The sequence below is a fragment of the uncultured Brachybacterium sp. genome, assembly GCF_947500705.1.
In the GTDB taxonomy this organism is placed as follows: domain Bacteria; phylum Actinomycetota; class Actinomycetes; order Actinomycetales; family Dermabacteraceae; genus Brachybacterium.
The window spans coordinates 229,218-342,492 of the sequence record NZ_CANMSY010000002.1; the positions used below are offsets into that span (position 1 = coordinate 229,218).

The window sequence follows — 113,275 nt, forward strand, 5'->3', positions numbered from 1 at the left end:
CCCCGTGCGGGCACGGTCCTGGGTCGCATGCACGATGCCGATCACCACGCGCTCGCTCAGCGTCTGCGCCGCCCCGGCGATGTCAGGATGCGCCAGCAGGTGGTCGGTGCGCGGGATCCGACGGCGCGGGTCCGAGCTCTCCTCACCGGGCTGCGGGGGCATCGGCACGGGATCTCCTGGGGCTGGCTCGGTGATGTCGTCCACAGGACGACGGAGGAGTGGCGGAGGCGGACGGGAATCGAACCCGCCAGACCGAGATGCTCGGTCTCACCGGTTTTGAAGACCGGGGCGCCCACCAGGACACGTACGCCTCCACGGTCCAAACTATCACCGCCGGACCAGGGGAGACTCGCCCAGCACGGACCACTGCGAAGCCTTAGGCTCCACGCATGAGCGAGAGCCCGATCCGTCCCGTGTCCCAGCCCACGATCCGACTGACCACCATGGCGCACGGTGGCGGCTGCGCCTCGAAGATCCCGCCGGGTGAGCTCGAGGAGGTCGTCTCCGCCCTCTCCGGTCAGCAGTACGAGCAGGTGATCGTGGGGCTGGAGGACGGGGACGACGCTGCAGCGGTGCGGATCGGCGGAGCCGACGGGATCACCGCGGTGCTCTCGACCGCGGACTTCTTCACCCCGGTGGTCGATGACGCCTTCGACTGGGGCCGCATCGCCGCCGCGAACGCGCTCTCGGACATCTATGCGATGGGCGGGGACCCGGTGGTGGCGATCAACCTGGTGGGATGGCCCCGCGGGGTGCTCCCCTACGAGCTGCTCCAGCAGGTCCTCGCAGGCGGGCTGGCCATCGCGCAGGAGGCCGGGGTGCCGGTGATCGGCGGGCATTCGGTCGATGATCCGGAACCCAAGTACGGCATGGCGGTCACCGGCACCGCGCATCCGGACCGTCTGCTGCGCAATGACGCCGCCGAGGCCGGGCTGCCGATCACGCTGACCAAACCCCTCGGCGTGGGGCTGCTGAACAACCGGATGAAGGTGACCGGGGAGGCCTCCGCTGCGGCGATCGAGAGCATGGTCGCTCTGAACCGCGATGCCTCGAAGGCGGCGCTCGCAGCCGGAGCGAGAGCCGCCACCGACGTGACCGGCTTCGGGCTGCTGGGCCACCTGTTCAAGATGGGCCGCGCCTCCGGCGTGGGCATGGTCATCGACCGCGCCGCCGTGCCGCTGATCGACGGGGCCGCCGAGGCGCTGCGCGACGGCTACGTCTCCGGCGGCACGCGACGGAATCTGGAGTGGGTTCAGGCCAGCGGAGGTCTGCGCGCCGGCTCCGGCATCACCGAGGAGGATCTGCTGCTGCTCGCGGATGCGCAGACCTCGGGCGGGCTGTTGGTGATCGGCGAGGTCCCCGGCTCTCCGATCATCGGCGAGACCGTGGCGGGCTCTGGCATCGACGTGCGCTGAGCCTGCTCTCGGGCCGGGCCGACGGCACGGCCATCGACATGCGCTGAGCACTCCCTCGCCGGTGCACTCCCCCGCCGGTGTTCATCCAGCGGTGTTCAGCCAGCGGTGTTCAGCCGGCGGTGGTGATCGAGTCGTCGGTGATGCCCGCGGCGCGGCGTGCAGCGAGCCGTGCCTGCTGCGGCTCGATGACGCGGCGCGGGTCCTTCACGGACTCCAGGCCCGCGTACAGCACCCCGAAGCGGGTCAGCGCGGAGGCGGCCAGCAGCGCGGCCCCGCTCGCCGCGGCGATATACCGATTGCGGCCGCCGAGCAGGGTGCCGATGCCACCGGCGATCGCGAGGCGCTCAGACCACTTCAGCAGCATCCCGGCCTGCCCGGTCTGGAGCGGCTCGGCCTCCAACGGATGCATCGACTCCTTCATGAGGTGCATGGAGACGACGTCTCCCACCACCCCGGCGGTCGCGAGCAGCCGGGCTGGTCCGGCCTCCGCGACCGGGCTGGTGAGCATCGCAGCGCCACCGGCGGCGAGGCTGGCGGAGGAGGTGAAGAGGTAGGACAGGTGCCCGCGCCCCGCCTCCCAGGTCGGCACGACGGTGTTGCCCAGGAGCGCGCCGGTGTAGGACGCCAGCAGCGGCGCAAGCACCGCTTGTCCCACCGAGGAGGGGAGCTCGAGCCCGCCGAGCAGGCGGCGCAGCGCTCCCAGCGGGAGCCTCTCCCCCGTCATCCGGTCCACCTCGATCGCACCGAGCACCCCGGAGAAGGTCGCGAACCCGCTGAGGATCCAGGTCCCCACGCTCATCGGGGAAGTCACCTTGACGGTGCGCATCATGTTGAGGAATCGCTCGGGACGGCCGAGGTCCTCGATCAGAGCGACGGTTCCCGCCCCGACCGCGCCGAGGGCGAGGAGGCGTGAATTGCGGCGCAGCAGCGGGCGACCGGTGCACTGCGCGCCCACGGCGAGCAGCCCGGAGCCACCGGCGACCCCGCCGAGGAACAGGTAGATCGCGATCGGCTCCTTCCACGGCGGAGCTTTGACGACCGGACGGCCGTAGTACGAATCGAACTCACCTGCGCGCTCGAACTCGACGTCCTCGACGACGGCGCCCTCGCGGGACCCGTCCCCCATCCCCACCTCGGTGAGGTCACGGCGGCGCCGTCTCCTGCCCCGGCGGCGCGTGCGCGGCAGCTCGGGTGGACGGTCGGCGTCGAACTCGGTGATGCTCATCGACGTCCTCCCAGGAAGGAGAGCGCGGCCACGGCGATCATCCCCGCGGCGGCGACACCGACCCGGGCATAGGTGGCAGGCAGGGACTTCGTGGGGACCTGCGGGTCCGGCGGCAGCCCGTAGACCTCCGGCTCGTCCAGCAGCAGGAACACCGAGCCGGTGCCGCCCACGCCGTCCTTGGGGTTCGCGCCGTACAGCCGGGCCTCGGTCATGCCCCGCTCATGGAGGTCGGTGACACGCTGCCGTGCCTCCGCGGTCAGGTCAGGATGGTCGCCGAACTTGATCGACTGGGTGGGGCAGGTCGCGGAGCAGGCGGGCTGCTCCCCGTCGACCATCTTGTCGTAGCACAGGGTGCACTTGCTGGCGGTGCCCATGCGGTCCACCGTGTCCCCGCGGTGCGCGAAGGGGGAGATGGTGCCGTCGTCGCGGCGTTCGATGACGCCGAAGGGGCAGGCGCTCACACAGGTGCCGCAGCCGTTGCAGACGTCCTCCTGGACGACCACCGACCCGAATTCGGAGCGGAAGATCGCGCCGGTCGGGCAGACGTCCAGGCAGCCGGCGTTGGTGCAGTGCTTGCACACGTCGGAGGACATCAGCCAGCGGAACTCGGGGGTGTCCGGCGGGGTGCGGTCAGTGCTCGACAGGTCCCCGGCCGGGGTCGCGCCGCGGCGACCCGAGGACTTCGGACCGATCCCGGGCATGCCGAGGCTGACGAGCTTGCGGCCCGACTCCTTCGCCTCCTCGATCCGCTCCTGGCCCTGCTCGATGAAGGCGACATGACGCCAGGTGTTGGCGCCGAGCTCACCGGTGTTGTCGTAGCTCGAGCCGAGGATCTCCAGGTTGCCGTCGATCGGGTTGCGATTCCACTCCTTGCACGCCACCTCGCAGGCCTTGCAGCCGATGCAGATCGAGGTGTCGGTGAAGAAGCCCTTGCGCTCGTGGTCATGACCCCAGCCCGTGCTGGCGGCAGGTCCCTCTGGTCCGGCGAGCAGGCTCATCGGTTCTTCATCTCCTTCATCGAGCGTTCTCCGCTGGGGACCGCACTGGCCTCCTCCGGTCCGCGCACCGCGTGAGGGACGGAGGTATCGGCCGGTCCGGCCCCCGGGGCGCCCTCGGCCCCGTCGACCTCCGGATGCTCCGACGGGATCAATCCGGCCCGTCGGCGATAGGCCTCGACCAGTTCACCACGCTCCGGGCCCCGCGGGCGGCGCCCCGGGATCAGGGTGCACGAGTTGTTCTTGCTGTTCTGGATCTGGGTGTTGGCGTCGAGGTTCATCCCGATGAGGTCATTCGCACCGTCGCCGGAGATGATCGCCTCGGTGCCCTGGCCCCAGTGGAACGGGAGCCCGATCTGGTGGACCGTCCGGTCCCCCACCTGCAGGGGCGTCATCCGTTCGGTGATCAGCACCTTCGCCTCGATCGCGCTGCGCGCCGAGATGATGGTCGCCCAGCCGTAGGGCTCCAGCCCGACCTCCGCGGCGAGCTCCGGGGAGACCTCGCAGTACATCTCCGGCTGCAGCTCCGAGAGATAGGGCAGGAAGCGGCTCATGCCACCGGCGGTGTGGTGCTCGGTGATCCGGTAGGTGGTGAACACATAGGGGTACACCTCGCCGCCCGGGCCCATCGCCCCGGGAGAGCTGAGATTGTCCTCGTCCCGGAAAGTGACCCGGGTGGGATTGGACTGCTGCAGGTACAGCGGGTTGCGGATGTTCGACTCCGGGGACTCGTAGTGCGTCGGCATCGGGCCGTCGACCATCCCTGTGGGGGCGAACAGCCAGCCGCGCCCGTCGCCCTGCATGATGAATGCATCGGTGCCGGAGAGCGCCGCGGCGCCGCCCTGGCGGGGATCGCCGGGATCGTCCGGACGCTTGGTCAAAGGGAAGTCGGGGACATCGTTGCCGGTCCACCGGCCAGCCTCCTCATCCCACCACACGAGCTTCTTCTTCTCGCTCCAGGGCCGTCCCTGGGGGTCGGCCGAGGCACGGTTGTAGAGGATCCGGCGGTTCGCCGGCCAGGCCCAGCCCCAGTCGGCGGCGGTCTCGTCCTGGTCCTGCCCGGGCGTGCGGCGGCGGGCCTGGTTGATGCCGTCGGCGTAGACGCCGGCGTAGATCCAGCACCCGCCGATCGTGGAGCCGTCGTCCTTCATCTCACCGAAGGCCTTGAGCGGCTGCCCGGCCTTCTCACCTTCGAGGTGGCGGCCGTTGATCTCGGCCAGCACCGACTCAGCGTCGGGCTCACCGTGCTCGTTGACCGGGTAATCCCAGGTCAGGTCCAGAATCGCGCGGTCTCGCGGATCGGTGGAGTCCTTGAGCTTCTCGCGGATCCGCACCCCGAGGTCGTACATGAACTCGAGGTCGCTCTTCGCGTCCCCTGGCGGCTCGACGGCCTGGTCGCGCCACTGCACCATCCGCTGAGTCTGCGTGAAGGAGCCGGCCTTCTCGGTGTGGTTCGCCGCCGGGAGGAAGAACATCTCGGTGGCGATCTGCTCCGGGGTGAGCTCCCCCGACTCGATCTCCGGGCCGTCACGCCACCAGGTGGCGGATTCGATCATGTAGAAGTCCCGCACCACCATCCACTGCAGGTGCGACATGCCCAGGCGCTGGAGCCGCCCGTTCGCGGAGCCGACGGCGGGGTTCTGACCGAACAGGAAATAGCCGTCGACACCGTCCTCGAGCATCCGCATCGTGGTCTGGTAGGTGCCGTGCGCGCCGGTCAGCTTGGGCAGGTGGTGGTAGCCCCAGTCGTTCTCGGCGGTCGCGTTCTCGCCCCACCATGCCTTGAGCAGGTTGATGGTGTAGATGTCGGCGTTCGCCCAGAATCCCTTCTGCTCCTTCTTGCCGATCGCGCGGGTGAACTCGGCGAAGTCGTCCTGGCCCACCTTCGGCATCGGCAGGTAGCCGGGGAGGATGTGATAGAGCGTCGGGATGTCCGTGGAGCCCTGGATCGTGGCGTGACCGCGCAGCGCCATGATCCCGCCGCCCGGGCGTCCCATGTTACCCATGAGCAGCTGCAGGATGCCGGAGGTGCGGATCATCTGCGCACCGCCCTGGTGCTGGGTCCAACCCAGCGCATAGGCGAACATCGTCGTCTTCTCACGTCCCGAGGCCTCGGCGATCGACGTCGCCAGGTACTCGAAGTCCTCCGGGTCGATGCCGCAGGTGTCCTGGACCATCTGCGGGGTGTAACGGGCGTAATGACGCTTCAGGATCTGGAGCACGCTGCGCGGATGCTGCAGGGTCTCGTCGCGCTCGGGCAGGCCCCGGGCGAGGCTCTCCTCATCGCCGGCGTACGCCCATGTGCTGTTGTCATAGGTGGAGGTCTCCGGGTCATAGCCGGAGAACAGTCCGTCGAGATCCTCGGGGTCGCCGTATTCCTCGGAGATGAGCGTCGAGGCGTTGGTGTAGGCCTGGACGTACTCCTTGAAGTACAGCTCGTTCTCGAGCACGTGCCGGATCACGCCGCCGAGCAGCACGATGTCGGTTCCGGAGCGGATCGGGATGTGTCGATCAGCGTTCGCGGAGGTGCGGGTGAAGCGAGGATCCACATGGATCACCCGCGCACCGCGCTTCTTCGCCTCGATCACCCACTGGAACGCGACCGGATGGGCCTCGGCCATGTTCGAGCCCTCGATGACGATGAGGTCCGCATTGGCGAAGTCCTGGACTGACTGCGTGGCACCGCCACGCCCGAACGAGGCTCCCAGACTGGGAACCGTGGCGGAGTGTCATATACGGGCCTGGTTCTCCATCTGGATGGCGCCCGCCGCGGTGAAGAACTTCTTGATCAGATAGTTCTCTTCGTTGTCGATGGTCGCGCCGCCGAGACTGGCGATGCCCATCGTGCGCTTCAGAGGACGACCGTGCTCGTCCTCATCCTCCCAGTGCTTGCGGCGGGAGGCGATGAAGCGATCGGCGATCATGTCCATCGCCGTCTCGAGCTCGAGATCCTCCCACTCGGTCGCGTACGGCCGGCGGTAGCGGACCTTCGTCTGGCGGAGATACGAGTTCGCGAGCTGCTCGCTGGCCGCGCCCTTGGGGCACAGGCGGCCGCGGGAGACCGGAGAGTCCGGATTGCCCTCGATCTGGATGACCTTGCCATCCTTGTGGAAGACGCGCTGGCCGCAGCCGACAGCGCAATACGGGCAGATGCTGTCCGTCACCCCGTCGGCGTCAGCGGTGCGAGGGGTGGTGCTGCGGGTCTTCGCCGAGGTGACCGCCGTGCCGCGACCTGTCGGATCAGCCCCGCGAAGCTGCCGGATCACCGGCCAGTCGAGGAACGTTGTGCGAGCCATGCCGACATCCTACCCACTTAGTTCGTTCCGCAGGAGCAGTCCTCCGACGGGACAAATGCCGAGTCCTCACCTTTTCACCTGGGAAGATGCACCGGAGCTCACGATGGGGTGGGGCTCACCGCTCTGGCTTCTCTGCAGGGGCCGCGGTCGAGGTCGCGTCCCGGATCCGCTCGTGGTGACGGATCACCTCGGTGACGATGAAGCGCAGAAAGGCCTCGGCGAAGGTGGGATCGAGCCCCGCCTCGTCAGCCAGTGCGCGCAGCCTCTCCACCTGTTTCCGCTCGCGGGAGGGATCGGCGGGCGGCAGCCCGTACTCCGCCTTGAGCACCCCCACGCGCTGCGTATGGGCGAAGCGCTCGGCGAGCAGATGGACGAGCGCCGCATCGATGTTGTCGATGCTCCGCCGTTCCTCGAGGAGCAGCTCGCGGGCACGGCTCTCGGCGTGGTCGTCGTCGGTGGGAATCGTCTTCGCACCGGTCATGCCGTGCGCTCCCGACGAGCCCGGGGGCTCTCCCGGTCTGCGTCCTTGCCGGTGAGCATCAGCGGGGCGCGACCTTCGGTGATGACACCTTCGGTGATCACGACCTTCACCACGTCATCGCGCGACGGGACCTCGAACATCACCGGTTGCAGGGACTCCTCGAGGATCGCGCGGAGTCCGCGTGCGCCGGTCTCCCGCTGGATCGCCCTGTCGGCGATGGCCTCCAGGGCGCTGCGCTCGAAGTCGAGCTCCACTCCGTCCAGGGCGAACATCTTCTGGAACTGCTTGACCAGTGCGTTGCGCGGCCCCGTCAAGATGGTGATGAGGGAATCGCGATCAAGGTTCGAGACGCTCGTGATCACCGGCAGACGGCCGATGAACTCGGGGATCAGACCGAACTTCAGCAGGTCCTCCGGCAGCAGCTTGGCGTAGATCTGCTCCTGCTCGAGGGGGGTGTGCAGCTCAGCACCGAAGCCGATTCCCCGCTTGCCGAGGCGCGAGCCGATGATGTCCTCGATGCCGGAGAAGGCACCCGCCACGATGAACAGCACGTTGGTGGTGTCGATCTGGATGAATTCCTGGTGCGGGTGCTTGCGCCCGCCCTGCGGCGGCACGGCGGCGACGGTGCCCTCGAGGATCTTCAGCAGAGCCTGCTGCACCCCCTCCCCGGACACGTCGCGAGTGATCGACGGGTTCTCCGACTTGCGGCCGATCTTGTCGACCTCGTCGATGTAGATGATGCCCCGTTCGGCCTTCTTGACGTCGTAATCGGCGGACTGCAGGAGCTTGAGCAGGATGTTCTCGACGTCCTCCCCGACATAACCTGCCTCCGTGAGCGCGGTCGCGTCCGCCATCGCGAAGGGGACGTCGAGCATGCGGGCGAGGGTCTGCGCGAGATACGTCTTGCCACAGCCGGTGGGCCCCACCAGCATCACGTTGGACTTCGCGACCTCGATGTCGTCCCGGTCGGCGTCTGCGTCCTCCGCGAGACTCACCGCAGCGCTCTTCGCGGGCGAGGCCGATTCTGCGGAGTCCTGCGCGCGCACGCGCTTGTAGTGGTTGTAGACGGCGACCGCGAGCACCCGCTTGGCGGGCTCCTGGCCGACGACGTACTCCTCGAGGAAGTCGAAGATCTCTCGGGGAGCAGGGAGGGGGGCCTCGTCCTGAGCGACCGGCTGGGCAGCCTGGATCTCCTCAGCGATGATCTCGTTGCACAGCTCGATGCACTCTTCGCAGATGTACACCCCGGGGCCGGAGATCAGGCGTTCGACCTGCTTCTGCGACTTTCCGCAGAAGGAGCATTTGAACACGTCGGACCCATCGCTCGTACGCGCCATGTCCGTGTCCTTTCATCGGGCCGTCAGCAGTGCTCTTGCAGAATCCTCGGGTCACGGCTCGGGCCCCGCGGACCCTCACCACGGTACCGCGCACGCACCCCTGGGTGCGGTAGGCGACGCGCCCCGGGATGCCGCGCGCCGAGCAACATCAGCAGTCCCGCCGGAGCACGGCGACCGCTCCGCGGGGAAGACATCAGCCCCTGCCGATGCTCGCGAGCAGACAGGGGCTGATGATCGTGCCGCCGGTTCCCGGGACCTGGTCTCAGCCGAGGCGCCGGAACCGGCTGGAGATCACTTCGGGAGCTGTGCGCGAGGCACCTTGCGGGACTCCAGCACCTGGTCGACCAGGCCGTAGTCGAGGGCTCCCGCGGCAGTGAGGATCTTGTCGCGCTCGATGTCGACGCTGATCTGCTCCTTGGTGCGGCCGGAGTGGAAGGCCAGGGTCTCCTCGAGCCATTCACGCATGCGCATGATCTCGTTCGCCTGGATCTCGAGGTCGGACGCCTGACCGCCGCCGCCCTCTCCACCCATCGCGGGCTGGTGGATCATGATGCGCGCGTTCGGGAGCGCCAGGCGCTTCCCCGGAGCGCCCGCAGCCAGCAGCACCGCGGCGGCAGAGGCCGCCTGGCCCAGGCACACCGTGGTGACCTCGGGCTTGATGTACTGCATCGTGTCGTAGATCGCGGTGAGCGCGGTGAACGCGCCGCCGGGGCTGTTGATGTACAGCGTGATGTCGCGATCCGGGTCCTGGGACTCCAGGACCAGCAGCTGAGCCATCACGTCATCCGCGGAGGCATCGTCGACCTGGACACCCAAGAAGATGATGCGGTCCTCGAAGAGCTTGGTGTACGGATCCTGGCGCTTCATGCCGTAGGCGGTGCGCTCCTCGTACTGCGGAAGCACGTAGCGGGAGGTCGGGAGCGGGGCCGCGGGGGCCATCCGGCCGGCCTGGGCGATCGGCAATGCGCCGATGGTGCGGGGATCGAAGGTCACGGGGTCTCCTTGTGTCAAGGGTGTCGGTGGGTGCCGGGGAGCGGTCAGTCGGCGGTGCCGCCGCCACCGGTGACGTCACGCGAACCCGTGACGATCTTGTCGATGAAGCCGTAGTCCAGTGCCTCGTGCGCGGTGAACCAGTGGTCGTGCTCGGAGTCCTCGGTGATCTGCTCGAGGCTCTTGCCGGTCTGCTCGGCGATCAGCCCTGCCAGCTCACGCTTCATGGACAGGATGAGATCAGCCTGGATCTTGATGGCGGTCGCGGTGCCGCCGAGCCCGCCCAGCGGCTGGTGCATGAGCACCCGGGTGTGCGGGGTCGCGAAACGCTTGCCCTTGGCGCCCGAGGAGAGCAGGAACTGCCCCATCGAGGCGGCCATGCCCATGCCCACCGTCACCACATCGGGCTGGATGTACTGCATGGTGTCGTAGATGGCCATGCCCGCGGTGATCGAGCCGCCGGGGCTGTTGATGTAGAGGTAGATGTCCTTGTCCGGGTCCTCGGCGGCGAGGAGGAGCATCTTGGCGCAGATCGCGTTGGCGTTCTCGTCACGCACCTCGGAGCCGAGCCAGACGATGCGCTCGCGCAGAAGGCGCTGGTAGACGTTGTCGTCCAGTCCCATGGGGGTGTCGCCGGCCGCATTGCGGGGCGGGGAGGTCTGAGTGCTCTGCGAGGTCACGCGGGTCACGGTGTCTCCTTGATAGCGGAAATCGTCGATGACACGACTCTAGGCGCTGAGCACCGCCATCGCGGGCCCTGTTCGCCGCAGGCGCACTGCGGGACCGGACGGCAGACCTTGTCGGCAGCGAGATCGCCGCGCCCGGCTTGGCGGAGCGTGCTCCGCTGTGTCCCACCCCTCGCGAGTTCGTCAAGTCGTGGCGAGATCGGCCCGTGGCCTCGGCGGAGCCGCAGTCCTCGGCACCGTCGTCCTCGGCAGCGCCTTCGTCGGCGGCGCCGCCCAGGCCGCCCCGGCGGCCCCCGCCGCCCCGGTCGCCAGCGCTCCTGCTGCTCCCGCGGTCAACGCCGCCCCCGCGGCCCCCACGGTCGCCGCTCCCACCGCTGTCCTGAACAGCACGCAGAAGCTCCGCTGGGGCTCGCGCAGCGGCGCCGTGCAGGACCTGCAGTCCGCGCTCAACGACCATGGTGCGAACCTGGCCGTCGACGGCGTGTTCGGCAAGCGCACGCACTCCGCAGTGAAGGACTACCAGTCCTCGCAGGGCCTCCAGGTCGATGGCGTCGTCGGCCAGCAGACCCGCAGCGCGCTCAACGGCGGCGGCGTCTCAACCGGTGGCGCCTCGGCTCCGGCCGCCTCGTCCTCGAGCTCCTCCTCCAGCTCCAGCTCGATCGTCAACGCCGCCCGTTCGGCCCTCGGCACCCCCTACAGCTGGGGCGGCGCCTCGCTCGGCGGCATGGACTGCTCCGGCCTGGTGAACTACGCCTACCAGGCCGCTGGCATCGACCTCCCGCGCACCTCGAGCCAGATCGCCAACGGCGGTCGCTGGATCTCGCAGTCGCAGGCCCAGCCCGGTGACATCGTCGCCTGGTCCGGTCATGTCGCGATCTACGCCGGCAACGGCCAGATTATCGACGCCTCCGGCTCCAAGCAGCGCGTCGTCGAGCGTTCCATCTGGGGCAACCCGATCGGCTTCGTGACCTACCGCTGATCCGCATCCACGGACGCTCGAGCGGCCCGGTTCCCTCTGGGGAGCCGGGCCGCTCGCATGCCCGCTCGGTCATCTCTGCTCGACTCAGCGCGGCCGGTAGATCCTGCCGAACGCCTCCTCCGCGCCGGGGATCGGTCCGACCAGCTCCCACTTCACCAGGCGCCCACCGGGCACCTCGAAGGCGCGGGTGCCGTCACCGAGCATGACCGGGGCCGAGAACACCTGCAGCTCGTCGACCAGGCCGTGCTCCAGTGCCTGACGGGCGATGTCCGCACTGATGATCTGCACGTCCCTGCCCGCTGCGAGCTGCTTCGCCCGGTGCACCGCCTCCACGATGTCCACGTCCCATGCAGTGACCGCTGGATCGTCGGCGAGCTCCTCGGGGCGGTGAGTCAGGATGATCTCGATGCCCTTCCATGCCCCGCCATAGGCCTCGGCGGTGAGCTCATCGCGCTGATCAGCCTGTTCACGTGCCGCGTCATAGCCACGGCGGCCGGAGAGGATGACACCGACGTCCGCCGCGAGCCGTGCGACCACCGACTCGTCCATCCTCGGGCAGGCCTCGAGCCACGCCATGTCATGCCCGGGTCCGGCGATGAACCCGTCCAAGGACGCGGTGAAGCCCCAGGTGACCCTGCTCATGCGGGGCGCGGTCGACGATCTCATCAGGAGCCTCCGGGGACGGCGACCATGGGCCGGTGCGGCCCGGGTCGTCGAGTCTTCCACCGACGACGCCGGGCCGCCACCCCCGAGGGGTGACGGCCCGGCGTCGTCTCACGCCCCGTGAGGGGGGCGGTGGATCACTCGGAGTCGGTCGCCTCGACGGCCTCATCCTTCTTCGCAGCAGCCTTCTTGGCCGGAGCCTTCTTCGCAGGCGCCTTCTTGGCCGGGGCCTTCTCGGCCGGCTCCGCCTCAGCGGCGTCGCCGTCGGCCGCCGCAGCGGCCTTCTTGGCCGGAGCCTTCTTGGCCGGAGCCTTCTTGGCGGGGACCTTCTCGGCCGGCTTCGCCTCGTCAGCGTCGGCGTCGGCGTCGTCTGCGGCAGCGGCGTTCTTCGCCGGAGCCTTCTTGGCCGGAGCCTTCTTCGCCGGAGCCTTCTTGGCGGGAGCCTTCTTGGCGGGCTCCTCCTCGGACTCCGCCACCTCGGCGTCGTCGCCCTCGGACTTCAGGCCCAGGTCTAGGACGTCGCCCGCGGTGTTCTTCACGGTGACGTCTGCGAGCACGACCTCGAGCGCCTTGGAGCGCTGGACCTCGGAGAAGATCTGCTCGAGCTGACCCGACTGGGCGAGCATCTGCAGCAGCTGGTTCGGCTCGACGCCGTACTGCCCCGACAGCTGGGTCATGTAGTTCATGAGGTCGCTCTGATCGACGTTCACCTCGCGGGTGCCGTTGATCTCGTCGAGCAGGAACTGGGCGCGGACTGCCTTCTCGGTGTCCTCGCGGATCTCCTCGCCGTGCGGGTCACCGGCTTCCTTGCCCTCGTTCTCCAGGTGGGAGAGGATCTCGTCCTCCACCAGCTGCTCGGGGACCGGGATCTCGAGCTCCTCGAGGAGCTTCTCGAGCAGTGCGTTGCGGGCCAGGCCCACACGGTTGCCCTCGGCGTCGGCGGCGGCCTGCGTGCGCAGGTCCTCCTTGAGCTCGTCGATGGTGTCGAACTCGGACGCCATCTCGGCGAACTCGTCGTCGGCCTCAGGCAGCTCGCGCACCTTGACGGACTGCGCGGTGACCTTCACCAGGGCCTCCTCGCCGGCGCGGTCGCCACCGGCCAGCTTGGAGGTGAAGGTGGTGGTCTCCTCGGCGGAGAGGCCGATGAGCGCCTCGTCGAGGCCCTCGAGCATGTTGCCCTCACCGATCTGGTACGACACGCCCTCGACGGACTCGATCTCCTCGTCCTCGATGGTCGCGACCATGTCGAGGGAGACGAAGTCGCCGTCCTCGGCGGGACGGTCCACGCCCACGAGGGTGCCGAAGCGCTCGCGCAGCTCGTTCAGGCGCACCTCGACGGCGTCCTCGTCGACGGTCGGCTCCTCGATCTCGACCTCGTAGGTCGAGAAGTCGGGCAGCTCGATCTCGGGACGCACGTCCTGCTCGACGGTGAAGAGCAGGTTGCCGTCCTCGGAGCCGTCCAGGCCGGGCACCTCGGTGATCTCCACCTCGGGGCGACCGACGGGCTTGATCTCCGCCTCAGCAGCAGCCTGCTGGTAGAAGTCGGGCAGGGCGTCGTTGACAGCTTCCTGCATGATCGCGGGGCGACCGAAGCGCTGCTCGACGAGCTTGGAGGGGACCTTGCCCTTGCGGAAGCCGGGGATCTGCACCTGATCGGCGATCTTCTTGGTGGCGGTCTCGACGGCGGGCTTGAGCTCGTCGAAGGGCACCTCGACGGTGAGCTTCACCCGGGTGGGGCTGAGCTTCTCGGACTCGGTCTTCACTGGTCAGGTCTCCCTGTAGATGGACAGTAGGTGGACGTTTCAGATCGCGCCCCTGGGCCCGCACGCGGGCATCCCGGCGCGGAGTCGGGGTGACAGGATTTGAACCTGCGACTTCCCGCTCCCAAAGCGGGTGCTCTACCAAGCTGAGCTACACCCCGGGGGGCAACCTTGGAGATATTACCCGTTCCCGCTGCCTGGTGCCCCGATCGGGACAGGGGGCTGTGAGCAGATGCATGTCGCCTCCGCCACTGCGGATGTGCCCTCGCGCCGCTGATCTGGTTCAATGGAGCCGCAGCGCGGGCGTAGCTCAATGGTAGAGCCTCAGTCTTCCAAACTGATTACGCGGGTTCGATTCCCGTCGCCCGCTCCATGTCGACGCCGCGACCTCCCCGGAGGTCGCGGCGTCGTCGTCGTTCTCGAGCCCCGTACGCCCGCCGACCCCGCACGCTCTCTGGGCCGGTGCCGCGCCCCGAATCCCTTCACGCAGGGTCCGCAGCAGCAGCGGGAGCAGCGGGAGTCCGATCAGGTTCCGCCGCACTGTCCGGATCCCGCTGGCGCCGCAGGCCGTCGAGGGGTTCACTGGAGGCATGCAGAACCTCACCGACGATCAGCGCTACGCGGCGATCACTACGCGCGACGCGCGATTCGACGGCGTGTTCTTCACCTGTGTGCGCTCCACCGGGATCTTCTGCCGCCCCTCGTGCCCCTCGCGCACACCCCGCAGGGACCGCGTGGAGTTCACCCCCAGCGCCGCCGCAGCGGTGGAGCGGGGCTACCGGGCGTGCAAGCGCTGCGGGCCGCTCGCCCCTCCAGGTCCGGACTCTGGCGATCCTGCGGGTGAGCTCGCGCATCGGGCGCTCTCCCTGATCCACGCCGGCGCCCTGGACGCCGGACCGGACGGGAGCACGACCGTGGGCGAGCTCGCCGACCGGCTGCACGTCACCGAGCGCACCCTGCATCGTGCGCTGGTGGCCCGCACCGGCTCCGGGGCGGTCGCGCACGCCCGCATGGCCCGGGCCCGCCGAGCCCATGAGCTGCTGCGCTCGACCTCCTGGCCGATGGGCGATATCGCGGCAGCGGCCGGTTTCGGCAGCGAACGCCAGCTGCATGAGACGGTCCGTCGGATCTTCGGCCGGGCCCCGTCGGTGATCCGCGAGCTCGCCGCGCCTCGGCGCGGGGCCGGCGGGGTGAACAGCGCCGGTGGCGCCGGCGGGGTGGACGAGGCTGCCGGCGGAGCCAGCGCCGCCGTCGTTCGCGCCGACCTCGCCGTGCGCCGGCCTTTCCACGGAGCCGGACTCGCGAGCTGGTTCGCGGCCCGCGCGATCCGCGGAGTCGAGCACGTCGAGGATCTCCTCTGGACCCGGGCCGTGGCCCTCCCCCACGGTCCCGCGGTGCTGCAGGTCGACCTCGGGGTGGCGGACGGGCCGCTGCCGCTGACCGCACGTCTCACCGACCTGCGCGACTTCGCCGCCGCCGTCGCCCTGGCCCGTCGGATGCTGGACCTGGATGCGGACCCCCTCGGCATCGACGCCGGCCTGCGGGCGGCGATGCCGGCGCTGGCCCCTCTCCTCGATGCGCGACCCGGGGTGCGGATCCCGGGCACCCCGAGCCTCGCCGAGGCGCTGCTGTGGGCGATCGTCGGGCAGCAGATCACCACCGCCCGCGCTCGCGCACTGATCGAGTCCGCCACCGATCTCGCCGGTTCCGAGCTGCCCGCACCGCTGCGCACCGCGCACGTCCACCGGCTCTCCGTGTCACCGGCCGAGGCGGGCGCCCGCGCCGAGGAGTGGTTCCGGGGACCCGGCGCCCGCCGCCGCACCCTGGCGGCCGCGCTCGCTGACCCGCCGAACCCTCATCTCCCCCTGCCCGAGCTGCGTGAGCACCTGTTGGCCGTGCCCGGGATCGGTCCCTGGACCGCCGACTACGCCCTGCTGCGCGGAGCCCGCGCGATCGATATGGCGCCCCCGCGGGATGTGGCGCTGCTGGCCGTGGCCCGCGCGCTCGAGCTCGCCGACGACTTCCCCGGACTGGACCGGGCACTCGACGCCGCCTCCCCCTGGCGCAGCTATGCGGTGATGCACCTGTGGCATCACCGCGAGGATCTCCCCGCAGACCTCCGAACCCTTCGGAAGGACCGCTCATGACCACCGCTCTCCATCATCCCGACCGAGCCCATCGCCTCCTCGGGACCCGACTCGGCACCTACCTGCTGGCGGCAGACGCCGCCGGACTCGTCGGCGTCTGGCGCCAGGACCAGAAGCACTTCCCCGCGACGAACCGGCTCGGCGGCACTGCCGAGGGTCCTCATGCCGTGCTCGACGAGGCAGGGGTCCAGCTGCTGGCCTACCTCGCCGGGGACCGGGACGGCTTCGAGCTGCCGCTGGCTCCCGAGGGCACCCCCTTCCAGCGCGCTGTCTGGCACCATCTGGCCTCGATCCCGCGCGGCACCACCACCACCTATGGACAGATCGCCCGCGCCCTGGACCGGCCCCGCGCAGCGCAGGCCGTCGGCGCCGCCGTCGGCTCCAATCCGCTGTCGATCGTGGTGCCCTGCCATCGGGTGGTGGGCCGCACCGGGGCACTGACGGGATATGCCGGCGGGATCGAGACGAAGCAGGCACTGCTCCTGCTCGAGGGCGCACTGCTCGCGTGACACCATGGGACGATGACGCCGTCCGTTCCGCAGGTCCCCATGCTGCAGCCCTTCCGGTTCCCCGTCGCCGCGCGTTACGCGGGCATGGAGTCCTCGCCGTTGAAGGACATCTTCGCCCTCGCCGCTCGCCAGGACATCGTCTCCTTCGCCGGAGGGATCCCGGACCCGGCGCTCTTCGCGCTCGAGGATGTCACCGCCTGCTACGACTGGGTGCTCTCCCACCAGGGGCACCGGGCGCTGCAGTACGGGGTGAGCGAGGGAGAGGTCGAGCTGCGCGAGCAGGCTGCCCGGCGTCTCTCCCGGGATCTGCCGACCGCTGCCTCCCAGATCCGGGTCACCTCCGGCTCCCAGGAAGGGCTGTTCGTCATCGCCCAGGCCCTGCTCGAGCCCGGTGACGTGGTGCTGGTCGAGTCCCCCACCTATCTCGCGGCGGTGCAGGCGTTCGCCGTCCATGGCGCGCGCATGATCGGGGTCGACACCGATGAGGACGGCGTGATCCCGGAGGCGCTCGAGGAGGCGATCACCACCCATCATCCGCGGATGGTCTATCTGATCCCATCCTTCCAGAATCCCACCGGGCGCACCATGCCGGTGGCACGCCGGCAGGCGGTGGCCGACGTGCTGCAGCGCTCGGACGTGCCGCTGATCGAGGATGATCCCTACGGAGCGCTGAGCTTCACCGGCAGCACCTGGGCCCCGATCGCCTCCCTGCCCGGGATGAGCGCGCGCACGATCCTGCTGAACTCCATGAGCAAGCTGATGAGTCCCGGAGTGCGGATCGGCTGGATGCGCGCGGAGGGCCCGATCCTGGACACCCTCGCGGTCGCGAAGGCGGCGATCTCCATGCAGTCCTCGGTGGTGGACCAGCTGATGGTGGCGCGATACCTCGACACCGCCGATCTCGATGCCCATGTCGCGACGGTCAGCGGCGTCTACCGGGAACGCCGGGACGCGATGACCGCAGCGATCACCCCGGTGCTCCCCGACGGTGCGCACCTGACCCGGCCCGAGGGCGGGATGTTCCTGTGGGCCGCGCTCGGTGAGGGGTACGACGCGCAGCGCATGCTCGCGGAGGCGGTCGCGGCGGGTGTCGCCTATCTGCCGGGCTGGTCCTTCTTCGCCGACCATGCCGACCGCTCCACGATGCGGCTGAGCTTCGTCACCCACTCCCCCGCGGTGATCCAGGAGGCCATCGGCCACCTCGGCGAGGTCATCGCGAATCACCGCCGCGACTGACCGGGGTCGATCCCCTCGACCCGGCCGCCCGGGCCGAGCGCGGCTGCCGGCCCGCCCAGCGGATCAGCGCGTTCTGGGCAGTACGGAAGCTCCAGGGAGCGATCACCAGTTCCTCCTCGCCGCGATCGCTCAGCGTCTCAGCGCGCGCAGCCGGAACCGGGCCATCAGCGCCATCGAGGCGGTGAGGACCGCCGCTCCGCCCAGCAGCCAGGGCAGTCCGAGCCTCCCGAGGCCGGCGAGCACCGCTCCGGAGACCATGGCAAGCAGGATCGCATCAGCCTGCCAGGCCAGCATCGGGATGACCGCCATGTCGCCCTGCGGGGTGGGCATCGGGGTGCTCAGGCTCAGCGGCATCGGCCCCTTGGCGGCGTCCCGTCCCCGACCGGCGATCATGACCGGTGCCAGCGCAGCGGGCAGCAGCACAGCCTCCAGCATCCCGGGCCCGCCACCGATCGTCAGGTGCACGGCGCCGCCCCCGAGCACCGCGAGCGCGCTCAGCAGCAGGGCCGGCGCGACGGAATGCAGGAGCACCTGGAGGGCGGCCGACTGCCCGAAGAGCGTGGGTGCCCCGAGCGTATGGACTCCGTGCCGGATCCCGTCGGCCAGGGTGCCGGCAGCGCCCCAGAGCGCCGTGGCCCCCAGCAGCACCGCGCCCCAGGCGAGCGGGCCGGTGAGCAGGGTGGAGCCGGCGAGCGCCGCGGCCGCAAGCAATGCCACGACTGCTCCGACGGCGAGGCGCTCGGGGCTGCGCAGCCAGGCCACCGCATCGCGCTGGGCGTACAGCAGCAGCAGGGGGCGGGATCCGATCGCGGGCAGGCGCCGTCCGGCCGACGGCGGGGTGCGGAACGACCCTGCGGCACCCGCGAGGTCCCCGGTGGTGGCGATCGTGGTCGCCGACGCCCAGCGCTCCGAGTGCTCTCGCAGCACGCTCCCCCGCAGCCTGTCCAGCTGGGTGAAGCCTGCCGCGGTCGTGACGATGCCGATGCCCAGGAGGAGCAGCGCCCAGAGCATCGGCCGGGCCGCCCCGACCGGATAGACCCCACCGAGTCCCGGCGCGGACGGCAGCACCGTGCAGAGGGCGGCCGCGGCCAGCAGACCTCCCGCCAGCAGTCGACGGCCCCCCGCCCCGAACAGCTCACCGGCCAGCCAGGCGGCTCCCAGCAGCAGGCCGGTGCCGGCTCCGGCGACCACGAACCAGGCGGCGTCCTCGCCCGTGGCGGCACCGTCGCTCACCAGTGTGACCGCGATCAGGACGGTCACCGTGACCGCGCTGAGACCGGGGACCAGCAGCGCCCGAGCCAGTGGCCTCCAGAGGACGTCCCGTCGGCGAATCCCGCTCGCGGCGAGGGTGGCGGTGAAGAACGGTGCCAGCAGCGCAGGGCCGCGCAGGGCACCGAGCATCACCATCGCGCCTGCCGCCGCGAGCGAGACGGAGGTGGCGACCTGCGGGGCGAGGGGGTGCAGCAGCGCCGGGAGCACGTCGGGCCGGGCCAGGAACGTGCCCGACATCCGCAGGGCGGGTGCGGCGAACACCAGCACGCTCAGCACCACCACGTAGAGCAGGTACAGCAGATCGGCGCGGGTGCGGGCCTGACCGCGCAGCGCCCAGACCTCTCGGACGGCGCGGAGGTCCCCGGTCACGGGGCATCCTCCAGAGGGAGGCGGTGATCGGCGAGCGCCTCGAGCAGCCGGGGGTGATGCGTGGCCAGCACCACGGCGGCTCCCGCGTCGGCGCGGGCGCGGATCGCGCTGATCACGAGCTCCAGTCGGTGCGCGTCCAGGCGCTGCTCGGGCTCATCCAGCAGCAGCACCCGGGCCGGCCGGGCGAAGGTCAGAGCCAGGGACACCAGCTGCACCTGCCCGCTGGAGAGCTCATGGGGGTATCGGCGGCCGAGCGGCGTGATCTCGAGCTCCTCGAGCAGCGCCTGGGCCTGCTCGGCGCCGGCTGCCGCTGGCGTCCCCCAGGTGGCGGCGATGAACTGGAGATGCTCGGCGACGGTGAGGTCGCGGGCCGTCTGCGGTGGGCCGATCAGTGCGCCCAGAGCGGTGCGAAAACGACGGTCCCGGTCGTCCGGGGAGCGCCCGGCGATCCGCACGGTGCCTGCGGTGGGCTCGAGCAGTCCGGCGAGCACGCGCAGCAGCGTGGTCTTGCCGGAGCCATTGGCGCCGGTGAGCGCGAGGATCTCCCCGGGCTGCACGCTCCCGGTGGCCGCGAGCAGGAGCACGTTGCCGTCGAGCACCACCCCGACGTCCTCGAAGTGGACGAGCTCGCGCTCGACGGCAGATGCTGCGGAGCCGGTGACCATGCCCCCATCGAACCGCATCGCAGCCCGCTCGAACCTCCGACTTCCGTCTCGAGCGTGGCGTCGCCATGCCCCGACGGCGATGTGATGTAGGTGGAGACGTCACGCTCTGGATATTCTGTCAGATCCGTGAGAGAATGAACTGCTCCGTCGTAGGTGCCGTCACCCTGTTCTTGCAGGTCGAGCGGCACTCGAGCCGCTTCGTCGCTCTCGCGTTCCCGGCCCCGTCCGGGACCGTGTGCTGCCGGAGCTGGCCGCCTCGACCCCACCAGGGCCGCGGTACCGCCGGTGCGCAGGTCCACAGAGGAGGAACCCCTTGTCCGTTGCCGAAGCGTCTGACGTCACCGCCGCACCGAATTCCGGAGAAGTGCTCACACACCCCGTCCATGGACCGGTGCGCGTCGTCTCCATCTCCACCCGCACTGTCCGCGGCACCGACCGGGAGTATGTCGACCTGGTGGTCATCGGTGACGAGATGCGCATCTCCGTACCGTCCGGCGGCAAGGACGTCATCGGACTGCGCCCGCTCCTGGTGGAGAAGGAGATCGTCACGATGATCAAGCAGCTCGGCGAGCCCATCGAGCCGCCGGAGAAGAAGGCCTCCTGGGCGCATCGCATCAAGTCCCTCCAGATGCAGCTCCAGACCGGCCGTCTCACCGACCGCATCGAGGTCATCCGCAACATCGTCCGCGACTCGGGCGGAGTCCCCTCGAGCCTCGCGGAGCGCAATCTGCTCAAGCAGGCCATCGATCCGCTGGCCTCCGAGATCGCGATCGCCCGCTCGATCCCTCGCGAGGATGCCCAGGTGCTGCTGCACAGCACAGCCGAGAACGCCCTGGTGCCCGCCGCCGCCTGAGCACGGCGCTCAGGCCCCGGCGCCATCGGCGCCGCCGCTGCCCCGCCTCACCTCTTCCGGGTTCCCCCGGAGGGTGTGACGCGGGGCAGTATTCGTGTCAGCCAGAATCCCCCCGCGACGCAGAGAGCCCCGGTCGCCGCGCCGGCGATCGCCACCGGGGCGACCAGCGTGACACCGGTGACGATCAGCGGCGCGGCCAGCCGCCCAGCCCCCAGCATCGTGTTCCACCAGGCGAGGTAGGTCGCGCGGTCGTACACCGGCGAGACATCGATGCCGAGAGTCATCACGAGCCCCGAGCCCAGGCCGTTGCCCAGTCCGATCAGCAGGCTGGGTACCAGGAGCGCCACCAGGGCGGGCCCCGGCCCCTGCCCCTGCAGGGCGATGCCGAGCACCGCCAGCAGCAGAAAGCCGGCACCCATCAGCAACGCGCAGGGGACGGCGACCGCCGCCCGCCCGAAACGATCCATGAGGCTGCCGGCGGGAAGCACCAGCAGGATCTCGAGCGCCGCGCTGACTCCGAAGACGATCGAGATCCACACCGGGTCCAGCCCGAGCGAGTCGCCGAGCAGCGGCACGATCACCGGCCGGTTCACGCGCGCCATCATGATCGGGGAGATGCCGAGGCCGACGGCGATCATGCGGCGCAGCACAGCACGGTCCAGCCGGTTGCGCGCCTGGCTGCGCGGCCGGCGGTCGCTGCGGCGGTCGGGCGAGGGAGCCGGGCCCGCCTCCCCCGGCGGGAGGAAGAGGGCGATCATCACGGTGCCGGCCGCGGCCGTGACCGCGAAAAGCAGGAACACCCAGGCCATCGACCCCACCGCCATCACCACCGCACCGAGCAGCGGGCCGATCACCTCCCCCAGGCGGATCACCCCGCCGAACAGGGTCATGCCGCGGGCACGCATCGAAGGCGGCAACGCGCTGCCGAGATAGAACTGGCGCCCGAACTGCCAGACCTGGGTGCTCACCGCCATCACCAGCAGGACCCCGATCAGGAGCAGCCGATGCGTGAGGTCGCCTCCCCCGCCCAGTGCGGGGCTCAGCATCAGATACGCGGCCAGGTTCGCGACCACCAGCACGACCCCGGTGAGCACCAGGGCGCGCCGGGCTCCGATCCGCGAGATCAGCCGACCCGCGGGGATGGGGCCGAGGAAGGAGGCGAGCCCGAAGATCATCGACAGGGCTGCGGCCTGGGGGATGCTGAACCCGAGATCACGGGCGAGCAGCGGCACCACCGGCATCAGCGCCGCCAGGCCCATGAACTCCAGCAGGCTCGGCGCGTAGACCGACGGGGTGAGCGAGCGGATCACCTGCGCCGGGGTGCGCGGGTCCCGAGGGCGGGAGCTCGGCGCGGGTGTGGTCACCGGCAGAGTCTGTCACCCGATAGTGAGCCTGGGCAAAGAGATCCGAGGCGCGGACGGCTCTAGGAATCCATGGAGGAGCCTGCGGTCGCTGCCTCGCCGCGACGTGCGATGCCCTCGTCGACCCCGGCCGCGATGGCCTCTGCCGCCCAGCGCACCGACCAGGCCCGGAGATATGCAGCGGCCTGGGGACCTCGCTGCCAGTCCCGGGTGGGTGCGGGCACTGCGCCCAGACAGCTGGAGCGCCAGCCGTCGGTCTCGGCGGCGAGGGCGAGCAGTGCGAGCTCCCAGCCGATCGCGATGGCGCCGGGGCCCGTGCGCTCGAACTCGTCGACGTCGACCAGTGCGGTGTGGCGCACCCGCAGCAGCGTGGTGCCGTCGTCCTCCGGATCGAGCCTGATCAGCAATGGGTCCTCACCGCCGGCCAGCGCCCAGGACAGGGTGAGCCGGTGAGGTTCCTCGACCTCGATGATCCGCCCATGCACTCCGCCCGGCGCCTCGAACCGCCCGCCCTCGTGCAGCTCGCCGGTGACCGGGCCGAACCACCGTGCGAGCTCACCGGGCCGGGTGAGCAGCGGCCAGAGCTGAGCGGGGGCGAGGTCGAGATTCGTGGTCAGGGTGAGCACGGCACGAACCAGAGGGTGACCCTCATGGCTGGTCCGCTCGTCGACCACGAGCTCGCGGCGCACTGCGCCGACCACGGACAGCGACTCCGTGACAGTCATCTTCTCCTCGACAGGGTTTCAGCCGCTCCGCACCGGCGCCGGGGCGCGGGGGCGGACCCTCGCAGAGTAGCCCACGCCCCGGCTCCGATGCCACGGTGGCGCCGATCATGGCAGCCACGCCTGTCCGGCGGGGAGCGCGCCTCACATCACGGCTGGTCCGCACCCGGCCCTCCCCCGGCGCCGCAGACTCCGCCGTAGCATGGCCGATGTGACTGCAGCGCATACCTTCCGACCGGCCGATTACACGGCGCACCTCTTCGACCTCGACGGGGTCATCACTCCGACGGCCGAGGTGCACATGCGCGCCTGGGCAGACATGTTCAGCCGCTTCCTCACCTCCCGAGGGATCGAGGAGGCGTACACAGACGCCGACTACTTCGCGCATGTCGACGGTCGCCCCCGCTATGACGGTGTGCGCACCTTCCTCCGCTCGCGCGGGATCGATCTCGACGAGGGAACCGACGAGGATCCCGGCATCCAGGATCCCGGTGCTGAGACCGTGCGCGGCCTCGGCAACCGCAAGAACGACCTGGTGCTCTCGCTGCTGCGGGCCGACGGTGTGGCGCCCTATCCCGGGACCGTCACCTATCTCGACTCGCTGCCGGCCACCGCACGGCTGGCGATCGTCTCCTCCTCCCGCAACGCGGAGGAGGTGCTGCGCGGGGCGGGCCTGCTGGACCGCTTCGAGCACATCGTCGACGGCAACGTCGCCACCCGCGAAGGACTGCCTGGGAAGCCGGCTCCCGACACCTTCCTCCACGCCACCCAGCTGCTCGGGATCGACCCCCGGGACTCGGTCGTCTACGAGGACGCCGTCTCCGGCGTGCAGGCAGGCTCCTCGGGCGACTTCGGCGCGGTGATCGGCGTCGATCGCGGCGCCGGTTCCGCCGAGCTCGCCGCGGCCGGTGCCACCTTCGTCGTCGCCGACCTGGAGGAGCTCGCATGACCCGCCTTCGCTCGGTGCCCGCCGACCCCGTCGACCGCACCCATCTGCCACTCGACGAATGGCGCCTGGTCGAGTCCAGGCCCCCTCAGGACCTGGGCCTGGCCGAGACCCTCTTCGCGACCGCGAACGGATACCTGGGCATGCGCGGCACCCCGGAGGAGGGACGGGACGCGCAGAGCCACGGCACCTTCCTCAACGGCTTCCACGAGACCTGGCAGATCAACCATGCCGAGTCCGCCTTCGGTTTCGCCCGCACCGGTCAGACCATGATCTCGGTCCCCGACTCCTCGGTGCTCAAGCTCTACGTCGACGATGAACCGCTGCTGCTGTCGATCGCCGACCTCGAGGAGTACGAGCGCTCGCTCGATTTCCGCGACGGGGTGCTGCGCCGCGAGCTGATCTGGCGCACCCCGGCCGGGAAGCGGGTGCGGATCAGCAGCACCAGGATGGTCTCCTTCGCGCAGCGGCATCTGGCGCTGATGACGCTGACCGTGGAGATGCTCGAGGGCTCAGCCCCGATCGCGATCTCCTCGCAGATCATCAACCGCGAGGACTTCCGCGACGACTTCGGCAAGGGCCTCGCAGGCGACCCCATCACCGACAAGGCCGATCCGCGGCGCACCACCGACTTCACCCACCGGGTGCTCGAGCCGCTCCAGGACTGGCACAGCGAGCGCCGGATGCTGATGGGATACCGGGTGGCCAACTCGGGGATGACGATGGCCGTCGGCGCGGACCACCAGGTGGAGTCCGAGGCGGAGGTGACGGAGATCGTGGACACCGCCGCGGACCTCGGTCGCCAGGTCGTGCGCGCTCATCTGGAGGAGGGGCAGTCGCTGACCGTCCGCAAGGCGGTCGCCTACCACTCCTCGCGCTCCGTGCCCCACCGTGAGCTGTTCGACCGCTGCCGGCGCACCCTGGACCGGGTCCGGGCGAATGGCTTCGACGCGCAGTACATCGAGCAGCGGGAGTACCTCGACGACTTCTGGACCAGCTCCGATGTGCAGCTGCCCGGACAACCCGCCGAGCAGCAGGCCACCCGCTGGTGCCTGTACCAGCTCGCCCAGGCCGCTGCCCGCTCCGACCAGTGGGGCATCCCCGCCAAGGGCGTCACCGGCTCGGGATATGAGGGGCACTACTTCTGGGACAGCGAGATCTATGTGGTCCCGTTCCTGACCTTCACCCAGCCTCGGTGGGCGCGCAACGCCCTGCGCTTCCGCACCAACCTGCTGCCCAAGGCCCGCGAACGGGCCCGGGAGCTGAACCAGCGCGGTGCGCTGTACCCCTGGCGCACCATCAACGGCGACGAGGCGTCGGCCTACTACGCCGCCGGCACCGCGCAGTACCACATCAATGCCGACGTCGCGTATGCCTTCGCCCAGTACGTCGACGTGACCGGTGACCTCGACTTCCAGCATCGCGACGGGGTCCAGGTGCTGGTGGAGACCGCGCGGATGTGGGCCGATCTCGGATTCTGGCGGATGACCGCCGACGGCTCTGCGAGCTTCCACATCAATGGCGTGACCGGACCCGACGAGTACACCACCGTGGTGAACAACAACATGTTCACCAACGTGATGGCCCGCTTCAACCTGCGGCGGGCGGCACGGGCGGTGCGAGAGCTGCGCGCCGCGGATGCCGGCGCCTACGAGTCCATGCGCGTCGAGCTCGATCTGGACGAGCTGGAGCTCGAGCAGTGGGAGGCCTGCGCCGAGGGCATGTATGTGGTCAAGGACGAGGCGCTCGGGATCCATCTGCAGGAGGACCGCTTCCTCGAACGGGAGATCTGGGATCTCTCGAGCACTCCGGACGAGGTCTTCCCCCTGCTGCTGAACTACCACCCTCTGGTGATCTACCGCTTCCAGGTGCTCAAGCAGGCGGACGTGGTGCTCGCCCTGTTCCTGCGCGGCAGCGAGTTCACCGCCGAGGAGAAGCGCGCGGACTTCGAGTACTACGACCCGATCACCACCGGCGACTCCTCGCTGTCAGCCGTGGTGCAGTCGATCATGGCCGCAGAGGTGGGCCATCAGAAGGCGGCGCTGGACTACTTCCGCGCAGGCCTCTTCGTGGACCTCGCGAACCTTCACCACAACACTGCCGATGGGGTGCACATCGCCTCCGCGGGCGGAGTCTGGAACGCGCTCGTGCACGGATTCGGCGGAATGCGGCACGACGACGGCCAGGTGTCCTTCGATCCGCGGCTGCCCACCGACTGGCCGGAGCTGTCCTACCCGCTCACCGTGCGGGGCTCCCGTTTCCGGGTCCGTCTGGTGCGCGAGGAGATCTCCTTCACCCTCGAGAGCGGCGCTGAGGTCGAGGTCACGGTGCGCGGCGAGCAGGTCACGATCGTTGCGGGAGGCGTCACGGTGCCGCTCGCAGATCAGGGGCCGCTGCTCGACGATTCCGTTCTGGTCAGGCCTGTCGGCCTGGGTGATGAGCGCGCGGACGGCTCGATCATGACCTCTCACGTTCCGGGCGACCCCGAGGACCCCTGGGAGTATCCGGTCGTCAGTGACCCTGACGACATCATCGACGAGAGCTGATCGCGAGGTGGCCTCCCCGGCCGCGGCACACCTGGTGGAATAGGCTCGACCAGCGCCCCTGACGGGCGCACCGCCCCCGAGCCCGGAGCCGCACGGTGACCTCTTCGAGACCGCGACGCACGAAGCCGGTGGTCGAGCTATCCCGACCCCGGCTGAGTGTTCTGCACGTCCTGAACCGGGTGCGGATGCGGATGCTCGACATCCAGGTCTGGGATGTCGCGGGCACGATGACGTTCTATCTGGTGCTCGCGCTCTTCCCGGGGGCAGTCGCGGTGGTCTCGATGATGTCGCTGATCGGGATCCAGGCCGAGACGCTCACCACGCTCTCCGGGATGATCACCGAGATCTTCCCGACCCTGGATCCCCGGCCCTTCCTGAGCGCCATCCAGGCGGTCTCCTCCACCAGCGGTGGCCTGCTGGGTCTACTGCTGGGTACGGCAGGCTCGCTGCTGTCCGCCTCGAACGGGGTCGCCGCCTTCCATCGCGCGCTGCACCGGGTGTACGACACCCGTGAGGGTCGGCCCTTCCTCCGGTTCCGCACCATCGTGTTCGGCGAGACCGTGCTGATCGTGTCGGTGGTGCTGCTGGCCATCGGCATGATCATCGTGGGCGGCGAGGCCTCGCAGCGCATCGGCGAGTTCGTCGGCATCCCCCGCATCGCCTTCGCGGCCTGGAACTTCGTGAAATGGCCGATCCTCCTGGTCATCCTGATCATCGGGGTGTCCATGGCCTACTACCTGTTCCCCAACGTGCGCCTGCCCCGCTACCGGCTCATGACGCTCGGTTCGACCGTGAGCGTGCTGGTGCTGTTCGGGACCGCGCTGGTCGCGGGTCAGCTCATGGTCTACGCGACCCGCTTCGCGGAGATCCTCACCGCCCTGAACGGTCTGATCGCGATCCTGCTGCTGATGTGGATCGCGAACATCGTGGTGATCTCCGGAGCGGCGCTCGATGCCGAGTTCCTGCGCGCCCGGCAGATCGCCAGTGGCCTGGATGCTTGGCATCACATCGTGCTGGACCCCCATGCCACGCACACCCTCGACTTCCTCGCCGCCGATGCGGTGCAGGCGGAGGAGCTCGGCCGCATGGTCGCCGAGGCGGCCCGCGGCGGGGAACCGCTGCGCCGCGAGCGGGGGCCGTGGATCGTCGACGCCCGCAATCCGCTCGCGGTCAACCCTCCCGCTCGCCACCGCATCACCAGCACCCCTACGCCGCCCGAACAGGGCGCTGTCCCGCCCGAGCAGGGCGGACCCACCGATCCCCCGCACACAGGAGCACCCTCCGCATGACCGTCCGCCCGATCACCATCGTCGGCCACCGCGCCCTCTCACAGCGCACCCGTCGGGTCCGCGAGGTCACCACCGAGCTCCGTACCCTGGTCGCGGACATGTTCGAGACCAACGATGCGGCCGACGGCGCCGGGCTCGCCGCGCCGCAGGTCGGCTCTCGCTGGCGGCTGTTCGTGTACTCCTGCCCGGATGCGGGCGGGACCCTGCAGCGCGGAGTGATCATCAATCCCGTGCTGGAGCGCTTCGGCGGGATCGAGCTCGACGAGGAGACCCTTGAGGGCTGCCTCTCCGTCCCCGGAGAGGGGTTCCCCACCGCCCGCCACCGCGGGGCTCGCGTGACCGGCACCGATCTGGAGGGCACCGAGGTCGTGGTGGAGGACGAAGGCGGAGTCCTCGCCCGTGCACTCCAGCACGAGGTCGACCATCTCGAGGGATCGCTGTACCTGGACCGTCTCTCCGCCCTCCGCAGACGTGAGGCCCTGGACGCGGTGCGGGACCGGGGCTGGCGCGCCCACGGGATCCTCACCTGGGACCCCCTCCAGCTCGAGGCCGCCGACGTCTGAGCGACGTGCTGTGAGGAACGAACGGCAGGAGCCCAGACGACAGAGCACAGTCTGAGCGACGTGCTGTGAGGAACGAACGGCAGGAGCCCAGACGACAGAGCACAGTCTGAGCGTCTGTGAGGAACGAACGGCAGGGCCGTCACGGCGGTCACACCGGCCCTCCGCGCGGTGTCGCCACCCAGCTCTGCTCGCTATCCTGACGTCATGGAACGCCCGTGCCTCTCCCGTCGTCACGCCCTGCTGCTCCCAGCCACCGCAGCCGGTCTCGGAGGGCTCGCTGCCTGCGGCCCCGCGGACGAGGGGTTCGGCACTGCCGCGCCGGTGCGTGCGGAGGACGGCGCGATCCCGCTCGACGAGGTGCCCGAGAACGCCAGCACCCTGGTGAACTTCGGCGGCAAGGAGCCGTTCGTGCTGCTGGTCCGGGGCGCGGGCGAGGACCTCGCTGGCTACTCCGGCTACTGCACCCACAACGGCTGTGCCCTGCGCCAGGAGGAGACCGAGCTCGACTGCCCCTGCCACGGCTCCCGTTTCGATGCCACGAACGGCGAGGTGCTGGTGGGTCCCGCCACCCGTCACCTCCCCGAGGTCTCCGTGGTGATCGAGAACGGTCAGATCCGGCGTGAGCAGTGATCCGTCGATGACCCCGGACCCATACCGGACGGGCACTCTCCCCGCGTCGCCGGACCTCGACCAGGAAACGGTCCCCGAGCCGGAGGACAGCGTCGAGCGGGAGGAGAAGTCGCATCGTGACGTCGTCTCCTTCGTCCGGCGCGGGGAGCGGCTGTCCCAGGGTCGGCAGAACGCCTGGGATCGCCTCTCCCCCTTCTATGTGATCGACCCGCCGCGCGGGCATCGCGACACCCTGCCCGCCGAGGGCATCCGTCTGGATCCCGCCGAGGTCTTCGGGCGGAAGGCGGAGCTCGTGGTGGAGGTGGGCAGCGGGACCGGCGACAACATCGTCGCCGCCGCGCTCGCGCATCCCGAACGTGATCACCTCGGCGCCGAGGTGTACCTCCCAGGCCTCGCCCAGACCCTGAGCCGGGTGGAACGCTCGGGGAGCCCCCGGAACCTGAGGATGCTGCCCCTGGATGCGCAGCGGGCGCTGCCCGCGATGCTGGCCGAGGGATCGATCGACGAGCTGTGGGTGTATTTCGCGGACCCCTGGCCCAAGCAGCGTCACCACAAGCGTCGGCTGATCAACCCTCCGTTCCTGGACGCGGTGCTGCCGCTGCTGGCCGATGGTGCGACGTTCCGTCTGGCCACCGACTGGGCGCAGTACGCCCACCACATGCGTATGCAGCTGGACCCGCGTCCCGAGCTCGCCCTGCTGCACCCCGAGGGCACCCGTCCCGAGGGACGGGCCTCGGACCCGATCCCGACGAGCATCCCGGCCACGGGATGGGCACCTCGTTTCGAGGGTCGTGTGAAGACCGGCTTCGAGAGCAAGGGCAGGGCCGCGGGACGCCTAATATGGGATCTCGCGTATACCCGGGTGCCTCGGCACCCGGGTTAGGACGGCGCCTCGGACATCGGGGCGTCGTCGGCAGCGTGTCCGCCTCGGCGGCACCGTCTGAGAGGGACACCGAATGAACGACCCCGCCGACGTCGATCTTCCCGCTGACTGGGATGATGACGAGAACCCGCGCACCGATCGGCGCCGGAGCCGTCGTGCCGCGCTGATCGCTCTCGGGCTGGTCGCCGTGCTCGTGCTCGGCGTGGGTCTGGTGATCGGGAACTACCTCGACGGGCTCAAGGACTCCTACGAGAAGCGCACCGTGGTGCAGATCACCCGCGGAGCCTCGGACGGTGACCGTCCAGAAGCGGTCGAGGGCACCGGTCGCAACTTCCTGCTGCTGGGCTCGGACAAGCGATCCCCCGACGATGCCGCTTCCGAAGGCGTGAGCGGGCAGCGTTCGGACGTGATGATGCTGGTGCACATCACCGACGACAACGAGAGCGTGTACGTCACCTCCTTCCCTCGCGACCTCTATGTGGACATCCCCGGCTACGGCAAGGACCGCATCAACGCGGCGCTCGCCTTCGGTGGCGTGGGCCTGGCGGTGACCACGGTCGAGAACTACACCGGGGTCCCGATCGACCATGTCGCGCTCATCGACTTCGACGGCATCGAGGGCCTCGTCGACACCCTCGGCGGGGTCGACGTGAAGATCCCCCAGACCTTCGAGGCGCAGGGCCATCAGTTCACCGAGGGCACCCAGACCCTCAACGGCGAGGAGGCCCTGGCGTTCGTCCGTGAGCGCAAGCAGTTCGCCGAGGGCGACTTCCAGCGGAACCGAAATCAGCAGGCCGTCCTCAAGGGCATCGCCGACAAGCTCATCAGCGCGGACACGCTCAGCGATCCCGGCAAGCTCGCCGACACCATCGAGAGCATCTCCCCGTATCTCACGACCGATGACGGCCTGAGCGCCGGCGCGATGGTCGAGCTGGGCCTGTCCCTGCGGTCGGTCCGCAGCGGAGACCTGTACTTCCTCTCCGTCCCCCACGCGGGGCCGATCACCACCAGCGGCGGCGCGAGCGTCGTCGGCACGGATGACGAGGCGATGGAGGTGCTGCGCGAGGCTCTGCGCACGGACGACATGGGAACCTACTACGCTCAGCACGCAGGGACCTACTGATCCACCGGGAGCAGCACGTCCCGCACCGCAGACCACTCGACGCCTGGAGGAAACCGTGGCCAATCCGATCGTGAGCATCGCCGTCCCTGTGGCAGGCATCGTTGCGGCTGTCGTCGGCAACAAGGCCGCCGCCGCCGGCTGGGGCGCCGTCTTCGGCGAGGAAGCCCCCACCACCAAGACGCAGAAGGCCGCGAAGAAGGACGTCGCGAGGCGTCGCAAGCAGGCGAAGAAGGATGGTCTCTCGAAGGCTGAGATCGCGGCGATCAAGGATCCCGAGGACGACCAGCCGCTCTGGAAGATCCTGCTCTGGGCGACCGTCTCCGGGGTCATCCTGCAGGGGCTGCGCGTGGCTGCCAAGCGCGGTGCCAAGAGCGGCGCGGAACGCCTGACCTCGCGTCGCCCCCGTCCCAACCGCGGCTGAACCCGGCCGCGAGCTCGGCACGACCTGCCGGCACGCCCCCTGTCCGTCAGGCCCGCCGCGCCGAGATGGCGAAGGGCGCCCCGCAGAACTCTGCGGGGCGCCCTTCGCCATCGTGCGTGCGGCTCAGAACTCCGGGACGTCGACACCTGCGCTGAGGTTGTCGAGCGCGTCGCCGGTCACCAGGAAGCCGATGCGGCGCACCAGGGAGACCGCGTGGTCGCCGATCCGCTCGTAGAAGCGGATCAGCAGCGTGAGGTCGATGACCTCGGCGTTGGTGTAGGTCTCCTCCCCGCTGCTGGCGATCTGGCGGGAGATCTCGAGCATCAGGGCATCGAGCTGGTCGTCCTGCTTCTCGACCTGCGCCCCCAGTGCCAGATCGCGGCTCTGGATGACCTCGCTCGCCCCCCGGAGAGCTGTCAGCCCGAGCTCGGACATCTTCGCGATCTGCTCGCGATGCTGCGCGGGAACCGCCGGCTCAGGGTGCGTGCGGCGCGCGACCAGTGCGACGTGCGCGGCCAGATCACCCATCCGCTCGAGCGAGGAGCTCATGCGCAGGGACGCGACCAGCAGTCGCAGATCGGTGGCCACCGGAGACTGCCGGGCGAGCAGCTCGACCGCCTTCGCATCCAGCTCCAGCTGGCGGGCATCGATATGGGGGTCGGCGGTCACGACCCGCTCCGCAAGGGCGAGATCACCCTCGAGCAGGGCGGTGGTCGCGTCCTCGAGGGCCGTCCCGACCAGCTCGGCCATGTCGACCAGGTCATCGACGATATGCCGCAGGTCGCTCTGGTACGCCTCGCGCATGGTTACTACTCCTCTGTCTGAAGGGACCTTCGCCACCGAGTATCGCAACCTCGGGTGAACGGACTGCGGCGGCCGATGAACGCGAAGCGTAGTCCCCGTGAACTCCTGGCCTCATTGTCCATCATGCTGGCTGGGCAGTCCGGGAGAGACCAGCCGGGGGCCTAGGCTGTACGGGTGCCCCTGTCTGCGCTCCTCGTGCTCGCCGGCGCGATCGGTCTGGTGATCGGCGTCGCCGCGATGCTCGCGCTCGCCTCGCCGCAGCGGCGCCGCACCGAGCCGACGGCCGCCACGGGCCAGAACGTCCCCGAGGCCACGGAGGAGGTCCTCGCGATCCTCTCCTCCGCCTATGTCGTCCTCGACTCCAGCGGCGACGTGCTGCGCGCGTCTCCGCTGGCCTACTCCTATGGCATCGTGCGCGCCTCCGAAGGGGACTACCCCCGGCTGGCGAGCGCCGAGCTGATGGCGCTCGCGGCCGACGTGGGCCGCAACGGCGGGTTCCGCGATGAGCGACTCAGCCTGCGCCGCACGGCGCAGGGTGATTCCGATGCCGTGATCGACGTGCGCATCGGGGCCCTCGGGGAGCATGGGGCGCTGCTGCTGGCCGACGACCTCACCCGCGCGGTGCGGGTCGAGGAGACCCGTCGCGACTTCGTGGCCAATGTGTCCCACGAGCTGAAGACCCCCGTCGGCGCCATCACCCTGCTGGCGGAGACGATGGAGGACGCCGCCGAGGATCCGGACGCCGTGCGCCGCTTCGCCGAACGGATGCAGACGGAGTCTCGACGGCTGTCGCACCTGGTCAAAGAGATCATCGAGCTCTCGCGGGTGCAGGGCGGCTCCGCTCTGCCCGATGCCGAACCGGTCGAGATCGACGAGGTGATCGACGAGGCGGTGGCGCTGAACCGGAACTTCGGCCTGGGCTCGAAGATCCAGGTCAGCGTCGGCGGAACACCCGGGCTGACCGTCTTCGGATCCCCCGCCATGCTCACCACGGCGCTGTCCAATCTGATCTCCAACGCGATCACCTACTCCGATCCGCACACCCGGGTCGGGGTGTCCGTGCGCCGCGATCATGGCATGGTCGAGATCTCCGTCAAGGACCAGGGCATCGGCATCTCCAAGGAGAACCTCGAGCGGGTCTTCGAACGGTTCTTCCGCGTCGACCGGGCCCGATCCCGGTCCACCGGAGGCTCCGGTCTGGGCCTCGCGATCGTCAAGCACATCGCGAGCGACCACGGCGGCGAGGTCACCGCCTGGTCGCTGCCGGGGCAGGGATCGACGTTCACGCTCCGACTGCCGGAGATGGGCCGGACCGAGACCATCACGGTCGACGCCCGCACGGCAGATGACCCCCATAGCACCGCACACGCCTCGATGACTCACCATGGGTCGGGAAAGGGAGAATGACATGACGCGAATCCTGATCGTGGAGGACGAGGAGTCCTTCTCGGACCCCCTCTCGTACTCGCTGCGGAAGGAGGGCTACGAGGTCGCCGTCGCCGACACCGGCACCGACGGACTTCGTATCTTCACCGCGCACGGTGCCGACCTCGTGCTGCTGGACCTGATGCTGCCCGGCATGAGCGGCACCGAGGTGTGCCGGGAGATCCGCCGCACCTCGACGGTGCCGGTCATCATGCTCACCGCCAAGGACGACGAGTTCGACAAGGTCCTCGGCCTCGAGCTGGGCGCCGACGACTACGTGACCAAGCCCTACTCCTCCCGTGAGCTGCTGGCCCGGATCAAGGCGGTGCTCCGCCGAGGCCAGGACTCCGCCGAGTCGGAGGAGGACACCACCCTCAGCGCCGGCGTCATCATGATGGACGTCGAGCGTCATGTGGTCGAGGTGCGCGGCACCGAGGTCGCGCTGCCGCTCAAGGAGTTCGAGCTGTTGGAGATGCTGCTGCGCAACGTCGACCGCGTGCTCACCCGCGGGCAGCTCATCGACCGGGTGTGGGGTGCCAACTATGTCGGCGACACCAAGACCCTCGATGTGCACGTCAAGCGGCTGCGTGCCAAGATCGAGGACGACCCCAGGAACCCCGTGCACCTGGTGACCGTGCGAGGGCTGGGATACAAGTTCGAATCGGGGAGCTGAGCCACCCCGGACGGCAGGACGCGAGACGCCCCGCAGCCACGGCTGCGGGGCGTTTCGCCTCCCAGAGGGTGGGAGCGATCGGGCCGGGGCTCAGCCCTCGGCCGCCGGCTGCTCGAAGTCGTAGTAGCCCAGGCTGTCGTCGAGCGTGGGCAGGGAGATCGTGGTCGTCTGGTCGCCAGCAGTCACATCGAGGCTGAGGATCGTGCCGGTCACGACGTTCACCGCACCGACCGGGACGAGCTGCTGGCCCTCGCTGGGACCGAGCTCGACGACACCGTGCGCGGGGACCTGCACCTGGGCGGAGAAGATGGCACTGCCCTCGGCGCTGCCCTCGACCTCGACCGTGATCTCCTCATCGGAGTAGTTCACGACCGTCGAGGAGAACACCGGGGTGCCGTCCTCTCCGATGACCAGCACGGCGTTGCGCACGCCGGCGAAGAGGGCGCCGTCCTGCTCGAGGTTGGCGTTGGTGCCGTCAGCGGCCTGATAGAAGTCGTGGGTCTGCACCGGGCTGAAGTACGTGCAGCCGGTGGCCGCGAGCGCCAGGCCCATGGCGGCGGCGGAGAGCACGAGACGGCGGGGACGGCGCACGGAGGACTCCTCTTCGGTGCCGGAGCGCGGCACAGACGTTCTGGGGACAGCTCTGACAGGTTACCTCACCGCAGGCCCCGCGCGGTCCGCTGCGACGCGGTGCGACCGCGTCGATGCGAGACATTCCGGGGGAGCGCTCCGGCAGGTCAGCGGGCAGGTCGGTGGGCATTTTAGCATGACCCCCCGGTGCTAGACTGATCGGCGGAAAGGGGACCCACCACATGAATTTTGCAGTCGGCGAGACCGTCGTCTACCCGCACCACGGTGCCGCGCTCATCGAAGAGGTCAAGACCCGCACCATCAAGGGGGAGGATCGCACCTACCTCAAGCTGAAGGTCGCCCAGGGAGATCTGACCATCGAGGTCCCCGCCGATAACGTCGATCTCGTGGGGGTGCGCGACGTGGTGGACAAGGAGGGACTCGAGGAGGTCTTCGAGGTGCTGCGTCAGCCCTACACGGAGGAGCCCACCAACTGGTCGCGTCGCTACAAGGCGAACGTCGAGAAGCTGGCCTCCGGGGACGTCAAGAAGGTGTCCGAGGTCGTCCGCGATCTGTGGCGCCGCGATCAGGACCGCGGGCTCTCCGCCGGCGAGAAGCGGATGCTGTCCAAGGCCCGTCAGATCCTGGTCTCCGAGCTCGCGCTCGCAGAGAAGACCGACGAGGCCAGCGCCGAGTCGATCCTCGACGAGGTCCTCGCCTCCTGAGCCCCCTGCCCCACGTGCCGCCCCTCCCGAGCGCCGCCGCAGTGCGGCCCGTCGTCCTCGCCCTGGCTCCCCCCGCACCAGGTCTCACCCGCGGTGCGGCGACCCCATGCCTCGAGCTGCTCGGTGGTTCACGGCTGATCAACCGGCTGCTCGGCACCCTCCACGGACTCGGGCTCCCGATGCCCTTGGTGGTCTCCACCGACGATTCCGCGCCGCAGCTGCGTGCCGCGCTCGATCCTCGCATTCCCGTGGTCTCGGTCACCGGCGGTCGCCGCAGCGCACTGCGCACGGTGCTCGAGCGCACCGACGAGGACCTGCTGCTGCTCCATGACGCGGAGCGCGCGCTCACTCCGCCCGCCGTGGTCACCGAGGTGCTCTCCGCTCTCGAGGACGGCATCGACGCCGTGGTGCCCGTGATCGCGCTGACCGATTCGGTCAAGGAGGTCCGGCCCGAGGGCCTGCGGAACATCGATCGCACCACCCTGGCCGGGCTGCAGAGCCCCCGGCTGCTGCGGCGCGAGCTGCTGGAGCAGGTGCTGGAACCGGCAGCCTCGGCAGGAACCCTCGAGGCGGGGCCCGAGCACGATCGCTTCGACGAGATCCTCGAGGCGATCGAGAGCGGGGCCCAGGTGCGCACCGTGCAGGGCTCCCACTCCGGTTTCGCGGTCCGGGACCGACTGACCCTGTGGCAGGCGCAGATCTCCCTGGGCCTGGCCCGGGACACCTCTCACCGGCACGGCATCTCTCGACGCGGCTGAGAGGCGGCGCGGCAGCTCAGCGGCCGCGGCGGCTGCGCCAGACGGTCCGGAACTCCGCGGCCATCCGACCCGGCTTGGACAGCGTGCGCACCGGCAGGCTCGTGGCGAGCTCCCCCGGGTCCCGGCGCAGGCGTCGCATGAGTCGCCGCGGCTTGCTGGAGATGCGCTGGCGGAGATCCGGCAGATAGTCGTCCGACACATCCAGCCTGGTCACGGCTCCGCAGCCGGTGCACTGGATCTGGGACACGAACCTGCCGGCGTAGACGACCACGTGCTCCGCCTCCTGATCGCAGGCAGTGCAGCGGAGGTAGCTCTCCTCGACGTTCATCGACTCCTCCTCACCCTGTCCTCAAACCTAGCGCGCTGACGACGTCCTGGGCCAGCAGCAGGTCCTGGGCGTAGGTGATCTTGAAGTTCGTCTCCTCGCCGCGCACCCAGGTCACCGGGATGTCGGTGTACTCCTCGGCGCAGGAGGCGGTGTCGGTGCCGACGAAGCCGTCCCGGGCGGCGGCCTCGTAGGCGTTCAGGATCGTGGCGGCGTGGAATCCCTGCGGGGTCTGCACCCTCACCAGGGATTCCTTTCGCAGATCGGTGCCGGCCGCCAAGGTCTGTCCCGGTCCCGCGGAGGCGATGTCCAGGGCGGGGATGCCGGGGACCGCCCCGCCGCTCTCCCGTGCCGCGTGGAGCACCGCCGAGACCAGGCCGTGGGAGACCAGCGGGCGAGCGGCATCGTGGATCAGCACCGTGTCCACCGCCCCGGAGTCGATGCGATCCGCGAGATGACGCAGTGCGAGCAGCTCGGATTCCTGGCGGGTCTCCCCGCCGGTGATGATCTCCAGCGGATGCTCCGTCTCGCGGGAATCCACGAAACGGGCGTGCTCGAGATCATCCGGCCGCACCACGAACACCAGGATCCCGATTCCTTCGACGGCCGCGAGCGTGTTCAGTCCCCAACCTGCGATGCTGCGCCCCGCCAAAGGCAGGAACGCCTTGTTGATACCGGCACCCACGCGAGTGCCCGACCCTCCGGCGAGCACCACTCCGGCCGCCCGCCCGAGCGGACGGGGAGTGCGCAGGCGTCGGGGATGGGTCACGCTGGCATCGTAGACGGCCGCGGACCTCCCGTGGATCACCCAGCGAGGACGTGACAGAATCGACCCTCGCCGGTGCCCGCCGGTCCCCCACCCGACAGCCCTTTCATGTCGTCGGGCCACTGGTCATCACGACCCACAGCTCAGGAGTTCGAATGCTCACCATCGCCATCGTGTGCGGCGCCGGAATCGCCACCTCCGCACTGATCGCGGAGCAGGTGCGTGAGCATCTCACCGCCGGCGGCCGACAGATCCAGGTCGTCCAGGCCACCGTCATGGACCTGCTCTCCCCCGACTTCCGCGCAGACCTCGTGGTCAGCACGGTCGACCTGCCGGATGCCCTCGGCATCCCCCGGGTCTCCGGGATGCCCTTGCTGCTGGGGACCAACCCCCGGGTGACCTACGACGACATCGACCGCCTGCTCGAGCGGATCGCTCCCCGCAGCCCCGGCGAGGAGGACGGCACCCGATGACTCCGCGGACCGCTCCCCTGCCACGAGTCGGGACCGGGGTGGATGTCCATGCCTTCGCACCGGCAGGGTCCGGGCGTGAGCTGTGGGTCGCGGGCCTGCGCTGGGACGGGGAGAGAGGCCTGGCCGGTCACTCCGATGCGGACGTCGCCTGCCATGCGGCCTGCGATGCCTTGTTCTCGGCCGCCGGGATCGGTGACCTGGGAACGCACTTCGGGGTGGACCGGCCTGATTGGGAAGGCGCCTCCGGTGTCCGTCTGCTGGGAGAGGCGGCGCGCCTGGTGCGCGCGGCCGGCTTCACGATCGGCAACATCTCCGTGCAGGTCATCGGCAACAGCCCGCGCCTCTCGGGGCGCCGCGACGAGGCCTGCAGGGTGATGAGCGAGGCGGCCGGGGCGCCGGTGTCCGTCTCCGGCAGCACCTCGGACGGTCTCGGGCTCACCGGACGTGGAGAGGGCGTGGCAGCGATGGCGACGGCGCTCGTCGTCTCCGTGGAGAATGGGCGATCATGAGCGAGAAGACTGCACTGCCCGTGAGCGCGGAGGACGTGGAGGCCGCCGCTGAGCGGCTTGCCCCGGTGCTGCGCCGCACCCCGCTCGAGCACAGCTGGCGTCTGAGCGAGCTGGCCGGGGCCACGGTCTGGCTCAAACGCGAGGACCTGCAGTCCGTGCGCTCCTACAAGCTGCGCGGCGCGCATCTCTTCCTCGACTCCCTGGACCAGGCGTCACGGGAGGCCGGGGTGGTCGCAGCGAGCGCGGGCAACCATGCCCAGGGCGTGGCGCAGGCCTGCCGCGCCCTCGGCATCCTCGGCCGCATCTATGTACCGGGCTCCACACCGCGACAGAAGCGCGAGCGGATCATCGCGCTCGGCGGTGACATGGTCGAGCTGGTTCTGATCGGGGACACCTTCGACGATGCCGCAGAAGCCGCCGCGGACGATGCCGAGCGCACCGGCGCGACGCAGGTCCCCCCGTTCGATCATCCGGTGATCATGGCCGGCCAAGGGACTGTCGCTCTCGAGGCCGCGGAGCAGCTGCGCACCGAGCACGGCCGCGAGCTGGGAACGATGGTGCTGCCCGTGGGCGGGGGCGGCTTGCTGGGCGGCTGCGGAGCCTGGCTGCGGGAGCGCAGTCCCTCGACGCGGATCGTCGGGGTGGAGCCCGCCGGTGCCGTCTCGATGGCGGCCGCGATGCGCGCAGGACGACCTGTGACGCTGCACGAGATGGACCGCTTCGTGGACGGTGCAGCGGTGCGCCGCGTGGGTGCCGCTCCGCTCCGCATGGCGCAGGCGATCACCCCGGAGCTGCTCTCGGTCGACGAGGGCGCGGTCTGCACCGAGATGCTCCAGCTCTACCAGGTCGAGGGCATCATCTCCGAACCAGCAGGTGCGCTCGCCGCGACCGCAGTGGCCACCGGTGCGATCGAGCACCTGGGCCGCGCCGCGCACGGCGCCATGGACCCGCAGGAGGAGACCGGAGACGTGATCGTGATCGTCTCCGGAGGCAACAACGACGTCTCGCGGTACAACGAGGTGGTCGAGCGCTCCCTCGTGCACGAGGGGCTCAAGCACTACTTCCTGGTGACTTTCCCCCAGGAGCCGGGCGCGCTGCGCCGTTTCCTGGATCGGGTGCTCGGGCCGAACGACGACATCGTGCTGTTCGACTACATCAAGCGCAACAACCGCGAGTCGGGGCCGGCTCTGGTGGGTGTGGAGATCGGGAGCCGCACGGATCTCGAGCCGCTGATGGCACGCATGGCAGCCTCGAACATGGAGATCGAGCGGGTCGATCCCGAGGACCCGATCTACCGCTATCTCACCTGAGCGACGCGGTGCGGCCTCTCCCCGAGGACTCCCCGCCGGGCCACCGCCCGCGCCCGCGGCGCGGATCAGACCTCGGGGTAGGCCTCGACATCCGGGGCGATCATCGCCGAGCGGGCCTCGACGGCGGAGCGCACGATGTCGTCCAGGCCGTGCTCGGACTTCCAGCCGAGGGTCTGGGCGATGCGGTCGCCGGAGCAGATCAGCCGTGCCGGGTCCCCGGCGCGCGGAGCTCCGATCTCGGGAGTGATCTCGATGCCCTTGGCCCGGGCGATCGCGTCGATCACCTCGAGCACGCTCGATCCCTCGCCGGTGCCGACGTTGAAGGTCCGGTGGGGACGCTCCTCGCCGCGCAGGTAGTCCAGGGCGGCGATATGCGCGTGGGCGAGGTCGAGCACATGCACATAGTCGCGGATGCAGGTGCCATCAGGGGTGTCATAGCTGTCGCCGAACACGATCGGTGCCTTCCCCTGCTCGAGCCGGTCCAGCACGATCGGCACCAGGTTCATCACCGCGGTGTCGGCCAGCTCGGGCCAGCCCGCACCAGCCACGTTGAAGTACCGCAGAGCGACGGTGCGCATGTCGTGGGCGTGCTCGGCATCGGCGAGCATCCACTCCCCCACGTACTTGGTCGCGCCGTAGGGGTTGATGGGCTGCGGGGCGAGATCCTCGGTGACGAGGTCCACGTCCGGCATGCCGTACACCGCGGCGGAGGAGGAGAACACCACGTCGCGCACGTCGGCGCTCGCGCAGGCGGAGAGCACATTGGCGAGGCCACCGATGTTGTCATGCCAGTACATCTCGGGATTGGCGACGGATTCGCCCACCTGCTTGTGCGCGGCGAAGTGGATCACGGAGTCCGCGCCGCTGGCCCGCATCTGGAAGGCGAGCTTCTCGCGCGCGTCCGGGAGGGTCACGTCGAGCTCGATGAGCTCGGCGCCCTCGGTGCGCTGTCGCAGACCGGTGGAGAGGTTGTCGACCACGACCACCTTCTGCCCCTGTTCGAGCAGGAGTCGCACCACGTGCGATCCGATATATCCGGCGCCACCGATCACAAGAGTCGTCATGGGTGGATCCTACCGGGCTGGGATCAGGTGACGCTCACGGGCACGACACGCCGACGAGTCGTCGCCGAGAACACGGTTGTCCCCCTCTGGGGAGGGATTTCGGTGCTCTCGGCGGGCGATTCGCGGAGGTGGACGGTCGCGGGTCGCGGTGCGAGCCCCTGGCGGTCAGCTCCAGGAGCTCGAGAGCGGGCGGCCCTCGTTGAACCCTGCGGCACCCTGCAGCCCGATCACTGCCCGCTCGCGGAACTCCTCGGTGCTGGCCGCTCCCGCATAGGTGTAGGAGGAGCGCACCCCGGCGGTGATCTCGTCGAGCAGATCCTCGACGCCGCCCTTTCCTTCGGTGAGGTACATGCGCGAGGTGGAGATGCCCTCCTCGAACAGACCCTTGCGAGCACGCGCGAAGGCATCCTCATGGGCGGTGCGGTGGGACACCGCGCGCTTGGAGGCCATGCCGAAGGACTCCTTGTAGCGGCGCCCGGCCTCATCGGTGCGCATCTGGCCGGGCGACTCATAGGTGCCCGCGAACCAGGAGCCGATCATCACGTTGGACGCTCCTGCGGCGAGCGCGAGCGCGACATCGCGCGGGCGACGCACTCCGCCGTCGGCCCAGACGCGTCCGCCCAGCCGGCGAGCCTCTGCGGCGCATTCCAGCACGGCGGAGAACTGGGGCCTGCCCACGCCCGTCATCATCCGGGTGGTGCACATGGCGCCCGGCCCGACTCCCACCTTGACGATGTCGGCGCCGGCCTCGATCAGCTCGCGGGTGCCCTCAGCGGTGACGATGTTGCCCGCGGCCAGGCGCACCGCGGTGCCCTCGCGGGGCCCGAGCGCCTCGCGGGCGAGACGGAGCGCGTCGATCATCTTGTCCTGGTGCCCGTGGGCGGTGTCCAGCACGATCACATCGACCCCGACGGCGACCAGCTCACGGACCCTGGCGGCGACATCGGCATTGACGCCGACGGCGACCGCGATCCGCAGCCTGCCCTCGGCATCGGCCGCCGGGTGGTAGATGGTCGAGCGCAGCACCCCGGTGGCGGTGAGCACCCCGCGCAGCACCCCGTCCTCATCCACCACGACTGCGGCGTCGTGGTGGGTCGCAGCGATCCTGCCGTGCAGCTGTGCAGGGCTCACCTCGAGGTCGCCCGGGTGCAGGATCGGCACGTCTTCGCTGAGCACCTCGCCGACCTCGGAGAACGAGTCACGCCCGGCGATCTCCTCCGCGGAGATGGTGCCGAGCGGGCGACGCTGCTCGTCGACCACCACCACGATGCCGTGGGGCCGCTTGGGCAGCAGATCAGCGGCCTGGCCGAGGGTGCCGGTGACGGTGAGGGTGAGCGGGTGGTCCACCATCAGGTCGCGGGATTTCACCGAGCGCACGATCGAGGTGATCCGCTCCGGGGAGAGATCCTGGGGCAGCACCGCGAGGCCACCACGCCGTGCCATCACCTCGGCCATGCGCCTCCCGGTGACGGCGGTCATATTCGCGGCGATCAGCGGGATCGTGGTCCCGGTGCCGTCATCGCTGCTGAGGTCGACGTCGAAGCGCGAGGTGATCGCGGAACGTGCCGGCAGGAAGAAGCAGTCGTCGTAGGTGAGGTCGGTCGACGGAGTGTGGATCAGACGCATGCGGCCAGGATACGGCTGGCCCCATCAGCCCCACCTCCACGAAGTTCTCACAGGCTGGTGCATGACCATCCAGCGTCATGCTCCTAGGATGTAGCGCATGACGGACCCGCCCTCAGCCTCACGGCGCAGGCGCCGTCGGTCCGGCAGACATCAGCAACCGGTCCGACGCGCCCCTTCGACACCGCTTCCCCCCGAGGAGGCGCGCAGAAATCGCGATGCCGCCTTCGGCACCCCCAATCCCAAGCGCAGCTGGCTCGGCGGATCCTCGGATTCAGCGCCGTCCGCGCCTACTGCGTCCTCGGCCCCCTCGGCGTCCTCGGCATCTGCGGCATCCCCGGCCCGCGGTGACGACTCTCCTCGATCCGCAGCTCGGTCTGCAGAGCCGCCGCCACCTCGATCCCTCGAGCAGCCGGCGGCGCCACCGCCCACCCGGCCCAGGGGCCGGCGGGCCGCCTTCCCCCTCGACCAGCTCGGCAGCGACGGATCCCCCGGACCGGCAGCCACCGGTCCTGTCGGAAGTGGCGCCGCCGGTTATGGTGGCGCCGCCGGGAATGACGCCGTCGGGACTGGTGCTGTCGGCTCTGGGGAGTCGGCGCCTGATCGGCATGCCACGACAGAGCCCGTCACCGAGCAGGACCTCTGGTCGACCACCGCTGACGACGCCTCCGCACAGGAGCCGGTCACCTCGGCTCCCCTGGCCCCGCCCGTCGGGGCCTCGCCGGCGACGCGGGTCGCCGAGCCCACAGCAGCCACGGCGTCCCCCTCCGGGTCTCCGACGGCACACAGGCCGAGGGTCGTCCCCGGTCGGGAGACGCCGCTCTCCCGCACCTCCGCAGCGCACTCCGGCGATTCTGCCGAGCACGCCGGAGCGCCGACTGCGCACTCCAGTGCGTCAGCCGTTGCGTCCGACGACGCCGCCCAGGACGAGGACCGCTCGGAGAGTGCCGCTTCCGGCTCGCTGCCGCGGGTCGCGTTCTGGACCGTGCTCACCTCGCTGCTGCCCGGTGCGGGGCTGGTGACCACTCGCCTGCGCCGCCTCGGTGTGGTGCTGCTGGCGGCGGTGCTGCTCGCGCTGGTCGCCGTGGCGGCATTCCTGCTGCTCGGCGATCCGCTGCGCAACGGAATGATGATGGCCACCGATCGAGGCGTGCTGATCGGCGCGATGCTCGCCGCCGGCGTCGTGGGACTGGTCTGGGCGCTCCAGATCGTGCTCGCGAATCTCGCGCACTCGACTCGGGAGCGGCTCCAGGGCGCGAAGCGCTATCTCGCCCTGGCCCTGGCCGCGCTGATGGTCGTGGCCGTCGCGGTGCCGTTCGGCCGCGGGGTGCAGTCCCTGTGGGCGCTGCAGGGCCTGATCGGCTCCGAGTCCGTGTTCGGCGGAGGTGACGGCGGCGACCACCCCTTCACCTCCGGGAAGGACCCGTGGGCCAGCACGGAGCGGCTGAACGTCATGCTGCTGGGCCAGGACGCGGGCGCAGACCGCACCGGAACCCGTCCGGACACCATCATGGTGGCCTCGATCGATACCGCGACCGGACAGACGGCGCTGTTCTCGATCCCCCGCAACCTCGAGAACGTCGAGTTCCCCGACGGGACGGTGGCCGCGGAGACGTTCCCCGACGGCTTCGACTACTTCGGCCAGGATCAGAACCTCATCAACGCCGTGTGGACCTGGGCGGAGGATCGCCGTGATCTGTTCCCCAACGATCCGGAGCCGGGCCTGACGGCGACCCAGTGGGCGGTCGAGGAGACCCTCGGTCTCGAGATGGACTATTACGCGATGGTGAACCTGCAGGGCTTCGAGGACCTCGTGGACGCTCTGGGCGGCGTGGACATGGTCGTCGAGCGCCGGATCCCGATCGGCGGCGGTGCCGCCGAGATCGACGGGTACATCGAGCCCGGGCAGCAGAAGCTCGACGGCTTCCATGCGCTCTGGTACGCACGCTCCCGCGAGGGTTCCAATGACTTCAACCGCATGTGCCGCCAGCAGCGCATGGTGCGGGCGGTCACGGAGGAAGCGGATCCGACGACGCTCGCCCTGTCGATTCCCCGCCTGGTCAACGCGACCGAGGAGAACATCGTCACGGACATCCCGGTGGGCAACCTGGATGCCTTCGTCAACCTCGCGCTGCGGGTCAAGGACGGCGGCTTCACCTCCTATCCGATCACCCAGGACGTCACCTTCTCCGGTGATCCGGACTTCGACTACCTCGAGCAGTGGGTCGATGCCTCGATCGAGGACTCGATGACCCAGGACGCACCGGAGTCCGTGCTCGGCGAGACCGAGCCCGGCTCCACTGCTCCGGCGGAGACCGGGACTGCCCCGGACGAGGAGGAGCAGACGCCCGGTCCCGATGAGGGCTCCGCGAGCGCGGAGGACACGGAGGACGCTCCGAGCGAGGAGCCGAGCAGCGACGCCGAGGCGTCGACGGCGGAGGAGTCCGCCGACCCCGGGGCCGGCGAGGAGAGCTCCCCGGCACCCGAGATCGAGAAGGACCCGCTGAAGTCCTGCCTGCCCGGCTACGAGGAGTGAGAAGCCGGCACCCTGAAGCGGCCCTGCCCACCGTCCGGTGAGCAGGGCCGTTCTTCTGCGGGACGGACTCAGTCCACGAGCTGCAGCAGCGCGTTCTCGATCAGCTCGGGCATCGCCGGGTGGATCCAGTACTGGGTGGCGGTGATGTCCCGGGCGGTCTGCCCGGTGCTCATCGCCTGGATCAGCAGCTGGACGAGGGTGGTCGCCTCGGGACCGATCAGGTGCGCACCGAGGATCTCGGTGGTCTCCGCGTCGACGATCAGCTTCGTGAACCCGGTGGTGTCCTCCATCGCCCAGCCATAGGCGATCGAGGCGTACTCCTGGACCGCGACCTTCACCGTGCGACCGCTGCGCCGGGCCTGCTCCTCGTCCATCCCCACCCAGGCGACCTGCGGATGGGTGAACACGCCGCTGGGGATCGGCATGGTGTCGCTGCGGCGCAGCTGCTCGGGGTGCAGGATGTTGTGCCGCACGATGCGCTGCTCATGGTTGGCGACATGCTTGAGCTGGTGCGCGCTGGAGAGGTCGCCGAAGGACCACAGCCCCTCGAGCACCTTCCCGCCACCGAGCACGCGCTGGTGCTCGTCCACCTCCACCCGGCCGTCGGCGGCGATGTCGATGCCGGCGGCATCGACGTCCAGCAGGTCCGAGTTCGGGCGGCGGCCGATGGCGACCAGCAGCTCGTCGGCCTGGATCAGCACCTCGGCGCCATCCCGCTCGCCGCGCAGCTCGATGCCCTCAGCGGTGCGACGCACCGAGGTCGTGCTCAGCCCCCGCTCCAGCCGCAGCCGCTGGCCGAGGATCTGGGTGAGCCGGGAGGAGACGTCCGCGTCCGCGGAGCGCAGCACCTGCTGGGAACGGGCGATCAGGGTGACCTCCACGCCGAACGAGGCGAAGACGTGCGCCATCTCCACCGCGATCACGCCGGAGCCCAGGATCGCGAGCGAGGCCGGGAGCCGGTCGATCCGCATGATGGTGTCGGAGGTGTGGGGCTCCGCCTCGGCGAGACCCTCGATCGGCGGCAGCGTCGGGCGCGATCCAGCGCCGAGCACGATGGTGTCGGCGCTGATCGTCTGCACGGAACTCCCCTCGCCGTCGTGCCCACGCACTTCGAGCGTCTTCGGGCCCGTGAAGCGAGCGGTGCCGCGCAGCAGGGTGAGGTTCGCATTGTCCTCATGGTCGCGGCGGTACTGCTCCCCGCCGGTGGAGATCGCGTCGATGCGCCCGAAGATGCGGTCACGGATCGCCGGCCAGTCCACCTGGCTCAGCTGCTCGGTGAGCCCGAAGCGGGCGGCTTCGGCCGGGGTGTGGGCGAGGTTCGCAGTGTGCACGAACATCTTGGTGGGGATGCACCCGAGATTGATGCAGGTGCCGCCGAAGACGTGGTCCGGGCCCACGCCGCGGTCGATCTGGACGATGCTGCGGCCTGCGAACTCCGGGCCGGGGAAGGAATTCGCGGAGCCGGAGCCGATCAGGGCGATGTCGTAATGCGTCACGTCGGTCATCGCCCCAGGCTAGCCGGGGTGGCGTCCGAGGATGGCACAATGACGCGAGCGTGGGATGGTCCGCGCTCCGTTGCGTTCCGAGGAGTCTGCTCGATGTCTGCTTCGCCCCGTTCCGCCCACCATCCCGCCGATGCCCACGATCTGATCCGCGTGCGCGGTGCCCGGGTGAACAACCTCCGCGACATCTCCCTCGACATCCCCAAACGGCGGCTGACGGTCTTCACCGGGGTCTCCGGCTCGGGCAAGAGCTCGCTCGTGTTCGGTACCATCGCCGCCGAGTCGCAGCGGATGATCAACGAGACCTACAGCTCCTTCGTGCAGGGGTTCATGCCCCAGCTGGCGCGGCCCGATGTGGACTCCCTGGAGGGCCTGACCACCGCGATCATCGTCGACCAGGAGCGGATGGGCGCGAACGTCCGCTCGACCGTCGGCACCGTCACCGATGCCAACGCCTACCTGCGCACCCTGTTCTCCAAGCTCGCCGAGCCGCACGTCGGCGGCCCTGGCGCGTATTCCTTCAACGTCCCCAGCGTGAGTGCCGCCGGGGCGATGACGGTGCAGAGGGGTGACAGGACCATCGCGGAGAAGGCGAGCTACTCCCGGGTCGGTGGGATGTGCCCGCGCTGCGAGGGCATGGGGCAGGTCACCGATCTGGATCTCACCGAGCTGTTCGACGAGGACAAGTCGCTCGAGGAGGGTCCGTTCCTGGTGCCGGGGTACTCGGCCGGCGGCTGGTACGAGAAGCTCTTCGCCTCCTCCGGCTTCTTCCCGGCTGATCAGCCGATCAAGTCCTTCACCAAACGTCAGCTCCACGACTTCCTGTACAAGGAGCCCACCAAGGTGAAGCTCGACGGGGCGAACATGACCTATGAGGGCCTGATCCCCAAGATCCAGAAGTCGATGCTGTCCAAGGACCGCGACTCGATGCAGCCGCATGTGCGGGCCTTCGTGGATCGGGCGGTCACCTTCATCGTGTGCCCGGACTGCGAGGGGACGCGGCTCGCTGAGCACGCCCGCAGCTCACGGATCGACGGGATCTCGATCGCCGACGCGACCGCCCTGCAGATCACCGACCTCGCGGCATGGATCACTGCTGTGCGCTCGCGGCACGGCAGCGCGAGCGTCGCCCCGCTGCTGACGAACCTCTCCGCCCTCCTGGACGCCTTCGTGCGGATCGGCCTGGGCTATCTCTCCCTGGACCGGCCCTCGGGCACCCTCTCGGGGGGTGAATCTCAGCGCACCCGCATGATCCGCCACCTCGGTTCGGCGCTCACCGACGTCACCTATGTGTTCGACGAACCGACGATCGGGCTGCACCCCCATGACATCGCGACCATGAACTCGCTGCTGGAGGACCTGCGGGACAAGGGCAACACGGTGCTCGTGGTCGAGCACAAGCCCGAGACGATCGCGATCGCCGATCACGTCATCGATCTCGGCCCGCGGGCGGGTTCCGAGGGCGGCGTCGTGCAGTACGAGGGGGATCTGGCCGGGCTGCGCGCCTCGGGGACCCTGACCGGCGCGCACCTGGACCGCAGGGTATCGCTCAAGGAGGAGGTCCGCACGCGCTCCGGAGTGCTCGAGATCCGCGGTGCCGACCAGCACAATCTGCGCTCCGTGGACGTGGACATCCCACTCGGGGTGCTCACCGTGATCACCGGTGTCGCCGGTTCCGGGAAGAGCTCGCTGGTGCACGGCTCGCTGCCGAAGGACGCCGGCGTGATCGCGGTGGACCAGACCGCGATCCGCGGCTCCCGACGCTCCAACCCGGCGACCTACACCGGGCTGCTGGAACCGATCCGGAAGGCGTTCGCGAAGGCCAATGGGGTCAAGCCCGCCCTGTTCTCGAACAACTCCGAGGGCGCCTGCCCCGTCTGCAAGGGCACCGGGGTGATCTACACCGAGCTCGGCTTCATGGAGACCGTCGCCGCCCCCTGCGAGGAGTGCGAGGGTCGGAGGTTCCGCACCGATGTGCTCGACTATCGCTTCGGGGGGAAGAACATCGCCGAGGTGCTCGCACTCTCGGTCGCCCAGGCCCGGGAGCTGTTCTCCGCCGCGGAGACGAAGGTGCCGGCCGCCGCGAAGTTGCTGGGCCACCTGGACGAGGTGGGGCTCGGCTATCTCACCATCGGCCAGCCGCTGACGACGCTGTCGGGCGGTGAGCGCCAGCGCCTCAAGCTCGCCACGCACATGGGCGACACGGGAGGGATCTACGTGCTCGACGAGCCGACCACCGGCCTGCACCTGGCCGATGTGGACCAGCTGCTCACCCTGCTGGACGGCCTGGTGGACTCCGGGAAGACCGTGATCGTCATCGAGCATCATCAGGCGGTGATGGCCCACGCCGATCACCTCATCGATCTGGGACCGGGGGCCGGACAGGAGGGCGGCCGGATCGTCTTCGAGGGCTCCCCCGCCGCGCTGGTCGCCGACGCCTCGACCCTCACCGGGAAGCATCTGCATCAGTACGTCGGCGCCTGAGCGCGCACATCGATCCGCGCAGTCGAGCCGTCCCCGCCCCACGTACCCTGGTGCTCGTGTCCCGTCCCGTCCCCGCTCCCCTCGCCTCCTGGCTCGACAGTCTGGTCTGCCCGCGCTGCCGACGCGCGCTGGAGCTCGTGGACCGCACGCTGCGCTGCGCCGAGCGGCATTCCTTCGACATCGCTCGGGCCGGCTACGTCTCGCTGCTCACCGGAACGCCTGCCACCAGCGGCGATGACGACGATATGGCGCGAGCCCGCGACACCTTCCTGGCCACCGGCGCCTATGCCCCGTTGCAGGACGCGATCGCGGATCTCGCTCCGAGCGCCGCCCGCAGGATCCTCGACATCGGAGGCGGCACCGGCTACTACCTGGCGGGGCTTCTCGACCAGCTTCCCGCTGCGCAGGGACTGGGGGTGGACACCTCGGTGAGAGCGCTGCGCTTCGCCGCTCGTGCTCATCCGCGCGCCGCGGCGGCGAGCTGGGACGTGTTCACCCGCTTCCCCCTGCGGGACGCCGTCGCCGATCTGGTGCTCGATGTGTTCGCGCCCCGCAATCCGGAGCAGTTCGCGCGGGTGCTGGAGCCCGGTGGCCATCTCCTGGTGGTGCGGCCCGACGCCGATCATCTCGCCCAGCTGCGCGCACAGGTCCCGGGCATGGTCGGTGTGGACCCTCGCAAGGAGGAACGCCTGCATGAGGCCCTGGATCCGCTGTTCACCACCGTCCGGACCGTGCCCGTGCGCTTCGATCTGTCCCTCGGCGCCGCCCTCGCCCGGGACCTGGTGGCCATGACGCCGAGCGCACGCCATGTGGCCGACGAACAGCTCCGGCCGCTGCTGACCGGCACCCGTGAGGTCACCGTCTCCGTACGGGCGAGCCTCCACCGTCGGCGCTGAATCTTGCGCCGACCCGCAGAGGTCGATCCCCGCGCCTCACCGCGACACCCTGACCTGATGGCTGGCGCTCGCGCTGTGCTCACCTAGGCTGGGAGGTCCGAGACCCTCAGGGAAGAAGGAGCGTCCGTGGCAGATCGCCGCTGCGTATTCATCGATTTCGACGGCACCTTCGCACATCGCGGGGTGGCCCCACGGGCCCACGCGGACGCCGTCCGTCAAGCACGCGAGAACGGGCACGTGATCCTGCTGTGCACCGGCCGACCCCGATCCATAGTCGCCGACGAGGTCGCGGCGCTCTTCGACGGCGTGGTGGCCTCCGCCGGCGGCTGGATCGACGTCGGCGGCCGGCTGCTGCGTGATCATCGCTTCCCCGAGGGGCTGGGTCCACGCGCGGTCGAGGTGCTGCAGCGTCACGACATCCCGTTCACCCTGGAGACCCCGGAGGCGCTGCTGTGCACGCCGCGTTCCGCCCGCGAACTGCGCACCCGGGTGCGCCCGCCGCTGCCGGAGGACGGCGTGGGCAACGGCCTGCAGGACCTGATCGATGCGATCGTCATGCCCGAGGATCTGGCGTCCGTCTCCTTCGCGAAGATCTCCCTGTGGGGGTCGCCGGTCAGGATCGAGCAGCTGGCTGCGGAGATCGGGCCCGAGGTGGGGGCCCTGCCCAACTCGATGACGGCGGACGTCAGCTCCGGGGAGCTGCATCTGGTCTCGATCGACAAGGCCGACGGGGTGCGGATCGTCGCCGATCATCTGGGGATGCCTCTCGCCTCGACGGTCGGCATCGGTGACGGGATGAACGATCTGGGCATGCTGCGGGCGACCGGGACCGCGATCGCGATCGACGGCGCCCCCGCAGAGGTTCTGGAGGCCGCCGGAGGCTGTACGGTGCCGGGGCCTCTCGAGCACGGCATCGTCACTGCCTTCGAGCACCTCGGAATGCTCTGAGCCGGGAGGCCCCAAGGGCGCGGACCTCTCCCCCGGACTCGATGCGCCAGGTCAGCTGCGTCGGTGCAGACCCACCAGCACCAGCCCGGCCGCGGTCACCAGGGCGCCGGCTCCGAGCATGATCACTCCCTGAGGCATCATCGCCGCCTGGAAGTGCCCCTCGAAGACCTGGACGACCGGGCCGAGGAAGGCCGTCTGGTCGATCGAGTCGGGCACGACGGCCTCCACCTGCTCGCCGATCCACCAGACTCCCGCCCCAGCCAGGATCCCGCCGAGGCCGGCCATGATCAGCAGGGCGCGGCGATGGGAGGCGATCAGCAGGGCCAGGGCGAGCAGCACGAGCGCCGCTGGACCCGTCCACTGCGCCCACGGAGTCACGGCGGAGGCGCGGGTCAGCAGCGGGACGTCGGGGATGCTGGCCAGGGTGATCGTCGCGTCCTCGGGGCGCGGGATCTCGATCGGCAGCTTCTCCTCGACCGGGGTGAGGATCCGGTCGATCACCGGAGCGAGGTCGACGTCCAGGTCCGAGGCGCCCGGGGAGAAGAGCGCCCCGTGCACCTCGGACATGGTGGCATTCCACAGCGTGGCGTACACGCCGGTGCCGGTCAGCGCCGCCGCCTGCTCCTCGGCCAGCGGCGCGAGGCTCTCCTCGATCCAGCCCGGGATCCGCTCGTCGCCCATGAGCATCTCGACGGCGCTGTCGCTCATGGTGCGCTGGAAGTCGGGATCCTCGGCAAGGGGCTCGGTGATGGCGAGGAAGCCCTCGCGCTCGACCACGTGGTGATGGAGCCAGGTGGTCGGCGCCCACAGCGCACCGAGCACGACGGCGAGGAGGAGCAGGGCGACGGCAGAGAGATCACGGACGGAGGACACGTGCACACGGTACCGGTCCCGGGTGCACGGAGTCGGGAGCCGCGGAATGACAGCGGCCCCGCACCACGACGTGGTGCGGGGCCGCTTCGGCGAGGAAGCTCAGCCGACGCGGATGAAGGTCCAGCTGCCGGAGAAGATGTTGCGCTCGGAGGTGTCCACGCGGCTGTTGCCGGCGTCAACGAACTGGTTGCCGCCGGCGTAGATGCCGATGTGACCGGGCTTGTAGACCAGGTCGCCGGGACGTGCCTCGGAGCGGGAGATGACGGTGCCGGCAGCTGCCTGGTCACCGGCGCCGCGCGGCAGGTTGACGCCGTGCTGGGCGTAGACCCACTGGACGAAGCCGGAGCAGTCCCAGCCGGAGGGGGAGGTGCCGCCGTAGACGTAGGGGGTGCCGATGCCGGAGCGTGCGGTGGCCAGGATCGAGCCGCCCTTGGCTGCGGAGGGAGCCGGAGCGGACTTCTCCTCGGTCTTCTCCTGCGTGGAGGACTGGGAGGAGCTCGACTCGGAGGAGCTCGACCCGGAGGAGCTCGACTCGGAGGGGCCGGACTCCTCCTGCTCGGAGCCGCTCTCGCGGCTGGAGCGCTCCTCGGAACGCGAGGCGCTGTCGTCCCCGCGGGTCTCGGTGCCCTCGCTGGACGAGTCGTCCTGCGCGGTGGACTGCTCCTGCTCGGCGGCCTCGAGCTCAGCGGCCTCGAGCTCGGCGGCTTCACGCTCAGCGGCCTCGAGCTCGGCGGCTTCACGCTCAGCGGCCTCGGCGGCAGCGATCTCCTCCTCGGTGGGACCCACCTCGATGGAGATGGTGCCGGCGACCGGAGCGAGCGCGGGCTCGGCCTCAGCGGTCGCGACCTCGATGGCCGGGATGCCCACGGGGGCGATGGCGGGGCTCAGCTGCGCGGAGGCGGCATCTGCCTGGGGTGCGTCGGCCTGCGGATCGGCCGTCGCGGCGGCCGCTCCTCCGAACAGCATGGCGGCGGCCATCGCTGCACCGGCACCGGCGCGTCCCGCCCGGGAGACGGGGGTCACCGTGCGCATGGCGCGGCGGTGGGTGTTGTTCGCAGTTTTCGACACGTTGTGGCTCCCAGCCCCGGGGTAAGACCCTCGCGCAGCTCCGACGTCCCGCATCCCGTTCCGGTGCGCGTGGGGCTTCCGGAGGGAGTGCCGAGGACCTTGTCGCCTTGGCACGCCCTCGAGACTAGGTGCCGCGACCCGTCCGCGTCAGGGTGACAGGAAGCTTCTGGGGAGAGCTTGACGGAGCCTTTACCCGGCGGTCTGCGTCGTCACATGGAGCTGATCGGCCACCACGTCACCCACGGCGACCTCGCCTCCCACGGGGCCCCGCAGCACGAAGCTGCCCGCCACTCTCTCCACTGCTATCTGAGCCCCGGGAAGAATGCCCTGACGTGCGAGTTCTCCGAGCAGCGCGACGTCGCTCTGGATCCGTTCCCCGATGCGCTCCAGGCGCACCTGGCGGGTCTCGCCATCGGCGACCGCCTCGCTCAGCTCGCGAGCGGGGTTGGAGGGGTCTTTACCTGCCAAGGTGGTCTGGGTCTCGTCGATCCCGAGGGCGGCGAGGCCCGGGATCGGGTTGCCGTAGGGGTCCACGTAGGGCGGGGTCATCTGCTGGGCGAGCCGCTTCTCTACCTCGAGGCTCATGACGTGCTCCCAGCGGCACGCCTCCTCATGGACGTGCGCGTAGTCCAGGCCGATCACATCCAGCAGATGCCGCTCGGCGAGGCGATGCTTGCGCATCACGTCGGTGGCCACCGAGGTTCCCTCCTCGGTCAGCCGGATCCGCCGCTGATCATCGAGATGGAGCAGGCCGTCCCGCTCCATGCGGGCGACGGTCTGGGAGACCGTGGGGCCGGAGTGGCCCAGACGCTCAGCGATGCGGGCCCGCATAGGGGCTATGCCGGCCTCATGGAGCTCGAACACCGTCTTCAGATACATCTCTGTGGTGTCGATGAGATCTCCGGACACGGGCCCTCCTCAGTAGCTGCACGACTGGCTCGGACCAGCTTAGTCTGCGCACCGGGAGGCCATCGGCGATTACGCCACCGGCGTCGGGCGGGGACGGGAGCTCGGCGCGGGCTCAGGCGGGAGCTCGGCGCGGGCTCAGTCCCCGCTCCCCCACCCCTCAGAACACGCCGCACCACTGCACTCGAGAACACCGATACCTGCCACATCCGGAAGGAATCGGTGTTCTCGACGCAGCGTTCCCGGCGCGTCTCGGGCCCGCGTGACAGGCCCGCGCCTCAGGCCCGCGTCTCGGGCCCGCGTGACAGGTCCGCGTCCCCGGGACCGGCGTCACTCAGGACAGCCCGCTGCCCCGGACCCTCGCGGGGGTCCGGGGCAGCGGGTCAGGGACCGGTCAGAGGCCCTTCATGATCTCCCGCATCAGGTCAGCGGTCTCGGTGGGGGTCTTGCCCACCTTGACGCCGGCGGCCTCGAGGGCCTCCTTCTTGGCCTGTGCGGTGCCCGCGGAGCCGGAGACGATGGCGCCGGCATGGCCCATGGTCTTGCCCTCCGGGGCGGTGAATCCCGCGACGTAGCCGACGACCGGCTTGGTCACGTGCGCCTTGATGTACTCAGCCGCCCGCTCCTCGGCGTCGCCGCCGATCTCACCGATCATCACGATGCCCGCGGTCTCGGGGTCCTTCTCGAACGCCTCGAGCGCATCGATGTGGGTGGTGCCGATGACCGGGTCGCCGCCGATGCCGATGGCGGTGGTGAAGCCGATGTCAGCCAGCTCGTACATCATCTGGTAGGTCAGGGTGCCGGACTTGGAGACCAGGCCCAGCTTGCCCGCACCGGTGATGTTCGAGGGGGTGATGCCCGCGTTGGACTTGCCGGGGCTGATCAGACCCGGGCAGTTCGGCCCGATGATGCGGGTCGAGCCCTTCTCCTGCGAGTAGTTGAAGAACTCGGCGGAGTCCTTGACCGGGATGCCCTCGGTGATGATCACCAGCAGCTCGATCGCGGCGTCGATCGCCTCGATCGCGGCGCTCTTGGCGAACTTCGGCGGCACGAAGACCACCGAGACGTTCGCACCGGTGGCCTCCATGGCCTCGGCGACGGTCCCGAAGACGGGCACCTCGACGCCACCCTCGAAGGTGACGGACTGGCCGGCCTTGCGAGGGTTCACGCCGCCGACGATGTTCGTGCCGGAGTCGAGCATGCGCTGGGAGTGCTTCATGCCCTCCGAGCCCGTCATGCCCTGGACGATGACCTTGCTGTTCTCATCGAGAAAGATAGACATGTCGGGTGCTGCTCACTTTCCTGCGGCGGCGAGCTCGGCAACCTTCGCGGCGCCGCCGTCCATGGTGTCGGCCTGGGTGACGAGGGGGTGGGCGAAGTCGGCGAGGATCTTGCGACCCTCCTCGACGTTGTTGCCGTCGAGGCGGACCACGAGGGGCTTGCTGATCGCGTCACCCTCCTTCTTGAGCGCGCCGACGATGCCGTTGGCGACCGCATCGCAGGCGGTGATGCCGCCGAAGACGTTGACGAACACGGCGGCGACCTGCGGGTCGTTGAGGATCACGTCGAGGCCGTTGGCCATCACCTCGGCGGAGGCGCCACCGCCGATGTCGAGGAAGTTCGCGGGCTTCACGCCGTGGGACTCACCGGCGTAGGCGACCACGTCAAGGGTGGACATGACCAGGCCCGCGCCGTTGCCGATGATGCCGACCTCGCCGTCGAGCTTGACGTAGTTGAGATCCAGCGCCTTGGCCTTGGTCTCCAGCGGGTCCTCGGAGGCGACGTCGACGAGCGCGGCGTGGTCCTCGTGGCGGAACCCGGCGTTCTCGTCGATCGTGATCTTGCCGTCCAGTGCGACGATGTCACCGGCGCCGGTCTTCACCAGCGGGTTCACCTCGACCAGGGTGGCGTCCTCGTTCTTGTAGACGTCCCAGAGCTTCTCCAGCACGGGGGCGATCTTCGCGCCGGTCTCGGCGTCGAAGTTCGCGGCCTCGACGATCTCCTTCGCCTTGGCCGCATCGATCCCGACGTTGGGGTCGACAGCCACGCGGGCGAGGGCCTCGGGGCGCTCGACGGCGAGCTGCTCGATCTCCATTCCGCCCTCGACCGAGCACATGGCCAGGTAGTTGCGGTTGGCCCGGTCCAGCAGCAGCGAGAAGTAGTACTCCTCGGCGATGTCGGCACCAGCCGCGATCATGACGCGGTGCACGGTGTGGCCCTTGATGTCCATACCGAGGATCTCGGAGGCCTGCTGCTCCGCCTCCTCGGGGGACTTGGCGATCTTGACGCCGCCGGCCTTGCCGCGGCCACCGGTCTTCACCTGAGCCTTGACGACGACGACCGGGGTGCCGAGCTTCTCTGCGCCGGCCTTGGCGGCCGCCGGATCCTCCGCGACAACTCCTCCGAGCACGGGCACGCCGTGCCTCTCGAAGAGATCGCGAGCCTGGTATTCATACAGGTCCACGGGGTGGGTTTCCTCTCGATGTCGGCAGTGGGCGGCTGGCCGAACTGGCCTCGATGCCACCCCTGGGAACATCGCCAGGGTATCGCTTCCACGACTGCGATCGCACCACGGGCAGCAGTGTGCGTGGAGTCTCACTCGATGCGGTCACGAGCTGGCGCTCCCTCGCGCCCGGATGGCCTCTGCACGCTCCGCGCGGCCCCGGCCCCGGCCCCGGCCCCGGCCCCGGCCCCGTCTCCGCCGCGTCTCTTCCTGGGTCTCAGCCCGTGTCTCGGCCTGGGCCTCAGCCCATGTCTCGGCCTGGGTCTCGGCCTGAGTGCGTGTCCAGCCGGCGCGACTACGATGACGGGATGAATCGACGACCCCGCGGCCTGGTCCGGCGAGTACGGGACCACATCGGCTTCAGCGTGATCGCGATCGGCGTGCTGTTCATCGTGCTGCGGCTGGTCGGGGTGCGCTCCACGTTCGCGGGCTTCGTCCTGTCCGTGGCGATCACGCTGGCGCTGAACGTGGGCCTGTCCTATTACAGCGACTATCGCGCGAAGCATCCCCGGCCACAGCGGGAGAACCGCGGAGGCGGAGACATCCGCTTCCGTGAGGACGACGGCCGGGATCAGCGCCGCATGGACCCTCGTGACCCCGATCGCCTCCCTGTGCGCGAGCGTCGCGACGAGAACCGCTGAGAGGAAGAGCCGCCATGGCCGATTGGAAGACGTACGCGAAGGCCGCTAGCAATACGGCCCGCAAGCAGGCCCCGGGGGCGCGCGACGCCGCCCGGCGCGCTTCCGACCGAGCGGGCGGGTATGTCCGCGCCGCCGGGAAGGCGATCGATGAAGGACGCGACGAGAACTCCTCGCCGCGGACCGCAACCTCAGAACGGCCCCGGCTCGACGGCGACAAGCTCCGCAGCGACGCCTCCGCCTATTACACGGTGGCAAGCCGCCGGGCGACGGCGGCGAACATCGGCCCCCGGATCCTGCGCTCTCTGCGGGACGCTCTGCTGATCGGGCTGTCCCTCTTCATCATCTGGGGAGTGCTCGCGGCGGCCGGGATCCCGATCCCGTTCACCACCGTGCTGATCATCGTCGCGGTGATCGTGGTGCTCAGCTTCGCGGGCGGCGTGTATGCGCAGTGGAAGCGCGCCCGAGAGGCGCAGCCGCCCGCTGCAGAACCCCGCGCCTGACCAGCCTCCCCTCCGCGCGGGGAATCACCCCGCGCAGGAAAATTCAGGCTCCGGGACCGGCCCGCCGCGCCTGAGCCTCCTCCAGCCACTCCTCACCGGGAGCAGCACCGCGGGCACCTGCGCCGTCAGGGTCAGCGCCGCCAGGACCTTCACCGCGCCCGGGGTGCGGGCCACGGATCTATTCTGGACAGGTCCCTGCCCGTGGCTCGACCGGATGCGCGTCGTCCTGGCCGGAGCGTCCCCAGAGGTGGTCATGCCTGAGCCGTCCCTCCCCCACGCCCCCGTCCCGCTCGGCGGTCGTCCCCGCCCAGAGGGCTCGTCGGGCCGTGGCTCCTGGCATCGCCGTGCATCCCGCCCCGTCTCGTTGTGGATGGTGGCGCTGGTCGTGGTGGTGCTGACCCACCAATGGATCCCGCAGTCGCGCTGGCTGCTGGTGCACATGGTGACCCTGGGGCTGATCACCACCTCGATCATGGTGTGGGGTCAGCATTTCACCGAGGCGCTGCTGAAGACCCGCCTGGGTCAGGAATCCCGACCCCGGCAGCTGAACCGCATCCGGCTGCTGAGCGCCGGGGTGCTGGTCACGATCCTCGGCATGCTGCCGACCTGGCCCTGGGTGGTGGTGCTCGGGGCACTGATGGTCTCCACAGCGCTGGTCTGGTACGCCGCAGCGCTCGGTGCCCAGATCCGAGCGGCCCTGGCACCTCGCTTCGAGTTCACCGTCAAGGCGTACATCGGTGCCGCCTGCCTGATCCCGGTGGGTGCGACGCTCGGCGCTGTGATGGCGTTCAGTCCGGGCGAGCCGTGGCAGGGGCGCCTGCTGCTCGCCCACCAGCTGGTGAACATCCTCGGCTTCGTGGGGATCACTGTCACCGGCACCCTGCTGACGCTGTGGCCCACGGTGCTGCGCACCCGGATCGAGCTGGCCGCGGTGCGACGCTCAGCGGGCGGCCTGCTGGGCATGCTGCTGGCGGTGCTCGGCGCGACCGCAGGCGCCCTGCTCGGCTCGACGCTTCTCGGCAGCGCCTTCCTGCTCGCCTACCTGGGCTCCTTCGCCTGGGTCGCGGTGACCCTGGTCCAGGTGACGCTCCGCGCCGCCCGCCAGGAGCGCAAGGTGCCGCTGCCGCTGTTCCCCGTGCTGTCGATTGCTGCCGGGGTGCTCTGGTTCGCGATGACCGTGGTGGGGCTGCTGGTGATGTGGTGGCGATCGGCCGATGAGCAGCTCGCCAGCTCGTTGGTCGCCGCGGACATCCAGCAGCTGACGGTTCCGTTCGTGACCGGTTTCCTGCTGCAGGTGCTGCTGGGGGCGATGAGCTATCTGCTGCCGGTGACGATGCGCGGCGGGCCGCGGTCCACGAAGGCCGCGCTCGAGGTGATGAGCCGTTTCGCGGTGCTGCGCACCGTCACGTACAACCTCGTGGTGGCGCTGTTCGTGCTCACCGGGCTCGGGACCGCCACCTCCGGGGCGGTGTTCGCAGCGCTCACCGTCGGAACGGCCGATGTCGCGGACTTCGGTTCCTTGTCACGGGTGGTGCTCTCGCTGCTGGGCTTCGCGGCCCTGGTCACCTTCCTGGTGCTGATGGGACTGGCGATCAGGGCAAGCGTGCGGAATCGAGGCGTCGGCCTGCCGATGCCGGTCCAGGCCCGTGACGTGGCGCCGGGAGCTGTCGCCGTGGCCGGGCCCGCCACGACGGCTCCCGCAGGCGAGGCGGCCCCGTCGCCCGCGCAGCCCCCTGTCGGCGCGGCGGCCTCATCCTCCACCCCGGCCCCGTCCAGGGCAGCGGTCGCATCGGTGTCTCGCTCCGAGGGGATGGACCGTCGAGCGCTGACCGAGGCGCTGCTGGGCATCGGTGCGGTGCTGGGAGCGACGGCGCTGGGCACCTCGCTGGATCGTGCACAGGGGTCGGTCCCGGACCATGGCGCTCTGCACGGCGCCGGCGCGGTGTCCGGCGGCGCGGTCGTCCCCACCGGGACGACCACCACGATCGCGGTGAGCATGGCGGAGATGCGCTTCACCCCAGCGGTGCTCGAGGTGCCTGCTGGGGACACGCTGGTGATCGAGCTGAGCAACGACGATCCCTATGACGTCCACGACCTCGTGCTCGCCAGCGGCGTCTCCTCCGGCCGGTTGCAGCCCGGGGCGATCACCACGGTGGAGGCCGGGGTGATCGGCCACGACCTGGCGGGCTGGTGCTCGATCGTCGGACATCGTGCGATGGGGATGACCCTTCAGATCACCGCGCTCGGCTCGAGCGCCTCACCGGGAGCCGAGCGTCCGGCCGCCGGCACCACCGGGCTGGAGCTCGCTCGGATCCCGCTGGATCTGCAGGCCGCTCCGGGGGCCGACCACCGCACGCGGACGGCGCTTCTGCCGCCGAGCGCAGGGCCGCAGCAGCGCCTCACCCTCGAGATCACGGAGGTCGACTCCGAGATCGCTCCCGGAGTGCGGATGGATGCCATGACCTTCGGGGGCACGGTGGTCGGCCCGGTGCTGCGTTCCGAGCTCGGGTCACGGCTCGCCGTCGACCTGGTGAACCATGGCTCGATGGGCCACTCGCTGGACCTGCACGCCGGGCGCATCTCCCCGGACCAGTCGATGCGCACGATCCCGCCCGGTGAGAGCCTCGAGTACTCGATCACCACCGACCATGCGGGGATCTGGCTCTATCACTGCTCGACCATGCCGATGAGCGTGCACCTGGCCGCCGGGATGGTGGGAGCCCTGATCGTCCCGCCGGCGGTCCTGGCGGAGGTGGACCGCGAGTACGTGCTGGTCCAGTCCGAGCATTACCTGGTGCCCGAGGGCGCCGCCGGATATGACGCGGCGATGCACGAGGGCGCCCACCCTGTCAGCCCCGCGAAGATCGCGGCCGAGCAGCCGGACGTCACCGTGTTCAACGGCCACGCCAACCAGTACGTCCATGCTCCGCTCGAGGCACGGGTCGGCGAACGGGTGCGCCTGTGGGTGCTCGCCGCGGGCCCCTCGCGAGGTATCTCCTTCCATGTGGTGGGCGGAGTGTTCGACACGGTGTTCAAGGAGGGCGAGTACCTGCTGCGCCCGGACAACGAGAACCGGGGAGGCTCGCAGGCACTGGACCTCGCGGCAGCGCAGGGCGGATTCGTCGAGCTGGTCTTCGAGGAGCCCGGCACCTATACCGCGGTGAACCACTCCTTCGTGGAGATGGAGCGGGGGGCACGGGCGCTGATCAGGGTGACCGACTGAGCATCCGCTGCGCGGGTACCGTCACCCCATGACCTCACCACCACCCCGCTCAGGCCTCCACCACCTCGAGCTGTGGACCGCAGATCTCGCCACCGCGGAACCTGCCTGGCACTGGCTGATGACCTCCCTCGGCTGGACGGCCGAACGGGTGGAGGGCTGGGACTTGGGCCGGATCTGGCGCTGCGGCGACGGCAGCTACCTGGTGCTCGAGCAGTCTCCGGATGTGCTCGGCACCCGCTCGGAGCGTCGGTCCCCCGGCATGAACCACCTCGCCCTGCGGGCCTGCGACCGTGCAGTCCTCGACACGATCAGGACTGACGCCCCGGCGCACGGCTGGCGAGAGCTGTTCGCCGAGCGCTATCCGCACGCCGGCGGGCAGGACCACACGGCCTGGTTCGGCGAGGACCCCGAGGGCATCGAGGTGGAGCTGGTCCTCGCTCCCTGAGCCCGGCTCAGCGCGCGCTTCCGCAGGCCGACCTCTCGAGTCCCGCCAGGAGTCCTACCAGGACGGATCTCGCCGGCTGGCCGTGCTCAGAGCTTGGTGATCGCGGCATAGCGCAGCACCAGGCGCTTGGTGCCGTGCGGCGGCTTGAACTGCACCTCGATCTGTGTCCTGTCCCCCTGCCCGGCGACTTCGGTGACCGTCCCCATCCCGAAGGAGTCATGGGTGATCCGATCACCGGCCACGAGCTGCGGCAGCTTCTCCGCCGGGGTCGCCTGGCGGCCCGACCCGAGGCTGGGGCGCTTGATGTCACTGCGCCCGCCGCCGATGCCGCCGCTGAAGGACGGGCCGCGCTGGGAGTCGCTCCTGCGGCTTCCGCCATAGCCGCCCGAGCCGCCGTAGCCCCCGCCGAATCCGGCACCGCTGAGGATGGATCCCGCGCGGGCGACGTCGAGCACCTCCTCGGGGACCTCGTCGAGGAAACGGCTGGCGGGCATGAACTGCGACTGCCCCCAGGTGGAGCGCATCTGCGCGCGGGTGAGGTAGAGCTTCTCGCGGGCGCGGGTGATGCCCACATAGGCCAGGCGGCGCTCCTCCTCGAGCTCCTCCGGGTCGCCGAACGTGCGGTTGTGGGGGAAGGTGCCGTCCTCCATCCCGGTGAGGAAGACGACCGGGAACTCGAGGCCCTTGGCGGTGTGGAGGGTCATGAGGGTGACGAACTGGTCCTCCTCCCCGGGGATCTGGTCAGCATCCGCGACCAGGGAGACCTTCTCCAGGAAGCGGTCCACCAGGCTCGCCTCGGGATCATCCGGGGCGGTCAGCGCAGCCTCCGGAGCGACGTCGGCCCCGGGAGCAGCCTGGAACGGCTCGACAGGACCGGCAGGCTCGACAGGACCGGCAGGACCGACCGTCGGCCCCGCCGCGTCGGTCGCTGCCGGAGCACCGCCGACCTCTGCCAACTCGTCCTCGTACTCGCTGGCCACCGCGTCGGCTTCCTCGGTCTGCGCCTCGAACTCGGCGGCGACGCTGATCAGCTCGGCGAGGTTCTCCAGACGGGACTCGTCCTGAGGGTCATCGCTGCCCTGCAGCTCGGCGTAGTAGCCCGAGCGCGTGAGGATCGCCTCGAGCAGCGCGGCGGGACCTTCCCCGGCCTCGGCCAGCTCCTGCAGGTCATCCAGCATCGCCACGAAGACCCGTACGGCGTTCAGCGAGCGGGTGGCGATACCGGGGGCCTCCTCGGCGCGGCGCAGCGCTTCTCCGAACCCGATCCGGTCCCGCTCTGCGAGCATCGCGATCGTCGCTTCGGCCCGGTCGCCGATCCCGCGCTTGGGGACGTTGAGGATGCGGCGCAGATTGATCTCGTCGGCCGGATTCGCGAGCACCTGCAGGTAGGCGATCGCATCCTTGATCTCCCGGCGCTCGTAGAATCGCGTGCCGCCGACCACCTTGTACGGCAGGCCGACCCGGATCAGCTGGTCCTCGAGAGCCCGGGACTGGGCGTTGGCGCGATAGAAGATCGCGACGTCACCGGCGCGGCGGCCATCATCCACCAGGGCGTCGATCTGGCGGCCGATGTACCGGGCCTCCTCCCGCTCGTCATCGGCGACATAGAGGGTGATCTTCTCGCCCTGGCCCTGATCGGTCCAGAGGTTCTTCTTGCGCCGTCCGGCGTTCTCCTCGATCACGGAGTTCGCCGCGGACAGGATGTTCTGGGTGGAGCGGTAGTTCTGCTCGAGCACGATGGTGCGAGCGGAGGGGAAATCCTGTTCGAACTCAACGATGTTGCGGATGGTCGCACCGCGGAAGGCGTAGATCGACTGGTCCGAGTCACCCACCACGGTGAGGTCTGCGCGGGGGTCCTCCCCCACCAGCTCCCGCACCAGCTGGTACTGGGCGGTGTTCGTGTCCTGGTACTCGTCCACCAGCAGGTGCCGAAAGCGCCGGCGATAGCCCTCCCGGATCGCCGGGTTGTCCCGCAGCAGCGCCACCGTCAGCCCGATCAGGTCATCGAAGTCCACGGCGTTGGCCTGGCGCAGCCGCTCGGTGTAGTTCGTGAAGATCCGGGCCAGGGTCCGCTCGAAGGGGTTCCTCGCGCTCTCCGCCTGGGCGGCGAATTCCGCCGGTTCGACCAGGTCGTTCTTCAGGCTCGAGATGCGCGACGCGAGCGCCCGGGGGGCGTGCTTCTTGGTGTCCAGCTGCAGGTCCTTGGCGATCGTGGTGATCAGCCGCAGGGAGTCCGCGCTGTCGTAGATGGTGAACGAGCTCTTGAGCCCCGCCGCCTGGGCATCTCGGCGCAGGATGCGCACGCAGGCGCTGTGGAAGGTGGCGACCCACATGCTGCGGGCCACCGGACCCACCAGCTCCCCCACGCGTTCCCTCATCTCGGCCGCAGCTTTGTTGGTGAAGGTGATGGCGAGGATCTCCCCGGGCATCGCCTCGCCGGTGCGCAGCAGGTGCGCGATCCGTCGGGTGAGCACACGAGTCTTGCCCGAGCCGGCGCCCGCGACGATCAGCAGGGGGCTGCCGCGATGCTCGACCGCCTCGCGCTGGGCCGGGTTCAGCCCCTCGGTCAGCTCTGCAAGCCCCGCCACGGCGGCGCCGGCGGGCGATCGCCGGCTCCCGCCCACCGACCACCGCTCAGCAGGGTGCGGGAGCTCAGCGAGATCCGCCGGTGGCTGGGGCACGATCCGGTCCTGCGCCGGTGGTGCCGAGTCGAACGGAGGCTCCTCACCGTGGGGCGGTTCGTCCTCGCCGTAGGGCGGCTCGTCGTCCACCGGGGGGCCCTCGGCCAGCGGCGGCTCCTCGGAGCGGTCACGCTCCTCGTCACCGTTCGTCGCAGGAGCGGCAGGGGTCACCGACACTCCGTCCAGACGGCGGAAGGAATCGGGCAGCGAGAGGTCGTCGAAGAGTGAGCTCATGAGGGTTCCAGGATAGGCACGGGGCCCGACAGCGTGTGCGCTGCCGGGCACCGTTGTGGACTGTTCGATGAGGAAGGTGAGCGCAAGCACTCGCAGGCGGTGTCGCTCAGCCGGTGAGGACTCGGATGAAGACGGCGATGATCACGTTCGCGACGATCGCGGTGGGGATGTCGAACCACACCGCTGAAGAGGTCCCGGGACCCTTCTTGTTCGCGACATCGGCGAGCACCACGGCCACCACGCCGTCAGATCCCTCCCCTGAGAGAACTCTGCTCTGCACGTGCGAGAATCGCCGCATGTCAGCGGCTCCCCCAGGCTCCCCGGACGCGTCGGATCCCCGCGCCGTGCCGCTCGGCGCGCACGGCGCCGCGCCGACGCCGCATGATCCCGGTTGGCTGGCCCAGGAGCTCTCCGAGTTCGACGCCGAGCGCCCGCCCCGCCTCACCCCGGGCCGCCTCGTCGCGGGATCGCTCTCCGGGGTGCTGGTGATCGCGCTGCTCGCCTGGGCATTGCCCTGGGCCACCGGCGCGAGCTGGACCCAGATCGGTGGGAGCCTCTCGTCCCTGCCGCTGTGGGCGCTGCCCACGATGGTGGCGCTCGGGGTCGGGGCGCTGGCGCTGGAATCGTTCACCGTTCGTGCCGCACTGCCCGGCTCTCGCTGGTCCTCCGCCCTGCTGGGGCATGCCGCCTCCTCAGCGACCGCCCTGGCCATTCCCGGAGGCTCCGTGCTGGGGCTGGGGCTGATGGGCTGGATCCTGCGTCGCTCCGGACTCGCGCTGCCGCTCATCTTCACCGGCATCGTCGCAGCCTCACTGGTCGAGATGGTGATCACCTCGGTGCTGATCCCGTTGCTGGGACTGGCCTCCTACGCGCTGAGCTCGCTCATGTCGCCCACCGGGGTCACGCTGCCCGGTGCGCTCTGGGCCGCACTGCTCGCTCTGCTCGGCGCCGTGCTCGCCCTCGCGCTCACCGCGGTGGCGCTGCGTCGGCAGGTGCTGGCGAAGATCCTTGCCCAGTTCGGGCACTCGCTGCCCGAGCACATCGCCCGCGAGATCCTCACGCAGCGGGATGCCCTGGTGCAGATGCTCCGGCGCCGCTCGCTGCAGCTGGTGGCTCCCACGATCGCCGCCCGAGCTCTGCAATGGATCGCCCTGGTGGCGGCCATCGAGGCGGTGGGGGCCACCGTGCCGCTCGCGCTGACCGTCGCGATCTTCGCCCTGGGGCGGGTGCTCGCGCTGGTGCCGCTGACCCCGGGCGGCGCCGGCGTGTCCGAGGCCGTCGGCGCCGCGGCACTCGTGTCACTGGGGGCAGGGGCCGCCGACTCCGCGGCGGCGATGCTCCTGCTGCTGGTGACCATGCTGCTGGTCCCGCTGCTGTGCGGCGCCCTCGCCGCGGTGGCCGCTCTGAGCCTCGCGCCGGATCGTCACCCGAGGCGCTGAACCGGCTACCCGGCCCCTCGCCGGAAGCTCAGCCGATATCGTCGTAGTCGGGGGTGTCGATCCCGAGGGTATGGGACGGATGGGCGAGGAGGCCCTCGCTCGCGTTGGGCAGCAGCGGGAATCCGCCGATGCTCGCGCCGTGCTCGGTGCCGACGAACGCGGCGACATCCTGCACGTGGCGATGCGCGTCATCACCCTTGCCCAGGAAGCCCGCACCCGAGTATCCGCCCAGCCTGCGCCCGCTGCTGCGTTCGGCGGCCACTGCGGCACCGTCCAGCTGCTTGGCGCCGGCCCGCAGTCCGCTCGCGATCCTTCCCAGCTCCGGGTACTGGTCCAGGGTCCAGCGCTCGTGGATCTGCTCGCCGATCTCGCGAGCCTCCCGGTCCTCGGAGAGCGTGACGTCCACGAGTGAGTTGGCCAGGCGGAGCCGCAGGATGGTGAGGCGATCGGCGGCACGGCGCAGGGCAGCGGCGTGCCCACGCATCTCATGCGGGTCGGCGGTCATCAGTCCACTCCTTCCCGAAGCGCAGCGGCGCAGACGTGTCGAGGTCGGAGGTGCCTTCGGGTGCACTCATGGTAGAGGCTCCAGTGCTGACCGTCTCCAGCCATTCGTCCAGGATCGTGATGGCTCTGGCACGGGCGTCTGCGTCGGAGAGGAAGACGTCATGGCGGGCGCCGTCGATCGCCTCGATCCGCACGTCGGTGCCGAGACGGGCAGCGGCGCGGGCGAGCGTTCGGACGTCCAGCACCGAATCGGCGCGCCGCATCTCCTCGACGAACCGGGCACCGATCCGGCTGCGCGCGGAGTGCATCACCAGCACCGGGATGGTCAGCGGGCCGGCAGCGGCGAGGCGCCGCTGGCCGTCGACGATCGCGCCGAGGGTGTTGGCGGGCAGGCTGTGCCCTCCGGGCGGTTTGAGCATCAGGTCATAGTCGTAGGACCCGCCGAAGTCACGATGGGTGGCGCGGGCATAGTGCGAACTCCCGGAAGGGAAGAGAGGACGCGCCCGGAGCCGCTCCGCGAGCAGCCTCACCGGCGCCTCGGCGAGGGACCGCGCCATGGGACCCAGATGCATCTCGAGCCATGGGGAGTTCAGCGCGAGGCCCGAGACCGTGCGGGGATGGCGCTGCGCCCAGAGTGCTGCGGTGAGTCCGCCGGTCGAGTGGGCCAGCAGCACGGGCGGCCGGTGGCGACCGATGATCCGCAGCGCGGCCCCGATCTCCTCGTCATAGCGGTTGAGGTGATCGACCTCGGTCGCGGTCTGGCCGGGCCGCAGGCTGCGGCCGTGCTTGCGCAGATCCAGGCCCCAGACGTCATGCCCGCGCTGTCCCAGGTGCTCCATCAGCTCCCGGTGGAAGATGTAGTCGGACCATCCGTGCATCAGCAGGATCGGCGGCTTCGTCGCCGCGCCGGAGGCCCTGGCGTCGATCTGCGATGGGGCGCCGATCGTCTCGCGATGGATCAGCGTGGCGAGCAGGGGTCCTTCGTCATCCGCTCCGAGGTCGATCGGTTGAGCCGTATACCCCTCTCCCAGGATCGGGTCCGTGCTCACTCGTCCTTGGCGCTGTCCTTGAGCAGGTCGACGACCTCATCACGGCGATAGCGACGGTGGCCGCCGAGGGTGCGCATGTAGGAGAGCTTTCCCGCCTGAGCCCAGCGGGTGACCGTCTTGGGGTCGACATGGAACATCTTCGCGACCTCCGCAGGGGTCAGCAGTTCTATGGCGTCCTCAGTGCCCGCGGGCTGTTGCTCCGTGGATGCGTTCATGGGGCGTGCGACCTTTCACTGCGGGCACCGGCGAGCGGGCCGTGTCCAGCGACAGGTGCGGGCGCACGCTCCAAGCTCAAGACTACTGGGTAAGGTCCGAAGTCAGGCAAACTTAAGCCCAGTGTCGGCCCAAGATCCACATCTCCTCGATGACCTCTCGGTCACATCCGGGGAGGCGGAAGGGATGTCCGGCACGTCTCACGCCTCGGAGTTCGCCGGACAGCAGGGCGACCATGTACCCTGGGCACACGAAGCTAATGCCATCTTCCGGGTCGACAAGAGCACCCGGCAGCCGATGCACAGGGGGTCAGATCCATGGGTCGCGGCCGACAGAAAGCCAAGCACACCAAGGTGGCTCGGGACCTCAAGTACTACAGCCCGCCGACGGACCTCACGGCGCTGCAGCGCGAGCTGCAGTCTCAGAGAGGCGAGACGGCCTCCACCAGTGGAGACAACCGGGCCGAGGACAGCGACGACCGGGCCGACGAAGACGCTCCGTCCGTCTATCGCCGTTGAGGACGGCCCGGCATCAGCCGGGAAGCACCGTGACACAGCAGGAGGGCCGACCCATCGGGTCGGCCCTCCTGCTGTGTCAGCCCCCCGCTGTGTCGACCGCCCTGCCGCGTCGGCCCCTGCTGGTTCGCGGCCTGTGGTCCGTCAGGACCAGCCGGGGTGCTGACCTGCGAGGAGGACCGAGCCGCCCTCGACGCCCTTGGCACCGGCGACGACGTGCTCGAGTGCGGCACCCGGCTCGGGCAGCGAGTCCTCACCGACGACCTCGCCGATCACCCGTGCCCCGAGACCCTGCTCGGCGAGCACCGCCAGAGCGGCGTCGGCCTTCGTGGGATCGACCAGCGCCACCATCCCGACGCCCATGTTCAACGTTCCCTCGAGGTCCAGCTGCGGCACCGAGCCCCACCGCGCCATCTGAGAGAACACGGCACCCGGCTGCCACCGTGCACGGTCCACGCGGGCCGCGAGCCCGCGGGGCATCACGCGGGCGAGGTTCGCGGCGAGGCCGCCGCCGGTGACATGGCTCAGGGCGTGGATGGCACCGGTGGTGCGCGCATCCCGCAGCACGGCCAGCAGATCCGCGGTGTAGATGCGGGTCGGCTCGAGGAGCTCCTCACCGAGCGTGCGTCCGAAGTCGTCGATGTGCGCTTCCAGGGAGAGCCCAGCGGCCGCGATCACGGCGCGCACCAGCGAGTATCCGTTGGAGTGGAGACCGGAGGCATCCATCCCGATCACCACGTCGCCGGCGCGGACGCGGTCCGGGCCCAGCAGCTCGTCGGCCTCGACGACACCGACGGCGGCGCCGGCCACGTCGTAGTCCTCGGCGCCCATCAGGCCCGGGTGCTCGGCGGTCTCCCCGCCCACCAGGGCGCAGCCGGCGAGCTGGCAGCCTTCGGCGATGCCGCGCACGATGTCGGCGATCCGCTCCGGCACCACCTTGCCGCACGCGATGTAGTCGGTCATGGCCAGCGGTGCGGCGCCGACGACGATGATGTCGTCCACGACCATCCCCACCAGATCGCGGCCGATGGTGTCGTGGATGTCGAGTTCGCGGGCGATCGCGATCTTGGTGCCCACGCCGTCGGTCGAGGAGGCCAGCAGCGGACGCCGGTACTCCTTGAGCGCGCTGACGTCGACGAGTCCGGCGAAGGCGCCGATCCCGCCGAGCACCTGCGGACCGTGGGTCGCGGCCACGGCTTCCTTCATCAGCTCGACGGCGCGGTCTCCGGCGGCGGTGTCCACCCCCGATGCGGCGTAGGTGATCGACGCGGGCCTGGGGTCCGAGGTGTTCATGCGTCCTTCCCGACGACGGCGGGCTCGGGTTCACGAGCCTGGGTGATGCCCTGGGCCCGGGCGACGGGCTCCGGCAGGGCGACCGGGTACTTCCCGGAGAAGCAGGCGGTGCACAGCTTCTCTTCCGGCTGTTCGGTGGCGCTGATCATCCCCTCCTCCGAGATGTAGCCGAGCGAATCCGCGCCGAGGGACCTGGCGATCTCCTCGATGCCCAGCCCGTTCGCGATCAGCTCCGCCCGGGAGGCGAAATCGATCCCGTAGAAGCAGGGCCAGCGCACCGGCGGGGAGGAGATCCTCACGTGCACCTCGGCGGCTCCGGCCTCCCGCAGCATCCTCACCACGGCGCGCTGGGTGTTGCCGCGCACGATCGAGTCGTCGATGACGACCAGGCGCTTGCCGGCGATCACCTCCCGCAGGGGGTTGAGCTTGAGCCGGATCCCCAGCTGACGGATGGTCTGGCTGGGCTGGATGAAGGTGCGGCCCACATAGGCGTTCTTCACCATCCCCTGCCCGTAGGGGATGCCGGACTCCTGCGCGTAGCCGATCGCGGCCGGGGTCCCGGATTCCGGGGTGGGGATCACCAGATCAGCCTCGACGGGATGCTCGCGGGCCAGCTGACGACCCATCTCGGCGCGGGCCTCGTTCACGCTGCGGCCGGCGATGCGGGTGTCGGGGCGGGCGAGGTAGACGTACTCGAAGACGCAGCCCTTGGGCTCAGGCTCCATGACCTGCTCGCTGCGCAGGCCCTGCTCGTCGATGACGATCATCTCGCCGGGGGCGATCTCCCGCACGAAGCTCGCGCCGCAGATGTCCAGGGCGGCGGTCTCGGAGGCGACCACCCAGCCGCGCTCCAGCCGACCCAGCACCAGCGGGCGGATCCCCTGTGGGTCGCGCGCCGCGTACAGGGTGGTCTCGTCCATCAGGGTGAAGCAGTAGGCCCCGCGCAGGTGCGGCATCAGCTCGCGCAGCGCGTCCTCGAGAGGGCCCTCGCTGTTCAGCAGCGCGGTGACCAGGGCGGTATCGGTCGTATTGCCGCGCCCCAGCTCACCGGTGCGCGGCGTGCCGTGGCGCTCCTCGATCAGCGACAGCAGCTCCTCGGTGTTGACCAGGTTGCCGTTGTGGGCCATCGCGACGGTGCCCTCGGGACGGGGACCGAGCGCGGGCTGGGCGTTGGACCAGTTGGACGCGCCGGTGGTCGAGTACCGGGTGTGACCGAGCGCGATGTGACCCTGGAGCGCGCCGAGGGAGGCCTCGTCGAAGACCTGCGAGACCAGTCCCATGTCCTTGTAGACCATGATCTGGGAGCCGTCGCTGGTGGCGATGCCGGCAGATTCCTGCCCGCGATGCTGCAGCGCATAGAGACCGTAATAGGTCAGTTTCGAGACGTCCTCGCCGGGTGCGAAGACACCGAAGACGCCACAGGCGTCTTGCGGGCCCTTCTCACCGGGGAGCAGGTCGTGGGAGAGTTTTCCGTCGCCGCGTGCCACCGGTCCATAGTGCCACAGCGCAGGATCATGCCGTTCTGCCGTCCGCGAGGGAATCAGCGGCGGGGCGATCTCTTCGGACGGTTCCGCACCGAGTCGATGACGGCCACGACCGCGGCCAGCGGGAGACCGACCATGACGGCGGCGAGCAGCACGAAGTTGAGCACTCCGCCGAGGTCCGCGAAGTCGAAGAACGGGGCGCTGATCAGTGCGGCCACTGCGGGCAGAGCGATCGCGACGGCGACCCAGAAGCCGAGCGTCGGGGTGCGGCCACGACGCACGTAGATGCTCGTCCGGGCCGGATCCACAGCCGTCGTCACCGGGTCGCCGCCAGAGCGGGCGGTCTCGTCCGAGGTGTCGAGCGGCTGATCGGCGGAGGTGTCGCTCTCCTCACTGTCGACGGTCTCCGGATCACGGTCGACGGAGTCCGGATCACGGTCGACGGTCTCCGGAGCCGACGCGGCACCGACCCGCTCGGCGCTCGAGCCGTCGGCGCCCTCGAGGGGTCCGGCGCTGTCGGGACGTTCGGGGTGCTCGGGTTCGTTCGCGGTGCTCACGGTGTTCACAGTCCTCCAGCGGCGTCGACCGCCGCGGCGACGATCGCCGGGTCGGTGCGGGTTTCGGGGGCACAGGCCTCGACCGGAGCACCGGCGCGGCGGCGCGCGGACAGGTGCACGTCGGGCACGCCGCTGCGGCGGGCGAGGTCGACGAGATCCGCGGGGCGGACTCCTCCACCGGCGCAGATGTCGAGCAGCCCCTCGACGGCGTCGACCATGGCAGCCAGGTCCTCGGCTCCGTCCAGGGCACGGCCTGCGCCGCCCGAGCTGAGCACGCGGTGGACGCCGAGGCCCAGCAGGGTCCGCACGGCATGCTCGCGCTCGGGACGGCCGGGCAGTGCATCGACGGCGCGGTGGGCGGTGAGGGTGATGCCTCGCAGCGCTCTGCTGCCGGCAGTCAGTGCACCGTCCCGGATGCTCTCGATCGCGGGGACGTCCAGCTCCCCCGACGCGGTGAGCGCACCGATCACCACCCCGGCGGCGCCGGCGGTGACGGAGTCACGGGCCTGGCGGGTCATCAGCTCGACCTCGTCCTGGGAGTACACGAACTCCTCGGGATGGTCCAAGAAGTCACCGCGCTCCGCCCGGGAACGGATCAGCACGTGCACATCGAAGTGGGGCTTCGCCTCTCGTGCCGCCACCAGCGCCGAGGCTCGACGGACGCTCTCCTCGACCAGGTCGGGCGGCGGGGTGATCCCGCCGCGCTCGAGCTCGATGCACAGCTCCACCCGGTCCGCTCCGGCCTTGGCGGCGACGTCGAGGCCCATGAGGTCCTCGATCGCGATCTCCACGGCGATGCTCATCGCTCCTCCTGGTCACGGGCGGTGCGCACGATGCGACGGGGGCCGGGCAGGGGCAGCAGCTCTGCAAGGTCGCTGCGCTCCCCGCTGGCATGCACGCGACCAGCGGCGACGGCCTCGGCCCAGGTGAGGTCACCGCCGACCAGTGCCAGCCAGGTGGCGGCGTCGGTCTCGACCACGGCGGGCGGGGTGCCGCGGGTGTGGCGGGTGCCGGCGATGGCCTGCACCGCCGCGTAGGGAGGGACCCGCAGCTCGACGGCGCCGCCGGGGAACTCCTCGGCGAACATCTCCAGGGTGTGGCGCACTGCGGGGGCGAGGACGGTGCGTCCCGCGTCTTCCGGTGCAGTGGCCCACGCAGCGAGCGCGCTGCGCCCCTGCTCGGGATCGGTACGACGGCTCACCACGTCAGCCGGCCACCTCCGGCAGCAGGTCGTGGACGGCGATGGTCGCGGCGCGGTCCGGGCCCACGCCGATGGCGCTGATCCGGCAGCCTGCGAGCTCCTCGAGACGCAGCACATAGGCGCGCGCGTTCTCCGGGAGCTCCTCGAAGGTGCGGGCTTCGGAGAGGTCCTCGGTCCATCCCGGGAGCGTCTCGTAGACCGGCGTGGCGTGGTGGAACTCGGTCTGCGTCATCGGCATCTCGCGGTGGATCACGCCGCCGATGTCGTAGCCGGTGCAGATCGGCACCTCGTCGATGCCGGTGAGCACGTCGAGCTTGGTCAGCACGATGTCGGTGAAGCCGTTGATGCGCACCGCGTGGCGGATCATCAGCGCGTCGTACCAGCCGCAGCGACGGGGGCGTCCGGTGTTCACGCCGACCTCACCGCCGGTGGTCTGCAGGTACTCGCCCCACTTGTCGAAGAGCTCGGTCGGGAACGGGCCGGCGCCCACCCGGGTGGTGTACGCCTTGACGATCCCGATGACCCGGTCGATACGGGTGGGCCCGATGCCGGTGCCGGTGCAGGCACCGCCCGCGGTCGGGTTCGAGCTGGTGACGAAGGGATAGGTGCCGTGATCGACGTCCAGGTAGGTGGCCTGGCCGCCCTCCATGAGGACCACCTCGTCGCGGTCCAGCGCATCGTTCAGCAGCAGGGTGGCGTCGACCACCATCGGCCGCAGCCGCTCGGCGTAGGACAGGAGGTTCTCGACGATCTCGTCGACCTCGACCGCCCGCCGGTTGTACAGCTTGACCAGCAGCTCGTTCTTCTGGCGCAGCGCACCCTCGATCTTCTGCCGCAGGATCGACTCGTCATAGAGATCCTGGACCCGGATGCCGAGACGGCCGATCTTGTCCATATAGGCGGGGCCGATGCCGCGCCCGGTGGTGCCGATCGCGCGCTTGCCCAGGAAGCGCTCGGTGACCTTGTCGAGCGTCTGGTGATAGGGCGCCACGATGTGGGCGTTGGCGCTGATCCGCAGCCGCGAGGCGTCGACGCCGCGCGACTCGAGCATGCCGATCTCCTCGAACAGTGCTTCGAGGTTCACGACCACACCATTGCCGATCACGGGCGTGACCTGCGGCGAGAGGATGCCGGCAGGAAGCAGCTTGAGCTCGAACTTCTCACCGTCCACGACCACCGTGTGCCCGGCGTTGTTGCCTCCATTGGGCTTGACGACATAGTCGACCCGCTCACCGAGGAGGTCGGTGGCTTTGCCCTTCCCCTCGTCACCCCATTGGGCTCCGACGATCACGACGGCGGGCATGGCGACTCCTGGAAGCTGAGGACGAGCGGACGGGGCCACGGCGCAGAAAGCGCACAAGGCCGCGTGGATCCTACCAAGGAGAGCCGCACAGCCCCTGTCGACCGCCGCGTTCTCTCCCGCGCGGGCTCGGGGACACGCGCGGGCTCAAGGACATCAGCCCAGCAGCGTCGGATCGGCTTCGCGCAGGAAGGCGGTCACCCGATCCGCCTCGGCCTCGTCGCCGAGCCGACGGGAGGTCTCCCCCAGCATCGCCAGGGCACGCAGGAAGCCGCGGTTGGGCGCGTGCGAGGCCGGGATCGGGCCCTGGCCGCGCCAGCCGGACTTGCGCAGCGCATCCAGACCCCGGTGGTAACCGGTGCGGGCGTAGGCGTAGGCGGCCACGTCATCACCGTCGGAGAGCGCATCCTCGGCCAGGGTCGCCCAGGCGAGCGGCGACTCGAGATGCCGGGCGGCGATGTCCCGGGGCTCACCTTCGACGAGCTCTTCGGCCACCTGCACATCGACGAAGTCGTCGGGCAGTCGGGTCTCGGGAATGCCCAGAAGGTTCCCGCTGGTGAGGTTATCGGTACGATCAGCCATGAAAGCATCGTAGGCGCTGTCGCCTGATGACCTCATGACAAGAATGAATCGCCCATGTCACACACGCAGGACGGCTCCGAGCTCCTCACCGGGCCCGGCGCGGGAGGACTCCTCCGCTCGGCCGTCGGCAACTCCGGCGGAGTGCTGCACAGCTGGCAGCTCGACCATGTCGATCACCGCCCCGGACGCAGCACCAAGGCGCTGTACCGGACGATGGTCTCCTGGCCCGAGCTCGACGGCCCGCAGGCTCCCGCCCGTGAGGAGCTCTTCGGGGCGAGCGCGCACATCGGCGAGCGCGAGAAGAACCTCTACGTCGCCGAGCAGACCCTGGTGATGACCGATGGCGACATCAACGTGCGGGTCTGGCGCTATCCGCACGACCCGTGGCTGCCGATGCTGCCGCAGGTCTGCTATCCCGACATCGTCGGCCGCACCCTGCGCGACCTGGGGGCGTCGCTCGGCGCCGACCCCTCGGTGCCGATCGCGATCGACGTGGTGTCCTATCGCCCCGGGCGCCGTGCCGTGCTGCGCGCCTCGCAGGGGGACCGCGCCTACTTCCTCAAGGTCATGCAGCCGCATCGCAGCGGGGAGATCGTGGATCGCCATCACCGGCTGCTGGCCGCAGGGGTGCCGGTTCCCGAGGTGATCGCGCATCACAACGGCCTTGTGGTCCTCGCCGAGCTGCCCGGCCGCCCGCTGGCCCGCGCGGTGATCGACGAAGGCGTCGGGGCCTGCCGGGCCGAGGACCTGGTGGCGCTGGTCGATCGGCTCCCTGCCTCGATGTACACCCTCCCGCTGCGCCCGCCCTGGACCGACTCCGTGGAGTTCTACGCCGGGATCGTCAGCTCCTCCGTCCCCTCGCTCGGTCCCCGACTGGATGCACTGGTGCGGGCGATCCGCGAGGGACTGACAGCTCTTGAGCAGCGCATGGACATGCGCCCCCACGATGTGGTGCACGGCGACTTCTACGAGGCGCAGGTGTTCGTCGAGAACGGCAAGGTGGTGGGCCTGCTCGACATCGACACCGTGGGTCCGGGCCGTCGGGCCGACGATCTCGCCTGCCTGCTCGCCCATCTCAGCGTCCTGGCGGACTACGGCAACGCCGGCCGCATCGACCGCGCCATGCAGGAGCGCGTCGAGGAGGCCATCCGCACCTGGCATGAGGTGTTCGCCGAGCGGGTGGATCCGACGGAGGTCGCGCTGCGTTCCGCGGGGGTGGTGCTGTCCCTGGCCACCGGTCCGCACCGGCAGCAGGAGGCCGCCTGGGAGGCCGCCACCGAAGCGATCGTGCGCGTCGCCGAGGAGTGGGTCACCGAGGCCCGCCGGGCTGAGCAGCGCCGTCGCGATGCCGCTGCGGCCGACGGGGCGCGCACCGCGCCGAGCCCCCAGCCAGAACCCCAGCCCCAGCAGTCGATCCCGCCCATCCACGGGCCGACGGGAGTGCGCCAGGCTCTCGCCCCCGGCTCCGTCCCGACCGGGCAGCAGCCGGTGCCCCAGCAGGTCCAGCACCTGGTGCAGCAGCAGGCCCGCCCTCGGCCCTCTGTCGCCCCGCAGCAGAACGCTTCGGCCTCCGCGCAGCAGTCGGCCCCAGCGCACTCCGGACCGCCGCAGTCCGCAGCTCCTCAGCCCGTGCCTCATCACGGTGCGTCGCAGAACCCTTCGGCGCCGTGGCAGCAGTCCGCCCCGCCTCCGTACTCCGCCCCGCCCGAGCACACCGGTCCCCCGCCTCCCCGCTCGGCACCGTCGCCGAGGAACCTTCCGGCCACCGAGCCCCTGCCTCCGCTGGACCCCTCCCGCGGGCAGCAGGACCCCGCTCCCGGCCGACAGGATCCCGCTCCCGGGCAGCAGAACCCCGCCCGCGGGCAGCAGGACGACGGTGACGACGACTCCCCCACCCAGGAGCGCAGGATCGACTCGATCCTGCCCCGCTGACCTCGGATCCCTGCAGCTGCCGCCGCAGCGCCTCACCGTCTGCGCCACCCGCTCCCCGCTGCGCCGCCCACTCCGCACTGCACGGCCCTCTCCTCGCTGTGCCACCATCAGGGCATGCGTGCAGTGCTCCAGAGAGTCGACGGTGCCCAGGTCGAGGTCGAGGGCGAGGTGGTCGGCGCGATCGAGGGCGAAGGCCTGCTCGCGCTGGTCGGCGTCACCCATAAGGACGGCCCCGAGCAGGTGGCGACGATCGCCCGCAAGATCTGCGAGCTGCGGATCCTGGATGGCGAGCGCTCGGTGCTCGAGGCCGGGGCCCAGGTGCTGGTGGTCTCCCAGTTCACGCTCTACGCCGACGTGCGCAAGGGGCGCAGACCCTCCTGGAGCGGCGCGGCTCCGGGCCCGGTCGCCGAACCGCTGGTCGAGCAGGTGGTCGAGGCGATCCGCGAGCGCGGCGTCACCGTCGCGACCGGACGCTTCGGCGCGATGATGCGCGTGGGCCTCACCAACGACGGCCCCTTCACGATCCTGCTCGAGGCCTGAGCGCCCCCGGAACGGCTCAGCCCAGCAGCAGCGCCGAGAGCTCGGCGACGGTCGCGACGTGCAGCACGTCGGCCTCCTGCTCGACCCGTCCGCCGTACCCCCAGCCGGCCAGCAGCGCGGGCACCCCGTGCTCGGCGGCGCCCTCGGCGTCGTGGATCCGATCCCCGATCATCACGGTTCCCGTGCCGGCCGGGAGATCCAGGCGCTCGAGGACGCTGCCGATGACAGCGGACTTGTCGTTCCTGCCCGTGGCACGGTCGGTGCCGCCGATCAGCGCGAAGCGGTCCGCGAGGCCCTGATGCTCGAGCAGGCGCCGCGCGGTGGTCTCGGGCTTGTTGGTCGCGACCGCGACGGTGCGCCCGGCGTCCGCGAGCGCGGCCAGCAGCCCCGGGATCCCCGGATAGGGCGGAGCGTCCAGCAGACCGCATGAGAGGTAGTGCTCGGTGTAGGCCAGGCGCAGCCGCTCCGCCCGCTCGGCGCTCATCCCGAGCACGCCGCGGAAGGAGTCGCCCAGCGGGGGTCCGATGAAGGTGCGCAGCACGTCGGGCGGGGGGAGCTGCTCCCCACAGGCCGCGAAGGCGTGACCGAGCGCGGCGAAGATGCCGGGCCCGGAGTCGACGATCGTGCCGTCGAGATCGAGCAGGACCACGGGGACGTCGGCCAGGGCGCCGGGGGCAGTGCTGAGCATGGGAGCGAGCCTAGCCGCCGCCCCGTCGCCCTCGAGCGGGCAACCGGTGGGCAGGAACTGCGCCCGCTCCCCCGCGCCGCTAGGCTGTGACCATGACCTACACACTCGTGCTGCTCCGCCACGGCGAGAGCGACTGGAATGCGAAGAACCTGTTCACCGGCTGGGTCGATGTGGCCCTCACGGAGAAGGGCGAGGCCGAGGCCGCCAACGGCGGAGTGCTGCTGAAGGACGCCGGCATCCTCCCCGATATCGTGCACACCTCGCTGCAGCGCCGGGCGATCATGACCGCGAACCTCTCCCTCGATGCCGCCGACCGCCACTGGATCCCCGTCAAGCGCGACTGGCGCCTGAACGAGCGTCACTACGGCGCACTCCAGGGCATGAACAAGTCCGAGATCCGTGAGAAGTACGGCGAGGAGAAGTTCATGGCCTGGCGTCGTTCCTACGACACCCCGCCGCCCGAGATCGAGTTCGGCACCGAGTTCAGCCAGGACCAGGATCCGCAGTACGCGGACCTCGGCGCTCAGCTGCCGAAGTCCGAGTGCCTCAAGGACGTCGTCGAGCGCTTCCTGCCGTACTGGGAGGAGGGCATCAAGCCCGACCTCGTCGACGGCAAGACGGTACTGATCGCCGCTCATGGCAACTCGCTGCGCGCGCTGGTGAAGTACCTCGATGGCATCTCCGACGAGGAGATCTCGGGCCTGAACATCCCCACCGGTCAGCCGCTGGTGTACGAGCTGGACGAGGACTTCCAGCCTGTCGAGAAGGGTGGCCGCTACCTCGACCCGGTCGCCGCGAAGGCCGCCGCCGAAGCCGTCGCCAACCAGGGCAAGTGAGTGATCTGAGCTTCGCCTGATCCGGGTCTCCACGGGCCCGAATGCACCGAGAGCCCCCGACAGCTGCCGGGGGCTCTCGTCATGTCCGGTTCCCGCCGCAGCAGAACCGATCGCTCAGCGACGGCGCTTCGTGCCGAACAGGCTGCGGGTGATCTCCCTGCCCAGCACGGTGCCGGCGGAGCGGAGGAACGACTTCACCGCAGGCTTCTCGAAGAAACCGCCCTCCTCCTTCGCGCTCGAGGACTTCCGCTGCGAGGACGCCGAGCTCTCGGAGCCCGTCCCCTCATCGTCGGCGGCATCCTCCTCGAGGGCCTTCGCGTCCTTCTCGGCCCGGGCGGTGAGGATCTCGTAGGCGGACTCACGATCCACCGGGGTCCCGTACTCCGCGGTGAGCGGCGAAGCCTTCACCGCGGCGGAGATGACGCCCGCCCCGGCCGGATCCATCGACGACTCGGGCGCGCGCACGGCCGTGATCGCGACCGGCGTCGGGGCGCCGTCCTCGCTCATCACGGTCACGATCGCCTCGCCGGTGCCGAGCGCGGGGATCACCTCGACCAGGTCGTGCTCGGAGGTCGGGAAGGTGCTGGCGGTGGCCTTGAGCGCCTTGGCATCGTCGGGCGTGAAAGCGCGCAGGGCGTGCTGGACCCGGTTGCCGAGCTGGGCGAGGACGTCGCCGGGGATGTCCTTCGGGGTCTGGGTGATGAAGAAGATGCCCACGCCCTTGGAGCGGATCAGTCGCACCGTCTGGACGACCTGGTCGAGGAAGGCCTTGGAGGCATCTTTGAACAGCAGGTGCGCCTCGTCGAAGAAGAACACGAGCTTGGGCACCTCGAGGTCGCCCACCTCGGGCAGGTCCTGGTACAGCTCGGCGAGCATCCACATCATGAAGGTGGAGAACAGGGCGGGCCGGGAGGCGACGCCCGGCAGCTCGAGGCAGGAGATGATCCCGGTGCCGTCCGCGGCCTTGCGCAGCAGCTTCTCGGTGTCGAAGGCGGGTTCGCCGAAGAAGACATCCGCCCCGGACGCCTCGAAGGCGGTCAGGCTGCGAAGGATCACGCCGGCGGTCGCGGTGGAGATCCCCCCGATGCCCTTGAGCTCGTCCTTGCCCTCGTCGGAGGTGAGGAACAAGATCAGGGCGCGCAGGTCCTTGAGATCCAGCAGCCCCAGGCCCTGGCTGTCCGCGTAGTGGAAGATCAGGCCCAGCGAACTCTCCTGGGTCTCGTTCAGCTCGAGCACCTTGGACATCAGCACCGGTCCGAAGGTGCTCACAGTGGTGCGGATCGGCACACCCTCGCCCTGGCCGCCGAGGCTGAAGAACTCGGTCGGGGCGGCGCGGGAGACCCACTCCTGACCGCGGGCGGCGGCGCGCGCGGTGAGCTTCTCGGAAGCCTCACCCGGCACGGCGATGCCGGAGAGATCGCCCTTCATATCCGCCACGAACACGGACGCACCTGCATGCGCGGCCTGCTCGGCGATCACCTGCAGGGTGCGGGTCTTGCCGGTGCCGGTGGCGCCGGCGATCAAGCCGTGACGGTTCAGCATCGCCACCGACAGGTTCACGGCCACGGCGGAGTTCGGCTCCTCCCCCTGGATCATCGCGCCGAGGTGGATCCGCCCGCCGTCGAAGGCGTAGGCCTCGCGCACGGCGAGAGCCGACGGGCTGAGCTCCGCAGCGGCGCTCTCGGCGGCTCCGGCGGCTCCGGCGGTCTCGGCGGCTCCGGCGGTCTCGGCGGCTCCGGGGGTCTCGGGGGTTCCGGGGGTCTCGGTGCTCATGCTCTGGCTCCTCCCGCGTCGGCGCAGGCCGACGGATGCGTGGTCTCGACCCTGGAATCGTAGCGGCCCAGCTCACATCCGGCGGGCTGTGGGCGCTACCGTGTGCGCATGACCGATCGCCGTGATGCCCAGTTCGAGGTCCTCGGCGATCCGCCGCAGACCGTCCGCGCCACCGAGGAGCTGCCCCCTGCGGCGATCGCCGAGATGCTGACCGCCCCCTCGGCGCCTGCGCTGCTCGAGCTGCTGGGCATCACCGGGCAGGACCATGCCGAGCTCAGCGCCCTGATCGGCCCGGCCGTGGCGGATCAGGAGATCCTCGCGGAGGTCACCCGCACCGCGAACCTGCTGCGGGCGTGCGCGGGACTCGAGGCACCTGCGGCGGATCTCGGAGCCCTGGAGGAGCAGCACAACGCGCTGCAGCAGCGACTCGTTCCGGGTGAGGGCCTGCTCTCGATCCTCGCCCTCGTGGTGAGCACCTCGACGGTGCGGGCCTGGCACCGAGAACGCGGCCTGAGCACCGAGCAGTCCTGGGAGGTGCTCGCGGATCTCGGCCAGCAGATGCGGGTCCATCGCCGCAGCAGCGGGAGGCTGGGACTGCATCAGCTGCCGTGGATGGCGCTGAACTGGCGGGGGCGCCTGGTGCACCTGGGGCGCCTTCAGTTCGACCTGCATCGCACAGAGAAGGGAACGCGGAACGAGCGCTGGGTGATCGGTGTCCACATCCCCGCCACCGGGTCGCTGGATCACGCCGCGGTCGAGGAGTCGCTCCATCGGGCGACCACCTATTTCACCACCCGCTACGCCGATCTCGACACCGCGCGTCCACCGGGTGCAGCGTCCTTCGGCCGGGAGTTCGTCTGCGATTCCTGGCTGGTGAACCCGCTGCTGACCGAGGAGCTCGGCGCGGAGTCGAACCTCGGTGCCTTCGCGCGCCGCTGGGAGCGGATCTCCTCGGAGCGCTCCGACGACGGTGCGGCCTTCTTCGTGTTCGGCGAGCGCCCGCCCTATGACGTCACCGCGCTGCCACGCCGTACGCGGCTCGAGCGCCTGGTCGCCGATCGCCTTGCGGACGGACAGGGCTGGGAGAGCGGGCACGGGCGCCTGGTGCGGTGACGACCGCCCTGGGCTGAGCTCACTGCGCCCTCAGAAGATCCCGTCGGCCGCGTCGTAGCGGTCCAGCACCTCGTCGAAGGCCGTCCCGAGATCGATGCCCCGCGACATCGAGACGGCGAAGGCGGTGCGGGTGACGGCGAAGCCGATCTGCACAGCGAGCATCGCCCGCTCCTGGGCATCCTCTCCCTCGAGAACCTCTGCGAGCGCCTCGACCATCTCTGTCTGCACCGAGTGCAGGTTGCCGGTGGAGAGGGAATGCAGCCGCGGCTCCTTGGCCATGACCTGCTTCTTCAGCTCCCGCAGTCCGGCATCGATGGGGGCGGAGGAGATCGCCTCGCGCATCACCGTGCGCAGCGCCTGCTGCGGCCCCTGGTCCTCGGCTAGGTGGCGCAGCCGCTCCGCGATCTCGTCGTCCCCGGCGCTGAGGACCCCGATGATGGCGGATTCCTTCGTGGACCAGTGGTTGAAGAAGGTGCGGGTGGAGACCCCGGCGCGGTGGGCGATCGCTTCGACGGTCACCCCGTTGAGCCCGTGCTCGCTCACCAGCTCGAGGGCGGCGCGGTGCATGGCGATGCGGGACTGGCGCTTCTTCAGCTCCCGCAGTCCTAGGCCCTGGTCGGTATCGCTCATCTCGTTCACCAGACCATCGTAGGTCCGCCACATCACAGAATCTGCACTCAGTAAAATATTGCATCGACTGCATCCGTTGTTTAGAGTCGTCACGTCGAAGCCCGCCGCTGTGCTCCGACCCTCCGGGGCAGTTCCGCGCCCGTCCTCCACCGTCTACACCCGTTCTCTCTCCCGCAAGGAATTCAGTGAGCACAGCATCATCCACCGCGACGGAGCCCGTCGCCGCACCCGCTTTCACCGGCCTTGATCGGCAGGGCAAGCTCGTCTTCGTCGGCCTCATGCTCGGCATGTTCGTCGCCTCCCTCTCGCAGACCATCGTCGGCCCCGCGATGCCCCGCATCGTCGGCGAGCTCGGCGGCATCGAGCACTACAGCTGGATCGCCACCGCCGCGATGCTGGTCTCGGCCGTGTCCGTGCCGGTCGTCGGCAAGCTCTCCGACCTCTACGGCCGCCGCTGGTTCTACCTGGGGGGCCTGGCCGTGTTCATGCTCGGCTCGATCCTGGCCGGCATGGCGCAGGGCTTCTGGTTCCTGGTCTTCGCCCGCGCCGTGCAGGGCCTCGGCATGGGCACCCTGATGCCGCTGAGCCAGACCATTATCGGAGACATCATCCCGCCCCGTCAGCGCGGCAAGTACCAGGGCATCATGGGCGCCGTCTTCGGCGTCACCTCGATCGCCGGGCCGCTCATCGGCGGAGTCGTCACCGACCACCTGGGCTGGCGCTGGCTGTTCTACCTGACCATCCCGATCGGGATCGCCGCCTTCGTCTTCATCCTGAAGTTCCTGCACCTGGAGAAGTCCGAGCAGCACGGCAAGGTCGACTTCGCCGGCATCCTCACCCTCACCCCAGGGCTGGTCATCGCCCTGCTCACCACCACCTGGGGCGGAGGCACGTACGCCTGGACCTCTCCGATCATCCTGGGGATGTACGCCGTCGCGGCGATGTTCCTGATCGCTTTCGTGGTGATCGAGACCAAGGTCGAGGAGCCGCTGCTGCCGATGCACCTGCTGCTGCGCCCGATCGTCGCCCTGTCGGTCGCCGCCTCCTTCGCGATCGCCGTCGCGATGTTCGGCGCGATCATCTACATCCCGGTCTACGCGCAGGGCGTCATGGGCGTCTCCGCCACCCAGTCGGGCATGATCCTGGTCCCCCAGTCCGTCGCCATGATCCTCACCTCGATCATCGTGGGCCTGTTGATCTCGAAGACCGGCCGCTACCGGCCGTTCCTCATCGCCGGCGGCGTTGTCATGGTGATCGGGTACGTGCTGCTGGCCGCCCTGGAATACGGCGACACCCAGTGGCATCTCACCCTCGCCATGATCGTGATCGGCCTGGGGCTCGGCCTGTCGATGCAGGTCTACACGCTGATCGTCCAGAACGCAGTCGCCCGGCGCGAGCTCGGCACCGCCACCGCCGCGATCCAGTTCTTCCGCAACATCGGCTCCACCGTGGGCACCGCGGTGCTCGGCACCGTGATGACCGCCTCGATGGCCACCTCGATCAGCGATCAGATCGCAGCGCTGCCCGCGGAGGACCTCGCAGATCTGCAGGCCTCCGGCGGCGCCGACGTCGCCGGTCTCGAGAATGCGGCGCTGGATCCCTCCGCGCTCTCCCAGCTGCCCGACATCCTCGTGGAGCCGATCCGGATGGGCATGGGCGAGGCGATGCACATGGTGTTCCTCACCGCCGTGCCCTTCGCGGTGATCGCGCTGGTGCTCTCCCTGTTCATCAAGCATGTGCCGCTGCGCGAGACCGTCGAGTCCGCTGACGAGCTCACCGCCCGACCGGGTGCCGACGCCGCCGCGGGGCTCGGGGGCACGGGCACCGAGCCGCAGGACCTGCACCCTCGCACCGGCCCGATCCCGGTGATCGATCCGGAGCAGCTCGAGGCTGAAGATGCCATCGGAGAGCGGGAGTCGGTCACGGCCGACGAGCGCTGACCTCTGCCGGCCGACGGCCCGGTCCCGAGTCCTCAACGGCTCCGGGCCGGGCCGTTCGTCCATCGGAGACGGCGCCGCGGCACCGGACCGACTCATGAAAAGATGGACGGATGCTGCTGACCGATCACTTCCCGCCCGCGATGCCCGCAGCCCTGGAGGGTCGACTGACCACCCGGGTGCCGATCGAGGCTGACGTCCCGGCCGTCGTCGCACTGGTCACCGCGGACATCCGTCGCCACACCCCGGACGGTGCGGCCGACGAAGCCGGAATGCGCTCTCGCATGGTCGGGCTGAAGTCCTGGTCGCGCCGCGAAGTCGTGGTGGTGCCCGTCGCCGCCGACGGCTCCCCCACCCTCGATCAGGCCCCGCTCGCCTGGATCGCTCTGGAGGACCGCGCCACCGGGCGCACCAACGTCCAGTTCGTGATCGCCGAGGACGCCCCTGAGCGGGACGCCCTCGCGGCCGCCCTGCTGGACTGGGCGGTCGAGGTGGGCGGCTCCTTCGCCCGGGCCCGCGGGGTGGAGCGCACCCAGCTCGATGCCGACGCGAATGAGCTCGACACCGACCGTGGCCGGCTGCTCACCGCAGCGGGTTACACCATGGTGCGCACCTGGCTGCACATGCGCCGGTCCGTCGACCCCTCCGAGCTGGGCACGCTGCCGACGCCGCGCGAAGGCACCCGGGTGCGGCAGGTTCACCGCCACGAATCCGGCCTCCCGGTGGCGCAGGACGTGCGCACCGTGCACCGGATGCTCGAGGAGTCCTTCGCGGACCACTTCAACTCCTACCGGGAGTCCTTCGCCGAGTTCGTCCAGCGCCTCATCGAGAATCCCGAGGAGGCGGGCTGGGACCACTGGTGGATCGCCGAGATCGACCGCGACGGCATCTGGCTGCCCGCGGGCGGCCTGGTCGCCGCCGTCCTCCCGAAGACCGAGACCCTGGGCGAGGGCACCTACCTGGAGTACCTCGGCGTGCACCGCTCCGCCCGCGGCCACGGCATCGCGAAGGCCCTGCTGAACGCCTCGATCCATGACGCCATCGAGCGGGGCCGCACCCACGTGGACCTCGAGGTCGATGACGACTCCCCCACCGGCGCCGACGGGCTGTACGGCGCGATGGGCTGGGAGACCTATGAGCGCACCCAGTCCTGGCACTCCTCGGCCGCCACCCACCCCTCTCGCCTGCTCGAGCCGCCGCCGGCCTGAGCCCCGCGCCGAGGGATCAACCGCCGCGGCCGCCCCGGCGGCGAAGCCATCGCCAGATCCGCAGCGGGAACATGCCGAGCAGGGGGGCGTTCCTCCCGAGCCCGGCGTCGCCGCGCCGGTCGAAGGCCGCCGCGAACCGCTCCGCCTCCTCCGCGGTGGAGTAGGTCTTCTCGCCGCCGCCCTCGCCACAGCCGCGCTCGCACTCCCAGCGCATGGTGCGCCCCTCGGCGCGGAACGCGGGGCGGTGGCCGAAGGTCAGGCAGCCCAGCGGCATCAGGCGTGCTCCCGCGCCGGGCCCGGGCCGGAGGCCCCCTCGGATCCTCCATCGCCCTCCGTGCCAGCGCCCTCCGCACCGTCGGCCTCCTCGACGGTGAGCGGGGTGGCGAGGTCCTCGAGCTTCTGGCCCTCGGCCTTGACCCCGAAGAGCAGCTCGGCAACGCCGCCCAGTGCCATCACCACCGCGGCGATCAGGAAGCCGATCGCCACGGGCGCACGCTCCCCGGTGTCGATGAGGGTGCCGAACAGCAGCGGACCGGCGATGCCCCCGACCGCCGTGCCGACCGCGTAGAAGAAGGCGATCGCGAGCGCCCGCGTCTCCATCGGGAAGATCTCGCTCACCGTGAGATAGGCGGCGCTGGCCCCGGACGAGGCCAGGAAGAAGGTGATCACCAGCAGGATCATGAATGCGGTGAGCCCGCCGGCCTGGCTGAGGAACACCCAGGCCATCGGCAATGTCACCAGGGCGCTGCCGAGGTAGGCCAGTGTGATCATCGGCTTGCGGCCGACGGTGTCGAAGAAATGGCCCAGGATCACCGGGCCGGCGAAGTTCGACAGCGCCCAGAAGATGATGAACAGCGGGGCCAGAGCCGCGCTGACATCGTAGAAGGAGGAGAGCAGCACGCCCAGGTTGAAGGTGATGCCGTTGTAGAGGAACGCCTGCCCGACGAACAGCGCCAGGCAGAGCACCGAGCGCTTCGGGTACTTCCGGAACGCGACGGCGGCGATCTCCCGGAACGGGATGCTGGTGCGCTGACGGATGGTGAGGGAATCCTCCGCCGGGGGCAGCTCGGTACCCTTCTCCTCCTCGATCGACTCCTCGATACCGCGGACGATCCGCTCTGCCTCATCCTCCTGGCCGTGGATGAACAGCCACCGGGGACTCTCCGGCACGTGGCGCCGCACCATGAGCACGGCGATGCCGAGCACGGCGCCGAAGCCGAAGGCCAGACGCCATCCCAGGTCCATGGGGAACAGCGCGGTGCTCAGCAGCACCAGCGCCAGCGCGGAGCCCGCAGCCGAGCCCAGCCAGTAGCTGCCGTTGATGATGAGATCGACTCGCCCTCGCACCCGGGCGGGGATCAGTTCGTCGATCGCGGAGTTGATGGCCGCGTACTCGCCGCCGATGCCGGCACCGGTGAAGAAGCGGCACACGAAGAAGAACCATGGCGAGAAGGAGAACGCCGTCGCGACGGTTGCGACGAGGTAGAGCACAAGCGTCCAGAGGAAGAGCTTCTTGCGGCCCAGCCGATCGGTGAGCTGCCCGAAGAAGAGCGCGCCGAGGCAGGCGCCGACGATGTAGATGGCGCCTGCGATGCCGATCTGGCCGGCGGAGATGTCCAGCCCGCTGCCGTCCTCGGTGAGCCTGGCGGCGACGTTGCCGACCATCGTCACCTCGAGGCCGTCGAGGATCCAGACGCTGCCGAGGCCGATCACCACCCGCCAGTGGAAGCGGGACCAGGGCAGGCGGTCCAGCCGCGAGGGCACCTGCGTCGTGATGGTGCCGGTCTGGGCGTCGGACATCGGAGCCCCTCCCCACGTCGTCGTAGCGTCGCAAGCCAGCCCCGACGGCGTCCGGTGCCTCAGCGACGTGGGGGCAAAGTATCCCCGCGGGACACCGCGCGGCAAGGATGCGACGAGCCGAGCGGTCGGCCCGGCCGGTCATTGCTCTCTCCGAGCTGTACCTGACACCTGCGGTGTTCACGGGAATCGGCAGGCTCGAGTCCGTGGCGGTGCACTCGGCGCCGGCGCAGGCGCCGGCGGAAAGTAATGCGAGCTGGGGACCTATGTTCCGTGGAACATGGGTCCCCAGCTCGCACAACGTGCAGCGGCGTGTGCCGACGGCGCACGGGGCGCTGCGTCGCCTGCCGTCAGCGGGAGGTCACTCCCACTCGATGGTGCCCGGGGGCTTGGAGGTGATGTCGAGGGTGACGCGGTTGATCTCGCTGACCTCGTTGGTGATGCGGGTGGAGATGCGGCTGAGCACCTCGTAGGGCACCTTGGCCCAGTCGGCGGTCATCGCGTCGTCGCTGGTGACGGGGCGCAGCACGACAGGGTGGCCGTAGGTGCGGCCGTCGCCCTGGACGCCCACGGAACGCACATCCGCCAGCAGCACCACGGGGCACTGCCAGATGGTGCGATCCAGGCCGGCGGCGGTGAGCTCGGCGCGGGCGATGGCATCGGCCTGGCGCAGGATGTCCAGCCGTTCCTTGGTGACCTCGCCGATGATGCGGATGCCGAGGCCCGGCCCGGGGAAGGGCTGGCGCCAGACGATCGCATCGGGCAGGCCCAGCTCGGAGCCGACGGCGCGCACCTCGTCCTTGAACAGGGCGCGCAGCGGCTCGACCAGCTCGAAGGAGAGGTCCTCGGGCAGTCCGCCCACGTTGTGGTGGCTCTTGATGTTCGCCGCGCCCTCGCCGCCGCCGGACTCGACGACATCCGGGTAGAGGGTGCCCTGCACCAGGAAGGCCTTCCGTTCAGCATGTGCCTCGGCGCCCTCACCCTCGACGACACCCTGCTCGCGCAGGATGTCCGCCTGGGCCTGCTCGAAGCTGCGGATGAACTCACGGCCGATGATCTTGCGCTTGGTCTCGGGATCGGTGACCCCGGCGAGCGCCTCGAGGAACTGCTGCTCGGCGTCGACCATGACCAGCTTCGCGCCGCCGGTGGAGTCACCGAAGGCCTTCTCGATCTGCTCGGACTCGTCCTGGCGCATGAGGCCGTGGTTCACGTACACGCAGGTGAGGCGGTCACCGATGGCGCGCTGCACAAGTGCGGCGGCGACGGCGGAGTCCACTCCGCCGGAGAGGCCACAGATCGCTGTACCGTCGCCCACCTGGGCACGGATCCGCTCGAGCTGCTCCTCGATGACGTTCCCTGTGGTCCAGGCGGGCTCGATGCCGGCGCCGCGGCGCAGGAAGTTCTCGAGCACCTCCTGGCCGCGGTCGGAGTGGCCGACCTCGGGGTGCCACTGCACGCCGTAGAGCTGCTTCTCGGTGTTCTCGAAGGCGGCGACGGGGCTGCCGGAGGAGGTCGCGACGACCTGGAAGCCGGTCGGGGCCGCGGTCACGGAGTCACCGTGGCTCATCCACACGTTCTGGTCGAGGTCCTGGGTGCTGAGCAGCTGCGAGGCGCCGTCGATGCTCTCCAGGCGGGTCGCCCCGTACTCCCGCACGCCTGTCGGTGCGACGGTCCCGTCGAGCGCCGCGGCCATGGACTGGAAGCCGTAGCAGAGCCCGAGTACGGGCACGCCGGCCTCGAGCAGGGCCGGGTCCAGGCGCGGGGCGCCCTCGGCGTAGACGGAGCTGGGCCCGCCCGAGAGGATGATCGCGCGGGGCTGCTTGGCGAGGATCTGCTCGGTGGGCATCGAATGTGGGACGACCTCGGAGTAGACCCGGGCCTCGCGCACGCGGCGGGCGATGAGCTGTGCGTACTGGGCGCCGAAGTCGACGACGAGGACGGGGCGCTGGTCGGTGTCATTCACCCGGCCGAGTCTACGTGGGAGGCCCCGCGAGAGGCGCTGCGGTCCGTCTCCCGGCAGCACGATTCTCGTCACGCCCGGCGGCGGCCGGGCTCGGCGTCAGCCGCGCGCCTCGCCGCCGGCGTGGGCCTCGTCCTGCAGGGTGGGCCGACGGGCGAGATCGGACTCGACCTTCTGATGGGTCCAGCGCTCACCGAAGAAGGACAGCACCGGGATCACGCCGAAGAACATCAGCAGCAGCATCCGGGGCAGGCCCCAGCGCATCTTCATCCACAGGTCGAAGCCGAGCACCACGTAGACCATGTAGATCAGCCCGTGGATCGGGGACCACGCCTTGGAGATCTGGGTCCAGGTGTCCGAGGTCGAGGTGAACAGACCCTCGCCGCCGAACACCACGTAGCGCATGATCATGATCGCGACCAGCACCAGCAGGGCGATGCCCTCCACGATGGAGGCCACGCGGAAGCGGGCGAACGAGGTCCTGGCGGCGACTTCGTCGAGGGGGCGGGGAGCGGGCACGGGTCACACGTCCTTGTCAGGGGTCGGGGCGGTCGTCGGGCCGACGGCCGGAACGGAGGAGAGCTCGGCGCTCGAGCCGGTCTGGGCGAGGATCTGCTCCATGGCTTCCCGGCGGTCGGCGACCTCGTCAAGATGGGCCGCCCTCACCGAGCGCCACCACAGATAGAGGAAGAAGGTGCCGAACATGACCCATTGCAGCGAGTAGCCGATGTTCTGCCAGTCCAGGCCGCGGGAGAACTCGGATTCCGCGGCAGGGACAGGGCGCAGCGCTCCGGTGGGCTCGTCGAGCGAGACATAGCCGGCGAACATCGGCGAGCCCCATTCGTTGACCAGAAGCGGAGTGGCGATCTCCCCGGCCACCCCATCGACCACTCCCCCGGAGGCGGACTCGCTGGCTTCGAGCCGGCCGGAGATCTCGACCTCGCCCTGCGGGGGCGCGGGAGCGAGCGAGGGGTCGACCTGGCCATCCTCACCGGTGAGCTCCGCGGCGGGGATCCAGCCGCGCAGCACCGGGAGGCGCGCCTGGCTGCCGTCCTCGAGCTCGATGAACATCGAGGAGACCACGAGCACCGCTTCGGTACCACCGATGTTCCGGCCCGGGACGACCACCTGTTCCCCCGGCACGTAGGTGCCGGCAGCGGTCACGGTGTCCCCCACGATCGAGTTCGTGACTGCTTCGCCCACCCCGACCACGCCGCGGATGTCGCCGAGCTGCTCGGAACCGGTGGCCTTGTCGGTGATCGCCTGATGCGCGCGGTCCCACTGCCAGGTCGCCAGCAGTCCGCACACCGCGGTCGCCACCACCATCAGGGCGAGCAGGCCCAGGAAGCGGGGGCGGAGGGCGACACGGAGCATGAGGTCCATGGTACGAGCCGTCGCCCGGAAGGACCCTGTGCGGCGATGCCTCTCGCATCACGTCTCATCACGGCCCGCCACGTGTCCCACCTGCGGGCAGGCCCTCTCCCCTACCTCACGCCGCACCATCGATGAAGTACCACCGGTCCCGCCCTCTGCGCAGGTGCCGCGCCTATGCTGGGGGGCGTGTCCAAAAGTGTCTATATCGCCAGCCCGGAGGGGATGACCGGCAAGTCGATGGTGGCTTTCGGTCTTCTCGAAGCCCTCGCCTCCCGTTCCGACCGCGTCGGGGTGTTCCGCCCCGTCGTCAAGGCAGACCGCACGCGCGACTACGCCGTCGACCTCCTCACCAGCCACCCCGCCGTCGAGCAGGCCTATGAGGATGCGATCGGGGTGGATCACCAGCTGGTGATCTCCGATCCGGATCTCGCGCATGAGCGGATCCTCGCCCGCCATCGCGAGCTCGCCGAGCGCTACTCGGTGCTGGTCGTCCTCGGCTCCGACTACGACGACCTCGCCAATCCCACCGAGCTCGCCTTCAACGCCGAGGTCGCCGCCAACATGGGCGCTCCCGTGGTGGTGGTGCTGTCCGGGCTGGACCGCAGTCCCGATCAGATCGCGGCGCTGGCGGCGGTATCGGTCAGCGAGTTCGGCGGCCATCACGCACTGCCGATCGCCGTGGTCGTCAACCGTGCCGAGGTCGACTCCCTGGACGCCATCCATCAGGCGGTCTCGGCGAAGGTGCCCGACACTCTGGTCGCGGCGATCCCGGAGAACCCGGTGATCATGGCCGTCACCGTGCAGGAGCTGAAGGATGCCGTGGGCGGCACCCTCCTGCAGGGCAATCCGGAGTGGCTGGATCGCGTCGCGATCGGGACCGTGATCGCCGCGATGAGCCTGCCGAACGTGCTCTCCCGCCTCACCGAGAACTGCACCGTGATCGCCCCTGGGGACCGCTACGATCTGCTCCCGGGACTGGTGATGGCGCAGCAGTCGGGCACCTTCCCGGCCCTGTCCTCGATCGTGCTCACCGGTGGCTATGACGTCCCCGACGAGGTGGGTCGGCTGATCTCGGGCGTGCAGCAGGATCTCCCGATCATCGCCACCGACCTGTCCACCTTCGAGACCGCGGTGCGGGTGGCCAAGTCGCGGGGCAGGCTCGACGTGAACAGTCCGCAGAAGATGGATGCCGCGCGACGTGCGGTCGCCGAGCATCTGCCGATCCCCGAGCTGCTCAGCTCCCTCGAGGTGAGCCGGAGCGAGGTCGTCACGCCCATGATGTTCGAGTTCGAGCTGCTCGCCCGTGCCCGCGGGGAGAAGAAGACGATCGTGCTTCCCGAGGGTGAGGAGCCGCGGATCATCGCCGCCGCCGAGGCGCTGCTCGCCCGCGGTGTCGCCGACCTGATCCTGCTGGGCGAGGAGAACACCATCCGCGCGAAGTCCGCGCAGCTCGGCCATGACATCTCCGAGGCCCGGATCGTCTCCCCTCATGACGAGGAGCATGTCGAGAGGTATGCCGCGGAGTACGCGCGGCTGCGCGCCAAGAAGGGCGTCACCCTGGAGCAGGCCCGCGAGAAGGTCCAGGACGTCTCCTATTTCGGCACCATGATGGTGCAGATGGGTGAGGCCGACGGGATGGTCTCCGGCGCCGCGCATTCCACGGCCCACACCATCCGGCCCTCCTTCGAGATCATCAAGACCAAGCCCGGGGCGAAGATCGTCTCCTCGGTGTTCCTGATGGCACTCGAGGACCGGGTGCTGGTCTACGGCGACTGCGCCGTGAACCCCGACCCCACCGCGGAGCAGCTCGCGGACATCGCGGTGCAGTCCGCCGCGACCGCGGAGCAGTTCGGGGTGGACCCGCGGATCGCGATGCTCTCCTACTCCACCGGCACCTCCGGCTCCGGCGCCGATGTCGACAAGGTGCGCGAGGCCACCGCGCTGGTCCGGGACAGCAACCCGCAGCTCGACGTCGAGGGGCCGATCCAGTACGACGCGGCCGTCGATGCCTCGGTCGCGAAGACCAAGCTTCCGGACTCCTCGGTGGCGGGGCGGGCGACGGTGTTCGTGTTCCCCGACCTCAACACCGGCAACAACACCTACAAGGCGGTGCAGCGCTCCGCCGGGGCGATCGCGATCGGCCCGGTCCTGCAGGGACTGAACAAGCCGGTCAACGACCTCTCCCGCGGCGCGCTGGTGGACGACATCATCAACACCGTCGTCATCACCGCGATCCAGGCGCAGGCCGACTCCGCCGCCCCCGCACTCTGACCGACCACCCCTCGAGCGATCAGGAGCTCCTCCGCCATGGCAGCACCCACGGACCCGCGCGTCCTCGTCATCAATTCCGGCTCGTCCTCCCTGAAGTTCCAGCTGCTGGCGCCCGCCGACGGCACTGTCGATGCGACCGGCATCGTCGAGCGGGTCGGGCAGGAGCAGGGCAATGCCACGATCACCGCGGGCGAGCGGGAATCGAACTACGAGGGGCCGGTGCCGGACCACAAGCAGGCAATGAGAATCGTCGAGCGCCTCTTCGAGGAGGTGGGCCTGTCGCTCACCGACGACAGGATCCGCGCCGTCGGCCACCGGGTGGTCCAGGGCGGGGCCCGCTACTCGGAGCCGGTCCTCATCGATGAGCAGGTGCGCTGGGACATCCACGACCTCGGGAAGCTCGCGCCTCTGCACAACTACGCCGCGGTGGACGGGATCGACGGGGCCCAGGCCCTGCTGCCGGAGGTGCCGCATGTGGCTGTCTTCGACACCGCGTTCTTCACCGCGCTGCCCGCTGCGGCGGCGAACTACGCGCTGAACCGTGAGCTGGCCACGCAGTACCGGGTGCGGCGCTACGGCGCGCACGGCACCAGCCATCAGTACGTCGCCGACACCGTCGCCGCCGATCTCGCCGCGCAGGGCCACGACGTCTCCGAGCTGCGTCAGGTCGTGCTGCACCTGGGCAACGGCGCCTCCGCCTCCGCAGTGAAGGCTGGGGCGGCGGTGGAGACCTCGATGGGCCTCACCCCGCTCGAGGGACTGGTGATGGGGACTCGCACCGGCGACATCGACCCGTCGATCTACATCCACCTGCACCGTCAGGCCGGGCTGGGCGCGGAGGAGATCGACGACATCCTCAACAAGCGCTCCGGGATGATGGGCATGTGCGGGATGAGCGACTTCCGTGACATCACCGCAGCGGTCGACGCCGGGGATGAGGCCGCGACGCTCGCGATGGAGGTGTACGTCCATCGCCTGCGCAAGTATCTCGGCTCGTACTCCTTCGTGCTGGGCGGCCTGGACGTCATCGCCTTCACCGCCGGGATCGGCGAGAACGTGCCGATGGTCCGCGAGCGCCTGCTCACCGGGCTGGAGGGCTTCGGCATCGAGCTGGACCTTGAGGCGAACGCTGCCCGCAGCAAGGAGATGCGTGTGATCTCGACTCCGAACTCGAGGGTCACGGTGATGATAGTGCCGACCGACGAAGAGCTGTCGATCGCACGCCAGTCGGTCGAGGTGGCGCGCGCCCTGCAGGGCTGAGCGCCAGGCCCGCGCCGCGGTCAGGAGCGCTGGCCCTCGTCGGGCTCCTGCTCGTGCGCACCACCATCGTCCGAGCCCTCCCCGGGCTCCGCCTGCTTCTCACCCTCCAGGATCGAGGTCCCGCTGGTGTACGGCGAGGTCGGGGTGTAGCTGCTGCGGACCGAGGTCGGGGTGCAGACGGAGGTCGAATACGCCGGCGAGAAAGGCGCTGAAGCACGAGGCCGCCGGCATCCTGGACCGTCGTCTGCCCGGTGACCGCTGCGGTCAGCTGAACGGCTTCTCCGCCCGGTGCTGCGCCGCCTCGAGGCAGGCGATCGCCCAGCTCTGATGATCATGGATCAGCTCGTCCCGCCAGGGAATGTCGAGCGCTTCCGCCAGCTCCCAGCGGTGCTCGGCGCCCATCTGCCGGAAGCTCATGGCCGGGATGCTCAGCTGCTCCTCCTCGTCACCTCGCACATCCGCCCGTTCGACGGGCGAGGCGGCTTCCGCGGCGCCGCCTCGAGCAGGTTCGGGCCGTGGCTGCTGGGCGCTGCCGGTCAGCGATCGCAGCAGGGACGGAACCCAGAAGAGGATCAGCAGCACCAGGACCATCGAGAGGACCCCGGTGGAGGGTGAGAGCAACCAGGGCAGCAAGGACTCGAGGTGCGACCAGCGCAGGCGCCACGGCGCCATCGGCAGGTAGACCACCAGGGCGATCACGAACGCGAGCAGGAGCGTCACCAGGATGCGGCGGGGCCAGTGCAGGCGGCGGCGCGTGCTGCCCTGCTGCTGGGCCTGCTCCGGAGGGTGGCTCATCGCTGTTCCTCCTCCTCCGGGTCCCTGTCCCACGTCGACGACCTGTACAGCGTGGTGGGGGTGTAGACGGAGCCTGTGCTGAGCGGCGACTCGACGGCCGACGGTCGTTCCGCGGCGTCTGCCGCGGAAGGGACTGCTGGAGCAGGTCTGTCAGCAGGCTCAGCAGGCTCAGCAGGCTCAGCAGGCTCAGCGACAGCCTCCGGCACGAAGTCTTCGCCCCACACCTCCTCGGCGCGATGCACGCCGACCGGGCCGGTGTTCAGCGCACGCAGCACCTCGAGGAATGCGCGCGCTCCCCCGCTGGTCTCGTAGTCGCTGCGCCATGGGATCCTGGCCGCGCGAGCCATCGCGCGCAGATCCGAGACGCTGCGCCCGATCATCTCGGCACCGGGATCTTCCGGATCCTGCACGCGGCCGTCATCGGAGAAGAGGAGCGAGGAGGTGCGCTGGGTGACGCGGGCGCGGGTGGATCCAGCATCACCGCGGAGTCCTCCACCCTCGGGCCGTCCAGCGGGTGAGCCTGGAGTCCGCCCGCGGTGACGCTTCCTGGCCCCGCGCCAGGGCAGCAGCATCAGGATCACGCCGAGCACGATGGTGGCGGAGAGGAAGAACCGATTCCACAGCAGGTCGGAGAGGATGCGCGGGCCTGTGCCGTCGAGCAGGATCAGCAGCCGGTGCTGCAGCACCAGTCCCGGCGTCCCGGCGTACGGGTAGAACGGTCCGAACAGCAGAAGCAGGCAGATGCCGGTGGCGAGTGCACCGCAGACGAGGACAGCCCAGGGGGCGAGCCCCGTCGTCGCAGCGCCGCCGCGTCCGTCCGCCGGGAGCACGTTCATCGCTGCATCCTCGTCACAGCAGCTCTGCCGCGGCGGGACTCACGCGGTGGTCACGACCTCGACCCGCTGGAACTCCTTGAGATCGAGGTAACCGGTGGTCGCCATCGCATGGCGCAGGGCGCCCACGAGGTTCGTGTTCCCGTCCGCTGCGGTCGACGGACCGAAGAGGATCTGCTCGAGCGGGGCTGCGGTGCCCACCGAGACCCGGTGGCCGCGGGTGAGCGTCGGATGATGCGCCTCGCTTCCCCAGTGGTGGCCACGGCCCGGCGCCTCCTCGGCACGCGCGAGCGCGGCACCGACCATCAACCCGTCGGCGCCGCAGGCGATCGCCTTGACCAGGTCGCCCGAGCGGCCCAGGCCGCCGTCGGCGATCACATGCACGTACCGGCCACCGGACTCGTCCATGTAGTCCCGGCGCGCAGAGGCGACGTCGGCGACCGCACTGGCGAGCGGCACCGTGATCCCGAGGGTCTCCTGGGTGGTCTGGGACGCGCCGCCGCCGAAGCCGACCAGCACTCCGGCCGCGCCGGTGCGCATCAGGTGCAGGGCCGCGGTGTAGGTCGCACAGCCGCCTACGATCACCGGGACGTCGAGCTCGTAGATGAAGCGCTTGAGGTTCAGCGGCTCACGATCGGAGGAGACGTGCTCCGCCGAGACGGTGGTGCCGCGGATGAAGAAGATGTCCACACCGGCATCGACGACGGTCTTCCAATGCTCCTGGGTGCGCTGCGGCGACAGTGCACCGGCGGCGGTCACCCCCGCGTCGCGGAGCTGCTGGATACGGTCGCGGATCAGCTCGGGCTTGACGGGCTCGGAGTAGATCGAGCGCATCTCCGCGACGACGTCCTCGTCCGCGGCGGTGGCGATGCGGTCGAACTGTGCGGTCGGATCCTCGTAGCGGGTCCACAGCCCCTCGAGGTCGAGCACACCGAGGCCTCCGAAGCGACCCAGCTCGATCGCGGTCTCGGGGGACATCAGGGAGTCCATGGGTGCCGCGAAGATGGGGATGTCGAAGTGGTACGCATCCACCTGCCAGGTGGTGGAGACGTCCTCCGGGTCACGGGTTCGACGGGACGGGACCACCGCCACGTCGTCGAAGCTGTAGCTGCGGCGTCCGCGCTTGTTCCGGCCGATCTCGATCTCACTCATCACACCGGGCAGTCTACCGTCGGCCCGCGCCATCCCTGTCCGCAGGGCGCGCGGGTGGGTCGCGGGCTACCGTGGGCCGATGAGCTCCGAGCATCTCTCCGGCCTCGATCCCGAGCATGGGGACGCCGGCTCCCCGCCCTCCTTCCCGCGGCTGGATGCCGAGGGGATGCCCGCGGGGTCCGTGGGGGCCGACGACGCCGAGGATGACGCTGCGCGGCAGGATCCAGGCCCCTCCCTGCTGCTGCCCGGACTGGTCACCGTGCTCGGTCTGGTGCTCCTGACCCAGCAGCTGGTGGAGCTGATCCGGATGGTGCCCGCGCCGGGACAGCCACGGCCGATGAACGGCCCGGTGCTCGCCGCCGCCCTGGCCCTGGGTGGCTTCTCCCTGACCCGCCTGCTGCAGCTGCTCGGCTTCGTCACCGGGAGGCGGCGGCGCGAGGCGGCAGGTGAGACGCTGCGCGAGGTGCCCTGGCAGCTGGAGGACGCGCATTCGCTGCACGCGGTGTGGGTGATCGCGGTGGGCGCGTCGATCGCGTTGATGGGTCTGCTGGGCCTGTGGTCCCTGCTGGACGGGCAGCCCTCGGGTCTCGAACCAGGGTGGCCGCTGCTGCTCGCCGGCGGCGCCGTGGCGCTCGTCGGCCGCCTGGCCTGGCAGCGCACCACCGCCGGCTGGACGGATCACGGCGAAGGGCGGTGACCTCGGGCTCCGGCCCCGCTCCAGCCAGGCCGCACCTGATCCTCAGAGCGGCCAGACGGTGTTGACGTCCGGGGTCTTGCCCTTTTTGGTCAGCCACTCGTTCATGCCCTCTGCCCAGCGACGGTGCCAGCCCATCTGTTCACGGTGCAGGTCCTCGAGCGAAGAGGTGCCGAGCGTGGGGAACTTGGCGGTGAGCGCTCGCAGCACGTCCAGGGTCGCGGAGACGTCCACATCGGCCGTGTGGAGGCGGCCGTCCTGCTCGAGGCCGTAGTGCGCGAGCACATCGGTCAGGGTGCGCTTGCCCTTGCGGTAACGGTCCACACCGCGATCCAGGACGAGTCCATCGAGCACCGGGGCGATGTCGTGCCCGAGCCTCTGGGTGAGCGTGGGCAGGCCCAGCCGGGTCAGCTCGTTCTCGAGGATGGCGAGGTCGAAGCTGATGTTGAAGGCGACCAGCGGGATGTCCTGGCGCAGCGCGTCGGCGATCATCTCGGCGACCTCGTCGAGCGCCTCCGCCGCCTTCATGCCATGGGCGCGAGCGTGCTCGGTGCTGATCCCGTGCACGCGCTGCGCGGGCTCTGGGATGTCCATCTCCGGATCGATCAGCCAGGTCGCGACGGTCTCATTCTCCCGGCCGGGGCCCACGGAGTGCACCAGGGCGACGGTGACGATCCTGTCGGCCGCCACATTCGTGCCGGTGGTCTCGGTGTCGAAGCCCAGCAGGGGTCGGTCCGTCCAGAGGGTGGTGCTCGCGCTCATGTACACAGCCTAGGCATCGGCTCGGACATCCGCTGACCACGGCTGTGGATGACAGCTCCCTGGGGAGGAACGGCGGGGACCGCACGGCGGTGGACCGGGGCGCGCCATGGCGCTTACCCTCGTCCCCACAGCGATCCCGGGCCCGATCCGGTCGCGTGAGCGAGGGGACCCTCATGCCTGCACCGGCTCTGTACCTCCACCTGCCCGGCACCGCGCAGGAGGCGCTGGACTTCTACCACGGGGTCTTCGGCGGCGAGACCGAGGTGCACACCTTCTCGCAGTTCGAGCGCACCGACGGTCCGGCTGCGGCGATCGCCCACGGGGTCCTGCGCGGTCCGGTGGACCTGTACGTCTCCGATGCCGGAGAGCAGGACCGGCCCTTCCACGCCGAAGGTCTGATGGTGGCGCTGCTGGGCCATGCCGAGCCCACCACCCTGCGCACCTGGTTCGCCGCCCTCGCCGAGGGCGGGGAGGTCATCGACCCGCTTCAGCGCCGCCCCTGGGGCGCCTCCGACGGGCAGGTCCGGGACCGTTTCGGGGTGTTGTGGCTGGTCGGCTACCAGCACGGGAGCGACCCGTCTGCACAGGCGGCGACCGCTCAGGACTGAGTCGGAGCCGGTCCCCGGCGCAGGGAAGCGCGACGGCTCAGAGCAGCGCGATCCCCGTTCCCATGGCCGCCAGCAGAACGACGAGGGTGAGGACCGGTGCGAGGAGTGCGAGGACGATCGCACAGATCGCCCGGGCCTGCCCGAGCCCGGCGCGGAGGCCGAGCACGGCCAGCGCGATCCCTGCGAGTCCCGCGACGGTCCAGATCAGCAGAGAACCGAACCCTGCAAGGACCGCGACCTGATACCAGAGGGGCGTGTCGGAGAAGTAGTAGCCGGACGCCGCTTCCATCGGTGCCACCGAGACGCCGATCGCCACCATCGCGACGATGCTCCCGATCAGGGCGAGGAGCGAGAGCCCTAGCGCCCAGGACGACGCCCGGGCCGACTTCTCGGGAGCGCCGGACTGCGACGCAGCGGAGAACGCGGGGATGTTGTAGGAGGTCATACCCACAATCCTACGAACCATCCCCTGCACTCTTCCACGGTGACCTCCTCCGGCCATGCAGGGGGATATCCCCCGCGCCGGCTCAGTGCGAGCTGTAGTTCGGGGCCTCGATGATCGCGGCCATGTCGTGCGGGTGGGATTCCTTGAGCCCGGCAGCGGTGATGCGCACGAACTGGCCGCGCTCCTTGAGCTCGGGCACGGTGTTCGCGCCGACGTAGAACATCGACTGGTGCAGGCCGCCGGTCAGCTGATGCACGACGGAGCCGAGCTGGCCCTTGTAGGACACTCGTCCCTCGATGCCCTCGGGGACGATCTTGTCGTCGCTGGGGACGTCCGCCTGGAAGTAGCGGTCCTTGGAGAAGGACTTCTTGCCGCGCGAGGACATCGCACCCAGCGATCCCATGCCGCGGTAGGCCTTGTACTGCTTGCCGCCCACCAGCACCACCTCGCCCGGGGACTCCTCGGTGCCGGCCAGCAGCGAGCCGACCATCACTGTGTCCGCGCCGGCGACCAGCGCCTTGGCGATGTCCCCGGAGTACTGCAGGCCGCCGTCGCCGATCAGCGGGACGCCAGCGGGGCCGCAGGCCTTGGAGGCCTCATGGATCGCGGTGACCTGCGGGACGCCGACGCCGGCGACGACGCGGGTGGTGCAGATGGAGCCGGGGCCCACGCCGACCTTGACCGCGTCGGCCCCGGCGTCGACCAGAGCCTGCGCCCCGGCGCGGGTGGCGACGTTCCCGCCGATCACCTGGACGTCGGCGAAATACGAATCGTTCTTGATGGTGCGGATCATCTCCAGCGCCAGGCGGGCGTGCCCGTTCGCGGTGTCGACCACCAGCACGTCGACCCCGGCATCGCGCAGCGCCCCGGCGCGCTCGAGGGAGTCACCGAAGAAGCCCACGCCCGCGCCGACCAGGAGACGGCCCTGGCCATCCTTGGAGGCGTCGGGGAACTGCTCGGACTTCACGAAGTCCTTCACGGTGATCAGGCCCGTGAGGCGACCGTCGGCATCGACCAGCGGCAGCCGCTCGCGCTTGTTCTTGCGCAGCATGGCGGTGGCCTGCTCCGGGGTGACGTCCTCGGGCGCGGTGAAGAGCTCGGTGGTCATGACGTCGCCGACCTTGGTCGCGGCCCAGTCGGCGACGGGGATGAAGCGCAGGTCGCGGTTGGTGCAGATGCCCAGCAGGCGCAGGTCCGCATCGACCACGGGCAGGCCGGAGACCCGGAACTGCCCGCACACCCCATCGAAGTCCTCGAGGGTGGCGTCGGGGCCGATGGTGACCGGGTTGGTGATGCGGCCGGTCTGGGTGCGCTTGACCAGGTCGACCTGATGGGCCTGGTCCTCGATGGAGAGGTTGCGGTGGAGGATGCCGATGCCGCCGTGGCGGGCCATCGCGATCGCCATCCGGGACTCGGTGACGGTGTCCATCGCCGCGCTGGCCAGAGGGATCTTCAGGGAGATCTCCCGGGTGAGGCGACTGGAGGTGTCCGCCTCGGAGGGGATCACATCCGTCTCTCCCGGCAGCAGGAGGACATCGTCGTAGGTGAGTCCGATGAAACCGAAGGGATCCGCGCTCGTCATGCACCGATGGTAGCGGCGCGAGCCCCGGTCGTGCTGTCTCGCCCACCACAGGCAGGTCCCACGTCTCCCTCCTTGACCTGCACCGATGCCTGGGGTGGGAGGTATCACGCGGGCAGAGCCCCGTCGACGGATCGCTCATCGCCCCAGATCACGCCGCTGCGATCGCCCGCAATCCGATCCTCTGAAGTTCTTCGGATGTTCACTCGGAAGCTCTTGACGGCCTACAGTGGCGGCGGCCCTGTCGGGGAGTCCGAGCGCCAGCACGTGCACGTCCCCTCCCCCTCCTCCTCACCCCCCGGGAACTCGACGATGCCTGGCACGCCCGCCCAGAAGACCCCTGATGCCCCCGTCTCCGCGGGCTTCCTCGGCCCCGACCGCAACTGGCACCTCGGTGCCGGTTTGATGACCGCGGCGACCGCTGTCGCCTTCACGATCTGGGCGTTCGCCCGCACCGGCACCGATGTGAACGCGTTCCTGCTGATCCTGGCGATCGCCTTCGGACTGTTCATGGCGTTCAACATCGGCGGCAACGATGTCGCCAACTCCTTCGGCACCAGCGTCGGCGCAGGGACGCTGACCATGAAGCAGGCGCTGGTGGTCGCCGCCGTCTTCGAGGTCTCCGGTGCGGTCCTCGCCGGCGGCTCGGTCACCGAGACCGTGCGCAGCGACATCGTGGACATCGGAGCCATGGACATGGACCCGCTCTCCTTCGCGTTCATCATGATGGCCGCACTGCTGGGCGCGGCCGTGTGGCTGCTGCTCGCCACCAGGATGGGGTGGCCGGTCTCGACCACCCACGCAATCATCGGCGGCATCGTCGGTGCCGCGGTCACCACCGGCATCGTCACCGGGACCGGTGGCTTCGAGATGGTCCAGTGGGGCGAGATCGGGCAGATCGCCATCTCCTGGGTGCTCTCGCCGCTGCTCGGCGGTATCTCCGCCTATCTGCTGTTCGGCGCGATCAAGCGGCACATCCTGGCGCCCGCCGCGCGCGCGATCGCGCTGGGATCCCGCGGATTCGACGACTCCGAGGATGACGACGAGGACGATGACGACGCGGAGGACACGGAGGACGGCTCCCACCGCCACGTGTCCGGCTTCGAGCGCGTCTCCGAACTCCAGCAGAGCGCCTTCGCCGAGTCCGCGGCGCTGGACCTCACCCCCGGTGGACCGGGCGCGGAGCTGGCTGAGCACGCCTCGCACCTGTCCAAGAAGGAGCGCAAGACGGCCCGAAAGGTCGAGCGCCGTGCGGCATATCATGCGCTCGAGAAGCGGGTCCCCCCGCTCGCGGCGGGCGCCGCCGTGCTGATCGCGGCGATGCTCGTGTTCAAGGGTCTGAAGAACGTGGGCCTGGACATCTCGCTCGGCAGCGGAGTGCTGCTGCTGGTGATGCTCGCGCTGTCCGTGTGGATGGCCACGACCGTGTTCGCCCGCGCTCTGAAGAAGCAGTCGATCTCGCGGGCGACCTTCATCATGTTCAGCTGGCTGCAGGTCTTCACCGCCTGCGCCTTCGCCTTCAGCCACGGCGCCAACGACATCGCCAATGCCATCGGACCCTTCGTGGCCGTCCTGGACGTGCTGCGCACCGGGACGATCGCGCAGGAGGCCGCCGTCCCCACGGCGGCACTGGTCGCCTTCGGCGTCGCTCTGATCTCCGGACTCTGGTTCGTGGGCCGCAAGGTGATCCACACCGTGGGCACCGGGCTCACCTCGATGCATCCCTCCTCGGGCTTCGCGGCCGAGCTGGCAGCCGCCACCGTGGTGCTGCTGGCCTCGGTGCTCGGCCTGCCCGTCTCCTCCACGCACATCCTGATCGGCGCGGTCCTCGGCGTCGGGATGGTGAACCGTGCGGCCAACTGGAAGCTGATGCGGCCGATCTTCCTGGCCTGGCTCATCACCCTGCCGGCCGCCGCCGGCATCGGCGCCGTGGTGGTGCTGATCCTGCGCGCCGTCTTCTGAGCGAGGCTCAGCGCCGCAGCCTCTGAGCGGACCTCAGGGCTGCGGGTCCCCGTCCCGGGCCTGCTCCTTGCCACCGAGCACCCTCCGCACCCGATCGAACTCCGCCTGGAATGCGGCGTCGTCGTGCGCGTACTCCTCGCGCCAGGGCATGCCGAGACGCTCTGCGAGCTCCCGGTGGGAGCGGTCCCGGCGTGCCCGACGGTTCTCCCGCTGCAGCTCGGCCCGGGGCGGGGCGGGGCGCAGACCGGCCGCACCCTGCAGGGTGCGCAGTCCGTCGAACGAGGCGGCATCCCAGCCCACCTCGGGGATCACCCACTGCTGCACAGGCTGACCTGCTCCGCCCGGCCCCCTGATCCCGATCAGGGCCATCCCCCCGCGTTCCGCCTCCCCCACCGCATGCTCGACGCTCGACAGTGACGCCCGCTGGATGATGCGCAGACCCTTGCGCAGGGCGACGCTCCCCTGCTCCTCATCCAGCAGCACCACCCGCTGTGTCAGCAGCAGCGGCACCAGCGCCCACAGCGCGAACAGTGCCCACAGCAGCAGCGCACCGAGCAGCAGCTGCACCCAGGCAGGGTCCAGCAGCTGCTCGAGCAGGCCGTCCTGTCCGGCGCGCAGCCGGGAGCGGCGCCACTCCTGGATCCCGGCCCCGGCGAAAGGGCTCAGCAGCAGCGAGACCAGCGGCAGGCCGATCAGGGCGCCGGGGGTGTAGCGAGCCCGCACGGTGGGGCCGACGATCACCGTGCCTGCCCGGGTGCGCCGGGGTGCGGGAGCCGAGTCGGTGGTCTCGGGAGTGCGGGGGACGGTCACGGTCTCAGGGTACGAGACCCTGCGTCGAGCGTCTGGGAGCTGCGGAAGTCCCGCTGCTCCCCGGTGATCGGATCCACGAAGCGGAGGCGGCGCGCGAGCAGCTGCAGGGGCAGTTCCTCCGGCCAGACCTGCGAGGACGGGCGAGGCCTCTGAACGGGCCAGTAGAGGTCCTCCCCGAGGATCGGCGCACCCCGCGAACTGAGCTGGACGCGCAGCTGATGGGTGCGGCCGGTGCGCGGTCGCAGGAGCACCGACAGCACCCCGGCGGCCTCTCCTGGAGCCGGGGCGATCACCTCGAGCTCGCTCTCGGCGTTGGGCACCCCGGGCAGCACCTGCGCGGTCAGCTCTCCTCGGCGCTTGACCAGGTGGTCCCGCAGCGAGCAGGTCTCCCCCAGCTGACCTGGCAGGGACGACGTGGCGGAGGGGAGGAGCCGTGCTTCGTACTCCTTGCCCACCTCCGCCCGGGCGAACAGCTGCTGATACGCGGAGCGCTCATGGGGATGGATCCCGAAGGCGAGCACCCCGGCCGTCCGGCGGTCCAGACGATGCAGCGGCACCAGAGTCTCGACGCCGGTCCGGCGGCGCAGCCTGACCAGTGCGCTGGCCAGGACGTGTGCACCGCGGGGCATGGTGGCCATATCGTGGGGCTTGTCGAGCACCAGCAGGTGGTCGTCGTGGTGCAGAATTCTCAGCTCGAGCTCGGGAACCTGCTCAGGGCGCAGCTCGCGATGGAACCACAGCTCATCACCGGGACTGAGCAGGTCCAGCGGGCTCCAGGCCCGTCCGTCGGCGTCCACGATCTCCCCGGCGGCGAACCGGGCAGGAAGCGGGGTGGCCTCCGGGGCGGTGAGCGCCGGGAATCGTCGTGCGAGAGCCTCGAGGGCGGTACCGGCAGAGATCTCGCCGTGTGGCACTCGCCAGTGCACGGCATCCAGGCCCTCGCGCTGCGGCAGCGGTGGAGGCCGCCGACGGGCACGCCGTCGCGCCGCGCGCCCGGGACGGCCCGAGCCGGCACGCTCCGGGGCTCCGCTCACAGCCCCCACACGACGAAGGTCAGCACATTGTGGCCGATATAGAACAGCAGCAGGGCCAGCAGCAACGGGTTGGGGTGGCGATCGACGAAGCTCATCGCCTGCGGTGCCTGCCGCTTCAGCTCGGCGGGCGTGATCGCGTCGATGTGCACGATGCCGACCCCGGCCTCCCGTGCCCGGCGGAGCGTCATCTCCTGGGCTCGCTGGCCGAAGAAGCGGCTCGAGACGGCGAGGATGCGACGTCCCTGCGGGTCCAGGACGTAGACGCCGTCGTAGGCGGTCTCGGGGGCATCGAGCGTTTCGGCGGCACCCGCGCCGCGGTCGATGTCACGCACCGCGATGACCTGCCCGACCTCGTTCCAGCGGGTGGTCCGCCTGCGCCGGAACAGGCTGCGCAGCTCGAAGCCGCTCTCGTCGATCTGGAGCCACGAGGTGATCACCCGCAGCATCGTCACGGTCACGGTCACCGCGATCAGCACCCAGATCAGCAGCGGCAGGGTGAACACCAGGTCGTGCATCAGCAGCGGATCGTGCCAGAGCCTCTGCCCGACGAAGCTGATGATCACCAGGAACTCGAGCACCACCAGGAACACGAAGCCCACCACCAGGGAGCCGATCACCACGGAGGCGGGCGGTCCGTACGTCCGGGTGGGGAGGTCTCCATCCTGAGCCGGGATCGCGGCATCCGGTGTACTGATCACCACTGTTCCCTCCGACCATCGATCTGGCTGTGACTCAGCCCATCTTATGCCGTGGGACCGTCATGCAGACGCAGCACACCGTTCCCCGGACACGTCGCCGGCCCGGCGTCCCACCAGCGGCGATGATCGATGTCGTCACTCGTGGCAGGTGGTGCGATCCCGGGCAGCCCTCGTTCCGAAGGTCGGCACGGGGGTCTCCACTGACGGGTCTGCGCGTCATATCCCTGCTCCACGAACTCCCGGGAGACGTCCTCGAGAGCTGGGCCGACGATCTGCTCCGAGAACTGAGCGACTGATCGGTCGCTCGGGTGCGACGCATCGTGCTCACCCCTGCGGGCCACGGCATGACGAAGGGGCGGACGGCCCGGGTCTCCCCGGGCTGTCCGCCCCTTCGGTGCGAGCCCGCTCAGCGCCGGCTCACGTCGATCAGATCACTCGTCCTCGTCGTCGCGCTTGTCGATGATGAGGGTCTCGGTGGTCAGCACCATGGCCGCGATCGAGGCGGCGTTCCGCAGGGCGGAGCGCGTGACCTTGACCGGGTCGATGATGCCGGCGGCGACCAGATCGACATACTCGCCGGTCGCGGCGTTCAGGCCGGTGCCGAGAGGGGCCTCGCGGACCTTCTCGACCACGACGTAGCCCTCGAGGCCGGCGTTCTCGGCGATCCAGCGGAGCGGCTCGACGACGGCGCGGGCCACGGCGCGCACGCCGACAGCTTCGTCGCCCTCGAGGCCGAGGCCGTCCTCCAGGATGGAGGCTGCCTGGACGATGGCGCTGCCGCCGCCCGAGACGATGCCCTCTTCGATGGCAGCGCGGGTCGCGGAGACCGCGTCCTCGATGCGCATCTTCTTCTCCTTGAGCTCCACCTCGGTGTGAGCCCCGACCTTGATCACGGAGACACCGCCGGCCAGCTTCGCGAGGCGCTCCTGGAGCTTCTCACGATCCCAGTCGGAGTCGGTGTTCTCGATCTCGGCGCGGATCTGCGCGACCCTGTCGGAGACGGCCTGGTCATCGCCGGAGCCGCCCACGATGGTGGTCGAATCCTTGGTGACGACGACGCGGCCGGCCTGGCCGAGCACCTCGGTGCCGACGGTCTTGAGATCCAGACCGAGGTCGGAGGTGACCACCTGGGCACCGGTGAGCACCGCGATGTCCTGCAGCATCGCCTTGCGGCGATCGCCGAACGCGGGGGCCTTGACCGCTGCACCCTTGAAGGTGCCGCGGATCTTGTTGACCACCAGCGTGGACAGTGCCTCGCCGTCGACGTCCTCCGCGATGATGAACAGCGGCTTGCCGCCTTCGACGACCTTCTCCAGCAGCGGCAGGATGTCGGCCACGGCCGAGATCTTGCCCTGGTGCAGCAGCACCTGGGCGTCCTCGAGGACGACCTCCTGGCGATCTGCGTCGGTGACGAAGTGCGGGGAGATGTAGCCCTTGTCGAACTGCATGCCCTCGGTGAAATCGAGCTCCATCGCCGTGGTGGAGGACTCCTCCACGGTGATGACGCCGTCCTTGCCGACCTTGTCGAACGCCTCGGCGAGCAGGTCACCGATCTCGGTGTCCTGGCTCGAGACGGAGGCGACGGAGGCGATCTGGGCCTTCCCGTCGACCGGCGTGGCGATCTCGCCGAGCTTCTCGGAGAGCGCCTCGACGGCCTTCTCGATGCCGCGCTTCAGCGCTGCCGGAGCAGCACCGGAGGTGACGTTGCGCAGACCCTCGTGCACGATGGCCTGGGCGAGGACGGTGGCGGTGGTGGTGCCATCACCGGCCACGTCGTTGGTCTTGGTCGCGACCTCCTTGGTGAGCTGAGCGCCGAGGTTCTCGTAGGGATCCTCGAGCTCGATCTCACGGGCGATGGTCACGCCGTCGTTGGTGATCGTGGGTGCACCCCACTTCTTGTCGAGGACGACGTTGCGGCCACGGGGGCCGAGCGTCACCTTGACGGTGTTGGCGAGCTTGTCGACGCCACGTTCGAGGGCCCGGCGGGCTTCCTCGTTGTAGATGATCTCCTTGGCCATAAAGCTCAGTCCGCTCAGTTCTCGATGATTGCGAGGATGTCGCGGGCGCCGAGGACGAGGAACTCCTCGCCGCCGTACTTCAGCTCGGTGCCGCCGTACTTGGAGAAGACGACCTTGTCGCCGACCTCGACGTCCATGGGGACGCGCTGGCCGTTGTCGTCGAAGCGACCTGCGCCGACGGCGACGACCTCGCCCTCCTGGGGCTTTTCCTTCGCGGTGTCCGGGATGACGAGGCCGGAGGCGGTGGTCTGCTCCGCCTCGAGCGGCTTGACGACGACGCGATCCTCGAGGGGCTTGATGGAGACCGACATGCGGCTCACTCCTTCATGAAGAGATGACTCTGCTTGAGTTCTGGGTGACGGGATCCGGTCCCGATCGTCGTCGCGGTGCCGACCGGGGGAAGATCCCACTGCGGCAGTCTCTGGCACTCTCGGCCGTCGACTGCCAACGAGCCCCACTGTAGAACGTTCGCTGGCACTCATGCAAGACGAGTGCTAAACGGCGGCAGCTCCGCCCGTCGGTGGCACTCCGTGCACCGACGGCGCCGGGCTCGGCGGAGCCGGTCACACGCCCGGCGCCGCCGCGAGCCTCGCGCCGCGCGCGACTCCCCGTCGGTGACCGAGCAGCCAGATCGGCGTCGGGAGCACCAGCACCACCACGAACTCCCACCCCAGGTGCCCCGCCCCGAGCAGGTCGACCCCGCAGAGCTGGAGAACGCCGATCAGCAGCCCCATCCACAGCGGCCCGGCCATGACTGCGACGGCCGCACCGTCGGCCGCCCGCGCCGCGCCGCGCCGGGCACTCCGTGCGGGATGCACACGATGCTCCCAGGCGGGCGCGGAGGGCACGGCCAGCTCGGCACGGTCGACCCGCTCGATGACCGCGGACGCGTGGGCGAGGATGCCGGTGAGGACGGCGACGGCGAACGCGGGCAGCAGCTGGAGCGCGCTGAGCAGCACCGGATCGCCCCCGGCCACGGACCTCGGGGACATGCCGGGATCGAGGATCCCGCCCACGAGGCGCAGGATCCAGAACATCATCGCGACGGTCCCCGCCCACAGCAGCCCCGCCTGGATCAGGTGCCGTCGCCGCACCGGGTCGCGCGCGTCGCGCGCGTCGATCGCCCGGCGGTCGCGGCGACGCGACTCGACCGCCTCCTCCCGCCGTCGCAGCTGTTCCGCATCGAGCTCGACGCCGTCGACGCCCACACTGCGGGTCGTGGTGCTCCCGGACCGCTCCTCGGGCGGCACCCACTTCTCCCGGCGCTGTGCGAGTCCGGCACCGAGCGCCGCCACGAGCACCGGGCGCGAGGCCAGCAGGCGCAGCGGGAGGAGGCGGTCCAGGGTGGGTCGGGGCACGGCCAGCAGGACATCCGCGATCCGGCCCGCCTCCCCCGGGGCCGGCTCCCAGGGGCGGGTCTCGAGGGCCAGCGATTCGAGGTCGAGCTCCTCGTCGTCCGCGATCTGCTCGAGGCGCACACCGAGCGCCTCGAATCCGTGCGCTGCGACCTGCTCCAGGTCAGCGTCTGCGAGGATCCGCCGCAGGCGCCGGAGGGCCTCGCGCAGCGCCCGCTGGTCCAGGCCGATGAGCTCGGTGCGGACCCGATGCGCAGACAGGGCCTCCAGCACCTCGGGTGCCAGGTCGAGCAGGACGTCGGTGACGTCCCGGGCCCATCGCACCGCCTGCGAGGCGGGGAGCACGCGCTCGAACCCGACCGGGCCTCTCTCCTCGATGCCGCGGAACATGGCGTCGAGCTGCGCGCCCAGACGCTCGAGGTCCTCCTCGGTCCGCACGCCCTCGAGCCGAGGCAGCTCGAGCTTGGCCGCGCCGAGCACGGTGCGGGCCTCGTCGAGCACCGCCTGGACCTCGGAGAGCCGGCGCACGCTCTCGGGGCGCACCCCGAGGGCGATCAGCAGCTGGCCGAGCGCGACCCACAGGAATGTCTCGTCCAGGAGGCCCCGCAGCCAGTCGGGGAGCGGCGCGGTCCGCCTGGTCGTCCTCACCCGGAGGCGTCCGGACCGCCCGTTCTCCATGGGTCCATCCTGACAGTCCCGGACGCCGGCACCGGCACCGGCACCGGCACCGGCCGCAGGGTCCGTGCCCGCGCCTCGCCCCGCGACAGGCCGAGGATCCCGCTGAGCACCACGGCCACCGCAGGCAGGGCAAGAGCCCATAGCGCCCACCATCCGATGTCTCCGTCCTCATTCCGCCAGGGGCCGAACCCATGCCACGGGAATGTGTCCTTCGCATCGAACAGGAGTACCGCCAGGTACGGCAGGAAGAACGGCACGATGCTCACCGCCGAGCCCCAGCGCGCCGCGCGCACCCGTGCTCGGCGGGCGGGCGTGGCGTCGGCGACGGTGCGCATCCGCGGCTGCACCAGTTCTGCCTGATCGATCGGGCCGAACCACGCTGACCAATAGGAGAGCGGCACGACGACGAGCAGCGCCAGCACCGTCGGTCCCGGCCAGAGCGGCGCGAGCTCCGCGGACCTGCCGAGGATCCGCGGCAGGTCGACTCCGCCGGCTCCGAGGAGCCACAGCAGGATCCAGCCGACGACGACCAGGCTCATGCCCCACAGACCCGCCGTCCACGCGATCAGCGCCCGCTGAGCGCCGGGCCGCGCATCCCGCTCGTCGACCTGCCGGAAGAACGCGGTGTGAGCCCGCCGCCATCGACGCTCGACGTCCTGCTGGCGGTTCCCCTCCTCCTCGCCGGGGTCGGGTCGCTCTCCCGGCGGAATCCATTCCTTTCGGAGCTGCTCGAGTCCCTTGGTGAGCGCTGCGGTCAGCACGAGCCGTGAGGAGAGCAGGCGCAGGGGCAGCAGCCTGTCGAGGGTCTCGCGCGGCAGCGATCGGATCACCCCGACCAGGCGGCCCACCTCGCCGAGGCGCGGGGCGCGAGGCCTGGTCTCGAGCTCCGAGAAGGCAGTGAGACCTTCGTCCGCTGTGAGCACCTCGAGGTATCGGCCGAGAGCCGTATAGCCCTCTGCGGCGGCCGCATCGAGCTCGGCGCCGGCGAGGATCTCGCGCAGTCTGACGATCAGTGCCTGCGCGGCACGGTGGTCCACGCCGATCAGCTCCGGACGGATCCTCAGGCTCCGCAGACTGCCCAGTGTCTCCTCGAGGAGGTCGAGCACGACGGCGCCTGCCTCGCGGGCCCAGCTCACGGCGCGCGGGGCCGGCAGGATGGCGCTGAGCTCCTCCTCGGTGATTTGATGGGACTCGAAGTCGCTCCGCGCGTCCTCGAAGCGCTCGAGGTCACGATCGGTCTCGATGCCTTCGAGGCGGGGGATCTCATGTCCGGCGCGCCCGAAGACGTCCCGGGCCTCCTCGAGGAGCGCCTGGACCCGGGAGAGCCGGCGCACACTGTCAGGACGCACGCCCAGGGCCAGCAGCAGTTGGCCGATCGCGACCCAGAGGAACGTCTCGTCCAGGAGCCCGCGGACCCAGCGGGGCAGTCGATCGCCACCCCGGGATCCCTGATCCAGGAACCGCTCCACGAACCGATCCAGCAGCCAGTCGCGCATGGGGTGCAACCTCTCGTAAAGATCTGACGAGCACCAGGTCACACACTTCTTGTGAGGCTGGCAACTTGCAGGACCGGAGCGAGTGCGGAGTCTCCCGGCCGCGGGATATAACAGAAGTATCGACGACGTCGTGGCACCTGCGATCCAGGGCCCGGCCGATCACTCCACTCCGAACCGAAGGGGACCCCGATCATGACCTTCCTCCGCTCTCTCAGCTCCGCACTGGGCCGACTCTCCGACCGCATGCAGGGTCAGGACGTCGAGCGCCACAACGCCGTCCCGAACAATCGCCTCGGCGGGGACTACGCCGCGGTGGCACGGGCGCGCAGCAGCCAGGGCATCACCTCCCTCGGCATGAGCCGCTGACCTCCCCGAGCGCGCCCACGAAGCCCCTGCAGAATTCCTCTGCAGGGGCTTTCCCGTCCGCGGATGCCGCCGCTCAGCGCCCGGCCGCCTCCACGATCTGCGCGACCTGCTCGGGGCTGAAGCGGTAGACGGGGAGCTCGGCGTCCCCCGCCGTGTCCCCCAGGTTCGGGAACACGGAGCTGAACACCCGCGGCGCACCCTGGCCCAGCTCGATCACGCTCACCCCGGACAGCGCCAGCGCGCGCTCGCTCGCGGCTGCGGTGACCGGGTCCACCACGTTGGTGATCCCCGGGGCGACATGGACCGGGATCCCGGCGATCGCCCCGTCCATCGCGTGGTGGTAGTGGCCGGAGAGCACGATGCGCGCGTCCGTCCCCTCGAGCACGGCGGCCAGGTCATCGAGGCCGTCGAGGTCGAGCCCGCGCAGCAGGGTGGTCGCTCCCCTCAGCGGCGGATGGTGGATCGCGAGCACGGTCCCGCCGGCGGCGGGCTCGGCCAGCACGTCTCGCAGCCACTGGAGCTGCGCCGACTCGAGATGTCCGTAGCCGGCACCGGGGACGCTCGAGTCCAGCACCACCACCCGTCCTCCCCCGTCGAGGGGCACCACCCTGTCCTGACGGGCTGCCAGATGCTGTCCGGGGTCGACCTCCTCGCTGTAGACGCGGGAGACGTCATGGTTGCCCATCACCATGGCCAGCGGCGCCCCGAGTGAGGCGGCGAAGGGGTCGAGGATCTCGTGCAGGAGCCGGTAGCTCGCCGCGGTGCCGTCCTCGGAGGCATCCCCGGTGTGGATCACCACGTCGATGTCGCGCAGGCCCTCGAGGCGGGCGAGCACGCCGCGCAGGGCGGCGGTCGGGTCGATGCGGTCGTAATGACGGGCCGACGGATCGCCGTAGAGATGGGTGTCGGTCAGGTGCAGGATGCGCATGGGAGCACCGTAGCCATCACAGGTGTCCTGCAGGTGAAGCCCACGGGGTGCGCTGACGGGCCCTCCCGCCGGCCGGGCTCAGCCCAGCGCCCCCACCCATTCGCTCTCGCCATCGTCGAAGACCTGATGCTTCCAGATCGGGACCCGCTGCTTGACGGTGTCGACCAGTTCATCGCAGGCGACGAAAGCCTGCTTGCGGTGCGGGGCGGCGACGGCGCAGACGAGCGCGGAGTCGCCGATCTCGAGCGGGCCGAACCGGTGGGCGACAGCGATGAGGGTATCGGGATAACGTTCGGCGACCTCGCGGGCGACCTCGGTGATCACCTCACCGGCAGTGGGATGGGCGGAGTACTCCAGGCGCTCCACGCCCCGCCCGCCGTCATGGTCGCGCACCACTCCATCGAAGGTGATCACGGCACCGCAGCGCGGATCGGAGACCGCCTGGACCATCTGTGCCACCGAGATCTCCTCCTGGCGGACCTCGGCGAGTCGGGCCCGCTCTGCAGCGTCGCCCATCGCGGGATCTCCGGCGATGCGCAGCTGCTCCGCAGCGGTCTCGAAGGGCGTCGTGCCGCGGGTCGGGTCGGTGCTGGGCGCGGTAGGAGGCTCGGTGGTGGGGCCCGTCGCGCGCTCGGCTGAGGGGGGTTCGCTGCTCGTGGGCTCGGTGCCGTTCATGCGTGATCGCCTCCGTCGCGCTGTTCCAGCAGATGGTCGAGGATCGGGTCGAGCACCTCGATGCCGTCCCGCACTCCCCCTCGGGAGCCGGGAAGGTTGACCACGAAGCTGCGTCCGGCCATGCCGGCCAGGCCGCGGCTGAGCAGGGCGGTCGGAATCTTCTGGGCTCCGAGGCGGCGCACCGCCTCGAGGATGCCGGGCATCTCCCGCTCGATCAGCGGGGCGGTCTGCTCGGGGGTGACGTCGGTGGGGCTGATGCCGGTGCCGCCGGAGGTGATGACGATGTCGACGCCGTCCGTGATCGCCTCGGCCAGTGCGGCTCCGACCTCAGGTCCGTCGCTGACGACGCGCGCCTGGACCTGCCGAAGGCCTCGCCCGCTGAGCCATTGCACCAGCAATGGACCGGTGCGGTCCTCATAGGTGCCGTCGGCCGCCCGGGTGGACGCGATGATCACCCGGGCGCTGCCGTCCAGCAGCGGTGCGGGCGTCGCATCCTTACGCGTGGTGCAGTCGTCATCGGTGCGACGGGCCGGGATCTGCTTCACCATCAGCGGCCCACCCCCGACCGTGCAGGCTCCTCAGGGTGCCCAGCCGCTCCGCGCTGCTCCCCAGGTCCCGGGCTCGCCGCCGATTCCCGCGTCCAGTCCCCGCTCTTGCCACCGGACTTCGCGAGCACCTGGATGCCCTCGATGGTCGCGAGATGGTCCACGGCCTTGATCATGTCGTAGACGGTCAGAGCCGCCACCGTGGTAGCGGTCAGCGCCTCCATCTCGACCCCGGTGACGCCCTTGGTGCGCACCCGCGCGGTGATCTCCACCCTGTCCCCGCGGGGCACCAGATCCAGCTCCACCCCGGACAGCGGCAACGGGTGGCACAGCGGGATCAGTTCATGGGTGCGCTTGGCTCCCATGATCCCGGCGATCCGGGCGGTGGCCAGGGCTTCCCCCTTGGGCAGGTCTCCCTCCGCGATGCGCGCGACCACATCGGGCCTGGTGCGCAGCACGGCCCGGGCGCTCGCCTCACGTGAGGTGACAGCCTTGTCGGTCACGTCGACCATGTGGGCGGAGCCGTCCGCACGCACATGGGACAGGTCGCCGGCAGTGT

The 113,275-nt window shown here is 70.0% G+C and carries 106 protein-coding genes and 3 tRNA genes (2 of these 109 only partly in view); 44 read left to right on the top strand and 65 right to left on the bottom strand.

Annotated features, from left to right (window positions below; translation table 11 throughout):
- Together selA and Q0937_RS04155 are read right to left on the bottom strand one after the other, a co-directional pair.
- A protein-coding gene (gene selA / locus Q0937_RS04150; RefSeq protein ID WP_299300946.1) for an L-seryl-tRNA(Sec) selenium transferase crosses the window boundary here: on the bottom strand, nt 1-162 show its 5' end (the start). Its footprint begins 1,176 nt before the window's first position; 162 of the gene's 1,338 nt are visible here — the first part of the coding sequence; it begins with the start codon at nt 160-162; the stop codon falls past the left edge of the window.
- Between the two features lie 57 nt (nt 163-219).
- Nucleotides 220-314: transfer RNA gene (locus tag Q0937_RS04155), tRNA-Sec, on the bottom strand.
- A gap of 75 nt (nt 315-389) precedes the next feature.
- Between Q0937_RS04155 and selD the strand changes: the two genes are divergently transcribed.
- Complete coding sequence (gene selD, locus Q0937_RS04160) at nt 390-1,415, top strand: selenide, water dikinase SelD (protein WP_299300041.1); 1,026 nt, start codon at nt 390-392, stop codon at nt 1,413-1,415.
- Between the two features lie 109 nt (nt 1,416-1,524).
- On the opposite strand, the gene nrfD is transcribed toward selD, so the two are convergent.
- The 7 genes from nrfD to Q0937_RS04195 all read right to left on the bottom strand — a co-directional run bounded on the left by nrfD (nt 1,525) and on the right by Q0937_RS04195 (nt 10,362).
- Nucleotides 1,525-2,640: an NrfD/PsrC family molybdoenzyme membrane anchor subunit gene (nrfD, locus tag Q0937_RS04165; protein ID WP_299300043.1), complete on the bottom strand. Its 1,116-nt coding sequence runs from the start codon at nt 2,638-2,640 to the stop codon at nt 1,525-1,527.
- On the bottom strand, nt 2,637-3,638 hold the full coding sequence (locus Q0937_RS04170; protein ID WP_299300045.1) for a 4Fe-4S dicluster domain-containing protein: 1,002 nt from the start codon (nt 3,636-3,638) through the stop codon (nt 2,637-2,639). Before Q0937_RS04170 ends, nrfD begins: the two co-directional genes overlap by 4 nt.
- Nucleotides 3,635-6,931, bottom strand: a complete 3,297-nt coding sequence (gene fdnG / locus Q0937_RS04175; RefSeq protein WP_299300047.1) for a formate dehydrogenase-N subunit alpha — start codon at nt 6,929-6,931, stop codon at nt 3,635-3,637. The genes Q0937_RS04170 and fdnG overlap by 4 nt, the downstream gene beginning before the upstream one ends.
- A gap of 115 nt (nt 6,932-7,046) precedes the next feature.
- Complete coding sequence (locus tag Q0937_RS04180) at nt 7,047-7,412, bottom strand: chorismate mutase (RefSeq protein WP_299300049.1); 366 nt, start codon at nt 7,410-7,412, stop codon at nt 7,047-7,049.
- On the bottom strand, nt 7,409-8,749 hold the full coding sequence (gene clpX / locus Q0937_RS04185; RefSeq protein ID WP_299300051.1) for an ATP-dependent Clp protease ATP-binding subunit ClpX: 1,341 nt from the start codon (nt 8,747-8,749) through the stop codon (nt 7,409-7,411). The genes Q0937_RS04180 and clpX overlap by 4 nt, the downstream gene beginning before the upstream one ends.
- A 291-nt stretch (nt 8,750-9,040) precedes the next feature.
- Nucleotides 9,041-9,688 (bottom strand): ATP-dependent Clp protease proteolytic subunit, encoded by a 648-nt coding sequence (locus Q0937_RS04190; RefSeq protein ID WP_299300949.1) that lies wholly within the window; start codon nt 9,686-9,688, stop codon nt 9,041-9,043.
- Nucleotides 9,689-9,786: 98 nt separating this feature from the next.
- Entirely contained in the window at nt 9,787-10,362 is a 576-nt protein-coding gene (locus Q0937_RS04195; RefSeq protein ID WP_299300951.1) for an ATP-dependent Clp protease proteolytic subunit, read from the bottom strand.
- 253 nt (nt 10,363-10,615) lie between these two features.
- Between Q0937_RS04195 and Q0937_RS04200 the strand changes: the two genes are divergently transcribed.
- Nucleotides 10,616-11,404 (top strand): C40 family peptidase, encoded by a 789-nt coding sequence (locus tag Q0937_RS04200; protein WP_299300053.1) that lies wholly within the window; start codon nt 10,616-10,618, stop codon nt 11,402-11,404.
- A gap of 84 nt (nt 11,405-11,488) precedes the next feature.
- On the opposite strand, the gene Q0937_RS04205 is transcribed toward Q0937_RS04200, so the two are convergent.
- From Q0937_RS04205 to Q0937_RS04215, 3 genes are all read right to left on the bottom strand, one after another.
- A complete protein-coding gene (locus Q0937_RS04205; RefSeq protein ID WP_299300055.1) occupies nt 11,489-12,046 on the bottom strand; it encodes a dihydrofolate reductase family protein in 558 nt (185 codons plus the stop codon).
- Between the two features lie 158 nt (nt 12,047-12,204).
- Nucleotides 12,205-13,830, bottom strand: a complete 1,626-nt coding sequence (gene tig, locus Q0937_RS04210) for a trigger factor (protein ID WP_299300057.1) — start codon at nt 13,828-13,830, stop codon at nt 12,205-12,207.
- An 84-nt stretch (nt 13,831-13,914) separates the two neighbouring features.
- A tRNA-Pro gene (locus Q0937_RS04215) sits at nt 13,915-13,988 on the bottom strand.
- 138 nt (nt 13,989-14,126) lie between these two features.
- Between Q0937_RS04215 and Q0937_RS04220 the strand changes: the two genes are divergently transcribed.
- The 4 genes from Q0937_RS04220 to Q0937_RS04235 all read left to right on the top strand — a co-directional run bounded on the left by Q0937_RS04220 (nt 14,127) and on the right by Q0937_RS04235 (nt 17,719).
- Nucleotides 14,127-14,200: transfer RNA gene (locus Q0937_RS04220), tRNA-Gly, on the top strand.
- A gap of 217 nt (nt 14,201-14,417) precedes the next feature.
- On the top strand, nt 14,418-15,974 hold the full coding sequence (locus tag Q0937_RS04225) for an Ada metal-binding domain-containing protein (protein ID WP_299300059.1): 1,557 nt from the start codon (nt 14,418-14,420) through the stop codon (nt 15,972-15,974).
- On the top strand, nt 15,971-16,483 hold the full coding sequence (locus Q0937_RS04230; protein ID WP_299300061.1) for a methylated-DNA--[protein]-cysteine S-methyltransferase: 513 nt from the start codon (nt 15,971-15,973) through the stop codon (nt 16,481-16,483). The genes Q0937_RS04225 and Q0937_RS04230 overlap by 4 nt, the downstream gene beginning before the upstream one ends.
- A 12-nt stretch (nt 16,484-16,495) precedes the next feature.
- On the top strand, nt 16,496-17,719 hold the full coding sequence (locus Q0937_RS04235) for a PLP-dependent aminotransferase family protein (RefSeq protein ID WP_299300063.1): 1,224 nt from the start codon (nt 16,496-16,498) through the stop codon (nt 17,717-17,719).
- Nucleotides 17,720-17,848: 129 nt separating this feature from the next.
- Here Q0937_RS04235 and Q0937_RS04240 read toward each other — a convergent pair whose 3' ends face one another.
- Nucleotides 17,849-19,360 carry a hypothetical protein gene (locus tag Q0937_RS04240; protein ID WP_299300065.1) on the bottom strand — a complete coding sequence of 504 codons (1,512 nt, stop codon included), beginning with the start codon at nt 19,358-19,360 and terminating at the stop codon, nt 17,849-17,851.
- A complete protein-coding gene (locus Q0937_RS04245) occupies nt 19,357-20,025 on the bottom strand; it encodes an ABC transporter ATP-binding protein (protein WP_299300067.1) in 669 nt (222 codons plus the stop codon). Before Q0937_RS04245 ends, Q0937_RS04240 begins: the two co-directional genes overlap by 4 nt.
- Before the next feature lie 313 nt (nt 20,026-20,338).
- On the opposite strand from Q0937_RS04245, the gene Q0937_RS04250 reads away from it, so the two are divergent.
- On the top strand, nt 20,339-20,878 hold the full coding sequence (locus Q0937_RS04250; protein ID WP_299300069.1) for a CarD family transcriptional regulator: 540 nt from the start codon (nt 20,339-20,341) through the stop codon (nt 20,876-20,878).
- Nucleotides 20,879-20,925: 47 nt separating this feature from the next.
- On the opposite strand, the gene Q0937_RS04255 is transcribed toward Q0937_RS04250, so the two are convergent.
- On the bottom strand, nt 20,926-22,242 hold the full coding sequence (locus Q0937_RS04255) for an MFS transporter (RefSeq protein ID WP_299300071.1): 1,317 nt from the start codon (nt 22,240-22,242) through the stop codon (nt 20,926-20,928).
- Between the two features lie 59 nt (nt 22,243-22,301).
- Entirely contained in the window at nt 22,302-22,964 is a 663-nt protein-coding gene (locus Q0937_RS04260; protein ID WP_299300073.1) for an SRPBCC domain-containing protein, read from the bottom strand.
- Nucleotides 22,965-23,163: 199 nt separating this feature from the next.
- Here Q0937_RS04260 and Q0937_RS04265 point away from each other — a divergent pair, with 199 nt between their 5' ends.
- From Q0937_RS04265 to Q0937_RS04300, 8 genes are all read left to right on the top strand, one after another.
- On the top strand, nt 23,164-23,910 hold the full coding sequence (locus Q0937_RS04265; RefSeq protein ID WP_299300075.1) for an HAD family phosphatase: 747 nt from the start codon (nt 23,164-23,166) through the stop codon (nt 23,908-23,910).
- Nucleotides 23,907-26,453 (top strand): glycoside hydrolase family 65 protein, encoded by a 2,547-nt coding sequence (locus tag Q0937_RS04270; RefSeq protein ID WP_299300077.1) that lies wholly within the window; start codon nt 23,907-23,909, stop codon nt 26,451-26,453. The genes Q0937_RS04265 and Q0937_RS04270 overlap by 4 nt, the downstream gene beginning before the upstream one ends.
- Nucleotides 26,454-26,548: 95 nt before the next feature.
- Nucleotides 26,549-27,742, top strand: coding sequence for a YihY/virulence factor BrkB family protein (locus tag Q0937_RS04275; protein ID WP_299300078.1), 1,194 nt, complete (start codon nt 26,549-26,551; stop codon nt 27,740-27,742).
- A complete protein-coding gene (def, locus tag Q0937_RS04280; RefSeq protein WP_299300080.1) occupies nt 27,739-28,305 on the top strand; it encodes a peptide deformylase in 567 nt (188 codons plus the stop codon). The genes Q0937_RS04275 and def overlap by 4 nt, the downstream gene beginning before the upstream one ends.
- Before the next feature lie 204 nt (nt 28,306-28,509).
- Entirely contained in the window at nt 28,510-28,935 is a 426-nt protein-coding gene (locus Q0937_RS04285) for a ubiquinol-cytochrome c reductase iron-sulfur subunit (RefSeq protein ID WP_299300082.1), read from the top strand.
- Nucleotides 28,936-28,942: 7 nt separating this feature from the next.
- Complete coding sequence (gene trmB / locus Q0937_RS04290; protein WP_299300084.1) at nt 28,943-29,818, top strand: tRNA (guanosine(46)-N7)-methyltransferase TrmB; 876 nt, start codon at nt 28,943-28,945, stop codon at nt 29,816-29,818.
- 73 nt (nt 29,819-29,891) lie between these two features.
- Nucleotides 29,892-30,941, top strand: coding sequence for an LCP family protein (locus Q0937_RS04295; protein WP_299300086.1), 1,050 nt, complete (start codon nt 29,892-29,894; stop codon nt 30,939-30,941).
- 55 nt (nt 30,942-30,996) lie between these two features.
- Entirely contained in the window at nt 30,997-31,362 is a 366-nt protein-coding gene (locus tag Q0937_RS04300) for a DUF4235 domain-containing protein (protein WP_299300088.1), read from the top strand.
- Between the two features lie 123 nt (nt 31,363-31,485).
- Here the strand turns inward: Q0937_RS04300 and phoU are convergent, their stop codons facing one another.
- A complete protein-coding gene (gene phoU, locus Q0937_RS04305; protein ID WP_299300090.1) occupies nt 31,486-32,166 on the bottom strand; it encodes a phosphate signaling complex protein PhoU in 681 nt (226 codons plus the stop codon).
- A 174-nt stretch (nt 32,167-32,340) separates the two neighbouring features.
- Here phoU and Q0937_RS04310 point away from each other — a divergent pair, with 174 nt between their 5' ends.
- Both Q0937_RS04310 and Q0937_RS04315 read left to right on the top strand, forming a co-directional pair.
- Nucleotides 32,341-33,573 (top strand): cell wall metabolism sensor histidine kinase WalK, encoded by a 1,233-nt coding sequence (locus Q0937_RS04310; RefSeq protein ID WP_299300092.1) that lies wholly within the window; start codon nt 32,341-32,343, stop codon nt 33,571-33,573.
- A gap of 1 nt (nt 33,574) precedes the next feature.
- Complete coding sequence (locus tag Q0937_RS04315) at nt 33,575-34,264, top strand: response regulator transcription factor (RefSeq protein WP_299300094.1); 690 nt, start codon at nt 33,575-33,577, stop codon at nt 34,262-34,264.
- A 90-nt stretch (nt 34,265-34,354) separates the two neighbouring features.
- Here Q0937_RS04315 and Q0937_RS04320 read toward each other — a convergent pair whose 3' ends face one another.
- A complete protein-coding gene (locus Q0937_RS04320; RefSeq protein WP_299300096.1) occupies nt 34,355-34,855 on the bottom strand; it encodes a hypothetical protein in 501 nt (166 codons plus the stop codon).
- Nucleotides 34,856-35,076: 221 nt separating this feature from the next.
- On the opposite strand from Q0937_RS04320, the gene Q0937_RS04325 reads away from it, so the two are divergent.
- Entirely contained in the window at nt 35,077-35,559 is a 483-nt protein-coding gene (locus tag Q0937_RS04325) for a CarD family transcriptional regulator (RefSeq protein WP_299300098.1), read from the top strand.
- Between the two features lie 14 nt (nt 35,560-35,573).
- Nucleotides 35,574-36,317, top strand: coding sequence for a 2-C-methyl-D-erythritol 4-phosphate cytidylyltransferase (locus tag Q0937_RS04330; protein WP_299300100.1), 744 nt, complete (start codon nt 35,574-35,576; stop codon nt 36,315-36,317).
- A 16-nt stretch (nt 36,318-36,333) separates the two neighbouring features.
- Here Q0937_RS04330 and Q0937_RS04335 read toward each other — a convergent pair whose 3' ends face one another.
- Nucleotides 36,334-36,645: a hypothetical protein gene (locus Q0937_RS04335; RefSeq protein WP_299300102.1), complete on the bottom strand. Its 312-nt coding sequence runs from the start codon at nt 36,643-36,645 to the stop codon at nt 36,334-36,336.
- Between the two features lie 10 nt (nt 36,646-36,655).
- Nucleotides 36,656-37,411 carry a 2-C-methyl-D-erythritol 4-phosphate cytidylyltransferase gene (locus Q0937_RS04340; RefSeq protein ID WP_299300104.1) on the bottom strand — a complete coding sequence of 252 codons (756 nt, stop codon included), beginning with the start codon at nt 37,409-37,411 and terminating at the stop codon, nt 36,656-36,658.
- Nucleotides 37,412-37,563: 152 nt separating this feature from the next.
- Between Q0937_RS04340 and Q0937_RS04345 the strand changes: the two genes are divergently transcribed.
- From Q0937_RS04345 to ilvA, 3 genes are read left to right on the top strand one after another with little or no spacing between them, the layout of a single operon-like run.
- Nucleotides 37,564-37,881 (top strand): PTS sugar transporter subunit IIB, encoded by a 318-nt coding sequence (locus Q0937_RS04345; RefSeq protein ID WP_299300106.1) that lies wholly within the window; start codon nt 37,564-37,566, stop codon nt 37,879-37,881.
- The gene (gene ispF, locus Q0937_RS04350) at nt 37,878-38,390 is read left to right on the top strand and encodes a 2-C-methyl-D-erythritol 2,4-cyclodiphosphate synthase (protein ID WP_299300108.1); all 513 of its coding nucleotides are present in this window, start codon (nt 37,878-37,880) and stop codon (nt 38,388-38,390) included. The genes Q0937_RS04345 and ispF overlap by 4 nt, the downstream gene beginning before the upstream one ends.
- The gene (gene ilvA, locus Q0937_RS04355; protein ID WP_299300110.1) at nt 38,387-39,700 is read left to right on the top strand and encodes a threonine ammonia-lyase IlvA; all 1,314 of its coding nucleotides are present in this window, start codon (nt 38,387-38,389) and stop codon (nt 39,698-39,700) included. The genes ispF and ilvA overlap by 4 nt, the downstream gene beginning before the upstream one ends.
- 65 nt (nt 39,701-39,765) lie before the next feature.
- On the opposite strand, the gene galE is transcribed toward ilvA, so the two are convergent.
- Together galE and Q0937_RS04365 are read right to left on the bottom strand one after the other, a co-directional pair.
- A complete protein-coding gene (galE, locus tag Q0937_RS04360) occupies nt 39,766-40,764 on the bottom strand; it encodes a UDP-glucose 4-epimerase GalE (RefSeq protein WP_299300112.1) in 999 nt (332 codons plus the stop codon).
- A gap of 165 nt (nt 40,765-40,929) precedes the next feature.
- Nucleotides 40,930-42,390, bottom strand: a complete 1,461-nt coding sequence (locus Q0937_RS04365; RefSeq protein WP_299300114.1) for a GuaB1 family IMP dehydrogenase-related protein — start codon at nt 42,388-42,390, stop codon at nt 40,930-40,932.
- A 982-nt stretch (nt 42,391-43,372) separates the two neighbouring features.
- On the opposite strand from Q0937_RS04365, the gene Q0937_RS04370 reads away from it, so the two are divergent.
- Nucleotides 43,373-44,923 (top strand): LCP family protein, encoded by a 1,551-nt coding sequence (locus Q0937_RS04370; protein ID WP_299300116.1) that lies wholly within the window; start codon nt 43,373-43,375, stop codon nt 44,921-44,923.
- A 68-nt stretch (nt 44,924-44,991) separates the two neighbouring features.
- Here Q0937_RS04370 and Q0937_RS04375 read toward each other — a convergent pair whose 3' ends face one another.
- Nucleotides 44,992-46,428, bottom strand: a complete 1,437-nt coding sequence (locus Q0937_RS04375) for a mycothione reductase (protein WP_299300118.1) — start codon at nt 46,426-46,428, stop codon at nt 44,992-44,994.
- Between the two features lie 93 nt (nt 46,429-46,521).
- Between Q0937_RS04375 and Q0937_RS04380 the strand changes: the two genes are divergently transcribed.
- The 3 genes from Q0937_RS04380 to Q0937_RS04390 all read left to right on the top strand — a co-directional run bounded on the left by Q0937_RS04380 (nt 46,522) and on the right by Q0937_RS04390 (nt 50,753).
- On the top strand, nt 46,522-48,909 hold the full coding sequence (locus Q0937_RS04380; protein ID WP_299300120.1) for an excinuclease ABC subunit UvrA: 2,388 nt from the start codon (nt 46,522-46,524) through the stop codon (nt 48,907-48,909).
- Between the two features lie 56 nt (nt 48,910-48,965).
- Nucleotides 48,966-49,805 (top strand): putative RNA methyltransferase, encoded by an 840-nt coding sequence (locus tag Q0937_RS04385; RefSeq protein ID WP_299300122.1) that lies wholly within the window; start codon nt 48,966-48,968, stop codon nt 49,803-49,805.
- Nucleotides 49,806-49,931: 126 nt separating this feature from the next.
- Complete coding sequence (locus tag Q0937_RS04390; protein ID WP_299300124.1) at nt 49,932-50,753, top strand: HAD hydrolase family protein; 822 nt, start codon at nt 49,932-49,934, stop codon at nt 50,751-50,753.
- Nucleotides 50,754-50,804: 51 nt separating this feature from the next.
- Here the strand turns inward: Q0937_RS04390 and Q0937_RS04395 are convergent, their stop codons facing one another.
- From Q0937_RS04395 to sucC, 5 genes are all read right to left on the bottom strand, one after another.
- Nucleotides 50,805-51,626, bottom strand: coding sequence for a hypothetical protein (locus Q0937_RS04395; protein WP_299300126.1), 822 nt, complete (start codon nt 51,624-51,626; stop codon nt 50,805-50,807).
- A gap of 99 nt (nt 51,627-51,725) precedes the next feature.
- Nucleotides 51,726-52,694, bottom strand: coding sequence for a C40 family peptidase (locus Q0937_RS04400; protein WP_299300128.1), 969 nt, complete (start codon nt 52,692-52,694; stop codon nt 51,726-51,728).
- Nucleotides 52,695-52,883: 189 nt separating this feature from the next.
- Nucleotides 52,884-53,603 carry a metal-dependent transcriptional regulator gene (locus Q0937_RS04405; protein WP_299300129.1) on the bottom strand — a complete coding sequence of 240 codons (720 nt, stop codon included), beginning with the start codon at nt 53,601-53,603 and terminating at the stop codon, nt 52,884-52,886.
- Nucleotides 53,604-53,994: 391 nt separating this feature from the next.
- Nucleotides 53,995-54,882, bottom strand: a complete 888-nt coding sequence (gene sucD, locus Q0937_RS04410; protein WP_299300131.1) for a succinate--CoA ligase subunit alpha — start codon at nt 54,880-54,882, stop codon at nt 53,995-53,997.
- 12 nt (nt 54,883-54,894) lie between these two features.
- A complete protein-coding gene (sucC, locus tag Q0937_RS04415) occupies nt 54,895-56,064 on the bottom strand; it encodes an ADP-forming succinate--CoA ligase subunit beta (protein ID WP_299300133.1) in 1,170 nt (389 codons plus the stop codon).
- A 347-nt stretch (nt 56,065-56,411) separates the two neighbouring features.
- On the opposite strand from sucC, the gene Q0937_RS04420 reads away from it, so the two are divergent.
- The 4 genes from Q0937_RS04420 (at nt 56,412) to Q0937_RS04435 (ending at nt 60,912) form a co-directional block, all read left to right on the top strand.
- Nucleotides 56,412-56,744 carry a hypothetical protein gene (locus tag Q0937_RS04420; protein ID WP_299300135.1) on the top strand — a complete coding sequence of 111 codons (333 nt, stop codon included), beginning with the start codon at nt 56,412-56,414 and terminating at the stop codon, nt 56,742-56,744.
- A 14-nt stretch (nt 56,745-56,758) separates the two neighbouring features.
- On the top strand, nt 56,759-57,244 hold the full coding sequence (locus Q0937_RS04425; protein ID WP_299300136.1) for a hypothetical protein: 486 nt from the start codon (nt 56,759-56,761) through the stop codon (nt 57,242-57,244).
- A 253-nt stretch (nt 57,245-57,497) separates the two neighbouring features.
- A complete protein-coding gene (locus Q0937_RS04430) occupies nt 57,498-60,467 on the top strand; it encodes a multicopper oxidase domain-containing protein (RefSeq protein WP_299300138.1) in 2,970 nt (989 codons plus the stop codon).
- A 28-nt stretch (nt 60,468-60,495) separates the two neighbouring features.
- Entirely contained in the window at nt 60,496-60,912 is a 417-nt protein-coding gene (locus tag Q0937_RS04435) for a VOC family protein (RefSeq protein WP_299300140.1), read from the top strand.
- 86 nt (nt 60,913-60,998) lie between these two features.
- On the opposite strand, the gene Q0937_RS04440 is transcribed toward Q0937_RS04435, so the two are convergent.
- The gene (locus tag Q0937_RS04440; protein ID WP_299300142.1) at nt 60,999-63,827 is read right to left on the bottom strand and encodes a UvrD-helicase domain-containing protein; all 2,829 of its coding nucleotides are present in this window, start codon (nt 63,825-63,827) and stop codon (nt 60,999-61,001) included.
- 106 nt (nt 63,828-63,933) lie between these two features.
- Nucleotides 63,934-64,125, bottom strand: coding sequence for a hypothetical protein (locus tag Q0937_RS04445; protein WP_299300144.1), 192 nt, complete (start codon nt 64,123-64,125; stop codon nt 63,934-63,936).
- Between Q0937_RS04445 and Q0937_RS04450 the strand changes: the two genes are divergently transcribed.
- Entirely contained in the window at nt 64,124-65,266 is a 1,143-nt protein-coding gene (locus Q0937_RS04450; RefSeq protein ID WP_299300146.1) for a lysylphosphatidylglycerol synthase domain-containing protein, read from the top strand. The two genes, Q0937_RS04445 and Q0937_RS04450, sit on opposite strands and share 2 nt — an antisense overlap.
- A 28-nt stretch (nt 65,267-65,294) precedes the next feature.
- On the opposite strand, the gene Q0937_RS04455 is transcribed toward Q0937_RS04450, so the two are convergent.
- Genes Q0937_RS04455 through Q0937_RS04465 form a run of 3 tightly spaced genes read right to left on the bottom strand, consistent with a single transcriptional unit; the run spans nt 65,295 to nt 67,034 of the window.
- Nucleotides 65,295-65,771 (bottom strand): hypothetical protein, encoded by a 477-nt coding sequence (locus tag Q0937_RS04455; RefSeq protein ID WP_299300148.1) that lies wholly within the window; start codon nt 65,769-65,771, stop codon nt 65,295-65,297.
- A complete protein-coding gene (locus tag Q0937_RS04460; protein ID WP_299300150.1) occupies nt 65,752-66,819 on the bottom strand; it encodes an alpha/beta hydrolase in 1,068 nt (355 codons plus the stop codon). The genes Q0937_RS04455 and Q0937_RS04460 overlap by 20 nt, the downstream gene beginning before the upstream one ends.
- Nucleotides 66,816-67,034 carry a BldC family transcriptional regulator gene (locus Q0937_RS04465; protein WP_299300152.1) on the bottom strand — a complete coding sequence of 73 codons (219 nt, stop codon included), beginning with the start codon at nt 67,032-67,034 and terminating at the stop codon, nt 66,816-66,818. The genes Q0937_RS04460 and Q0937_RS04465 overlap by 4 nt, the downstream gene beginning before the upstream one ends.
- 315 nt (nt 67,035-67,349) lie before the next feature.
- Here Q0937_RS04465 and Q0937_RS04470 point away from each other — a divergent pair, with 315 nt between their 5' ends.
- Nucleotides 67,350-67,550, top strand: a complete 201-nt coding sequence (locus Q0937_RS04470; RefSeq protein WP_299300154.1) for a DUF3073 domain-containing protein — start codon at nt 67,350-67,352, stop codon at nt 67,548-67,550.
- Nucleotides 67,551-67,691: 141 nt separating this feature from the next.
- On the opposite strand, the gene purM is transcribed toward Q0937_RS04470, so the two are convergent.
- The 7 genes from purM to Q0937_RS04505 form a co-directional block, all read right to left on the bottom strand.
- On the bottom strand, nt 67,692-68,840 hold the full coding sequence (purM, locus tag Q0937_RS04475; RefSeq protein WP_299300156.1) for a phosphoribosylformylglycinamidine cyclo-ligase: 1,149 nt from the start codon (nt 68,838-68,840) through the stop codon (nt 67,692-67,694).
- On the bottom strand, nt 68,837-70,327 hold the full coding sequence (gene purF / locus Q0937_RS04480) for an amidophosphoribosyltransferase (protein WP_299300158.1): 1,491 nt from the start codon (nt 70,325-70,327) through the stop codon (nt 68,837-68,839). Before purF ends, purM begins: the two co-directional genes overlap by 4 nt.
- A gap of 53 nt (nt 70,328-70,380) precedes the next feature.
- Nucleotides 70,381-70,881, bottom strand: coding sequence for a hypothetical protein (locus Q0937_RS04485; protein ID WP_299300160.1), 501 nt, complete (start codon nt 70,879-70,881; stop codon nt 70,381-70,383).
- A gap of 5 nt (nt 70,882-70,886) precedes the next feature.
- A complete protein-coding gene (locus tag Q0937_RS04490; protein ID WP_299300162.1) occupies nt 70,887-71,684 on the bottom strand; it encodes a copper homeostasis protein CutC in 798 nt (265 codons plus the stop codon).
- Nucleotides 71,681-72,085 carry a sterol carrier family protein gene (locus tag Q0937_RS04495; protein ID WP_299300164.1) on the bottom strand — a complete coding sequence of 135 codons (405 nt, stop codon included), beginning with the start codon at nt 72,083-72,085 and terminating at the stop codon, nt 71,681-71,683. The genes Q0937_RS04490 and Q0937_RS04495 overlap by 4 nt, the downstream gene beginning before the upstream one ends.
- A gap of 1 nt (nt 72,086) precedes the next feature.
- A complete protein-coding gene (locus Q0937_RS04500) occupies nt 72,087-73,385 on the bottom strand; it encodes an adenylosuccinate synthase (RefSeq protein WP_299300166.1) in 1,299 nt (432 codons plus the stop codon).
- Nucleotides 73,386-73,538: 153 nt separating this feature from the next.
- Nucleotides 73,539-73,964, bottom strand: coding sequence for a DUF3151 domain-containing protein (locus tag Q0937_RS04505; RefSeq protein WP_299300168.1), 426 nt, complete (start codon nt 73,962-73,964; stop codon nt 73,539-73,541).
- A 54-nt stretch (nt 73,965-74,018) separates the two neighbouring features.
- Here Q0937_RS04505 and Q0937_RS04510 point away from each other — a divergent pair, with 54 nt between their 5' ends.
- Together Q0937_RS04510 and dtd are read left to right on the top strand one after the other, a co-directional pair.
- On the top strand, nt 74,019-75,896 hold the full coding sequence (locus Q0937_RS04510) for a phosphotransferase (RefSeq protein ID WP_299300170.1): 1,878 nt from the start codon (nt 74,019-74,021) through the stop codon (nt 75,894-75,896).
- A 114-nt stretch (nt 75,897-76,010) separates the two neighbouring features.
- On the top strand, nt 76,011-76,436 hold the full coding sequence (gene dtd, locus Q0937_RS04515; RefSeq protein WP_299300171.1) for a D-aminoacyl-tRNA deacylase: 426 nt from the start codon (nt 76,011-76,013) through the stop codon (nt 76,434-76,436).
- Nucleotides 76,437-76,452: 16 nt separating this feature from the next.
- Here the strand turns inward: dtd and Q0937_RS04520 are convergent, their stop codons facing one another.
- Nucleotides 76,453-77,124 carry an HAD hydrolase-like protein gene (locus Q0937_RS04520; RefSeq protein WP_299300173.1) on the bottom strand — a complete coding sequence of 224 codons (672 nt, stop codon included), beginning with the start codon at nt 77,122-77,124 and terminating at the stop codon, nt 76,453-76,455.
- A gap of 92 nt (nt 77,125-77,216) precedes the next feature.
- Here Q0937_RS04520 and Q0937_RS04525 point away from each other — a divergent pair, with 92 nt between their 5' ends.
- Nucleotides 77,217-77,960 (top strand): phosphoglyceromutase, encoded by a 744-nt coding sequence (locus Q0937_RS04525; RefSeq protein WP_299300175.1) that lies wholly within the window; start codon nt 77,217-77,219, stop codon nt 77,958-77,960.
- A 114-nt stretch (nt 77,961-78,074) separates the two neighbouring features.
- Here the strand turns inward: Q0937_RS04525 and Q0937_RS04530 are convergent, their stop codons facing one another.
- The gene (locus Q0937_RS04530) at nt 78,075-79,733 is read right to left on the bottom strand and encodes a helicase HerA-like domain-containing protein (protein WP_299300177.1); all 1,659 of its coding nucleotides are present in this window, start codon (nt 79,731-79,733) and stop codon (nt 78,075-78,077) included.
- Between the two features lie 108 nt (nt 79,734-79,841).
- Here Q0937_RS04530 and Q0937_RS04535 point away from each other — a divergent pair, with 108 nt between their 5' ends.
- A complete protein-coding gene (locus Q0937_RS04535) occupies nt 79,842-80,846 on the top strand; it encodes an acyltransferase domain-containing protein (RefSeq protein ID WP_299300179.1) in 1,005 nt (334 codons plus the stop codon).
- 30 nt (nt 80,847-80,876) lie between these two features.
- On the opposite strand, the gene Q0937_RS04540 is transcribed toward Q0937_RS04535, so the two are convergent.
- Nucleotides 80,877-81,476 carry a TetR/AcrR family transcriptional regulator gene (locus tag Q0937_RS04540; protein ID WP_299300954.1) on the bottom strand — a complete coding sequence of 200 codons (600 nt, stop codon included), beginning with the start codon at nt 81,474-81,476 and terminating at the stop codon, nt 80,877-80,879.
- Nucleotides 81,477-81,661: 185 nt separating this feature from the next.
- Here Q0937_RS04540 and Q0937_RS04545 point away from each other — a divergent pair, with 185 nt between their 5' ends.
- Nucleotides 81,662-83,416 (top strand): MDR family MFS transporter, encoded by a 1,755-nt coding sequence (locus Q0937_RS04545; protein ID WP_299300181.1) that lies wholly within the window; start codon nt 81,662-81,664, stop codon nt 83,414-83,416.
- Nucleotides 83,417-83,526: 110 nt separating this feature from the next.
- Complete coding sequence (locus tag Q0937_RS04550) at nt 83,527-84,621, top strand: GNAT family N-acetyltransferase (RefSeq protein WP_299300183.1); 1,095 nt, start codon at nt 83,527-83,529, stop codon at nt 84,619-84,621.
- 16 nt (nt 84,622-84,637) lie between these two features.
- Here the strand turns inward: Q0937_RS04550 and Q0937_RS04555 are convergent, their stop codons facing one another.
- From Q0937_RS04555 to Q0937_RS04575, 5 genes are all read right to left on the bottom strand, one after another.
- Nucleotides 84,638-84,895 carry a hypothetical protein gene (locus Q0937_RS04555; protein ID WP_299300185.1) on the bottom strand — a complete coding sequence of 86 codons (258 nt, stop codon included), beginning with the start codon at nt 84,893-84,895 and terminating at the stop codon, nt 84,638-84,640.
- Nucleotides 84,895-86,421, bottom strand: a complete 1,527-nt coding sequence (locus Q0937_RS04560) for an MFS transporter (RefSeq protein ID WP_299300187.1) — start codon at nt 86,419-86,421, stop codon at nt 84,895-84,897. The genes Q0937_RS04555 and Q0937_RS04560 overlap by 1 nt, the downstream gene beginning before the upstream one ends.
- A gap of 358 nt (nt 86,422-86,779) precedes the next feature.
- The gene (guaA, locus tag Q0937_RS04565) at nt 86,780-88,381 is read right to left on the bottom strand and encodes a glutamine-hydrolyzing GMP synthase (protein ID WP_299300189.1); all 1,602 of its coding nucleotides are present in this window, start codon (nt 88,379-88,381) and stop codon (nt 86,780-86,782) included.
- Nucleotides 88,382-88,477: 96 nt separating this feature from the next.
- Complete coding sequence (locus tag Q0937_RS04570; RefSeq protein WP_299300191.1) at nt 88,478-88,897, bottom strand: DUF3817 domain-containing protein; 420 nt, start codon at nt 88,895-88,897, stop codon at nt 88,478-88,480.
- A gap of 3 nt (nt 88,898-88,900) precedes the next feature.
- The gene (locus tag Q0937_RS04575) at nt 88,901-89,752 is read right to left on the bottom strand and encodes an SURF1 family protein (RefSeq protein WP_299300193.1); all 852 of its coding nucleotides are present in this window, start codon (nt 89,750-89,752) and stop codon (nt 88,901-88,903) included.
- 174 nt (nt 89,753-89,926) lie between these two features.
- Here Q0937_RS04575 and pta point away from each other — a divergent pair, with 174 nt between their 5' ends.
- On the top strand, nt 89,927-92,023 hold the full coding sequence (gene pta / locus Q0937_RS04580) for a phosphate acetyltransferase (RefSeq protein ID WP_299300195.1): 2,097 nt from the start codon (nt 89,927-89,929) through the stop codon (nt 92,021-92,023).
- Between the two features lie 36 nt (nt 92,024-92,059).
- On the top strand, nt 92,060-93,283 hold the full coding sequence (locus Q0937_RS04585) for an acetate/propionate family kinase (protein ID WP_299300197.1): 1,224 nt from the start codon (nt 92,060-92,062) through the stop codon (nt 93,281-93,283).
- Nucleotides 93,284-93,547: 264 nt separating this feature from the next.
- Here Q0937_RS04585 and Q0937_RS04590 read toward each other — a convergent pair whose 3' ends face one another.
- From Q0937_RS04590 to Q0937_RS04600, 3 genes are read right to left on the bottom strand one after another with little or no spacing between them, the layout of a single operon-like run.
- The gene (locus Q0937_RS04590) at nt 93,548-94,078 is read right to left on the bottom strand and encodes a hypothetical protein (protein WP_299300199.1); all 531 of its coding nucleotides are present in this window, start codon (nt 94,076-94,078) and stop codon (nt 93,548-93,550) included.
- Nucleotides 94,075-94,914, bottom strand: a complete 840-nt coding sequence (locus Q0937_RS04595; RefSeq protein WP_299300201.1) for a hypothetical protein — start codon at nt 94,912-94,914, stop codon at nt 94,075-94,077. The genes Q0937_RS04590 and Q0937_RS04595 overlap by 4 nt, the downstream gene beginning before the upstream one ends.
- A gap of 39 nt (nt 94,915-94,953) precedes the next feature.
- The gene (locus tag Q0937_RS04600; protein WP_299300202.1) at nt 94,954-96,063 is read right to left on the bottom strand and encodes a GuaB3 family IMP dehydrogenase-related protein; all 1,110 of its coding nucleotides are present in this window, start codon (nt 96,061-96,063) and stop codon (nt 94,954-94,956) included.
- Between the two features lie 79 nt (nt 96,064-96,142).
- Here Q0937_RS04600 and Q0937_RS04605 point away from each other — a divergent pair, with 79 nt between their 5' ends.
- Nucleotides 96,143-96,760 carry a hypothetical protein gene (locus Q0937_RS04605; RefSeq protein WP_299300204.1) on the top strand — a complete coding sequence of 206 codons (618 nt, stop codon included), beginning with the start codon at nt 96,143-96,145 and terminating at the stop codon, nt 96,758-96,760.
- Nucleotides 96,761-96,802: 42 nt separating this feature from the next.
- Here the strand turns inward: Q0937_RS04605 and Q0937_RS04610 are convergent, their stop codons facing one another.
- A complete protein-coding gene (locus Q0937_RS04610) occupies nt 96,803-97,519 on the bottom strand; it encodes an exonuclease domain-containing protein (RefSeq protein WP_299300206.1) in 717 nt (238 codons plus the stop codon).
- Nucleotides 97,520-97,692: 173 nt separating this feature from the next.
- Between Q0937_RS04610 and Q0937_RS04615 the strand changes: the two genes are divergently transcribed.
- Complete coding sequence (locus tag Q0937_RS04615) at nt 97,693-98,127, top strand: VOC family protein (protein ID WP_299300209.1); 435 nt, start codon at nt 97,693-97,695, stop codon at nt 98,125-98,127.
- 37 nt (nt 98,128-98,164) lie between these two features.
- On the opposite strand, the gene Q0937_RS04620 is transcribed toward Q0937_RS04615, so the two are convergent.
- A complete protein-coding gene (locus tag Q0937_RS04620) occupies nt 98,165-98,572 on the bottom strand; it encodes a hypothetical protein (RefSeq protein ID WP_299300211.1) in 408 nt (135 codons plus the stop codon).
- An 82-nt stretch (nt 98,573-98,654) separates the two neighbouring features.
- On the bottom strand, nt 98,655-100,154 hold the full coding sequence (guaB, locus tag Q0937_RS04625; RefSeq protein ID WP_299300213.1) for an IMP dehydrogenase: 1,500 nt from the start codon (nt 100,152-100,154) through the stop codon (nt 98,655-98,657).
- 309 nt (nt 100,155-100,463) lie between these two features.
- On the opposite strand from guaB, the gene Q0937_RS04630 reads away from it, so the two are divergent.
- Nucleotides 100,464-102,113: an inorganic phosphate transporter gene (locus Q0937_RS04630; protein WP_299300215.1), complete on the top strand. Its 1,650-nt coding sequence runs from the start codon at nt 100,464-100,466 to the stop codon at nt 102,111-102,113.
- A gap of 33 nt (nt 102,114-102,146) precedes the next feature.
- On the opposite strand, the gene Q0937_RS04635 is transcribed toward Q0937_RS04630, so the two are convergent.
- The 7 genes from Q0937_RS04635 to Q0937_RS04665 form a co-directional block, all read right to left on the bottom strand.
- Nucleotides 102,147-102,923 (bottom strand): hypothetical protein, encoded by a 777-nt coding sequence (locus Q0937_RS04635; protein WP_299300217.1) that lies wholly within the window; start codon nt 102,921-102,923, stop codon nt 102,147-102,149.
- Nucleotides 102,920-103,957: a pseudouridine synthase gene (locus Q0937_RS04640; RefSeq protein ID WP_299300219.1), complete on the bottom strand. Its 1,038-nt coding sequence runs from the start codon at nt 103,955-103,957 to the stop codon at nt 102,920-102,922. Before Q0937_RS04640 ends, Q0937_RS04635 begins: the two co-directional genes overlap by 4 nt.
- Complete coding sequence (locus tag Q0937_RS04645) at nt 103,954-104,655, bottom strand: hypothetical protein (RefSeq protein WP_299300221.1); 702 nt, start codon at nt 104,653-104,655, stop codon at nt 103,954-103,956. The genes Q0937_RS04640 and Q0937_RS04645 overlap by 4 nt, the downstream gene beginning before the upstream one ends.
- A 431-nt stretch (nt 104,656-105,086) precedes the next feature.
- Nucleotides 105,087-106,673, bottom strand: coding sequence for a chaperonin GroEL (groL, locus tag Q0937_RS04650; protein WP_299300223.1), 1,587 nt, complete (start codon nt 106,671-106,673; stop codon nt 105,087-105,089).
- A gap of 14 nt (nt 106,674-106,687) precedes the next feature.
- Nucleotides 106,688-106,984, bottom strand: coding sequence for a co-chaperone GroES (gene groES, locus Q0937_RS04655; RefSeq protein ID WP_299300225.1), 297 nt, complete (start codon nt 106,982-106,984; stop codon nt 106,688-106,690).
- A 252-nt stretch (nt 106,985-107,236) separates the two neighbouring features.
- A complete protein-coding gene (locus Q0937_RS04660; protein ID WP_299300227.1) occupies nt 107,237-108,676 on the bottom strand; it encodes a hypothetical protein in 1,440 nt (479 codons plus the stop codon).
- A complete protein-coding gene (locus Q0937_RS04665) occupies nt 108,673-110,202 on the bottom strand; it encodes a hypothetical protein (protein WP_299300229.1) in 1,530 nt (509 codons plus the stop codon). Before Q0937_RS04665 ends, Q0937_RS04660 begins: the two co-directional genes overlap by 4 nt.
- 192 nt (nt 110,203-110,394) lie before the next feature.
- Between Q0937_RS04665 and Q0937_RS04670 the strand changes: the two genes are divergently transcribed.
- Entirely contained in the window at nt 110,395-110,568 is a 174-nt protein-coding gene (locus Q0937_RS04670; protein WP_299300231.1) for a hypothetical protein, read from the top strand.
- 73 nt (nt 110,569-110,641) lie between these two features.
- On the opposite strand, the gene Q0937_RS04675 is transcribed toward Q0937_RS04670, so the two are convergent.
- From Q0937_RS04675 to moaC, 4 genes are all read right to left on the bottom strand, one after another.
- On the bottom strand, nt 110,642-111,496 hold the full coding sequence (locus Q0937_RS04675; RefSeq protein ID WP_299300233.1) for a metallophosphoesterase: 855 nt from the start codon (nt 111,494-111,496) through the stop codon (nt 110,642-110,644).
- Between the two features lie 78 nt (nt 111,497-111,574).
- Nucleotides 111,575-112,012 (bottom strand): molybdenum cofactor biosynthesis protein MoaE, encoded by a 438-nt coding sequence (locus tag Q0937_RS04680; protein ID WP_299300957.1) that lies wholly within the window; start codon nt 112,010-112,012, stop codon nt 111,575-111,577.
- A gap of 155 nt (nt 112,013-112,167) precedes the next feature.
- Nucleotides 112,168-112,719, bottom strand: a complete 552-nt coding sequence (locus Q0937_RS04685; protein WP_299300235.1) for a molybdenum cofactor biosynthesis protein B — start codon at nt 112,717-112,719, stop codon at nt 112,168-112,170.
- Nucleotides 112,719-113,275: the 3' portion of a cyclic pyranopterin monophosphate synthase MoaC gene (gene moaC / locus Q0937_RS04690; protein ID WP_299300960.1), read on the bottom strand. It continues 52 nt past the right edge of the window; the window shows 557 of its 609 coding nt (coding positions 53-609); its start codon lies off the right edge, out of view; the stop codon is at nt 112,719-112,721. The genes Q0937_RS04685 and moaC overlap by 1 nt, the downstream gene beginning before the upstream one ends.

Coding starts and splice junctions, on each gene's coding strand:
- groES (WP_299300225.1), bottom strand. CDS start 106,984: ATGTCGGTCTCCATCAAGCCCCTCGAGGATCGCGTCGTCGTCAAGCCG.
- Q0937_RS04420 (WP_299300135.1), top strand. CDS start 56,412: ATGAATCGACGACCCCGCGGCCTGGTCCGGCGAGTACGGGACCACATC.
- Q0937_RS04375 (WP_299300118.1), bottom strand. CDS start 46,428: ATGACCGACGTGACGCATTACGACATCGCCCTGATCGGCTCCGGCTCC.
- pta (WP_299300195.1), top strand. CDS start 89,927: ATGCTGGGGGGCGTGTCCAAAAGTGTCTATATCGCCAGCCCGGAGGGG.
- Q0937_RS04560 (WP_299300187.1), bottom strand. CDS start 86,421: ATGTCCGACGCCCAGACCGGCACCATCACGACGCAGGTGCCCTCGCGG.
- Q0937_RS04630 (WP_299300215.1), top strand. CDS start 100,464: ATGCCTGGCACGCCCGCCCAGAAGACCCCTGATGCCCCCGTCTCCGCG.
- Q0937_RS04680 (WP_299300957.1), bottom strand. CDS start 112,012: ATGGGCGACGCTGCAGAGCGGGCCCGACTCGCCGAGGTCCGCCAGGAG.
- dtd (WP_299300171.1), top strand. CDS start 76,011: ATGCGTGCAGTGCTCCAGAGAGTCGACGGTGCCCAGGTCGAGGTCGAG.
- Q0937_RS04530 (WP_299300177.1), bottom strand. CDS start 79,733: ATGAGCACCGAGACCCCCGGAACCCCCGAGACCCCCGGAGCCGCCGAG.
- Q0937_RS04365 (WP_299300114.1), bottom strand. CDS start 42,390: ATGCGTCTGATCCACACTCCGTCGACCGACCTCACCTACGACGACTGC.
- Q0937_RS04610 (WP_299300206.1), bottom strand. CDS start 97,519: ATGAGCGCGAGCACCACCCTCTGGACGGACCGACCCCTGCTGGGCTTC.
- Q0937_RS04170 (WP_299300045.1), bottom strand. CDS start 3,638: ATGAGCCTGCTCGCCGGACCAGAGGGACCTGCCGCCAGCACGGGCTGG.
- Q0937_RS04225 (WP_299300059.1), top strand. CDS start 14,418: ATGCAGAACCTCACCGACGATCAGCGCTACGCGGCGATCACTACGCGC.
- Q0937_RS04520 (WP_299300173.1), bottom strand. CDS start 77,124: ATGCTCAGCACTGCCCCCGGCGCCCTGGCCGACGTCCCCGTGGTCCTG.
- Q0937_RS04425 (WP_299300136.1), top strand. CDS start 56,759: ATGGCCGATTGGAAGACGTACGCGAAGGCCGCTAGCAATACGGCCCGC.
- Q0937_RS04445 (WP_299300144.1), bottom strand. CDS start 64,125: ATGCGGCGATTCTCGCACGTGCAGAGCAGAGTTCTCTCAGGGGAGGGA.
- groL (WP_299300223.1), bottom strand. CDS start 106,673: ATGGCCAAGGAGATCATCTACAACGAGGAAGCCCGCCGGGCCCTCGAA.
- Q0937_RS04180 (WP_299300049.1), bottom strand. CDS start 7,412: ATGACCGGTGCGAAGACGATTCCCACCGACGACGACCACGCCGAGAGC.
- Q0937_RS04335 (WP_299300102.1), bottom strand. CDS start 36,645: ATGAACGTCGAGGAGAGCTACCTCCGCTGCACTGCCTGCGATCAGGAG.
- Q0937_RS04285 (WP_299300082.1), top strand. CDS start 28,510: ATGGAACGCCCGTGCCTCTCCCGTCGTCACGCCCTGCTGCTCCCAGCC.
- Q0937_RS04605 (WP_299300204.1), top strand. CDS start 96,143: ATGAGCTCCGAGCATCTCTCCGGCCTCGATCCCGAGCATGGGGACGCC.
- guaB (WP_299300213.1), bottom strand. CDS start 100,154: ATGACGAGCGCGGATCCCTTCGGTTTCATCGGACTCACCTACGACGAT.
- purM (WP_299300156.1), bottom strand. CDS start 68,840: ATGAACACCTCGGACCCCAGGCCCGCGTCGATCACCTACGCCGCATCG.
- Q0937_RS04195 (WP_299300951.1), bottom strand. CDS start 10,362: ATGGGACTGGACGACAACGTCTACCAGCGCCTTCTGCGCGAGCGCATC.
- Q0937_RS04435 (WP_299300140.1), top strand. CDS start 60,496: ATGACCTCACCACCACCCCGCTCAGGCCTCCACCACCTCGAGCTGTGG.
- Q0937_RS04490 (WP_299300162.1), bottom strand. CDS start 71,684: ATGAGCATCGCCGTGGAGATCGCGATCGAGGACCTCATGGGCCTCGAC.
- Q0937_RS04535 (WP_299300179.1), top strand. CDS start 79,842: ATGACCGATCGCCGTGATGCCCAGTTCGAGGTCCTCGGCGATCCGCCG.
- Q0937_RS04550 (WP_299300183.1), top strand. CDS start 83,527: ATGCTGCTGACCGATCACTTCCCGCCCGCGATGCCCGCAGCCCTGGAG.
- Q0937_RS04430 (WP_299300138.1), top strand. CDS start 57,498: ATGCCTGAGCCGTCCCTCCCCCACGCCCCCGTCCCGCTCGGCGGTCGT.
- Q0937_RS04205 (WP_299300055.1), bottom strand. CDS start 12,046: ATGAGCAGGGTCACCTGGGGCTTCACCGCGTCCTTGGACGGGTTCATC.
- Q0937_RS04685 (WP_299300235.1), bottom strand. CDS start 112,719: ATGGTGAAGCAGATCCCGGCCCGTCGCACCGATGACGACTGCACCACG.
- Q0937_RS04190 (WP_299300949.1), bottom strand. CDS start 9,688: ATGGCCCCCGCGGCCCCGCTCCCGACCTCCCGCTACGTGCTTCCGCAG.
- Q0937_RS04500 (WP_299300166.1), bottom strand. CDS start 73,385: ATGCCCGCCGTCGTGATCGTCGGAGCCCAATGGGGTGACGAGGGGAAG.
- Q0937_RS04315 (WP_299300094.1), top strand. CDS start 33,575: ATGACGCGAATCCTGATCGTGGAGGACGAGGAGTCCTTCTCGGACCCC.
- Q0937_RS04455 (WP_299300148.1), bottom strand. CDS start 65,771: ATGACCGCCGACCCGCATGAGATGCGTGGGCACGCCGCTGCCCTGCGC.
- selD (WP_299300041.1), top strand. CDS start 390: ATGAGCGAGAGCCCGATCCGTCCCGTGTCCCAGCCCACGATCCGACTG.
- Q0937_RS04260 (WP_299300073.1), bottom strand. CDS start 22,964: ATGACTGTCACGGAGTCGCTGTCCGTGGTCGGCGCAGTGCGCCGCGAG.
- Q0937_RS04675 (WP_299300233.1), bottom strand. CDS start 111,496: ATGCGCATCCTGCACCTGACCGACACCCATCTCTACGGCGATCCGTCG.
- Q0937_RS04230 (WP_299300061.1), top strand. CDS start 15,971: ATGACCACCGCTCTCCATCATCCCGACCGAGCCCATCGCCTCCTCGGG.
- Q0937_RS04265 (WP_299300075.1), top strand. CDS start 23,164: ATGGCCGATGTGACTGCAGCGCATACCTTCCGACCGGCCGATTACACG.
- trmB (WP_299300084.1), top strand. CDS start 28,943: ATGACCCCGGACCCATACCGGACGGGCACTCTCCCCGCGTCGCCGGAC.
- Q0937_RS04595 (WP_299300201.1), bottom strand. CDS start 94,914: ATGAACGTGCTCCCGGCGGACGGACGCGGCGGCGCTGCGACGACGGGG.
- Q0937_RS04450 (WP_299300146.1), top strand. CDS start 64,124: ATGTCAGCGGCTCCCCCAGGCTCCCCGGACGCGTCGGATCCCCGCGCC.
- Q0937_RS04510 (WP_299300170.1), top strand. CDS start 74,019: ATGTCACACACGCAGGACGGCTCCGAGCTCCTCACCGGGCCCGGCGCG.
- ilvA (WP_299300110.1), top strand. CDS start 38,387: ATGAGCGAGAAGACTGCACTGCCCGTGAGCGCGGAGGACGTGGAGGCC.
- Q0937_RS04465 (WP_299300152.1), bottom strand. CDS start 67,034: ATGAACGCATCCACGGAGCAACAGCCCGCGGGCACTGAGGACGCCATA.
- Q0937_RS04440 (WP_299300142.1), bottom strand. CDS start 63,827: ATGAGCTCACTCTTCGACGACCTCTCGCTGCCCGATTCCTTCCGCCGT.
- Q0937_RS04615 (WP_299300209.1), top strand. CDS start 97,693: ATGCCTGCACCGGCTCTGTACCTCCACCTGCCCGGCACCGCGCAGGAG.
- Q0937_RS04540 (WP_299300954.1), bottom strand. CDS start 81,476: ATGAGCGATACCGACCAGGGCCTAGGACTGCGGGAGCTGAAGAAGCGC.
- Q0937_RS04670 (WP_299300231.1), top strand. CDS start 110,395: ATGACCTTCCTCCGCTCTCTCAGCTCCGCACTGGGCCGACTCTCCGAC.
- Q0937_RS04600 (WP_299300202.1), bottom strand. CDS start 96,063: ATGAGTGAGATCGAGATCGGCCGGAACAAGCGCGGACGCCGCAGCTAC.
- Q0937_RS04555 (WP_299300185.1), bottom strand. CDS start 84,895: ATGCCGCTGGGCTGCCTGACCTTCGGCCACCGCCCCGCGTTCCGCGCC.
- Q0937_RS04245 (WP_299300067.1), bottom strand. CDS start 20,025: ATGGTCACCGGCTCCGCAGCATCTGCCGTCGAGCGCGAGCTCGTCCAC.
- Q0937_RS04345 (WP_299300106.1), top strand. CDS start 37,564: ATGCTCACCATCGCCATCGTGTGCGGCGCCGGAATCGCCACCTCCGCA.
- Q0937_RS04590 (WP_299300199.1), bottom strand. CDS start 94,078: ATGAGCCACCCTCCGGAGCAGGCCCAGCAGCAGGGCAGCACGCGCCGC.
- Q0937_RS04270 (WP_299300077.1), top strand. CDS start 23,907: ATGACCCGCCTTCGCTCGGTGCCCGCCGACCCCGTCGACCGCACCCAT.
- Q0937_RS04325 (WP_299300098.1), top strand. CDS start 35,077: ATGAATTTTGCAGTCGGCGAGACCGTCGTCTACCCGCACCACGGTGCC.
- Q0937_RS04665 (WP_299300229.1), bottom strand. CDS start 110,202: ATGCGCGACTGGCTGCTGGATCGGTTCGTGGAGCGGTTCCTGGATCAG.
- nrfD (WP_299300043.1), bottom strand. CDS start 2,640: ATGAGCATCACCGAGTTCGACGCCGACCGTCCACCCGAGCTGCCGCGC.
- def (WP_299300080.1), top strand. CDS start 27,739: ATGACCGTCCGCCCGATCACCATCGTCGGCCACCGCGCCCTCTCACAG.
- Q0937_RS04575 (WP_299300193.1), bottom strand. CDS start 89,752: ATGCTCCGTGTCGCCCTCCGCCCCCGCTTCCTGGGCCTGCTCGCCCTG.
- Q0937_RS04470 (WP_299300154.1), top strand. CDS start 67,350: ATGGGTCGCGGCCGACAGAAAGCCAAGCACACCAAGGTGGCTCGGGAC.
- galE (WP_299300112.1), bottom strand. CDS start 40,764: ATGACGACTCTTGTGATCGGTGGCGCCGGATATATCGGATCGCACGTG.
- clpX (WP_299300051.1), bottom strand. CDS start 8,749: ATGGCGCGTACGAGCGATGGGTCCGACGTGTTCAAATGCTCCTTCTGC.
- phoU (WP_299300090.1), bottom strand. CDS start 32,166: ATGCGCGAGGCGTACCAGAGCGACCTGCGGCATATCGTCGATGACCTG.
- Q0937_RS04505 (WP_299300168.1), bottom strand. CDS start 73,964: ATGGCTGATCGTACCGATAACCTCACCAGCGGGAACCTTCTGGGCATT.
- Q0937_RS04525 (WP_299300175.1), top strand. CDS start 77,217: ATGACCTACACACTCGTGCTGCTCCGCCACGGCGAGAGCGACTGGAAT.
- sucD (WP_299300131.1), bottom strand. CDS start 54,882: ATGTCTATCTTTCTCGATGAGAACAGCAAGGTCATCGTCCAGGGCATG.
- Q0937_RS04235 (WP_299300063.1), top strand. CDS start 16,496: ATGACGCCGTCCGTTCCGCAGGTCCCCATGCTGCAGCCCTTCCGGTTC.
- Q0937_RS04620 (WP_299300211.1), bottom strand. CDS start 98,572: ATGACCTCCTACAACATCCCCGCGTTCTCCGCTGCGTCGCAGTCCGGC.
- ispF (WP_299300108.1), top strand. CDS start 37,878: ATGACTCCGCGGACCGCTCCCCTGCCACGAGTCGGGACCGGGGTGGAT.
- Q0937_RS04380 (WP_299300120.1), top strand. CDS start 46,522: ATGTCTGCTTCGCCCCGTTCCGCCCACCATCCCGCCGATGCCCACGAT.
- Q0937_RS04295 (WP_299300086.1), top strand. CDS start 29,892: ATGAACGACCCCGCCGACGTCGATCTTCCCGCTGACTGGGATGATGAC.
- Q0937_RS04585 (WP_299300197.1), top strand. CDS start 92,060: ATGGCAGCACCCACGGACCCGCGCGTCCTCGTCATCAATTCCGGCTCG.